Here is a 110,375-nt window from a genome sequence, read left to right on the forward strand (position 1 = left end):
CCTGCGATCGCTGTAGCTCGCCTCGAACGGCGTGCGTGGTCTTGGCGCTCCCGTGTAGAAACTGGCCCATAAACCCTCCCGCTGCGATGATGACAATCTTACACCATCACACTCTGGGACTAAACACTTAGGCCGGCAATAGGGCCGTGACCAGCATATGCAGGATGGACGTTGCCTGCGCGACGGTGAGGCGCTGTTCCAGCCGCAGGCGCCGCCAGACGTCGATGCTGAGCAGCATGTCGAGCGATTCGACCATTTCCCGGTTTGACAGGATTTGCTCGTCCAGCAGCTCCGAAAGGATGTTGCGCAGCTCGCGCTGGATCAGTGCATGGTCATTCTGGAGGACGGTGGAGCGCGGGCGGTGGACGCCGGCTGCCACCATCAGCGGCAGCACTTCCTCGAAGAAGCGGGCGCGGCGATCGACGAGCGCATGCACCTTTGCCGACGCGGTTTCGCCCACCAGAGGCGCATCGCGGACAGGGGCCACCTTCTCCCGCATGACGGCGTGCATCTCGCGGTAGACGCCCTCCATATCGGAGAAGAGACGAAAGACGGTGCGGCGACCGACCCCGGCGCGGGCGGCTACGGCATCGGCGCTGGGGGAGATGTCCCCCTCCCGGACAAGCTCCAGCATCGCCTCGATGATCCGGCGGCGGCTGTCGGCGGAACGACGGCGGCGGCCGTCCGATTCAGGATCGCCAATCCTATCCCCCTCTTTTGTGCGCAGCATGGCAGTGCTCCCTGTTGCACGCATGATGTCATATTGACCGATGTTGCGCCATATGTCACTATTGGCCCTTAAAGTGCCATAAGTAAGCGCAATTGCACGAGCAGCGACCGCAGCGGCCTGGGGAGGTGTGGATGTGGGCAGGATCAGTGGAGGCGGCCGGGTGGAATCCCTTGCCGCACAAATTCTTGTCAGTCCCGCGCTTCGGCGAATTTCGCGTCGATTCCATGCCGCAAGGCGTCGTTTGATGGGCGAAGTACCGACTGTTCACTATTTCCACGGTGTTTCCGATCCCTGGTCGCTGTTGGCGGTGCAGATGCTGCCGCGGCTGGAAGCAGCGCATGGCGTGCGGATCGTGCCGCATCTGGTGCCACCTCCGGCGGAAGCTGCGGCGCCCGAGCCGGGGTTGCTGGCGGACTGGGGGCTGCGGGATGCGCAGCAACTGGCGACGGCACACGCCCTGCAATTTCCCGAGAATCCCGTTCGCCCATCCGCCAAGGCTGTTGCGGCGGCGGAAGCACAGCTGGCCGGCGCCGGAAGGAATGCTGCGGAATTTGCTGCACGTGCGGTGGCGCTGGGCACAGCGCTGTTCTCGGGCGAGGCAGTTGACGGCGCCGGCGATGCAACAGCTGCGCTGGCCGAGGGCGCTGCCGCGCTCACGGCTGCCGGCCACTATCTTCCGGGTGTCTTTTCCTTCGAGGGAGAATGTTATTGGGGCGTGGACCGGCTGCCGCATCTGGAGGCGCGGCTGGGCGGGACGCCCGTGGTTCGGCAATTGGAGGCGAGTGCGGAGACCGGAGATTCCGGGGGTGCGGAGCTGCACTTCTTCCTGAGCCTGCGCAGCCCCTACACCCATATCGCTGCGCCGCGGGTGGCTGCGCTGGCGCGGCGCTGGAACGCCAAGCTGGTGCTGCGGCCGGTACTGCCGATGGTGATGCGCGGGCTGCCCGTGCCGCGCGAGAAGCGGATGTATATCGTGCGCGATACCAAGCGCGAGGCGGAGCGACTTGGCCTGCAGTTCGGCCGGGTGTGCGATCCTGTCGGCGTGGGCGTGGAGCGCGGAATGGCCGTGCTGCACCGGGCGATTGCGATGGGGCATGGGCCGGCGTTTGCGCAGAGTTTCCTGCAGGGCGCCTTTGCCGAGGCGGTGGATGCGACGACCGACGACGGGTTGCGGATGCTGGCGGTAAGGGCCGGGCTGGGCGAGGCAGACGTGCGAGCGGCTCTGGCCGATGAAAGCTGGCGGCCGGTTGCCGAAGCGAACCGGGCCGAGATGTTCGCCGGCGGCCTGTGGGGAGTGCCGAGTTTCCGGGTCGGCGACTTGCCTTCGCACTGGGGGCAGGACCGGCTGTGGGCCGTGGAGCGGGACCTGAGGACACGCGCGGGGGAAGTGGCATGAAGAAGTGGCTGTTGGGGGCGGTTGCCGTGGTGGCGCTGGGGGCCGGGGCGGGGTGGGCGTTCCGGGAGCCGTTGGCCTTGATGCTGTATGCGCGCGGCGCCGAGCAGGCCTTGACCTCCAACAATCTGGACGGCTTGCCCGACGGGCTGCACGCGGCCTTCTGCGGCACCGGAAGCCCGATGCCCGATCCGGATCGCGCCGGGCCGTGCCTGGCGGTGATCGCCGGCAAGCGCCTGCTGATCGTCGACGCGGGCGAAGGCGCGGCGCGCAACCTGCAGCTGATGGGCCTGCCGCCAGGTCGCGTGGAGCGGGTGCTGCTGACGCATTTCCACTCGGATCATATCGATGGGCTGGGCGCGCTGGCGCTGCAGCGCTGGGTGGGTAGCTCTGCGACGGCGCAGCTGCCGCTGCTGGGGCCGGTCGGCGTCGGACAGATCGCCGCCGGCTTCAACGCCGTCTACCAGCCGGACTCGACCTATCGCGTGGCGCATCATGGCGAGGCGGTGGTGCCGCCTTCGGGTTTCGGGCTGTCGCCGCGCGCCTTTGCCGTGCCGGAAACCACGGCGGTGATTTCCGACGACGGCGGGCTGAAGGTGACGGCGATCCGGGTCGATCATCGGCCGGTGGCGCCGGCGGTCGGCTATCGCTTCGACTATAAGGGGCGATGCCTGACGGTTTCGGGGGATACGGTGGTTTCCCCGGTGCTGATGCGGGCGGCAGAGGCCTGCGACCTGCTGGTGCACGAGGCGCTGCAGCCGCGGCTTACCCGCGTGCTGGGAGAGGCCGCGAAGAAGGCCGGCAACGCGCCGCTGGCGAAGGTGATGGCCGATATCGAGGACTATCATACGACGCCCGAGCAGGCGGCCGAGGTGGCGCAGAAGGCGGGCGCGAAGATGCTGGTGTTGACGCATATCGTGCCGCCGCTTCGATTGGCGGGGCTGGAGGGGGCGTTTCTGGGTGATGCCCGCAAGCGCTTTGATGGCGAGATCCGGATCGCGCAGGACCGCGATCTGGTGAGCCTGCCGGCAACCGGGGGGATCGAGACGAGCAGGCTGGGAGGGACGCGATGAAGAAGCGCTGGTTGTTTCTGGGCGGTGCGCTGGCGCTGGCCGGCGTGGGCTATGCGGCGTTCCAGCATTGGAAGCTCTATATTCCGGGCCTGATTGCGGATGTGACCGATCCGATCGGGCCGACGCAGACGGTGAACTGGGCGCAGGGGCCGGCGGTGGCGCCCGCCGGGCAGCGGCCGCCGAACATCATCCTGATCGTCGCCGACGATCTTGGCATCAACGACATCTCGGCCTTTGGCGGCGGCATCGTGCCGACACCCGCCATCGACCGGCTGATGCAGGAAGGCGCGACCGTCGACAGCTTCTATGCGGCGAACGCGACCTGTTCGCCCAGCCGGGCGGCGATGATGACGGGCCGCTATCCGACGCGCTTCGGGTTCGAGTTCACGGCCGTGCCGCCGCTGCTGGCGAAGAATGTGGGGCATGGCGCCGGCTTCGGGCCGTGGCAGCCGATCGTGCATTCGGAAGTGGCGGACCAGCTGCCCGACTATCGCTCGCAGGGGGTACCGGCGAGCGAAGTGATGCTGCCGGAGGTGCTGAAGACCGCCGGCTATCACACCATGCATATCGGCAAATGGCATCTGGGCGAGGCCAGGGGCATGCGCCCCGAGGATCAGGGTTTCGATGAGTCGCTGGGCTTTGCGGCGGGGGCCGGGATGTTCCTGCCGAAGAATGCGCCCGATGTGGTGAATGCCAGGCTGGACTGGGACCCTATCGACCAGTTCCTGTGGGCGAGCCTGCCCTATGCCGTGCAGTGGAATGGCGGCAAGCGTTTCGCGCCTGGCGGCTATGTGACGGACTGGTTCACCGACGAGGCGCTGCGCGCGATCGACGCGAACAGGAACCGGCCCTTCTTTCTGTATCTCGCCTATAACGCGCCGCACACGCCGCTGCAGGCATTGAAGAGCGATTACGACAAGCTGGGCCACATCCAGGATCATCGCGATCGGGTCTATGCGGCGATGCTGGTGGCGCTGGATCGCTCGGTCGCCCGCGTGCAGGCAAAGCTGGAGGCCGACGGGATCGCCGACAACACGCTGATCCTGTTCACATCCGACAATGGCGGCGCCTGGTATGTGGGGATGGATGGGCTGAACAAGCCGTATCGCGGCTGGAAGGCGACCTTCTTCGAGGGCGGAATTCGGACGCCGCTGTTTGCGAAATGGCCGGCGCGGATCAAGCCGGGGACGAAGGTGTCAGGGGTCGGCTCGCATATCGATCTGTTCGCGACCGCGGCGGCGGCGGCTGGCGCCAGAATGCCGGGGGACCGGCAGATGGACAGTGTGAGCCTGCTGCCGGCGCTGGAGACGGGGGGCGCGCTGCCGCCGCGCACCAACTTCTGGCGTTCGGGCGACTATCGCGCGGTGCGCGATGGCGACTGGAAGCTGCAGGTTTCGAAGCGGCCCGAGCGGGTGTGGCTGTTCAACCTGAAGGACGACCCGACCGAGCGGACCGATCTTTCAAAGGCGATGCCGGACAAGGTGGCGGAGCTGAAGCGGCTGATCGAGGCGCAGGCGGCCGAGATGCCGAAGCCGTTGTGGCCGGCGCTGATTGAGGGGCCGGTGCGGATCGACGTGCCTTCGAACGCGCCCTGGGTCGAGGGGCAGGAACTGATTTACTGGGCCAACTAGGAGCAAGCGCATGGCGGATGAAGAGAAGCGCAAGCTGGATCGGCGCTCGCTGCTGGTGGGGGGCGCCGTTGGCGTTGGCGTGGCGGGAGCCGCCGCCGTTGGCGCGCGGGCCATCGAGGGGCGGGCGCGGCAGCTGAAGACGCCGAAGGCGGTGGCGAAGGGCGAGGCAGCGGAAATCGCCGAGAGCTTTGCCGACAGCCGGCCGATGGACGTGAACGACAAGGGTTGGCGCGACGGTGCGCCCAATGTCGTCGCCATCCTGCTCGACGATGTCGGCTTTGCCGATCTCGGTTGCTATGGCTCGGAAATTCCGACGCCGGCCATCGATGCGCTGGCGGCCGCCGGATTGCGCTATTCGAACTTCCGCACCACTGCGATGTGCTCGCCGACGCGGGCGGCCTTCCTGACCGGCCTCAACCACCATTCGGCGGGGATGGGCTGGCTCGCGGATATCGACAGCGGCTATCCGGGGACGCGGGGCGACCTGACGCACGATGCGGCGACCGTGGCCGAGATATTGGGCGACGCCGGCTGGAGCACCTTCCTGTGCGGCAAGTGGCATGTGAACAGCGGCCATTCCACCGGCGCCAACGGGCCTTATCGCAACTGGCCGACACAGCGGGGCTTTGACCGGGCCTATTGGTTCCAGGGGCATTCGACGGATTATTTCCACCCCTCCGAGCTGTTCGACGGGGTGGCGCCTGTGGAGCCGCCGACGACGCCCGATTATTATGTGAACGACGATCTGACCGACCGGGCGATGGCCTATCTGGGCACGCAGCAGGCGCTGGAGCCGGGGCGACCGTTCTTTCTGCAGCTGGCCTTTCCGGGGGTGCATTCGCCGCTGCAGGTCCGCCGCGCCGAGCGGGAGAAGTTCAGGGGCGCCTATGATGCCGGCTGGGATGCCGTGCGTTCGGCGCGGCTGCAAAAGCAGATCGAGTTGGGGATCATGCCGGCGGGGACGAAGCTGCCGGCGCTTTCCTCGGGCGCGAAGCCGTGGGCGGACGTGCCCGCCGCAGATCGGGCCCTCTATGCCCGCTATATGGAAATCTATGCGGCGATGCTGGCGAATATCGATGCCAACATCGGTCGGCTGCTGGTGCGGCTGGAGCAGCTGGGCGTGCGCGAGAATACGCTGGTGCTGCTGTTTTCCGACAATGGCGGCTCGGCGGAGGGAACGGAGACCGGAACGCCAAACGTCTTCGCCGCCGCCTTTGGCCGGCCGGTGCCGGTGGCGGAGGCACAGAAGCTGATCGATGTGATGGGCGAGGACCCGACCTTCCCGCACTATCCGATCGGCTGGACCAACGCCTCCACCACCCCGTTCCGGCTCTACAAGCAGTTCACGCATCTGGGCGGCGTGGCCGACCCGCTGCTGGTGAGCTGGCCGAAAGCCATGCCGCAAAAGGGGGCCGTGCGCAGCCAGTTCGTGCATGTGATCGACCTGCTGCCGACGATCCTGGAGGTGGCTGAGGTGAAGCCGCCCGAGGCGCGCAACGGGCGCAGGATGAAGCCGTTGGAAGGGGACAGCATCTTCGGCACCTTTGCCGACGCTGCAGCGCCGACGCGGACGGAGCAATATTTCGAGCTGGGTGGCAACCGCGCCTATTATGCAGCGCCGTTCCGCCTGGTGACACGGCACGAGCGGGGTGCGCCGTTCACCGAAGACAAATGGGAGCTCTATGATCTTTCGAAGGACCCGAACGAGCTGAACGATCTGGCCGCCAGCCGCCCCGACAAGGTGGCGGAGCTGGCGGACAAGTGGAACGCTGCGGCGGAGCGTTACCAGGTGTTTCCGCTGGACGACCGGCAGATGGTGATCCGGCTGGTGCAGGATCGGCAGAACCGGGGCATCCGCGAGACGTGGGACCTGCGACCGCCGATCGAGCGGCTGAGCCGGGAGGTGGCGCCGGTGGTCTGCGGACTGCCGCACGAGATCATCGTAGATTGCGTGCGAACCGGCGACGGCGTGCTGGTCGCGCACGGCAGCCAGCCGGCCGGATACACGCTCTATATAAAGGGTGGGCGGCTCTACTATGAACAGTCGCTGCTGCCCTGGCGGGAGGTGATCGACGGCGGGCTGGTGCCGATGGGCAAGCTGGAGATCCGCTATGTGCAGAAGATGGAGAGCCGGCCGTTCGATGGTTCCGGCGCCTTGTTCGTCAACGGAAGGCAGACTGGCAGCCGCAAGTTCCGGCAGGCGTTGTTCTCCACCGGCTATGATGGTTTCTCGGTGGGCGCTGACCTGGGGAACCGGGTTTCGCCGGCCTATGCGGCGCCCTTTCCGTTCGCCGGATCGATCGAGCGCGTGCGGATCGATGTCGATGCCAGCGCGCTGAGCATGGTGGAGCAGGCGCGCTTCCTGAAGGCGATGGCCTTGCGGGTGTAACGGGGGGAGCTTAATCGCCTCCCATGGCTGATCTTCCGACCGTGCCCGCTCCCCTTCGCCTCCGGCTGGACGGGGAAGCGCTGGTGGGCAATTTCCGTGGCTGCGAAGCGCGTGCGGGCGTGCCGGCCATTCCGGCGGTGAAGGCGGATGGATACGGGCTGGGCGCGCGCGAAGTGGTGCGACGGCTGCACGGCGCAGGGGCGAAGGCGTTTGCCGTGGCGACATGGGCCGAGGCCGTGGCGCTGGGGCGGGCCGACCTGCCGCTGCTGGTGCTGCACGGCTTTACCCCCGATTGCGCTGCTGCGGCCGCCGCCTTGCCGCTGGCGAGGCCGGTGCTGAACACGGTTGCGCAATGCGCCGCGTGGAAGGCAGCGTTTCCGGGCCGGCCGGCGGACCTTATGGTGGAAACCGGGATGAACCGGCTGGGGGTGCAGCCCGCCGAAATCTCTGCGGCCGACGGCATTCCGGTGCAGATCGTGCACAGCCATTTCGCCTGCGCCGACGAGCCGGGAAATCCGCTGACAGAGCGACAGATTGCGCGTTTTCGCGAGGTGGCTGCCGCGACGCCGGGAGCCGCGCATGCGATTGCCAATTCGGCCGGAATTCACTGGCCCGGGACATCCTTTTCCGCCGTGCGGCCGGGATTGAGCCTGTATGGGGGCGAGGCCTTTCCAGCGGCTCAGGTTCGCCGCGTGGTGACGCCTGAGGCGCGGATCATCCAGCTTCGCGATGTCGCCGTTGGCGAGGCGGTTGGCTATGGCGCGACCTGGGTGGCGGAGCGGCCGAGCCGGATTGCGGTGCTGAACATCGGCTATGCGGATGGCATCGCGCGGAGGCTGGGACCGTATCTGAAGCTGCACGCAGGCGGGCGGGCGCTGCCGCTGGCGGGGCGGGTTTCGATGGACATGCTGGCAGCCGACGCAACGGGCACAGAGCTTTCCGAAGGCGACTGGGTTCAGCTGGATTGGGACCTGCCCCAATTGTCGGCAGCTTCGGGCTGCTCGCAATATGAGCTGCTGGTTCGGCTGGGAGACAGGTTCGAACGGATATGGATCTGAGCGCGGGGGACCGGTGCGATGCACTGCGTAGAAGCCTGAAATCCTGAGGAGAGTGACATGAAATCTGCAAGCCTGATGATCGCCGCCCTGCTGATGGCCGCCCCTGCGCTGGCGCAGACCGCACCGGCATCGACAACGCCACCCGCCGGGCATGGCGGCGGCAAGTTCTGGGATGTGACCGACACCAACAAGGACGGCGTTCTGACCGCCGACGAGTGGAAGGCCGCTGGCCGCAAGCCCGAGGGGTTTGCGATGATGGACGCCAACAAGGATGGTAAGGTAACCCGCGAGGAAGGCCGCGCGGCGATGCAGAAGATGATGGAAGCCCGCAAGGCTGCGCAGTGACGGCAGCTATATAACGGCTGCAGGCCGCAAGCCCGACCGGGCGCCCGCGCAGGTGCGCGGAAGCGGCGCGAAGCGCCCAAGTTAAGACAAATCTTGCCGTGCGCCTCAGCGCACGGCAAGATTTACGCATGGGCTTTTGGGATCGTCATGTCTTGCCCCGCCTGATCACCTGCGCCTGCGGGCAGGGGCAGGTGATGAAACGGCGTGCGCTGGTGGTACCGGGGGCGCGCGGACGCGTGCTGGAATATGGCTGCGGCGGTGGGCTCAATCTGGAATTCTACGACCCGGTAGTCGTCCGCAGCCTGACGGGTATCGATCCGCATGCCGAGCTGCTGGAGCGGACGGATGCGGCCTCGGCCGAGGCGCCGATCCCGATCGAGACGCATCGGGGGTTCGCGGAGGATCTGCCCTTTGCCGACGCGAGCTTTGACACGGTCGTCACGACGTTCACCTTGTGCTCGGTGCAGGATCCCGCCGCCGCGCTGGCGGAAGCGCGCCGCGTGCTGGCGCCGGGCGGGCGGCTGCTGTTTCTGGAACATGGGCTGAGCCCGGATGCCGAGGTACGGCGGACACAGGCGCGCATCGAGCCCCTGTGGAAGCGCCTCGCCGGCAATTGCCACCTGACGCGGCCGGTCACCTCAGGGGTGGAGGCGGCGGGTTTTCGCCTGGTGTCGCGGGGCGCGGGCTATACGCCGAAATCGCCTCGCTTTGCCGGATGGATGGAGTGGGGGACAGCGGAACCGATCTGAGCGCCGGTTCGAACCGAAAGGGTTCGTGATACCGACCAGGTGCCGCGCGCCCGCGGAGGGCCATGCCGGTGCGCGGAAGGGTTGGTGGGCTCGCCGGGGCTGTCCCGGTGTTGCGAGATCAAGAGCATAGCTTGGCGCACGGCCTTTCCGGGTAACGTGGTTGCCCTTGGGAGCCAAGAACGTCTGGCGAACCTGTCGGCCTCCGGGCTGGAGGTGCGGACATGAGCATGATTGCGGTAGCTTGGGCGTCCGAAGCTCAACCCGGTTCTGCCTCTATGAAGCTGGTGTTGTGGGCGCTCGCCGACAACCATCGCAAAGAAAGCGGGCTAGCGTTTCCATCACTCGCTACCCTGGTCGATTTCACGGGATTGAATCGCAAGACGGTCATCGCTTGTCTCGATCGGCTTGAGGCAGATGGGTGGATTGCAGATTCCGGAATCCGCAAGGGTGCCACTGGGCAGGTGAAGGCCTATCGCTTGTTTGGAGGCGGGCCAGCAAAAACCGAAGAGTCCCAAAAGCGGAACGGTTCCGAAAAGTCGCGGAAAGAGTCCCAAAAACGGGACACGGAACCTTTCTCTGAACCTACTACCCCCCTTACCCCCAAAGCGCCGCAGCTGCCTCGGCGGCGGAAGCGGCGAGCGGAAGTGGCAGCGCAAGAACCTGAACCGATCGACCCAACGGCGCCGGGTGAGAGCGATGAGGCGGATGAACTGAGGCGGCGGTGGTGTGAGGCGATGGGGCAGCGGGCTTATGCCGCGCTGTTCCGGAACCCCGTGTGGCGAACATCCGTCACGTTCACCGGCAGCGAAGTGTTGATCCAGACGGCCAATGTTGAACTGTTCCGCAGCCTGCTGAACCGGAAGTTGGAGCTTATCCCGGCCGTTCGGGCTGTCTGTCCTGGCGCGGAACTGAGAGTACCTCCGCCGCAGGCAGTGCCAGCGGCAAGCGCTGCAAATGCTATCCGGGGGGAACGAGAGGCACGGGCAATGGGCAACGCCGGAGGGCGGCGCTAGTGGCCGATGCGATTTATAGCACGGCTCGCTGGCGTCGGCTTCGTCGGGCGAAGTTGGTAGAGTTCCCGCTCTGTCAGGATTGCGAGGCCGCCGGCCGCCTGAAGCCTGCCGAAGCGGTGGACCATGTGATTCCCGTCCGGCTCGGCGGCGAAGCCTTCCCTGCGCTTTCTGGCCTTCGCAGCCTGTGTAATCGCTGCCACTCACGGAAGACGGCGCGCGGGCCGGAGGCTGGCGCCGTCTGGACAGATAAACCGATAAAGGGCTGCGATGCGAGTGGGCGGCCCACGGATCCAGAGCATCCCTGGAACGGGGGCGGGCAACAGACCTTTGAGGCCCTGTTGAAGCCGCCCGGGCTGCGGCGCTCGGCTGTTCCTGTGGTGCTGGTATGTGGGCCATCCGGCGCGGGCAAGAGCACGTGGGCACGCAAGCACGCGGGGCCGGCAGACCTCATCCTCGACCTCGATGATATCAAGCAGCAGGTCAGCGGGCTGCCTCGCTATGCAACCAGCAGGGAGGTGTTGGCCAAAGCGCTAAAGGCTCGCAACGCAATCCTGTCCGGCCTGTGGAGGGAGCAGCGATATGATCACGTGTTCTTCATTGTTGGCGCGCCCACGTCGGCTGAGCGCACTTGGTGGATAGGGCAGCTGGGCGGTCGCGTGGAACTGATCGCCACGCCCTTGGATGAGTGCCTGCGACGGATAACAGCCGACCCAGAACGGACGACTGAGGTGGCTCGAATGATCCGGGCTGCGCAGAGGTGGTGGCTGAAGCACGCCGAAGATACGGCGCCGCACGGGCAAAAATCACATCACAATGTGAGAATGTAGGCCAATTCATGAAAAAATCGCTCATAGCTGAGGCTGGAACACAGCCGCCCCAAAGAAATCTTGAGTTATTTAAGCGAGATAGCTCATCACATCACATTGTGATGTGCGCTGGAGGCGGGCATGGCTAAGCGCGGTCCTGGAAGTCGGAAGCAGATCGAGGCGGCAAATCGGGAAGGGTTGCCCTCCGATCGCCCTTGGGAGGCGGAGGGCCTGACGCGTGCGGAACGTGTCATCGCCTTCATCGAATCCCTGCCTGTCACCAAGGGTTTTGGCGCCGGCGAGCCCATGACGCTGCAGCCGTTCCAGCGGGAATGGATCGAAGCGGTCTACGCGACCGGCGACAACGGCCGGCGCCTGGTGCGCACAGGCCTGATGTCGGTGGGCCGGGGGAATGGCAAGACGGTGCTGCTGGCGGCGCTGTGCCTGGCGCACCTTGCCGGACCTGAAGCCGAGCCGCGCGGCGAGTGCTATTCGGCTGCGGCGACCAAGGAACAGGCCTCGCTGATCTTCTCCGAGATCGAGGCTTGGGTTTACGCCGTGCCCTGGCTGGCCCGCCGGCTGAACGTGCAGACCTTCCACAAGCGGATTGCCGACGACGAGACGGGATCGATCTACAAGGCGCTGGCCTCCGACGGCCCGGCCGCGCACGGCCTCGCCGCCAGCTTCATCGTCTGCGACGAGCTGGCACAGTGGAAGCGCCGCGAACTTTTCGACGTGCTGCGCACGTCTATGGGAAAGCGGAAAGAGCCGCTGCTGGTCGCGATCGGCACGCAATCTGCGGACCATGACAACATGATGTCCGAGCTGGTGGACTATGCCGAGCGCCTGCAGGGCGGCGACATCACCGACCCCGCCTTTCATGGCGCCGTCTATCGGATCCCCGATGAGATGGACGTGTTCGACCCGGAGAGTTGGCCGCTGGCCAACCCTGCGCTGGGCGTGTTCCGCAGCCTGGAAGAACTGCAGATTGAAGCGGAGCGGGCGCGGCGGATCCCGACGACGGAAGGGGCATTCCGAAACCTCTATTGCAATCAGCGGGTGGATGCCGAGCCGAAGGCGATCGATCCGCACGAATGGGACGCCTGCGGCACAGAGACGGTGGCGCCGCTCTACCTCGCCGGGAGGCCCTGCTATGTAGGCCTCGACCTCTCCCAGGCGCGCGATTTGACGGCTGCCGTGCTCTATTTCCCCGAAGATGGCGGAATCATCATCCCCTATTTCTGGTGCCCGGATGACGCGGTGCGCGAGAAAGAGGAACAGGATCGGGTGCCCTATCGGGTCTGGGCAAAGCAATCGCTGATCGAAATCGTGCCCGGCAATTACATCGATCGGGAATATGTGGCGAAGCGCCTGGCGGCGATCGCGGCTGAGTTCGACGTAAAGGGCCTGGCCTATGACCGCTATGGCATGCGGGAGCTGCAGCTGATCCTCGACCGCAACGGCATCAACTTGCCCCTGGTGCCCTTCTCCCAGAACTTCGGCAGCATGGGACCGGCGGTGGACGCCTTTGAAGCGGCGATGCTGACAGGCAAGCTGCAGCATGGCGGGCACCCGATCCTGCGCTGGATGGCCGGCAACGCCGTGTTTCAGATGGACGCGAATGGCAACCGCAAGCTGGCGAAGGACCGCAGCCGAGACAAGATAGATGGCCTTGTGGCGCTGGTTATGGCGATCGGGCTGGCGGCGCGGACGGAAGTGGCGCCGGACGTGACGTGGGAGATTGAGTGGTTTTAAACGACAAAGCCCCAGCGGTTAGGCTGGGGCTTGTCAAACCTCTTGCTGGCAACGCTAGAAGTTCCGCCAAGTTAACTTGGACTTAAGCCTGATGCTTGTTGCCAAGCAGCGCAGGAATGCATCTGATATACACCGAACGGGTATATTTTCAACCTGCTATGCCGAGCGCGAGAGCCACCTTTCGTCGAAGTTCTTTAAGGATGTCCGCTTCCAACTCCCTCTGGATGAATTGCCGGGAGCCGGTAACGGGGTGCTTTGTATACGGCAGGTTCAACCGATGATAAGCCACCGTGGCAATATGGTCACATGCCGCCCAGCGCGGGCAATCGCCCCACGGTGGTGGCAAGCTGATGTCGAGGCGATGATGCCATTCTTCCAAAGTGGTCGGGCATGTTGCCGATAAGGGCACGACCGAGGCAAGATCATTTCGCCGCTTCAGTTTGGGGGAAATGATGATGGCCAGCCGTTGCTTTACCATCTCCGGTGGTCGAAACCCCGTGGAGTAATCGCAGACAACAATCGTTCCCGGCTTGGGATGGTAAGGCAGCGCCATTAACGCAGACGTTCCCCAAGCAATCGCCGCACAGCCTCCGGTCGCGACGGCTTAGGTTCGGGCTGGGCGGCAATCCATGCGTCGAGGGCAGATAGCTGATCGGGGGGGATACGAACCGTTACCGCAGTCGCATTGACCGCCGGCCGTCCCCGCGATTTTCTGACATTAGCTATTGACGACATGGAATAGATGATGGCAGAAAAGGCGAGCCGATGGAAGGGGCCTAATCCTTCCCCCGGCTCTAACCGCAACCGTTCCCAAGGAGAACGATCATGGCTGATCCAGCCGATAGCACCGCCACGCCTGTCAACAAAGCCTATGAGGCTTGGCAAAACTGCCAGATCGCGTTCGCCCGCTACACCCTGGCTGTACATGTAGAAACCGCCACCGTTCCCGAAACGATCGACGCTGCCGACGAGACACGCGAAGCCTACGACCAAGCGCTGATAGCCTTCATGTTCTACCCCGCGACTGAGCCTTACATGCTTCGCGCCAAGCTGGATTGGTTCATCTCTGAGGCCAGCGATGAGCATTTCCGCTCTGGCGAGTTTCTAAGCACGATGGCCGCAGATGCCCGGCGCATCGAAGGCACTTATTTCGAAGTCTGCCAGAAGGCGGAGAAGGCGGAAAAGCGCGCCCAGCTCGTGAAGCGTGCGCTCGCCTGCGCAGAGGCAGAAATCGCCAAGGAGGCCGGACAATGAGCGACCATGTCGCCTGTGCGCTCATGATCGGGCTTGAAGCCGATCTGCAGGGCAAGCTCGAAGTCGAGCCTCCTGGCGAAAGACGGGACCGGTGGTTGACGCGGCTAGATAATGTCAGGCGGCGGCTTGCTGAACTTCGACCGATGTATTTCGCCGGGACTGGCTTGGGGACTACTCCCAATGAACGTCCGCTGGGCACAACCATTCACTGAACAGCTTGCCATCGAGGCCGGCCGCGCCTGATCCAGTGCCCCCGCGTGCGACGGGGGTGGCCTCGGCTGCCATAAGCGTGGCACTTGACACGGTCAAAAGCGTGGCTCATATCACGCTCTTAAATTGGAGCTGTCATGCGCTATTCCGTCGAAACCATCTCCCGCGACTTCACCCCGGCCGAGGCCGCCACCGTCACCGGCGTTTCCACGACCCTCCAGCGCGATTGGAGGCGGCGCGGTGTCATCGAGTCCAAGGCAGATGGCACCTGGACGCGTTGGCGCCTGGAAGACATCATCCGGCTGGCGGTGATGAAGCTGTTGTCTGATGCCGGTGTGGACGTGTCGTCCACGAAGATCATTGCCCACATGGCCATTCTGCCCACGCTGGTCGCCATGGAGGAGATAGACGGCGCAGTCGTCTTTGAAGGTGACGAAATCCCCGATCTCTCGCGGGAGCGCATTCGCGCCGCCGCCGCCAACGACGCAGGCCCTGCCGCCTACGGCCGGTTCCTTGTTTGCGGCGGCAGCAATGAGCTCGACGTGACCCGCGTGCCCAACCTCGCCGCCATGGACGATCTGGCGGACGAGGAACCAAGGGCAATTTCTTTCGTCATCGACTGCTGGTTTCTCGCCAGCCTGATCGTGGATCGGGCTGGCGGCCCCGTCATCCGCCGCAAAGTTGAAATAACAGCGGAATGAACGCGCCTTCACACCGCAACCTTCCCCGCCATCGTCGCGAGACAGACGGCAATCACCGTGCCGGGGGCTTCGGCTCCCGGCCAGCATGAAAGACCGAGCATGAAAACCTCTGACCTGATCGAGCAGCGCGGCGCCCTGGTGGCACGGATGCGGGCCGCACATGACGCCGACAAGGCGGAAGACTTCACCGCTGCCGAAGCCGAGCTTCGCGGCCTGGATTCCAAGATCGAGCGCGCCAAGGCACTGGACGCGGCCGACATGCAGGCGCCCAAGCGCGACGAGCGCATGGCGGCCGAGCTGGGCAACTACAGCCTAACCCGTGCGCTGGCATGGGGTGCCGGCCTGCGCGGCGTCGATGCCGGGCGCGAGCGCGAAGTGGACGCGGAGCTGCGCAGCACGACTGGCCGCCAGTTCAAGGGCATTGCGGTTCCGACCGAGCTTTTCGAGAAGCGGGTGCTGACCACGGCGCTGCCTGCAGGCGGACCGGGTTCCAACCTGGTGCCGACCGAATTCCTTGCGAACGAGTATATTTCCGCGCTGACGGCCTCCACCGTCATCGCCAGCCTCGGTGCCCGCACCCTTTCCGGCCTCGTTGGCAATGTCGAAATCCCCATGGAAAAGGCGGCAGTGCCGCCGGGCTGGGTGAGCGATAATGGAGCGCTGACGTTCTCCGATCCGCAATTTGGCAAACTTGCCATTGGTCCCAAGCATGTCGGGTCTGGATCCGAGTTCTCGCGCAATATGCTGTTGCAGACGAGCCCCGGCATCGAAGGCCTCCTTCGCCAGATGATGGCGCGGGATATCGCGCTGGAGATGGACCGCGTTGCCATCCTGGGCGGCGGCACCAATGAGCCGACCGGGATCCTTGCCGCAGCGGGGACGCAATCGCAGGCCTATGCGACGAGCATCTTCCACACCACGGCGGAAATGATCGGCAAGGCCAAGGTGGCGAACGTGGGGGAAAGCCGGGCGTTCCTCTCCACCAACCGCGTTGCCACGATCGCCCGCAAGACGCTGGACGCGCAAAAGCTGCCCATCGGCACTGCGGCGCTGTTCCACGGCGAACGGGTGGAGTTCAGCAACCTTGCCCCCGACACGCTGGGCGCCGGCAACAACGAGTCGGCCCTGATCTACGGCGATTTCTCGGAGCTGCTGATCGGCCTCTGGTCGGCTCTGGACGTGCTGGTGAACCCCTTTGCCGATGCCGCTTACAGCAAGGGCAATGTGCTTGTCCGCGCAATGGCCACGGCCGATATTGGCCTGCGCCACCCCGCCGCCTTCGTGAAGGCAACCGGGGTGCTGGCGGCTGCGGTGGGCATCGCCTGATGCACGGCGGCGGCATCGAGCGCCGGGCGGCTGCCATCGAGGTTCGCGCCTCCGGCCGTCGCCTGGAGGGCTATGCCGCCGTCTTCGGATCGGAGGCCAAGATCGGCCGGGTTCGCGAGACTATCGCACCCGGCGCCTTCTCTGGCGGCCTTTCCGGCGACGTGCTGGCATTGCTGGACCATGACCCTGCAAAGGTGCTGGGGCGCACGCGCTCCGGTTCCCTGCGGCTTTCGGAGGACGCCAAGGGCCTCGCCTTCAGCCTGGACCTGCCGGAGACGCAGGCCGGGGCCGACGTGCTGGCGCTCGCCACGCGCGGCGACCTGGGCGGAATGAGCTTCGGGTTCACGATCGCGGAGGGCGGGGAGCGCTGGCAGGGCGAACGCCGCACGCTGAAGCGGGTGAACCTGCACGAAATCAGCGTTGTCAGCGCCTGGCCGGCCTATCCCGACACGTCGCTGGCGCTGCGGGCCATGCCGGGCCTGCTGGAGCGGGAACGGCGCCAGCGCGCTCTTGTGCTTGCGGAGGTGGCCCGTGCAATTGGTTGAACGCATCGCCTCGCGCCTGGGCTTCGAGCGCCGGGTTGCTTCGTCGCCATCGTGGGATGCGCTACAGCCGCTGGGCTTGGGGGCTGCCGTAAACGAGCGGACGGCCGAGAACCTCTCCACTGTTGCCGCATGCGTGGGCGCACAGGCCAGCGCCCTGGCGAGCGCTGCCGTGCTTGTCTATCAGCGCACCGCAGGCGGCCGGGTGGAGGTTCCGGAGCATCCGATTGCGCAGCTGCTGCGGAATGGGCCGAACCCCTATCAGACGTGGCCGGATCTGCTGGAGGCGTGGTTTTCCTGCACCCTGCTGACCGGCAATGGCCTGTTGGAGATCGAGCGCGACGGGGCGGCCATAACGGCCTTGCGATTTGTGCCATGGCGCTGGGTAAGCCCCATGCTCGCGCCCTCCGGCCGGCTCATCTATGACGTGACGGAACAGACGGGCCTGTATGGGCAGACTGGCGACGTTCGGCGGCTGCTGGCCGGCGACGTGGTGCACCTGAAGGACCGCAGTGATGTCGGTTTCCTTGGGGTGTCGCGGCTTTCCCGATCGGCGGCGCCGGTGGCCCATGCCTTGGCGTTGAACGAACGGGCGCAGAATGTGGTCGCCCAAGGCGCGGCACCGAGCGGCGCGATCTATTCCGATGCCCCGGTTGCCGGTGAAGCTCTCGAGCGCCTGCGGCAATCCATGGCCGAACGGCATAGCGGCCCGCGAAACGCCGGCAACGTGATGTTTCTTCCCGGCGGCCTGAAGTTTCAGACCTTGGGTGTGACGCCCGAAGATGCTGAGTTGCTGGAAAGCCGAAAGTTCAGCGTCGAGGAAATGTGCCGGCTCTATCAGGTGCCTCCCCCGATCGTGCAGGACTATAGCCACAACACGTTCACCAACAGCGACACGGCCGGTCGCTGGTTTGCCCAGTTCACCCTTGGGCCGTGGGCTCGGAAGATCGAGGCGGTGCTTTCCCGGGCGCTGTTCCCCGAAGGCAGTGGCCTGGAGATCGAGCTGGATCTGTCCGTGTTCCTCCGCGGCGACCCGCAAACCCGCTGGGCGGCGCACAAGATTGCGGTGGATGCCAACATTCTCGACACCGACGAGGTGCGCGAAATCGAGGGCTTCAATGCGCGCGGGAAGGCGGTGGTTGGGTGAGCAAGCCCGCCATCTTCACAAAGGCTGATGTTGCGCGAGCTTTGGGCGGTGCGACGGATGCTCGTATGAAGGTGCGAGAATGTGTCATTGATCGCTTTGGCGGAATTCGGTTGATCTTCGACGATGGCTCTCCTGTCGAGCCATCCAACCCCTTGGACAGGGTGTTGAAGTGACGAAGCGAAAGCGCCGCCATCCGAACGTTTCCAGCTATCGGGATCGCCACGGCAAGCAGCGGTGGCGGTGGCGCAAGACGGGCTTCCCAACCTACAGCTTTCGTAACCCTCCGGACACGCCGGGCTTTCGGGAAGAGCTAGAGGCCTGCGAGGCCGGCAATCGCATCCAGCCCGGCTCGGGACGCTGCATACCGGGGAGCGTGTCCGACTTGCTGTGGCGGTATTACGGCTCGACCAACTTCAACAGCGGCGGTGATGACGATCGCCACCGGCGCCGCCTCCTCCTGGAGAGCTTTCGTGTCAGCTATGGCGACGATCTGGTTCGCAACTTCCGTTGGGATCATATCGAAGCCATTCTGGCGGAGCGCGCCAAGAAGAAGCCCGATGATCGAGGGCGACTGGTCGGCGGACCATCGGCAGCGCGAAATCTGCGCAAGCAACTTGTTCGCCTGTTCGCCTACGCGAAGCGGTTGGAGTGGATTACCCGCAATCCCGCAGAAGAAGCCGAGAGGGTGAAAGTCCCGAAGACCGCAGGCTATCACTCATGGTCGGAGGCGGAAATTGCACAATACCAAGCGCGCCATGCGCTAGGCACTCGCGCCCGTCTGGCTTTGGAAATCATGCTCTGGACAGGGCAGCGACGTGGCGATGCGCGGTTGCTGGGCAGCGAGCATCTGAAGGATGGGCGCATCAACTATCGGCAAGGAAAGACCGGCACTGATCTGTGGCTGCCGATGGCGCCCCAGCTTCAGCAGGCGATCGACGCCATGCAACGAATCGGGCTTCGGACGTTTCTGGTGACGGAGCACGGCAAGCCATACAGCCGCGCTGGGTTCGGGAATGCCATGCGGCGGTGGTGTGATGAAGCCAAGTTGCCGCAGTGCACGGCGCACGGGTTGCGAAAAGCGATGGCGCGAAGGCTAGCTGAAAGCGGGGCGTCTCAGCAATCATTGAAGGCTGTGGGCGGATGGAAGGGCGATGCTGAGGTGTCGCTCTATACCGCCAGCGTCGATCAGGAGCGGCTCGCGAAGGCGGCAATCTCGCATCTTTCGGATGCGGATTTGGCGAACCATGAAGAGCGGTTAGCCGAGAAATCCACCCAACAGAATGGAAAGAATGGGAAAAATGGCTGACATGGTGGGCTCGCCGGGACTCGAACCCGGGACCTACAGATTAAAAGTCCGTTGCTCTACCAACTGAGCTACGAGCCCCCACCAAGGGCTGCGGAGGGAGGCCCTTAGGCGGTTGAGGCCGGGCAATCAACCGCTGGGTTTCGGCTTTTGCAGCCGGGCAAGCATCTGGCGGACGGTTTGGAGGCGTTGCGGGTGTCGCCAGTCGGGCCAGATTTCCAGCATGGGCCGCAGCACGAAATCGCGCTGGTGGAGACGCGGATGGGGAAGTTCGAGGCCGTGCAGGTGCAGGCTTTGCTGGCCGAAAGCGATGAGATCGCAATCGAGCACACGGGCGCCCCAGCGCTGGCCGCGGCGGCGGCCGAACTCGCGTTCCAGCGCCTTCAGGAGGCTCAGCAGTTCGGGGGCGCTGCCGCCCCAGCGGGCCTTCAGCGCGGAGTTGGCATAGCGTCGGTTGGAGGGGCCGAGCGGCGGTGTGGAGAGGATGCGGGAGGTTCGCTCGATCCGCAGGCCTCGCTTTGCCAGTTTCCTGATTGCGGCCTGCAGCACCTGCTCCGGGCGGCCGTGCCGGCCGTGGCAGCGATTGCCGCCCAGCGCCACGATCACTGGCGTGGACCTGTCGGGGCTGGTAGCGCTGCGTTGCATGGAGCCCTCCCCCGACTGTCCGCTATGCCCGCGCCTGGCCGCGCACCGCGAGACGTTGCGCGCGGCGCACCCGGACTGGTTCAACGCGCCGGTGCCGGGCTTTGGCGATAAGGGTGGCTGGCTGGCGATCGTGGGGCTGGCGCCGGGCGAGAAGGGCGCGAACCGAACGGGGCGGCCGTTCACGGGCGACGGGGCCGGCGGGCTGCTGTTCGGGACGCTGGCCGAGTTCGGACTGGTTCGCGGCGATTATGGCGCGACTGCGGATGACGGGCTGGAGCTGTTGGATTGCCGCATCGTCAATGCCGTGCGCTGCCTGCCGCCGGCCAACAAGCCGACGCCGGAGGAAATGCGGAGCTGTCGCCCGTTCCTGAAGGATGAGCTGCGGGCGATGCCGCACTTGAAGGTGGTGCTGGCGCTGGGGCAGATCGCGCACCAGTCTGCGGGCAAGGCGCTGGGCGGGAAGTTGCCGAAGCTGCCGTTTGCGCACGGCGCCGTGCACCGGCTGCACACCGGCTATGTGCTGGTCGACAGCTATCATCCCTCGCGGCTGAACCAGAACAGCGGGCGGCTGACGCCCGAAATGTTCCGCGCGGCGGTGGCGTCGGCGGTCGACCTGAAGAGGTAGTGGGCGGCTCCGGTGTCGCGGTGGTCGGCATAGCTGCCGTTCCTGCCTTCCCACGGCGTGCGGCCGCCGGCGATCAACACGTCCTTGCCCACCACGCCGCCTGCCACTTCGGCCTGCGGCGCGGTCAGCGGCGAGGACCGTTGCCGTTGGCCAGAGGGCACCGAGATTGGCGACGAATTCCGGGCCGCGGGCGCGGAAGCCGCCGCCCAGTACCAGCATATCGCGCCAGAGCGTCGGGTAGATTTCCTGCACCGCATAGGGGAGCGGGACCCCTTCACTCCAGATCGGGGCGGCGCGGGCGGGAAATGCGGAGAGCGCCGCCGCACCCACGAGGAGCTCGCGGCGGCCGAGCATCAGATGTCCTCCGCCAGCCGGCCGTAGAGGTTGGGGCGGCGGTCGCGGAAGAAGCCGAAGGCGGCGCGGTGGCGGGCGATTTCGGCAAGGTCGAACCGGGCGGTGATGACGCCTTCGCTGGCGGTATCCATTTCGGCCACCATGTCGCCGCGCTGGTTGGCGATAAAGCTGTTGCCATAGAAGTGGGCGCCGGCGCCATCGGCAGTAGGTTCGACCCCGACGCGGTTGGCGGCGACGATGGGGACGACGTTGCTGACCGCGTGGCCGATCATCGCGCGCACCCAGAGGCGGCGGGTGTCGAGATCCGGATCATGCGGTTCGTTGCCGATGGCGGTGGGGAACATCAGCAGGTCCGCGCCCATCAGCATCATCGAGCGGGCGGTTTCCGGATACCATTGATCCCAGCAGATGCCGACGCCGACCGTGCCATGGGGCGTGGGCCAGACCTTGAAGCCGGTATTGCCGGGGCGAAAATAGAATTTCTCCATATAGCCCGGGCCATCCGGGATATGGCTCTTGCGATAGACGCCCTGCACCATGCCGTCGTCGCCGATGAAGGCGAGCGAGTTATAGTAATGGTGGCCGTCGCGCTCGTAGAAGCTGGTGGGGAGGAAGATGCGCTCGTTGCGGGCGATTTCGCGCGCGGCGAGCACGGCGGGATGGGTTTCGACCGGGGCGGCGGTGGCGAACACGCCCTCATCCTGCGCGGTGCAGAAATAATGGCCTTCGAACAACTCCGGCGGCAGGATGATCTTCGCGCCCTGCCCTGCGGCTTCGCGGACGAACTGCATCGCCTTTGCGATGTCGGCGTCGCGGTTGCCCGACATCGCCATCTGGATTGCGCCGACGTGCATCATGTACTCCATTGGTTTTTTCGCCTCCGGCTCAGGCCGGAACCTGCTGGGTGATGCAGTGGAAGCTGCCGCCCCCGGTGAGGATATGGTTGGCGGGAAGGCCCGTTACCTTGTGGCGGGGGAAGCATTTGCGGACGGCTGCAACCGCTGCCGCGTCGCTGGCGGTGCCATAGAGCGGCACCACCACCTGCCCGTTGGCGATGATCCAGTTCATGTGGCTGGCCGGGACCAGGTCTCCGTCCATCTCGTAGGCGCCGACCGAGGGGATATCGACGACGGCGAGGCCAGCCGCGCGCAGGCGTTCGCGGGCGTCGTCGAAGACTGCCGCGTTCGGATCGCTGGCATCGCCCTTCGGCAGCGCCACGGTGCCGGGGGCGACGAAGCGGGCGAGGTTGTCGACATGGCCGTCGGTATGGTCGTTCAGCAGCCCTTCGCCCAGCCAGACGATGCGGCGGGCGCCCAATGCCTTCGCCAGCGCCTGTTCGGCCCTGGCGTGGGTCCAGCCCGGGTTGCGGTTGGGGTTCAGCAGGCATTGCTCGGTGGTGAGGATCAGGCCCTGCCCGTCATATTCGATGGCGCCGCCTTCGAGGATGAAATCCTGCGCGTCTACGGCAGCCGACACCAGCCCGGCGATTTCGGCGCCGACCGTGTCGTCTCCGGGGAGGTCATATTTGCCGCCCCAGCCGTTGAAGCGGAAGCGGGCGCAGCTTTCGGGGCCGGTGAAGACCGGGCCGGTGTCGCGCACCCAGATGTCGCCGAACTGGATGTCGTGGATGGTGGCGGATCTGCCGACTGCTGCGCGGGCCTGTTCGGCGGCGATTGTGCCACTGGCGAGCAGATGCACCGGCACCGTTTCGGCAAGCTGGCGCACCATGGCGGCGACCTCTGCCTGTGCCGGGGCGAGATCGTCTTCCCACAGTTCGGGGTCTGACGGGAAGGCTGTGAAGAGCGCGCGCTGCGGCGCCCATTCTGCTGGGGCAATGCGATTCATGTCCATCACCTAGTGCGCGGGAGATTGAAGTTCCACCTTGGGGTGTTCATATTGCGGGCGAGAGACGGGACCATTTGTTTTTCGGAAGGTTTTCTGTAGCCATGTTGAACGTCCTGTCGCTGCTGATCGGCGTTGTTGCCGGCGTTATCGCGCTCTTCGGAATCATCCCCTTTGTTGGTTGGGCCAATTGGTTTGTTATTCCGATCGCCGGGTTGGGGTTGGTGCTTGGGTTGATCTCCAGCCGCAAGGAAGGCCAGATCTTGAACCTTGTGGTGATTGCGGTGGCGCTGGTGCGGCTGTCACTTGGGGGTGGATTCATCTGAAGCGGGCGACGCTTTTGGCGAAGCCATAACGCGCGACTCCGCGAAAGATCGGCCGGCGAGGCGTGGGCCATCAGGCCCACGAACTCGTCCGACGAGCGGGCTTTGCCCGCACACTTCCTTTTTCCTGCCTTCCAGCGGACTCGGCGGCTTTGCCGCCGGCCGTGCCTTCGTGCGCAGGCCTGTTGGAGAAATACCAGGGCAAACTTCCCAAACTTCCCACGGACTCCTGTGCGCGACCGCCCGGGTGCGTGGGCGCGCGCGTAGCTTGTGGGTTGCGTGTAGGACAGGGAAAAATGCGGGTTGGCTTCGCTCCGACATTGGCGCGGTTGTGGCAGGGATTGGGGATGTAGGACAGGGCGGACGCGTTGGTCGCCTCCGCCGGAGTTTCCCACCGATTTCCTGAAGGCTACCCGACAGGCACGAAGTTTGCTGTTTGCGCAATTGCGGAGATCGCTGTCCACATCAGCGCTGTTTGCTTGTCGCTCCTATTGCTGGCGTCGCTTTCGATCCTGCTGCTTGTCGGCTTTGGCGCCGGACGCAAAACCTACCCCTCCACCTTGCGCCCGGTTGCCACCAGAAACGTCTCGCTCGATTCCTTCCGGCTGGACGGCGGCTTGGCGTGTTTCACGGTTTCGAACTGGCGTTTCAGTTCGGCCACTACCGAGGCGTCGGCGCCGCCGCCGAGTACCTTGGCGACGAAGCTGCCGCCGGGGCGGAGGATCCGGGCGGCGAAGTGGGCGGCCGCCTCTACCAGCGCCATGGTGCGGAAATGGTCTGTCTGGTTGTGGCCGACGGTGTTGGCGGCCATGTCGGAGAGGACGAGGTCGGCCTTGCCGCCGAGCATTTCGATCAGGCGCTCGTCCATGCCTTCGGCGAGGAAATCGCCCTGGAGGAAGGTGAGGCCGGCCATCGGGGCGACTTCGAGGAGGTCGATGCCGATGATGGTGGCCCTGGGGCGGCGTTTCATCACCACTTGCGACCAGCTTCCGGGTGCTGCCCCGAGGTCGACGACGCGGTCGGCGCCCTGCAGCAGGTTGAAGCGTTCGTCGAGCTCGATCAGCTTGTAGGCGGCGCGGGCGCGCCAGCCTTCGGCGTGGGCGCGCTTCACATAGGGGTCGTTCAGCTGGCGTTCGAGCCAGCGGGCCGAGCTGTTGGTGCGGCCGCGGCGGGACTTGAGCCGGGTGCGGCCGCCCAGCGATCGGCCGCCGCCGGAGCGGGTGCCGCCGCCGCTACCTGAACCGCCTGAGCCGCCCCCGGAATTGCCGCGCGATGCTGTCATGCCGTCCTCTGATTGTCTTCGCGCGCGATCATGCTGCGCAGGATACCCTCGCGGATGCCGCGATCCGCGACGCGCAGCTGGGGGGCGGCGCCGAGATCGATCAGCGCCTCGAGTATGGCGGCGCCCGCGACCACGAGATCGGCGCGATCGGCACCAACACCTGGGATCAGCGCGCGGTCTTCGGGGGATTTGACGGCGAGGTCGTGGCTGAGGGCGATCAGTTCGGCAGTGGAGGCGAGGGAGCCGTCGACCTGCCGCCGATCATAGTGGGCGAGGCCCATGTTGAGGCTGGCGAGCGTGGTGACAGTGCCGGACGCGCCGAGCAGCTGCACTTCGCCGCGAATGCGCCGCGCCAACGGGGCCAGATGATCGCTGACGCGGGCCTTCATCCGGTTGTAGGCGATGAGGCGGCTGGCGGGGCTGCCGGCATCCGCCAGCTCGGTTTCGCCCAGCGAGACGACGCCCCAGGGCACGCTGACCCATGCCTCCATGCGCAACCCGCCTTCGCGGCGGCCGGGCTTGTTGCCGTTCACGCGCTCCAGCAGGACGACTTCGGTGGAGCCGCCGCCGATGTCGAACACCAGTGTGCGGCGGGCCTTGCGGTCGATGAGCGTCTGGCAGCCGATTACCGCGAGGCGGGCTTCCTCGGCGGGGGTGATGACGTCGAGGGCGAGGCCGGTTTCCTTGTAGACGCGGTGGACGAACTCCGGGCCGTTGCTGGCGCGGCGGCAAGCCTCTGTGGCGACGCTGCGGACCTGGGTGACGCCGCGCCGGGCCAGCTTGTCGGCGCAGGTGGCGAGCGCGGCGACGGCGCGGTCCATCGCGGCGTCGGACAGGCGGCCGGATTGCAGCAGCCCTTCGCCCAGCCGGACGATACGGGAAAAGGCATCGATCACCTGGAACTCGCCGTCGCCGTCGGCGCCGACACGGCGGGCGATCAGCAGACGGCAGTTGTTTGTGCCGAGATCGAGGGCGGCGATCGGGCCGCGATGGTGGCCGGTGGCGCGGCGGGGGGCTTCGCGGGAGCGGATGCTTGCGGCTGGGAATGCCTGTGCGGAGACCTGCCGGACAGTGCCGGCGGGCGATTCGCCTTTCCGGGGAGGCCCGGAGCTTTCGTCAGCCCTCTGGCGGTGGCCAGAGGCGGCGCCTGTGGCGCGGTTGTCACCCATCTTCAACGTCCCGTCTCGCCCGGCGGAGGCTGCCCCGAGGGGCCGTATCCGCCTGAGGTCACCTTGAAGCAGCAACTGCCTCAGGCACTTGCCGCCAAGCTAGCAGGATGCGGCGGATTCACAAGAGTTGCCCCCGGAGCGGTTTGGACAGGCCGGTGCGGAAGCGCTGCTGAAGGCTTGTGCGGGAGGAAACGGCTCGCTATAGGCCGCGCTTCTCATGGCCTGGGCCCTCGATCGATGAGACGGGGACGTAGCTCAGATGGGAGAGCGCAGCAATCGCACTGCTGAGGTCAGGGGTTCGATCCCCCTCGTCTCCACCAGGCCAGGCCGAAGGCGGCGAAGATTAGCGCGAAGCGCTAACTCTCGACTCGCCGAAGGCCCGGCCGGCGTGCGACTGGCGGAGCCAGGCGACACGTCCGACGAGCGGGCTTTGCCCGCAACCTTCCTTACTTCTCTAAAACGCCCAGCCGGACTCGGCGGCTTTGCCGACGGCCGGCCTGAACCCGCCCCGCCCGGCAAGTCACCCCTGTCGCGGGCGGAGCAGCGCTTCCTGCGCGAGGCTGGAAACCAGTGTGCCGTCTTCGGCATAGACAAGGCCGCGCGAAAAGCCGCGGCCGTGCTGTGCAGACGGGCTGTCGCAATCGAACAGCATCCATTCCTCCACCTGCACAGGGCGGTGAAACCACATGGCATGATCGAGGCTGGCCATGAACAGGTTGGGGTTCGGCATGGGCAGGGTGTGCGGCAGCGCTGCCGTGCCGGCGAGCCAGTAATCCGACATGTAGGCGAGCAGGCAGGCCTGTTCGGCGGGAGTGGCGCCGGCGCCGCTGGGCAGGCGCATCCAGATCGCCCGGCTGGGGGGTGCGCCATCGATGTGCAGGAAACGCATCGGATCGACGGGTTTTACCTCGATCTGCCAGTCGGTGCGGCTCCAGCGTTCGCGGACAAGATCCGGGAGGCGGCTGCCCATGGAGACGGCGAGCTCGGGCAGCGACTGCAGTTCGGACGGCGGGGTGATGTGGGGCGGAAACGGGGCCTGGTGGTCAAAGCCGCGCTCGGGGGCGTGGAAGCCGCATTCCATGTGGAAGATCGGCTCGCCCTCCTGGATGGCGATGACGCGGCGGGTGGAGAAGCGGCCGCCGTCGCGGGTGCGATCGACCTGATAGATGACGGGGGCGTGGACGCGACCGGCGCGCAGGAAATAGCCGTGCAGGGAGTGCACGTGCCGCGTTGCGCCGTCGGCACCGATGGTGTGGGTGGCGGCGGTGAGCGCCTGTGCCAGCACCTGCCCGCCGAAGAGCGCGTCGTTGGCGTTGCGCTGGTTCAGCCGGTTGCGGAACAGATCGCGGTCCAGCCGCTCCAGCGCCAGCAGCGCCGGCGCGCTCTTTCCGTCCCAATCGGCAACTCCGGTCATGCACATCTCCTGCGCGGCGCCGCGCGATACCTCCGAATTGGCAGGGGGCCGAATTGGGGCAGGGGGCCGAATTGGTAGGGGCCCGAATTGGTAGGGGACGGGGCCGGCACCCGCCGCTATCGTCGCCGATGATGAGCATTGCAACCCCTGAGCGCGGCGCGCGAAGCAGCGTCGCCATTCCCGCCTCCACTGTGATTATTGCCCGCGACAGCGCGCAAGGGCTGCAGATCCTTGCCATAGAGCGGGCGAAGGGGATGGGCTTTGCCGGCGGCGCGGTGGCGTTTCCGGGTGGCAAGGTGGATGCGTCAGACAGCGCCGAGGGCGACTGTTTCGAGGGGTTTGGCGGGTTGGATGCGGTGGATGCGACGGCGCGGGTGGCAGCCGCGCGCGAGGCGTTCGAGGAATCCGGCATCCTGCTTTCCGGCGGGGCCGCCGTGAGCGCGGAGCTGCGGGCAGAGCTGCGACCGGCTTCCGACCGGCACGAGATCGGCTTTGGCGAGCTGCTGCAACGGGTGGGGCACCGGCTGGACGCTGCCCGGCTGGTGCCGTTTGCGCGCTGGCTGCCGCCGGAGGGGCTGCACAAGCGGTTCGATACGCATTTCTATGTGGCGGCGCTGCCCGATGGCGAGGAGATGGCGGCGGACGGGCACGAGGCGGTGCACGCGCGGTGGGCGACGCCGGCCGAATTGCTGGCGGACGCTGATGCCGGGCGGATCAGCCTGCTGTTTCCGACCCGCTGCAATGTCGCCCGACTGGGGCAGTTCGGGACGGTGGCAAAGCTGCTGGCGGATGAAACGCCGCCGCCGTTCATTCAGCCGACGATCTCGCCCGATGGCTGGCTGAGCATACCGGCCGACGTCGGCTATCCCTATGTACGGGAACGGCTGGAGACGGTTCGCAGGCAATAGCCGATCAGGCCTGGCCGACTGCAAGGATGCGCGAGACGTTCATCCGGATCCCGCAACGCGAAAGGGCCGCGCCTTTCGGCGCGGCCCACCCTGCGTCATACAGCTTGGAAGATCAGGCCGAGGTGACGGCGATGCCCTTGCGGCGGCGGGCAGCCGCGCCGACGAGACCGAAGCCGGCGATCAGCATGGCCCAGGTGGTGGGTTCGGGAACGCCGCCGATTTCGACGCCCTTCACGTTGGTGAAGACGAACCGCAGATCGTCATAGTCGAGATCGCCACCGCCGTTCAGATCCTCGAAACCGACATAGGTGCCGGCGGGGATGCCGAAATCGCCGCCGGCATAGGCGGCGGAGAAGATGTGGGTGATGCCGTCGCCGTTCAGGCTGCGCTGCGAGTAGAAATACTCGCCGGTGTTGGTGACGTTGATCTTGAAGACCAGCGTGTCGCCGGCGTTGACCGGGCCGAAGTTCAGGGACGTGCCGGGAGCCGTGGTCTGGTTGTTGAGACCCCAGATGCCGGTGTCGACGCCGTTGACCGACATGCCGAGCAGGTTGGTGTAGCCGGCGGTGTGACCGACGAAATAGGCGACAATGTCTCCGGTCGCTGCAGCGGTGAAGCTGTAGTCGAGGACGTTGGCGGTGCCGGGCGTCGGATATGTGGGCGTGACGGCCTGTGCTGCGCTGGTGACGCCGAGCGCAAGCGTTGCCGCGATAGCAAGTTTCCTGAACATGAAAATCCCTCCACCTTCATACATGGTATCGCATTCCCTGCAAGATGCAGACCAACTTCGTGCGCCAGGAAATCTGCACGTTTCCCGTCTGTTACATGAACACAAATGTGGCTGTGCTGAAATGCTGTAAAATCAGCCGACGCCTGATCCCATTATTAACCAATAGGTCCGTCCCGGAAACAGGACGGGTGTCAGGGCCTGAGGCCGCGCCCCTTGCGGCCCGGTTTCAGCGCCCTTTGCGCCATTGCGGCGAAGGCGCAGAGCTGCTCGCGGGTTTCTTCCGGCGGAATGATGGCCTCGACGCCGAAGCGCTCTGCGGTGCGGAAGGGGCTGCGGACGCGTTCGAGGCGGGCCTTGATTTCGGCCAGCTTTTCGGCCGGATTTTCCGATGCTTCCAGTTCGCCGCGATAGGCGGCCTCGAGGCCACCGGCGATCGGCAGGCTGCCCCAGTCGCCGCTGGGCCAGGCCATGCGCCAGCGGAAGCGATCTGCGGGCGCATGGGCGCTGCCGGCCATGCCATAGGCCTTGCGCAGGATGACCGTCGCCCAGGGCACGCTCGCCTGATAGATGGCGGTGAGCGCGCGGCTGCCCCAGCGGATCGTCGCTTCGTCCTCGGCGCGGCGGCCGATGAGGAAGCCGGGGTTGTCGACGAGATGGACGACGGGGAGATGGAAGCTGTCGGCGAGATCGACCATCCGCTCGACCTTGCGGGCGGTTGCCGCCGTCCACAGGCCGCCGAGCGCCTCGGGATTGGAGGCGACGATGGCGACCGGCCAGCCATCCAGCCGGGCAAGGCCGGTGACGACGCCGAGGCCCCATTCGCGGCCGATCTCGAACCAGCTGCCCTTGTCCACCACCGCCTCGACGATGGGGCGGATCGGATAGAGGCGGCGGGAATCGCGGGGGACGGCGGCGTTGAGCCATGCCTCCCGGCGGGTGACCGGATCGCGGGTTTTTGCGCGGGTGGGCAGTTCCTCGACGCTGGAGGGAAGGTAGGAGAGGAAGCGGCGGAGGCGGGCGAAGGCCTCGGCTTCGCTGGCGACGCGGTCGTCGACGGCACCGTTCTTCGCGTGGATTTCGGCGCCACCCAGCTCTTCCTTGGTGCGCTTCTCGCCTGCTGCCGCGACCACCGGCGGGCCGGCGACGAACATTTGCGACAGCCCTTCGACGAGCAGGCTGTAGTGCGCCATCACCATGCGACCGGCGCCGAGACCGGCGACCGGTCCGAGGCCGAGGGCGACCACCGGCACGCGGGCCATGTTGGCGACCATTTCCTCCCAGCCGGGGATTTCGGGGATGTAGGTGTGGCCCATGCCTTCGAGGCTTTTCACCGAGCCGCCGCCACCGGTACCCTCGATCATGCGGATGAGCGGCATGCGATATTCGGCGGCCAGCCGCTCGGCCTCCAGCAGCTTGCGGTGCAGCGCGGCGTCGGCGGCGCCGCCGCGCACGGTGAAGTCGTCTGCTGTCAGCACCACCGGGCGGCCATCGACCTCGGCGCGGCCGAAGAGGAAATTGGCCGGCAGCACAGCCTCCAGCTCGCCGTCGGCGGCGTAGGTGGCGAAACCGGAAAGCTCGCCGATTTCGTGGAAGCTGCCCGAATCCGCGACGGCTGCGATCCGGGCCCGGGCGTCGAGCCGGCCGGCGTCGGCCTGTCGCTTCAGCTTTTCAGGGCCGCCCATGCGTTGCGCCAGCGCCTGCCGGCGACGCAGCTCCTCGATTTCAGCTTCCCATCCCATCGGTGCAGAATAGCGGCGGATGGAGGCTTGTTAAGCCTGCCGCAGTTGGGAGCCGGTCAGCAGGAACCCGTACGGCGCCATTCGGTGCGCGAGGCGAAGGGGAGACCCGCCTCCAGACCCTGCGCGTCGATGACGAAGATTCCAGCCGTATCGCGGCGGATGGCGGTGCGGCCCGAGCGGCCGCTGGCGCAGCGATAGGTGACGACGGCGCCGTCTTCCTCATCGGAGATGGTGGTGAAGACGCATTGCGGGGCCGCACGGCTGCCGATCAGCATCGTCTCGACGTTGGGCAGGCACTGGCTTTGCACGTCGCCGCCGTTGCCAAGCGATTTCGATTGCCACTGACCGGCCTGGAAGCCCTGCAGTGCGCGCAACGCGGGCACCTGCGCCCACGCCGCACCTGAAGATGCAGCGAGAATTCCAATCAGCGCCATGTTCTTCCGACCGATGCTCATGGCCGATGATATAGACGGTGAGTTGGACAAAAGCGTGGCCGAAATGCCGGGTGCGTCGATACGGCGAGGTACCGCAGGCAGGACAGGTCCGCTCCCGGCAGGTCAGACGTCCATCAGGAACTGGCGGGAGCAGAACTCGCAATCGACCGAGATCACGCCGTCGGCGTTGCGCATTTCGGCGCGGTCTTCCTCGCTGAACTGGGCGAGCACGCTGCGGATGTGATCGGTGGAGCAGCGGCAGCCGCGGTGCAGGCCGAGCGCCGGAAGGACGCGGACCTCGTCTTCGTTGAAGAGCCGCCAGAGCAGCGATTCGAGCGGCAGGCCGATGTCGGTCAGCTCGTCTTCGGTGACGCTGCCGCCGAGCGCGGCGACATGGTCCCAGTTGCTGCTGTCTTCATCGAGGTGGAGGCGGCGGTCGCCTTCCTCGGCGCGGGACATGTGCTGCAGGATGAGGCCGCCCGCCGTCCAGCGGCCGTCGGCATCCTGCGAGGCGGACAGGCGGACGAGCGTAGGCAGTTGCTCGCTATCCTCGAAATAGCCCTGCGCGGCCTGCTGCAACTGTTCGCCGCTGAGCGCGACGATGCCCTGATAGCGTTCGGAGCTGGCGGTCTGATCGAGGGTGATGACCAGTTGTCCGCGTCCGAACAGGGTTTCGAGCGTGGCGGCGGGCGGAAAGCGGCGGTCGAGATCCTGCGCCGCGTAGCCGCGCAGGGCGCCCTCGCCATTCTCGGCGCGGAAATCGGCGACCAGCAGCCGGACCGGGCCGCCTTCGCCCTTGGCCTGCAGCGTGAGCTGGCCTTCCTCGGGGCGGAACAGGGCGCCCAGCAGGGCCGTCAGCGCCAGCGTTTCGCCGAGCAGCCGGGCGATGGGTTCGGGATAGGCGTGGGCGGCGAGGATTTCGCCGAGCGCCTTGTCGAGCCGGACGACGCGGCCGCGGGCGCCGCGCCCGGGCAGCGTGAAGCCGATCAGCCTGTCGCCGTCTCGATGCAGGGAATCGGCCATCAGCTGAGCTTGCCGAGCGCCCAGAGCAGCAGGGCTTTCTGCGCGTGGACGCGGTTGGCGGCCTCTTCCCAGACCAGCGATTGCGGACCGTCGATGACACTGTCGGTGACTTCCTCGCCGCGATGGGCCGGGAGACAGTGGAGGAAGATCGCCGAGGGCTTCGCGAGCGCCATGCGCATCGGGTTGATCTGGTAAGGCTCGAAGGCGCGGCGGCGATCGGCGTTGTCGGTGTCGCCCATCGAGACCCAGGTATCGGTGACGACGACATCGGCGTTGCGGACGGCTTCGTCCGGGTCGGTGCCGAACGCGATGGTGGCGCCGCGTGCCTGGGCGGCGGCGACGAAGGCGGCGTCCGGTTCGAAGCCGGCGGGGGCGGCGATGGTCAGCGAGAAGCCGAGGAGGCCGGCAGCCTCTATGATGGAATTGCAGACATTGTTGCCGTCGCCTACCCAGGCCCAGCGGGTGCCATCGGTGTTGCGGCCGAGCTTTTCCTCGACGGTCAGCAGGTCGGCGACGATCTGGCAGGGGTGCGAGAGGTCGGTGAGGCCGTTCAGGACCGGTATGCTGGCAGCCGCGGCCAGCGCCACCACGTCGCTGTGGCGGTTGGCGCGGATCATCATCGCATCGACGAAGCCGGAAAGGACGCGGGCGGTGTCTTCGAGGGTTTCGCCACGGCCGAGCTGCATGTCGCCGGCTGCGAGTGTGATCGCCTCGCCGCCGAGCTGCCGCATTGCCACGTCGAAGCTGAGGCGTGTGCGGGTGGAGGGCTTTTCGAAGATGCAGGCGAGCAGGTGGCCGGCCAGCGGGGCGTCGCTGTCTGGCGCGCCCTGCGGGAGGCCGCGGCGCGCGGTCTTGCGGGCGCGGGCGTGGTCGAGAACCCGGCGCAGGCCGCCGGGACCGAGATCGGACAGGTTGAGGACGTGCTTCATGCCGCTGCTCATGCCGCCTTCGGCACCTCGAAGGCGGCAGCGGCGGCGGAGAGCTTTTCCACGAACTCGCGGATGTGCGATTCCTCGACGTTGAGCGGCGGGAACACGCGCACGACATTCTCGCCGGCCGACACCGTCAGCAGGCCGAAATTGTCGCGGCAGTGGGCGACGAAGGCGCGGCTGTCGGCGTTCAGCTTCAGGCCGAGCATCAGGCCCATGCCACGGATGCTGTCGAACAGATCGTGGTTGGGGATCATCTGCTCCAGCGCGGCACGCAGGCGGTCGCTTTTTTCGCGGACGTTGGCGAGGAATTCCGGCGTGGCGACGATATCCAGCACGGCACCTGCGGCGGCCATCGCCAGCGGGTTGCCGCCATAGGTGGAGCCGTGCGTGCCGACGACCATCCCGGTCGCGGCCTTTTCGGTGGCAAGGCAGGCGCCGACGGGGAAGCCGCCGCCGATACCCTTGGCGACGGCCATGATATCCGGCGTGATGCCATATTGTTCATAGGCGAACAGCGTGCCGGTGCGGGCGACGCCGGTCTGCACTTCATCGAACACCAGCATCAGGCCGTGCTGGTCGGCGAGCTTGCGCAGGCCCTGCAGGAACTCCTGTGTACCGGCGCGGATGCCACCTTCGCCCTGGATCGGTTCCACCAGGAAGCCGGCGGTGTTGTCGTCGATGGCGGCCTCTGCGGCAGCGAGATCGTTGAACTGCACGACATGGAACCAGTCCGGCAGCGGTTCGAAGCCCTTGCGCAGCTTTTCCTGATCGGTGGCGGAAATGCCCGCCATCGTCCGGCCGTGGAAGGCGTTGGAGAAGCTGATCAGCTTGTAGCGCTGTGGGTTGCCGGTGGCGTAGTGGTAGGCGCGCGCCGTCTTCACCGCGCACTCGACGGCTTCGGCGCCGGAGTTGGTGAAGAAGACGGTGTCGGCGAAGGTGAGCGCCACCAGACGTTCTGCGACTGCCATCTGCTGCGGCGAGCCGTAGAGGTTGGAGACGTGCATCAGCGTTGCCGCCTGATCCTGGATCGCCCTGGTGAGGTGCGGGTGGTTGTGGCCCAGCGCGTTGACGGCGATGCCGCTGGCGAAATCGAGCCAGCGGTTGCCGGCTGCGTCGAACAGATAGGCGCCCTCCCCGCGCACCGGCGCGAACGCACACCGGGGGTAAACGGGCATGAGAGGGGAAATGGCCATGCTGTCCTCGCGCTGTAGCTTCGGCTGATGCCGAATGGGGCTCCTGAAACGAAAAGAGGCGGCGCTTCCGCCGCCTCAGCTATGGTTGCGGACATAGCGGCTCAGGCGCGCAATTTCCACCCCGATTTGAGCAGCGCATAGGCGAGCGCCCAGAAGGCGGCGCAAAGTCCGCCGACGATGATCGCGCCCAGCAGCGGCGGCGCCTCTGCCACGCCGATGAAGCCGGCGCGGAAACCGTCGATCATGTAGAAGAAGGGATTGCCCCGGCTGATCGCCTGCATGACCGGGGGCAGGCGATCGATCGCATAGAAGGTGCCGGACAGCAGGGTGAGCGGCTGCACGAGGAAGTTTGTGACGGCAGCGCCATGATCGAACTTGTCGGCCCAGATGCCTGTCAGCACGCCGAGCAGGCCCAGCATCAGCGCACCGGCGGTGCCGAAGAAGAAGACCTGCAGCGGGTTGGCGACGGAGACATCGACGCCCGGCCACAACAGCATCGCAAGCCAGATGGCGATCCCCACCAGCCAGGCGCGGGTGACGGCGCCGGCGGCATAGCAGAACAGCAGCTCGCCATGGCTGAGCGGCGGCATCAGCACATCGACGATGGTGCCCTGCACCTTGGCGATGATGATCGACGACAGCGAATTCTGGAACGCATTCTGCACCATGCCCATGATGATGAGGCCGGGCGCAAGGAACGTGGCATAGGGGAAGCCCAGCACATTCCCCTTGGCGCTGCCGAGCGCCAGCGTGAAGATGGCAAGGAACATCATGGTGGTGATGGCCGGCGCCCAGATGGTCTGTGTCTGCACCTTGAAGAAGCGGCGCACTTCTTTCATATAGAGCGTGCGTATTCCCAGCCAGTTGACGCCGAGAATGACCGGAACCCCGGGTTCCGGATGGACAGGCGCTTCGGATTGGGGTGACACGGGTGCTTGCATGGCTGAAGCCGTCCTATCCGGCGCAAACGGGCCGGGCAAGCGCACACTGACTAGCGGGAGCCGAAATGGCCTGGACTGACGAGCGCATCGCTCAGCTGAAGCAATATTGGGAAGAAGGCCGCTCTGCGAGCCAGATCGCGGAACTGCTGGGCGAAGGACTTTCGCGCAATGCCGTGATCGGCAAGGCGCACCGGCTGGGGCTGGCATCGCGCCCGTCGCCGCTGAAGACCGGCGAGCCCAAGAGCAGCGAGCCGAAGGCGGCCGCGCCGAAGGCCGAGCCACGCGTGGCAGCGCCGAGGCCGGCGCCTGCGCCGCGTGTCGCGGAAGCCCCGGCCGTGGCGCCTGCGCCGGCGGCCGTTGCCGCCCCGGTTTCGGCGCCGATGTCCTCTGCCGTGCCGGTGATGCCGGCGCCGCGCGCTGCGCCGCGTGCCAAGGGCGCGCGGGTGACGCTGCTCGATCTCAACGACCGGATCTGCAAGTGGCCGATCGGGCACCCGGACGAAGCGGATTTCCATTTCTGCGGCAAGCCCGTGAATCCCGGTTTCCCCTATTGCGGGGAGCATTGCCTGGTGGCGTATCAGGCGCAGATGCCGCGTCGGGATCGGCCGGCCGGGCCGCCGAGGCCGTTCGGGCCGAACTTGCCGCGTCCGCGTTGACGCCCTGCGTTAACGCGGAAGCCGGCTGCGATTAGCGCAAAGCGCTAACTCGCAGACTCGGCGTCGCGGCGCGGCCCCCTGCCTTCGCTGACGGCTTTTGCGTTGAGGCGCGGCCGCGGGCTGAGACCGCGAGTCCGCTCCGGAGACGGCAGGAAGGCAGGAAGGTTGCGGGCAAAGCCCGCTCGTCGGACGTGTCGCCTGGCTCCGCCAGGCGCACGCCGGCCGGGCTTGCGCGGACTCGCGCGTTTTGGCTTCGCCAAAAGCGTCGGCCGCTTCAGCCAAAAAAATCCCCGGCAGGTTTCCCTGCCGGGGAGGTTGGTTCCTTGGGGAGGAACTTGGGGGCCGGGCTTGGAATTTCCGGCCGATCTGGGGGGAGCCGCATTGCCTTAGTGCGCGGCTCCGAACTCAATAATTGTAGGCGCGTTCCCCATGCTCGGCGAGGTCGAGGCCCTCGCGCTCGGCTTCGGGGGAGGCACGCAGGCCGGTGAGGGCCTTGGCAATGTAGAAGGCGATGGCTGCGCCGACTGCCGACCAGACGATGGCGACGACGACCGACTTCACCTGGATCCACAGCTGGGAGGCGAGGACATAATCTTCTCCGGCAGGTCCGCCGAGCACGGCCAGCATGGTGAAGGCGGTGCCGATCGAGCCGATGATGCCGCCGATGCCGTGGATGCCGAACACGTCGAGCGAGTCGTCGAAGCCGAGCTTCGGCTTAACCTTCATCACGAAGAGGCAGCAGGCGACGGCAGCGATGGCACCGAGCAGGATGGCGCCGAACGGACCGGAGTTGCCGGCCGCCGGTGTGACGGCGACGAGGCCGGCAATGGCGCCCGAGCAGGCCCCCAGCAGCGAGCCGGAGTGGCCCAGCAGCTTTTCGGTGAGCATCCAGAAGAGGACGCCGGCGGCCGTTGCCGTGAAGGTGTTGATGAGGGCGAGACCGGCCGACCCATTGGCCTCGAGCGCCGAGCCGGCGTTGAAGCCGAACCAGCCAACCCACAGCAGGCCGGTGCCGATCAGCGTCATCGTCAGCGAGTGCGGCGCCATCAGTTCCTTCTGGTAGCCGATGCGCTTGCCGAGGATGATGCAGCCCACCAGCGCCGAGACACCTGCGTTGATGTGGACCACGGTGCCGCCCGCGAAGTCGAGAGCGCCCCAGCCGAAGATCAGGCCGGTGGCGGCATCGTCACCGCCCAGATACCAGACCATGTGCGCGATCGGGTAGTAGACGATGGTGAGCCAGACGATGGCGAACACCATCAGCGCGGAGAATTTCATCCGCTCGACAAGGCCGCCGACGACCAGCGCCACGGTGATGGCAGAGAAGGTCATCTGGAAGGCGATGAAGACGAACTCGGGAATGACGACGCCATCGGTGAAGGTGGCGACATTGGAATCCGCGGTGACGCCGGCCAGGAAGAACTTGCCGGTCGAGATGAACTGGTTGAAGTCCCCGCCGAAGGAGAGGCTGTAGCCGAACATCACCCACATCAGCATCGCGAGTGCGGCGACGGCGGTGATCTGGGTGAGGACCGAGGCCATGTTCTTGGTGCGGACGAGGCCGCCGTAGAAGAGGGCGAGGCCGGGGACGATCATCGCCATGACGAGGACGGTGGCCGTCATCATCCAGGCGGTGTCACCCTTGTTCGGAACGGGTGCTTCGGCGACGGCCGCGGCCACGGGAGCAGCGGCGGCGACCGCCGCATCGGTAGCGACGGCGACGGCTTCCTGGGCATGGGCGGGGGCGACAAGCGCCACCCCGGCAAGGCCCAGCCCCAGGGCAAGCCTGCCCCAGCTAAGCTGTGGGAACTGCATCAAAGACCCCTCCTTGAACTGTTTTTGGGAGTGTGATTCGAGCGGCATCAGAGCGCCGTCTCGTTGGTTTCGCCGGTGCGGATGCGCACCACGCCGCCGACATCGAAGATGAAGATCTTGCCGTCGCCGATCGCGCCGGTGTGGGCAGATTGCTGGATGGCTTCGACCGCGCGGGGCGCCAGATCGGCTGCGACGGCGATTTCGATCTTCACCTTGGGCACCATGTTGGTGGTATATTCAGCGCCGCGGTAAATTTCGGTCTGGCCCTTCTGGCGGCCGAAACCCTTCACCTCGGTCACGGTCATGCCCGTCACGCCGAGCGCGGTCAGCGCTTCGCGGACGTCGTCGAGCTTGAACGGCTTGATGACGGCTACGATGAATTTCACGTCGACCCTTCCCTTCCCGAACCTGCGGCCTTTCGTGCAAGGCACGCCAGCCGTTCATTGGTTATGCAGGAAGTGTGCCAACTTTCTTCCAAGCGGAACTTCGGTTGCAGTGCAGCAAAAACTGTCACGAAAGTGCCCAAAATCTCGGCAGGGTCTGGAATGGCCTCAGTCGCTTGCCTCATTTTCGGGCAATCCAAGGAGGCCCCTGGCTGCAGGCAGGTCGTCGGCAATCACCATCAACCGAATTCCGGGAAATCCACCGCCCAGCAGGCCGGAAAAGCCTTCATCGAAAAGCACGGCCTCGATTCCGGCCGCGGCAAGGCGGCCACGGAGGATCTGCGCCAATGCCACGTCTGTCACCGTCGTGAGCTCTGCCAGCATCAGGCCGTGCCGCCGATGGTCAGCCCTTCCACCAGCAGCGTTGGCTGACCCACGCCGGCGGGCACCGACTGGCCGCCCTTGCCGCAGGTGCCGATTCCCTCGTCCAGCTCCATATCGTTGCCGATGGCGGCGATTTTCTGCATCACCGCCGGGCCGTTGCCGATAAGGGTGGCGCCCTTCACCGGGGCGCCGAGCTTGCCCTCCTCGATCAGATAGGCCTCGGTGCAGCTGAAGACGAACTTGCCGGAGACGATGTCGACCTGGCCGCCGCCGAAGCTCTTCGCAAAGATGCCGCGCTTGACGCTGCGCAGGATTTCGCCCGGATCCTCGGTGCCGGCCGCCATGAAGGTGTTGGTCATGCGCGGCATTGGCGGGTGGCGGAAGCTTTCGCGCCGGCCGTTGCCGGTGGCCTCCACGCCCATCAGCCGCGCGTTCATGCGATCCTGCATATAGCCCTTCAATATCCCGTCCTCGATCAGCACGGTGCGCGAGGTGGGGGTGCCTTCGTCGTCCACCGAAAGCGAGCCGCGCCGGTCTGGAAGGCTGCCGTCGTCGATGACGGTGACGCCGCGCGACGCGACCTGTTCGCCGACGCGGCCGGAGAAGGCGGAGGTGCCCTTGCGGTTGAAGTCGCCTTCGAGGCCGTGGCCGACGGCTTCGTGCAGGAGGATGCCGGGCCAGCCGGGGCCGAGCACCACGGGCATGACGCCGGCAGGCGCCGGGACGGCTTCGAGATTGGTGAGCGCCTGCGCCAGCGCGAGGTCGATCGCGCGCTGCCACTCGCTCTCGTCGAACAGCTTGTCGTAGAGCGCGCGGCCGCCGAAGCCCCAGCTGCCGGATTCGCGGCGGCCGTCCTTTTCGGCGACAATGCCGACGTTGAGGCGGACGAGGGGCCGGATGTCCTTCACCTTCAGACCATCGGCGCGGATGATTTCCACATGGCTCCAGCTGGCGGCGAGGCTGGCGGTTACCTGCACGACACGGGAGTCGCGGGCGCGGGCGGCCGCGTCGATCTTTGCCAGCAGCTCGACCTTGGTGGCGAAGGGGACGGCGGAAAGCGGATCGGCATCCGTGTAGAGGCGCCGGTTGGTGCCGCGCGGGGCGATGGCCGGGGTGTGGGCGCCGGCGGATTTCACCACTGCCAGGGTTTCCGCGGCGCGGCGGATGGCACCGGCGCTGATCTCGTTGGCGTGGGCATAGCCGCTGACGTCGCCGGCGACGCCGCGCAGGCCAAAGCCCTTGGTCTGGTCGAAGCTGGCGGTCTTCAGCCGGCCGTCGTCGAAGGCGAAGCTCTCCGAGACGGCGGCCTGCAGATAGAGTTCGCCGTCCTCCAGCCCGGCAAGCGCATCGCGGGTGAGGCGTTCGGCCTCGGCGGGATCGAGTTCGGCGTAGAGCAGATTGTCCATCTGCCCGAAATAGGCCTTCGGGCGTCAAAGGCAATGTGGAGCGCTTGACGGGGGTTGGGCCCGCTCCCGCTGTGGCTGTCGGAACGTTGGGGCATGCGGTTTTGGGCAAGCGGATTGCGGGTGGAGGGGTGTTGCCGGTGGCGGGACCGCCGGTTTCTGCGGGAGATTTACGCCCTGCAGCTGGACCGGACAGCGCGGCGCCATCGCGACTGCACTGACGAAAGAGCCGGAGCCCATCGACTAGCCTGATCTAGTGGTGATCCCCGCCACCGTCGCCTTCGAGGATGAAGCGGCGGTCGCAATAGGGGCAATCGACGAAATTGCGTTCGTCGATCTGCAGCCAGACGCGGGGATGGCCGAGCGCCCCTTCATCGCCGTCGCACGCAACGCGGCGGCTGTGGACGATGCGCGTTTCGGGCGGGGGCGGTGCGGAGCTCATGTCCGGGCTCTAGCCGCATCCTTTGCTTCGGAAAAGCCCTGTCGGAGACGGCCGCACGCAGCTGCAACCTGAATGACGCTGCAGTGCAACACAGGCACGGGAGGTGGGGGCGCCACAGCCTGGCCGATGCGGTTTTGCAGAGGGTAGCGGCGGCATGGCGCCAGCTTTCCCTTTCCGAGGCTGATTCCGAGGCTGATTCCGGGGGCCGATTCTGCCGCAGTCCGGCTGCAGCCCATGCCGTTGGTCGACCCACAGATGGCGTTCGTCGAACTGCATGTCAGTCGCAGAAGCCCGGACGCTGCCTGTCGACGGAGACGCGACCGGAAAATCGGGGTCGCTACAAGCAGGGTCATGGTGCTGCCGGGGACATCAACCCCTCTCGATAACTCCCCGGCAGCATCCCCAACAGGAGACCCCCGATGTTTGCCCTTTCCAAGACCCGCACCAGTATGCCCCTCGCCCTGATCGCCGCGGTTGCGATGACCTGCTTGCAGGGCGCCGCCTTTGCCGGCGTGCCCGAGGGCGGCGACTTTCGCACCACCCAGGTTTCGACCTCCGGGCTGAACCTCGCCAATCCGGCCGACGTCGAGAAGCTCGACGCCCGGATCGAGCGGGCCGCCCGCAGCGTCTGCATGCAGGAAGACAATCGCGACCTTGCCGCCGCTACGGCCCGCGCCACGTGCGAGCGGGCCTCTATCGCCGCCGCTTCGTCAAAGCGGGACGTGCTGGTGGCGCGGGCGCAATCCGAACAGATGGCCTCCCGCGTGCAGCAGCCGGCAGGCACGGCGGAATAACCTTTCCAGTTTGGCGGACGGGAGCTTGCCTGCTCCCGCCCGCCTCAACCTGTCAGTCCCACTGGCCCGCTTCCTTTGCCGGAAGCGGGTCATTTTCATTTTAGGCGATGCTTGGGGGCGTGTCAGCTTTTGGTGACGCTGGAGCGGACGCTTGCCAGATAGGTGCGGCCGATGCGGAGCTGCTGGCCGCCTTCCAGCTCGGCTGTCCAGTTGCCCTGGCCGTCGTGCGCGAGGCGGGCGACGCGATCTCGGCGGACGATCGACGAGCGGTGCAGGCGGATGAATTCCGCCGGATCCAGCCGCGCCTCCAGCGCGCCGATCGTTTCGTGGATCAGCCAGCTGCGGTTGCCGGCGTGGAGGCGCATATAGTCGCGTTCGGCCTCGATGCGGTCGATGTCGGCGACCGCGACGCGGGTCAGCTCGCCGCGGTTGGGGACCCAGAATTCGCGGGCATAGCGCGAAGCGTCGGCAGGGGCGGCGTCGGCTGGGGTTTCGGCGGCGATCCGCAGGCGCTCGGCTGCGCGGGCAACGGCCTTTTCCAGGCGCTCCGGGGCGACCGGTTTCAGCAGGTAATCGACGGCGGCGGCATCGAAGGCGGCGACCGCGAACTGATCGAAGGCGGTGACGAAGACGATCGCGGGCGCCCGTTCCCTGCCTTCCAGCGCGTTGGCGACGTCGAGGCCGGTGAGGCCGGGCATGGCGATATCGAGGAAGACGAGATCGGGCTCCAGCGCGTCGATCAGGCGAAGCGCCGCCTCGCTGTCGGAAGCGGTGCCGACCAGCTGCACGCCGGCCAGGCGGGAGCAGAGGATCTGCATGCGTTCGACGGCAAGCGGCTCGTCATCGACGATCAGGGTCTTCAATTGCGCCATGGCGGCTCTGGTGGCGTTTTCTTCGGGCAGCATCAAGCCTCGGCTGCGGTCAACCGCGGATCAGCGGCATCCTGAGCCGCACCAGCCAGCCGCCGGCAGTGGGGCGGCCGGCGACGCTGTCGGCGGCGTCGCCGAACGAGGCCTTCAGCCGGGCCTCGACATTGGCGAGGCCGACGCCGCAGCCCGGCTCGCTGGCGGTGGCGACGGAATCGCCGTCGTCGCGCACCCAGAGTTCGAGATGGCCGCCGACAGCCTCGGCGGCGATGGTGACCGTGACCGGGCGCTGGCTGCGCGAGACGCCGTATTTGATCGCGTTTTCCACCAGCGGCTGCAGGATGAGCGCCGGGACCAGCGCATCGTTCAGCACGTCTGGAACGGAGACCTTGACCACCAGCCGTTCCGGGAAGCGGACCTTTTCGATGTCGAGATAGAGAAGCTGCAGGCGCAGTTCCTCTGAGAGCGGCACATTTTCGTTGGCCTCGCGGGTGAGGGAGGCGCGGAAGAAGGTGGAGAGGTTGAGGATCATCCGCTCGGCTTCCTCGGCGCGATCGCGCATGACGAGCGAGGAAAGCGAATTGAGCGTGTTGAAGAGGAAGTGCGGGTTGACCTGATAGCGGAGCGCGCGGAGCTCGGCGTCCTGCGCGGCGCGGGCATATTGCGCGGCCTGCCGCTCCACCCGCTGGACCTTGCTGGCATAGAGCAGCGCCACCCACATCACCGCCCAGGAGGCAATGAAGAAATACCATTCGAGCGCAGAGGAGACGATGACCGAGATCGGCGCGTCGGTGTAGACGGACCTGTCGCCCTTGTACTCCATGTCCATCGCCATGTGCTCGGCGATGGGGAAGCCGTAGAAGGCGATGTAGTTGACCGTTGCATAGGCAAAGGCCAGCGGCGCCGACGCGACGAAGGCGATGGTAAGCAGCTTGCCCGTGCGGGCGTGATCGTAGCGGCGGAGCAGCATGTAGAGCAGGCCGGTGAGCAGCATCGCGACGATCGTGACGATGCCACGGCGCAGCAACATCTCTTCCTGCCCGGGCATGTCGGAGACGGCGGCACGGGCGGTGGCCAATACGAAATAGACGAGCCAGAAACCGATGATCGACAGGATGGCCATGCGCGGGGATGGCTCGCCCTGCCCGGCCCGTTCGGAAGGGCCGCTGGACGGTTTCCTGTCCGTGCGGGGCTGGAATGCTTGGTTCATGCTGTCACCCTACTGAAACAGCCGTCTCTAGGCGACGCCCTTTGTCGATGGGCAAATGCCGTTGGTCGAAGCAGTTCATCCACCGTTAACCAATTAATTGCGGCTGTTCCGACGAGCGGGATAGCGCTAGCGACCGGCGACATATGCCTGATGCAACAGATTCCCGCGGCCCGCTGGACGGCCTTCTGATCCTCGACCTGACGCGGGTGCTGGCCGGGCCCTATGCGACGATGCTGCTCGCCGATCTGGGCGCGCGCGTCATCAAGGTGGAAGCGCCCGGCGGAGACGACAGCCGGGCGATCGGGCCGTTCATGGCGGAAGGCGACAGCGCCTATTTCACCAGCGTCAACCGGGGGAAGGAATCGATTGCGCTGGATCTGAAATCCGCCGCCGATCTGGCCGTGCTGGAAGCGATGCTGGCGAAGGCCGACGTGGTGGTGGAGAATTTCCGCCCCGGCGCGATGGAGCGGCTGGGGCTGGGCTTCGAGGCGCTGCATCAGCGGTTTCCGCGGCTGATCTATGCGGCGGCTTCGGGCTTTGGGCATAGCGGGCCGGAGAGCGGGCGCCCGGCCTATGATGTGATCGTGCAGGCGATGGGGGGCGTGATGTCCATCACCGGCGAGGAAGGCGGCGCGCCGGTGCGGGTGGGGACTTCGCTGGGGGATATCACCGCCGGGCTGTTCACCGTGATCGGGATCGAGGCGGCACTGCTGCACCGGGAAAAGACGGGCCGGGGCCAGAAGGTGGACGTGGCGATGCTGGATTGCCAGCTGGCGATCCTGGAGAATGCCATTGCCCGCTATCAGGTGACCGGGAAGAGCCCCGGGCCGCTGGGGAGCCGGCATCCTTCGATCACGCCGTTCCAGGCCTTTCGCTGTGCCGACCGGCCGATCGTGATTGCGGCCGGAAACGATGCGCTGTGGCTGGCGTGCTGCGAGGCACTGGGGCTGGACGCCATGGCGGCGGATGCGCGCTTTGCCAGCAACCACAGCCGCACCGAGCATGCGGCCGAACTGGCGGCCGGGGTGGAGGCGCGGCTGACAACTGCCGACGCAGCGCACTGGCTGGCGTTGCTGGGGGCAGCGGGGGTGCCGGCCGGGCCGCTGAACACGGTGGGCGAGGCGCTGGCGATGCCGCAGGTGGCGGCACGCAACATGCTGGTGGAAACGCATTCGCCGGAAGGACGGCCGTTGAAGGTGGCGGGGAATCCGATCAAGATGTCGGCGCACCCCGATCCGGCAACGCGGCCTTCGGCGGCGCGGCTGGATGCGGATCGGGCGCGGTTGGTGGCGGAGTTTGCGGGTACATGACGATCGAGGCCGATATCGCGCTGATCCAGCGGCTGGCGAATGCGGCCGATGAAGCAGTGAAGCCATATTTTCGCGCCAAGCTGGAGATCGAGCAGAAGGCGGACTTCTCGCCCGTTACCGCCGCCGACCGGGGCGCCGAGCGGGTGATCCGCGACATGCTGCGGAGCGACCGGCCGACCGACGGCATCTATGGCGAGGAATATGGCATCAGCCGCGGGCAATCGGGCCGGGTGTGGGTGATCGATCCCATAGACGGGACGCGCGGTTTCGTGGCGGGGCGGCCGCTCTATGGGACGCTGATCGGGCTGATCGAGGACGGAAAGCCCATTCTGGGGCTGATTTCGGCGGCGGCGGCGGGTGACCGCTGGCTGGGGTGCACGGTGGGGCAGCCGCAGACGACGTTGAACGGCAAGCGGGTGAGCGCGCGGGCCTGCGCTTCGCTGGGCGCGGCGCGGGCTGCATCCACGCATCCTTCGGTGTTCTCGGCTTCGGGGCATGCCAGTTTCCAGCGGATCGGGCGTTCGGTGAAGGACATGCTGTTTGGCGGGGATTGCCATAATTACGGGCTGGTGGCGGCCGGGCATCTGGACCTGGTGATGGAGGAAAATCTGCAGCCCTATGACTGGGCGGCGCTGGTGCCGGTGGTGCAGGGGGCCGGCGGGGTGATTACCGACTGGGCCGGGCAGCCGCTGGAGCTGGGGAGCGAGGGGCGCGTTCTGGCGGCTGGCGACGCGCGGGTGCATGCCCAGGCCATGGAGCGCATCTGAGAGGTTTTCGGGCGCGGGCTGTGCCACTATCCTGAGCGGCAGAGGGATAGAGGGAACAGCCCATGACGATCGCCGCCGACGCACTTGCCCGTGATACTGCCGCCATGCAGGCCCTGCTGGAGAAGCAGCGGGCCGCCTTTACCGCAGAGCTGCCCGTAAGCGCCGCTGTGCGGAAGGACCGGTTGAACCGGGCCCTGAAGCTGATGCTGGAGCATCGGGAGGCGTTCAAGAAGGCCCTGTCAGACGATTTCGGGCACCGGCCGGCGGAGATGACGGACATCACCGACATCATGGGCAGCGTGAAGCCGCTGAAGCATGCCTTGAAGCATGTGGACGAGTGGATGAAGCCGGAGCGCCGCAAGCTGGACTTCCCGCTGGGGCTGCTGGGGGCGAAGGCCATCGTGGAGTGGCAGCCGAAGGGCGTGGTGGGGGTCATCGCGCCGTGGAATTTCCCGATCAACCTGACCTTTGCGCCGCTGGCGAACATCCTGGCTGCCGGGAACCGGGCGATGATCAAGCCGAGCGAGTTCACGCCGGCGACTTCGGAGCTGATGCGCACGGCCTTTGCGCAATATTTCGATGAGGCCGAGGTGGCGACGGTGGTTGGCGGGCCGGAGGTGGGCAAGGCCTTTTCCGAGCTGGCGTTTGACCATCTGATCTTTACGGGCGCGACTTCGATTGCGCGGCATGTGATGGCGGCGGCCGCGAAGAATCTGGTGCCGTTGACGCTGGAGCTGGGCGGGAAATCGCCGACCGTCATCAGCCGGTCGGCCGACATTGCCAGCGCCACCGAGCGGGTGGCGATGGGCAAGATGATGAATGCCGGGCAGATCTGCCTGGCGCCGGATTACATGCTGGTGCCGCAGGAGAAGGAGGCGGAGATCGTCGAGGGGCTGAAGGCGGCGACGACGAAAATGTATCCGAGCCTGCTGGCGAATGACGACTATACCAGCGTGATTTCGAAGCGGCACCGCGACCGGTTGGAGGCGCATATCGAGGATGCGCGGGCGAAGGGGGCCGAGATCGTGGAAGTAAACCCGGCGAACGAGGATTTCTCCAAGCAGAACACCAACAAGATGCCGCTGACCATTATTCGCAACCCCACCGACGAGATGACGGTGATGCAGGAGGAGATATTCGGCCCGGTGCTGCCGGTGAAGAGCTACAAGTCGGTCGAGGACGCGATTGGGTATATCAATTCGAAGGAGCGGCCGCTGGGGCTTTACTGGTTTGGCACGGATGCCGGCGAGGAGCGGCAGATGTTGGACAAGACCGTTTCCGGCGGGGTGACGGTGAACGATGTGATCTTCCATGTGGCCCAGGAGGATCTGCCCTTTGGCGGGATCGGGCCTGCCGGGATGGGCAATTACCACGGGCATGACGGGTTCAAGACCTTCAGCCATGCGAAGAGCATCTACAAGCAGCCGAAGATGGATCTGGCCGGGCTGGCCGGGTTCAAGCCGCCTTACGGGGAGAAGACGCGGAAGGCTTTGGCGCGGGAACTGAAGGGCTGAGGGCGGTTGCGCCGCTTCCGAATCCGTTAATTTCCGTTCAACTTTTCGCACTTTTCGCATTGGCAATGCGTGCGTGGGCGGGTGCGCGCGTAGCTTGTGACTGGTGTGTAGGACAGAGAAAAGTGCGGGTTGGTTTGCCGCCTGCATCGGGGTGGTTGTGGCATGGATTGGGGTTTGTAGGACAGGTTGAATGATCGTGCTGCTTGCCATGCTCCTTATGACTGAGTCCGAGCCTCCTTCGCTTGGGCAACTCACAGCGGAGGATAGAGCGGTAGTGCAGGCAGGAGAGGAGGCCAGCGCTTGGCTCGCCGCCACATATCCGGATTGTGAGAATCCCAAGGCCGATGACTTCAGACCCTATACATTGTGCTTGGCGGAGACAGACTTTGATCGAGCGGAGGCAGACATGCAGCGCGTGTGGGCGCTGACGCTTGCACGGGTGAGGGCAGCCAAAGGCTTGAGCGGCGAACGAAAGGTCAAATCAGAGCAGAGAAAGTGGCTGATACAGCGTGATCGGCAATGTGGGGCCGCTGCTGCTGAAACGCCGGTCACGCAGTTCTCCCGGAACGATTTGAGTTGCAAGGCCCGTCTGAACGCTGATCGTATAATGTATCCCGACGTGATTGCTCGCTAGACCTTGGGCCGGGAAGCGTTCCTTCCGTTTTTTTTACCGAGACTGTTTCTCAATCGGCCAACGCTGCAGATCGTGCAGCAGATAGGCGGTTCTGGCGCGATTTGCTCCAGCTATGCAGGCAATTATCGAAGAGTCTGACCCCGTACTTCCCGGGTTTCCTCCCGCGTCATAGGCACACTGGCTATCCCGGCTGGCAATCCAGGCCGATTGCGCTTTCTCCAGCAAGAGAAGGTACTCACCGGACACCCTCGACCTGAGTTTCGAATAGGCCGCACGCATTGAGCGCTCCGCATTCTCGCTGTCGTACATGCAAGTCGCGTATTCGACCGGAGAGGAAATGGTTGGATGCATGCGCTGGCACTCACCTTCGGTCTTCTCTTGAGCGATTGCCCCCGAGCCCAAAAGAGCTGCTGCCAAAGTGAACGTGGCGAAAACTGCTTTCATTTAGAAAGCGTATTTCAAACTGATTTTTGTAACAACAGGTGCCTTCCGATCGACGATTGGCGTTCTCAGTGGTCGGTTTTGCGCTTGCGGATCGCTTGCCCTGTGGATCCCAGCGTTGGCTCCGCCAGTCCTTCGGACCGCTGGGATGACGGATATGTGTTGAGGGTGCAGGGAAATCATTTCCCTGCCGGGTCCGGGCAGCGCCCGGCTGCCGGAGGCTCGGCTACACCAGCTCATCAGGCACGAACCATGCTGGCCGTCCAAACCGGCGGACGCGGGCGTAGCGGTAGGGTAGGATGAAGCCTTGGCGCTCTTCTGGCGGTTTCAGGACGTTGCTGTCTGCGGTTTCGCGCCATAGCGGCAGGCTGTTGCTGGTGTTGGGGAGTTGATCCGGGGCGAGGTCCAGGAGTTGGCCCCAGAGGCGTTTGCGGAAGGTGGCTATGCCTTCGGGGTCTTACCAGAGGAGGCCGAATTCGCTGTCCCAGCCGAAGCTGCGGCCGTTTATGTTGGCGCTGGAGACGAGGGCGTGTTCGTCGTCGGCTATCAGCAGCTTGGAGTGGACGTAGATCATGCCGGCGCCGAAGACGGCTCCCCGGTCTGCCACCAGCTGTTTTTCCTCTTCGGTGAGGGGCGATTTGCGGCCCAGGGCGAAGAGGCCGACGCGGGGGCCGAGTTTGCGGCGGAGTTTGCCGAGCGCGCGGGCCTGCAGCCATTCGCCGTGGCGGTGGGCGGGATTGTTGCCATGGCCTTCGAAGGCGACTTCATCCGGGGCCTGCGGCAGGACGATGATGACCTGCAGGCCGGGGTTGCGGCGGGCGGCTTCGACGATCCAGCCGGCGGCGCGGCGGGAGCGGAAGAACTGCGCCTCTATGTAGAGCAGGCGGCGGGCGGAGAAGATGAGCTGGCGGTGGGCGGCCATCAGTTCGCGGATATGGCGGGCGGGGCCGAGCGCGAAGGGCTTGCGCGAGCGGCGGGAGCGGGTGCGGAGCAGCTGGCCGGTGGCGGTGCTGCCGGGGATGGCGGGTGGCAGCGGCGTTGCATCCGCAATCTCGTCGAGCGGGTCGATGACGAGCTTGCGGTCCTGGCCGATGAGCCAGTGGCTGGTGATTTCGCGGAAGCGGGGAAGTTCGAAGTTCCAGAGGCGGCGGAAATGTTCCTGTGCGTCGCCTGCGGCCGGGCCCTCCAGTTTCACGCTGACATCGTGCCAGGTTTCCGGCGCCGGCTGGGCGTAGCGGCGGGTTTCCCAGCGGCGTTCGTCGACGTCGAGGCCGCCGACGATGGCGACCTTGCCGTCGATCACCGCGAACTTGTGGTGGTGGGTGGCGGGCCACAGGCGCGGCGGTGGGCCTCGACGGAAACGGGGGGTGCCGCCGTCTGATTTGACGTAGCGCCAGAGGCCGGGGCGAACGGCCAGCAGTTCCTCGATGTCGCCGCCGGTTTCGGCGAATTCGCGGACGATCTTGCGCAGGAGGAAGCCCATCGGCAGGCGCAGCGCCTGGCGGACAGCCCAGCCGACTTCGCCTTCGTGCTGGCTTACGATGATCTCGAACAGTTCGCGCTGGGGCTCGGCCATGTCTTCCAGCAGGTCCTTCAGGGCGCGGAAGCTGGACCAGCTGCTGGCGTGCAGGGCGTGGGCGACGGTGGGTTCGAAATCGGTGAGCAGGATGCGCACCTGCACGCCGGCCTTTACGCGGGATTTGAGGAGCGAGGCCCAATCGGGGAGGCCGGCCTCCTTCGCTTCGGGCGAGCGGGTGCGGGTGGCCGGATCGAAGATGCGGAAGGCCATGTAGATGCTGGTTTCAGCGCCCAGCACCAGGCGTTCGAGTTCCGGATACATCTCTGCTGCCAGGATCAGCGGGGTTACGCGGATGCCGGTGCGCGGGGGAAAGGGCTTGTCCTCCGGCGGGGAGTCGCGGCGGGGGCCGCGCTCCGGGGGGAGGAAGATGCCGGTCATGCGGGGGGCGACCGGGGCGGCGTCAGGCGGCGGCGACGCGCAGGCGTACACCTATTGCCGGGCCGACGCCCTTGGCCCAATCGGGTTCGCCTTCGAGCACCATGTCGGCGCGCCAGCCTTCGCCGCCCAGAACCGGGCGTCCATCGATGTCGGCGGCGGCGGCCTCGATCAGGCGGACTTGCGCGAGGAGGCCCTCGGCTTCGCCCTTGAGCAGCAGGTGGATGATCCACGACAGCGAGGTCTGCTGGTCTGCGAGGTGGCGTCCGGTGGATTTCACGACGTCGGGCACCGGCGCGATGGAGTGAACGAGAAGGGTGAGGCGGGGCTGTTCCTCTGGCGAGGACGCGCCGAGGGCGACCGGGTGGTGCAGCGCTTCGGTGAGGCGGGCGGCAAGCTGGGTAAGCGCTGCGACGGCAATCATGCGATCTCCTGTTTCAGGTCTTTCTTGAGGATCTTGCCGTTGGCGTTTCGGGGCAGCGGCTCGTCCCGGACGATTACCTGCACGGGCACCTTGAAGCGCGCAAGCCTCTGCGCGACGAAGGCGATGAGTTCGGGTTCGGAGACGGCCATTTCGGGCCGGGTGGAGACGAAGGCGACGGGTTCCTCGCCCAGAACCGGGTGCGGGCGGCCGACGAGGGCGGAATCCATGACGGCCGGGTGTTCGCAGAGTATGCCCTCCACCTCTACGCAATAGATGTTCTCGCCGCCGCGGATGAGCATGTCCTTTGCACGGTCGACGATGGTGATGAAGCCTTCGGCATCGATGCGGGCGAGATCTCCTGTGCGGACCCAGCCTTCGGGGAAGGTTTCGGCGGTGGCTTCGGGCTTGTTCCAATAGCCCTTCACGATGTTGGGGCCGAAGCCGTAGAGCTCGCCGACTTCGTCGGGGCCGAGCACCCTGCCCTGGGCGTCGCGGATTTCGGCGTCGCAGACTGCTACCGGGGGACCGCAGCTGTCGGGGCGGTGGAGATAATCCTCGGCCATGTGATGGCTGAAGGTGGCGCTGGTTTCCGTCATCCCCCAGCCGTTGCCGGGGGCGGAACCCTGCGCGCCGATCTGGCGGACGAGTTCGGGGGCGGATGGAGCGCCGCCGTAGGAGATGCTTTCGAGGGTGGTGAGATCATATTTGTCGCGGTCGGGGTGGGTGAGGATCTGCCAGGCGATGGTGGGGACTCCGCCGGCACCGGTGATCTTCTCGCGCTCGATGAGGGCAAGGGCTTCGCCGGCGTCGAACTTGCGCTGCAGGACGAGTTTGGCACCGGTGACGAGGCTGGGATTCAGGATCGCGTGGCTGCCTGTCGCGTGAAATAAGGGGACGGAGAGAAGCGTGGCTTTCTGCGGGCCGGCTGGGTCTGGTGAAGGGGGTACTTCGCCGCGGCGGAGGTAGCTGCGCGCGCCTGAGAAACCTGAAGACAGGATGTTGGAGCAGATGTTGCGGTGGGTGCCGAGCGCGCCCTTGGGCTTTCCGGTGGTGCCGCTGGTGTAGAAGATGGTGGCGTCGTCCTCGGGGGTGAGGAACGGGGCGGGGGTGGGTTCGTCGGGGAGGCTGGCCCAGCTTTCCGGGGGGCCTATCCGCGATTCGAGGGTTGTTGGCCCCTCTCCGCGGGTTACCAGCACGTGCTTCAGGTCCGGGAGTTCCGGCATGTGCGGGGCTATGCGCTGCCAGCGCTCGCCGTCGGTCACCAGCAGCTTTGCGCCGGAATCGGCGAGGCCATATTCGAGTTCGGCGCCGGTCCACCAGGCGTTGAGCGGGGTGACGATGGCGCCGATCAGATGGCCGGCATAGAAGGCGACCGGCCATTCGGGGATGTTGCGCATGGCGATGGCGACGCGGTCACCCTGCCCCACGCCGAGCGTGCGGAAATGGGCGGCGAGGGCGATGGTGGCGCGGCTGAAGGCCTCGAAGCTGACGCGCTGGTCTTCGTGCCCGTTGTAGTAGACGAGGAAGATGCGTTCGCCGTGCAGGCGGCCTGCGGCGAAGCAGTGCTGCAGGGTGGGCGGGGCGTTCTTCCAGGTGCGGGTGGGGCGGCCGCGGATTTCCACGGTTTCCATCTCGAAGGGTGCGCCGGGCGCAGTGAGCAGGGCGCTTGCCTGGGCGATTGTCATCGCCGGCCAGTTGTTTGTCATGCGTGTCCTCCCGGCCGGCATACTGCCGTGGGCGGAGGCGAAGCCGCAACCCTATCCAAAACTGCGTCGGAAGCCGCCGATCATGTTGAGGACTGCCGGACCTGCCGCGAGCAGCAGGGGGACGGTGGAGACGAAGCTGTTGGCGCCCTCGATCATCAGCAGCACGAAGAAGGCGATGAGGAGCGGCAGGACGAGGGTGAGCGGCGCCTTCAGCCGGGTCCAGAGGCCATCCGGCTGGCTTTCCTGCCACATCTTCAGGCGCTTGGGCTCTTCCACGTGGCGGACGAACTGGGCGAAGCTGCGGTTCATGATGCGCGGCACCGGATCGAGGACGACGATGCCGCGGCGGACGAGCGAGCGAAGGGCATAGGCCTCGGCGATGTTGACGAGCTGGCCGTGGGCGAAGCGGTAGATGAGGATCTGCTCGGCGCGGCTCGAGACCGACCAGAGATAGTGATAGTGCTCGATCAGCTGCGAGGCGAGGAAGTCGACGATCGCAGCCTCTGTCTGCAGATCGAGATTCTTCGTTTTCGCCCAGCTGACGATTTCGGCTGCCTGCAAGCCGATCGTGGTGTCGGGAATGATCGCCTGCACGACATGATCGGGGAGGTAGGCGAGCTCGTCGACGACGAGGCGGACGGCGGCGGTTTCCTTTTCCAGCTCCAGCCCGTCGGTGGGGCGCGGCGCGGCGCGATAGACATAGTTGGTGAACTGCTCGAGGATGCGGCTCCAGCGGATGTCCTCCGCGCTCTGCCAGCGGCTGCGCAGGGAATCTGCGTCGCTGGTTTCGCGGTGTTCGGACGATTGCAGGAAACGGTCGAGCGGGCTGAGATCGGCGAGCAGGCCGATGCGGCTGGCGCTGTCGTCTGGCTGCTTTCGCTGTTCGACGAGCAGCCGCTCTATCAGCGAGAGCGCCGTCTGTCGGCGGGCGCTGTCGCGGAAGAGCAGCTCGAAATCATAGAGCAGCAGCAGCGCCGGTGGCTTGGCGGCGGCCGGGAGCTTTACCTTGGCGGCGGCATCCGCCGATGCGGTGGCTTCGTAGAGATCATAGGCGTTGTCGGGGCCGGCGGCGGTTATCAGCGACTGGCGCACCCAGGAGGGCGCGCCGATGGCCATGAAGCAGGGGCGCACCGTTTCCATCTTCACGCGGCGCAGGAGGCCTCCTGTCTCCTCGAGGAAGCGGGGGTAATCGACCGCCTCCAGCGCGATGCCGAAGCCGAACAGCGAGCGGCCGACCGTGTGCACCGAGAGAAGGATGAGGCCGGCGAGGATGCCGGCAAAGAGCAGCAGGAAGACCATGGCCGGGGGATTGGGGTTGCCGCGCAGCTGGCCGCCAGCCGAAGCCCAGGCGACGCTGCCGTCGTCGTTCATGGCCAGCCGGCGCGCCTCTGCCGTGAGCGAGAAGGGAAGAGGAGGGTTGGCCTTCACTTCCGGCTGCGGGGCGGCCGGTATCGGCTTGTCGCGCCAGGCGGTGCGGAAGACGCGGGTGATGCTGGCCTGTTCGGCCGCGGCGCGCTGGTGGGCATTCTGGTCTGCGCGGGTCTGCGCAGCGGCGCCAAGGCTGCGGAAATGGCCGCGGGCGTCGGTTGCGAGCGCCAGCATCGGCGCGGCTGCCAGCAGCAGCAACAGCGTGAGCATCAGGTTGCGGAAGCGGCGTTCGGTGACTTCGCTGAGCGGCGCCGTGACCGGACTGACCGGCTTGTGCAGGTCATAGAGCAGCCAGATGCTGGCGGCGGCCGCGAGGAGAAGCGCAAGCTGGCCGAAGCCGATGAGGGCCAGCAGTAGGGCGAGGCCGCCGGCCGCCGCGCCGCCGATGGAAAGCCGGCGGTAGCTGTCGCGACGGGCTTCGTCTGGCCACAGCCAGGCGAGATTGCCGATGCCGATCCGGCGGCGCGCGGCATAGAGGCAGGCGATGGCGATGCCGCCGAGGAAGGCGAGGCCGAGCCAGATGATGGTGGCGTTGAGCGCGGCGCGGCCGGCTGCCCGGTCTGCCAGATCCTGGTCTGCGGCGCTGATCACCGCCCAGCGGGTGCAGGGAACGCGGGCGGCGGCGAGGATGCTGTCGGCGCCTTCGTAGCTGCCGGCGATCGGGCGGGCGTGGATCACGCCGGCCTTGCAGTCGGCCCCGGTCGGTTCGGTGGCGGCGAGCATGGCGAGGGAGTCGCGGGCGGCATCGTCGAGGCCGCTTTCCAGATACTCGACATGCGCCCTGCCCCGGCGCAAGTGGAAGATGACCGGCCAGTCCGGCTCGCCCAGATCGACGACGGCAAAGCTGCTGCCGGCCTCTGTCGCGGGGGAAATCATCGACGACATGACAAAGCTGAGCACCATCACCCGCGCTTCGCTTTCGGACTGGGCGGCGGCGGCACTGCAGAAATCGAGCCGGTCGGTCACCGCCTCGCGCACCCGCTCGGGCGCGGTGGCGGGCAGTTTCTCGGTGCCGGCGGCGGCCTCGTAGGCGGCGACGCTGGCGGCGACCGTCGCCGGGCGAACCGGCACGGCGACAACCGTCTTGGCGACGCCGTCGGGGCGGGAGCGGATCTGTTCGACGACGAAGCCGGAGGTGGGGCGGCAGGGGCCGGACATGGCGGTGGCGCCCAGGGCTGCGGAGCCGGGGTCTTCCTCGCCCACCAGCGCGCGGCGGAAATAGGCGCGGTCGGCGACATCGAAATCGGCACCGGGCTGGTCGCGGCGGGCGACGATCGGGGTATCGAGCGACTGGCGGCCGCGGCCGTCGAGGAAGAAGAAGGTGTTGGGCTGCGGCAGATCGGTGTTGCGGTCGGCGCTGCCGGTGATGATCCGGCCAGGGGTCGTGGCGCGGGCGGGATCGGGGCGCAGCAGCGCCAGTGTCGGGTTCATCGGCGCCTTCAGCTGTGCCGCGAGTTCCCCGTGCATGGCGCCGGCAAGCCTATCCGCCTGCACCACCATCGCCTGTCGCGCCGCCGAGCGGGCGGAAATCACATCCCAGGCGAGGATCAGGGCGGCGGCGGCAATGGCGGTTGCAAGGATCAGGCCGGCGAAGATGCCGGAGAGCTCCAGCCGGCGGATGCCATCGACCGGGCCGAGGAAGGCGAGCTTGATGACCGGGGTGAGCGCCAGCAGCATGGCCAGCGCCAGTGCGAAGGCCAGGGCTGCAGCGCCGGTGAAGTCGACGTCGAAGAGGCCTCCCCTGGCCGGCGCGATGCCGACGACGTAGAAATCGATGGTGCGGTCTGTCGCGGCGATGCTGACCGGGTAGAGATAGAGGCGATAGGGACGGCCGGCTATGCGGCTGTCCACGGGGACGAGGGCGTCGGGCGCGGATTGCTGGCCGAGCGCGCTGACGAGGTTGGCCGCCGAGCCTGTGGAATCGAGCTTGGCGGCGGCTTCGGCAATCTGCACGGTCTGGTCGCGGAGCCTTGGCAGTTCGTTGAGACTGCGGACGGGGATTTCCGGGCGACCGATCTGGGCGACCACTTTCAGCGGCGGCAGCTTGTCGTCGTCGGCGGTGACGGAGGCACCGTTGACGATCAGCACATGTTCGAAGCTGTCGGGCAGGCTGAGCACCGATTCCAGCGGAAGGTCGCGGATGGCATAGTAGATGGGTCCGCTGGTGCCGGCGGGCAGCACCTGCTGCTGCGCGACGACGCGGTTGTAATAGGGATCGGGGGTGGCGGGAGGCGCATCGAGCGCGACCCCGCGCACCGTCATCTTGCCATCGACGATATCGACGCAGCGGCTGGCGATGGAAGGCGTGCAGCCCTTTGCTTCCTTGTCGTCGTCCGCAGGGGGTTGCCCGGCCTGCGGCGGCGGGGCCGGGGCGGTGGTGGAATAGGTGATGGCGAAGCGGCCGATTTCGGGGTGATAGAGGCTGAGCCGGCCGCCGGAGCCGGCGTGGAAGAGGTTGGTCTTGGCGACCTGATGCGCGGTGTCGGGCCAGCTGCGGAAATTGGTGGCGACGATGGAGACCTCGCGGACGGCGCCCATGTCTCCGGAGCGGGTGCGGTTGCTGTCTGTCGCGTAGAGCCAGAAGGCTAGACCTGCCGCGATCAGCAGCACCATCAGGGTGATGAAGCGCAGCCATGCGGGCGTGCCCGCGACGGGAGTCGATGCTGCTTCGCCTGATTCCGCCAACGGCTTTCCCCCGGGCAGGCCCCCGCCCGCTGTTAGTGTTAACGAATTTCCGCCCGAACGCTGTTCAAGTCAAGCGAAGGCGGGGGCTGGGCGCTGGGCGGCGGCTGCGCTAGGGGTTCGAAATGGCCAATCCTCCGCATCTCTGGCTGATCGACGGCTCGGGTTTCATCTTTCGCGCCTATCATCGCCTGCCGCCGCTGACCGACCCGGAGGGGACGCCGGTGGGGGCTGTTTTCGGCTTTACCTCGATGCTGTGGAACCTGATCGAGGGGGCGCGGAAATCGCCTGAGGATGACTATCTGGCCGTGATACTCGATGCCGGGAAGCATAGTTTCCGGCATGATCTCTATGCCGACTACAAGGCGAACCGGCCCGATCCGCCGGAGGATCTGCTGCCGCAGTTTCCGCTGATCCGCGACGCCGTGAACGCCTTGGGCGTGCCCTGCATCGAGAAGGCGGATTTTGAGGCGGACGACCTGATCGCCTCTTATGCGGAGGCGGCGATTGCGGCGGGGATGGCCGTTACCATCGTTTCCTCGGACAAGGATCTGATGCAGCTGGTGCGGCCGGGGCTGACCCTGCTGGACACGATGCAGAACAAGCGCTTCGGCGAGGCCGAGGTGCAGGAGAAATGGGGGGTGCCGCCCACCGCGCTGCTGGAGGTGCTGGCACTGATGGGCGACAGTGTCGACAATGTGCCCGGCGTGCCGGGGGTTGGGCCGAAGACTGCCGCCGATCTGGTGAACCAGTTCGGGACGGTGGAAGGCGTGCTGGCGAACCTGGACCAGATCAAGCGGCCGAAGCTGCGGGAGAATCTGGAGATCCATGCCGAGGCGGCGCGGCTGTCGCGGGTGCTGGTGGATCTGAAGCGCGACATGCCCTTGGAGCCGCCGCTGGAGGCTTTGAAGCTGGAGGGCGGCGAGGACCGGGAGAAGCTGGCGGCGTTCCTCGCGAAACATGGATTCAGATCACTGCTGGCGAAGCTGGGGGATGTGGGGCGGTCGGCGGCCTCGACGATTGCAAAGCCGAAGGAAGAGCTGGAGGCGGATGCGCCGGCCGACGTGCCGTTCGACCTGGACAGCTATGAGACGGTGGTGACGCTGGAGCGGCTGCACTGGTGGCTGGATGAAGCGCGGCGCGTGGGTGTGGTCGCATTCGACACCGAGACGACGAGCCTGGATGCGATGCGGGCCGATCTGGTGGGTTTCTCGCTGGCGACCGCTGCCGGCAAGGCCTGCTATGTGCCGGTGGGGCATGTTTCGGGCACCGGGCTGCTGGCGGAGCCGGTGGAGCAGCTGTCTGTGGGGCTGGCGCTGGAGCCGTTGAAAGCACTTCTGGAAGACCCTGCCGTGCTGAAGGTGGGGCAGAATCTGAAGTATGACATGCTGGTGCTGGCCCGGCATGGAATCTCCATTGCGCCGTTCGACGATACGATGCTGCTGTCCTATGCGCTGGCGGGCGGGATGCCGGGCGGGCATGGGATGGACGAGCTGTCGCAGCGGCATCTGGGGCATACGCCGGTGCAGTTCGGCGAAGTGGCGGGACAGGGTAAAAGCTTCATCGGCTTTGCCGCCGTGGGCCTGCCGCAGGCGACCCGCTATGCAGCCGAGGATGCCGATGTGACGCTGCGGCTGTGGCAGAAGCTGAAGCCGCGGCTGTGGCGGGAGCAGGTGACGCGCCCCTATGAATGGTGCGACCGGCCGCTGGTGCCGGTGCTGGCGCGGATGGAGCGCGCCGGCGTGCAGGTGGACCGGGTGGAGCTGGCGCGGATGTCCGCCGAGTTTGCCGGCGAGATGGCGCGGCTGGAGGGCGAGGTGCATGGTCTCGCCGGGCAGCCCTTCACGCTGGGCAGCCCGAAGCAGCTGGGCGACATATTGTTCGAGAAGATGGGATTGCCGGGCGGGAAGAAGGGCAAATCCGGGCAATATTCGACCGACGTGACCGAGATGGAGCGGCTGGCCGGCGACGGTGTGGAGATTGCGCGGAAGATCCTGGACTGGCGGCAGGTTTCGAAGCTGCGCTCTACCTATACGGAAGCCTTGCAGCAGCAGATCAACCCGGAGACCGGGCGGGTGCACACCAGCTATTCGATGGCGGTGGCGTCTACCGGGCGGCTGGCTTCTACCGATCCGAACCTGCAGAATATTCCCATCCGCACCGAGATGGGGCGGCGGATTCGCGATGCCTTCGTGGCGGAGCCGGGGAATGTGATCCTGGCGGCGGACTATAACCAGATCGAGCTGCGGCTGATGGCGCATATCGCCGAGGTGCCGGAGCTGAAGGCGGCCTATGCGAACGGCGACGACATCCATGCGCTGACGGCGCGGCAGATTTTCGGGCTGGCACCGGACGCGCCGGTGGACCGGGATGCGCGCGGGCGGGCGAAGACGATCAACTTCTCGATCATCTATGGGATTTCCGCATTCGGGCTGGCGCAGCGGCTGGGGATCGGGCGGGGCGAGGCTGCCGATTTTATCGAGCGTTATCTGGACCGCTATCCGGGCATTCGCCGCTATATGGCGGAGACCGTGCACAAGGTGCGCGAGGATGCCTTCGTGACGACGCTGTATGGCCGGCGAATCCATGTGCCGATGATTCGATCCAAGGTGCAATCGGAGCGGGCCGGGGCCGAGCGGGCGGCGATCAATGCGCCTGTGCAGGGGACGGCGGCCGATATCATCAAGCGGGCGATGGTGCGGATGGACGACGCACTTGCGGAGGCCGGCTTGACGCGGACGCGGATGCTGCTTCAGGTGCACGATGAACTGGTGTTCGAGGTGGCCGAGGGGGAAATTGCCCGGGCATCCGAGGTCATCCGGGAAGTTATGGAATCTGCCGCTGGTCCGGCGCTTCAGCTGACTGTTCCGCTGGGGGTCGAGATCGGAACCGGGGCAAATTGGGGAGCCGCACATTGAAGCCTTTCGTTCTGCTTTCGCCTGCCCTGCTGATCGCGGCCTGCGCCACGGCGCAAACGGCACCGACACCGCCTGCGCCGCCGGCTGCGCCCGCTGCTCCGGCCGCGCCGATGGCGCCTGAGCCGCCCGTTGCCCCGGCCGCCGCGCCGGCCGGCCCGGCGCAGCAGGCGCCGGTGCTGCCGCTGCGCGCGCCCAAGACCTTCATCTGCTCGGATGGGCAGACGGGGACGATCGACCATGACGAGGCCGCCGGAATCCTGCGCGTGGTGCGCGACGGCGAGGTGCTGGCGCTGCAGGAGCTGGTGGGGACGACGCCGAAGCGCTTTGTGACCGGGGCCGATACTGTCGATCTGGACGGCAATACCGCGATCATCCGCCGGGGATTTGGCCGCAAGGCGCAGGCTGTGGCGACCTGCAAGCAGCTACCGGATGCGCCGGTGCGCGGAACGATCTGGGGCACGGTGAACAAGCTGGACCGGATGGCGCTGCCCAGCGGATCGAAGGTGAAGGTACTGCTGGTGGATGCCGCGCGCGCCGATGCGCCTGGCGTGGAGCTGGCGTCGATTTCGATCGTGACGCGCGGCAACCAGGTGCCGCTGAACTATCTGCTGACCTATCCGGAGAATCTGGAGCCCAAGCCGATGACCTATCGGCTGCAGGCGCGGATCGAGGCGCCGGACGGCAAGCTGATGTTTATCACCGACACCGCTACCTTCGTGCTGGAGTCGGAGAAGCCGCAGCCGCCGGTCGAGCTGATGGTTGTGCGGGCGGGCGGCTGAGCGGGCGTTTTGCCTTGAAACGCCGGGCGCAGCCCGCACGTGCGATTGCGCGCCCCAGCTGATGCGAGGACCTGCGTGGAACGCGAAACTGCACTGAACGGCTGGCTTGTCGTGGACAAGCCGGTGGGTCCGACGTCTGCGCAGGTGGTCGGCAAGCTGAAGTGGGCGCTCAGGAACGGCGGGCATGGGAAGCCGAAGATCGGGCATGGGGGGACTTTGGACCCGCTGGCCTCTGGCGTGTTGCCGATTGCACTGGGCGAGGCAACGAAGCTGGCGGGGTATCTGCTGAACGGGCCGAAGGCCTATCGGTTCACGCTGGCGTTCGGGGCGGCGACGGCGACCGACGATGCCGAGGGTGCGATTGTGGCAACCAGCGATGTGCGGCCCGATGCGGCGGCGATTGCGGCCGTGCTGCCGGCCTTCACCGGGCCGATCCGGCAGCGGCCGCCGGCCTATTCGGCGCTGAAGGTGGACGGAGAGCGCGCCTATGCCCTGGCGCGGGCCGGGGAGGCGGTGGAGCTGGCCGAGCGGGAGGTGACGATCCTGCAGCTGACATGCGAATCGGTGGAGGCTGACGCTGCGACCTTCCATGTGCGGTGTACGAAAGGCACCTATGTGCGGAGCCTGGCGCGGGATCTGGCGCTGGCTTTGGGCAGCGTGGGGCATGTTTCGGCGCTGAGGCGCACGGAAGCGGGGCCTTTCCGGCTGGAACAGGCGCTGAGCCTAGACAAATGCGTGGAAGTCGTGCATGGCCCCGCGCCTGAACAGGCCCTTTTGCCACTGACAGCCGGACTGGACGACATCCCGGTCCTGACTGTCGACCCTCAGGAAGCTGCCGCGCTGAAGCAAGGGCGACGCATTCTGAGGCCCCGCGTAAAGCCCGGCCAATATATCGCAACCCTCGGGCCTGTTCCGGTTGCGCTGGTGGAGGTTTTGCAAGGCGATGTGAAAGTCGTGAGGGGATTCAACCTGCTGTAGGAGATCCACGATGTCGATCACTGTTGAGCAAAAAGCCGCTGTTATTGCCGAACACGCCCGCGAAGCCGGCGACACCGGCAGCCCGGAAGTCCAGGTCGCCATCCTGACCGCGCGCATCCAGAATCTGACCGAGCACTTCAAGACCCACGCGAAGGACAACCACTCGCGCCGCGGCCTGCTGATGCTGGTGAACAACCGCCGCTCGCTTCTCGATTATCTGAAGCGCAAGGACGCTTCGCGCTATCAGGCGCTGATCGCCAAGCTGGGCCTGCGCAAGTAATTCCGAAAGGGCGCCCCGAAAGGGCGCCCTTCCTGTAACCGGCCCGGCGTATCCGGGACTTTGGCGCATGAGCGCCGCCCTGCCGAGGCGGGGCATTACCGAGAGGCCCTGAATGGTTTGGGGCCCTCACGTCCGAACCGCCTCTGGCATTGGGGTCAGAGGCATGGAGAGTGCATCTGATGTTTACTATTGCCAAGCAATCCATCGAGTGGGGCGGCCGCACGCTGACCCTCGAAACGGGCAAGGTTGCCCGCCAGGCCGACGGCGCCGTCATGGCGACCTACGGCGAGACCGTGGTGCTGTGCGCCGTGACCGCAGCCAAGAGCGTAAAGGAAGGCCAGGACTTCTTTCCGCTGACCGTCCACTATCAGGAGAAGTTCTCTGCTGCGGGTCGCATCCCCGGCGGCTTCTTCAAGCGCGAGCGTGGTGCGACCGAGCATGAAACGCTGACCAGCCGCCTGATCGACCGCCCTGTGCGGCCGCTGTTCCCGGAAGGCTTCTATAACGAAGTCAACGTGATCGCGCAGGTTCTCTCCTATGATGGCGAGAATGAAGCCGACATCGTGGCGATGATCGCTGCCTCTGCGGCGCTGACGCTGTCGGGCGTGCCCTTCATGGGCCCGATCGCCGCTGCCCGCGTTGGCTTTGCCGATGGCGAATATCAGCTGAACCCCTCCAAGGAGCAGCTGAAGGAAGGCCGCCTCGATCTCGTCGTCGCCGGTACGCATGATGCGGTGATGATGGTCGAATCCGAAGCCAAGGAGCTTTCGGAAGACGAGATGCTGGGCGCGGTGATGTTTGCGCATCGCTCGATCCAGCCGGTGATCAACGCGATCATTGGCCTGGCTGAAAAGGCCGCCAAGGAGCCGTGGGAACTGAAGATCGCGGACGACAGCGACATGCTGGCCAACATCCGCGCCACCGTGGGCGCCGACATCGCTGCTGCCTACAAGATCACGCAGAAGTCCGCCCGCGTGGCTGCCCTGGCGGATGCGAAGGCAAAGGCGAAGCCGCTCTATGCCGATGCCGACAGCGCAACGCAGCAGAAGGCCGGCAAGCTCTTCAAGAAGCTGGAAGGCGAAATCGTCCGTGGCGCGATCCTGAAGGACGGCAGCCGCATCGACGGCCGCGACACCAAGACCATCCGTCCGATCCTGGGCGAAGTCGGCTTCCTGCCGCGCACCCATGGTTCGGCGCTGTTCACCCGCGGTGAAACGCAGGCGATCGTCACCACGACGCTGGGCACGGCCGACGCCGAGCAGATGATCGATGGCCTGGACGGGCTGAAGTATGAGCGCTTCATGCTGCACTACAACTTCCCGCCCTATTCGGTCGGCGAAGTGGGCCGCTTCGGCGCCCCCGGTCGTCGGGAAGTGGGCCATGGCAAGCTGGCCTGGCGCGCCATCCACCCGATGCTGCCGTCGAAGGAAGAGTTCCCCTATACCATCCGCCTGCTGTCGGACATCACCGAGTCGAACGGCTCGTCTTCGATGGCGACGGTCTGCGGCGGTTCGCTGGCGCTGATGGATGCGGGCGTTCCGCTGAAGCGTCCGGTGGCTGGCATCGCCATGGGCCTGATCCTGGAAGGCAAGGATTTTGCGGTTCTGTCGGACATTCTGGGTGATGAAGATCATCTGGGCGACATGGACTTCAAGGTGGCCGGCACCAGCGAAGGCATCACCAGCCTGCAGATGGACATCAAGATCGCCGGGATCACCGAAGAGATCATGAAGGTGGCCCTTGCGCAGGCGAAGGATGGCCGCGCACACATCCTGGGTGAAATGGCCAAGGCCATCACCGAGGTCCGCACGGAAATGTCGGCGCATGCGCCGCGCATCGAAACGATGAGCGTGCCCAAGGACAAGATCCGCGACATCATCGGCACCGGCGGCAAGGTGATCCGCGAGATCGTCGCCACGACCGGCGCCAAGGTGGACATCGAGGACGACGGCACGGTGAAGATCGCGTCGGCCGATCCGGAGAAGATCCAGGCCGCGCGCGACTGGATCAACGGCATCATCCAGGAGCCGGAAGTCGGCAAGATCTACACCGGCAAGGTTGTGGGCATGCCCGAGTTCGGCGCGTTCGTGAACTTCATGGGGGCCAAGGACGGCCTCGTCCACATCTCGGAAATCAAGAACGAGCGCGTGGCGAACGTGAAGGAAGTGCTGACCGAAGGCCAGACCGTCAAGGTGAAGGTGATCGGCATCGACGATCGCGGCAAGGTGAAGCTGTCGATGCGTCTGGTCGATCAGGACACCGGCGAAGAGCTGCCCGATACCCGCCCGGCACGCGAGCCGCGGGAAGGTGGCGACCGAGAGCGTTCCGATCGTGGCCCGCGCCGCGATGGCGACCGGGGTCCGCGCCGGGATGGTGGACGTGACGGCGGCCGTGACCGTGGCCCCCGCCGCGACGGCGGCAATCGGGAACGCCGCGAGCGGGAACCGGAAGGCGGCGACGCGCCGCTGCCGGCCTTCCTGACCGGGAACGACGACTAAGGGAAAGGGGGCCGGTTTCGGCCCCCTTTTCTTTTGGGCTGGATGGCCCGATGAACGTCGCAACGGCTTCCGGGGAGGTTGCGATGAAGTTCGGCTTGTTGGCTGCCGTAGTGCTGGGGTCTGCGGTGCAGGCTCAGGTGACGCTTGGGCCCGGCACTGGCTATCGGATTGATGAGCCTATGCCGCGGCCGGCTGAGGCCAAGCTGGTGTGGGCGGACGAGTTTGAGGGGCCGGCGCTGGATACGGGCAAGTGGGCCTATGAGACGGCCTTCAACAAGCCCGGCTGGTTCAATGACGAGAAGCAGTATTATGCCGCCGAGCGTTCGAAGAATGTGCGGATCGAGGGCGGCAAGCTGGTGCTGGAGGCGCATCGGGAGTCTACCGCGAATTTCCCGGATAGCGGCGGGCAGGCCTATACGTCGGGGCGGCTGACGACCGCCGGGCTGCACAGCTGGACCTATGGCTATTATGAAATCCGGGCGAAGCTGCCCTGTGCGCGGGGGACGTGGCCGGCGATCTGGATGATGCCGGCGACCAAGTCCCAATGGCCCGAGGGCGGCGAGATCGACATCATGGAGCATGTGGGGATGGACCCGCGCATCATCCATGCGAACTTGCACACCGGGCTGTTCAACCATGCCAAGGGGACGCAGCGTGGGGCCTCCGTGCCGCTGCCAACGGCCTGCGACGCTTTCCACGACTATCAGATGGACTGGCGGCCCGGATCGATCACCATCGGTATCGACGGCACGGCCTTCTTCCGGGTGCTGGACAACCAGCCCGGCGGCAAGGGCGCCTGGCCGTTCGAGGCGCCGTTCCATCTGATCCTGAACCTGGCCATGGGCGGCAACTGGGCCGGGCAGAAGGGGATCGACGACGAGGCCTTGCCGCAGCGCATGGAAGTGGACCATGTGCGCGTCTGGCAGACCAAAGCGGAGGCATCGAAGTGAAGCTCTATATCGCGAACCGTCGCTATTCCTCCTGGTCGCTGCGGGGGTGGCTGGCTGCGAAGCAGTCCGGCCTGCCCTTTGAAGAGGTGATGGTGGACATCTATGCCGACGGCTGGGCGGCGCAGAAGACCGAGGGCGTGTTTGGCGAGGGCAACAGCCGCGTGCCGATCCTGGAGGATGATGGCGCGGTCGTGTGGAACGCGCTGGCCATCATCGACTGGCTGGACCGGAAATCCGGGGGCACGAAATTCTGGCCCACGGAGCCGAAGGCGCGGGCCTTTGCGACCTCCATTGCGGCGGAGATGCAGGCCGGCTTCCTGCCGCTGCGGCAGAATTGCCCGATGAACTGCATGCGGCATTATCCGGGCTGGACGGTGGCCCCCGATGCGGAGGCCGATGTGGCGCGGATCGACTGGCTGTGGCGCACCGCCATCGAGCGGTTCGGGGGGCCCTGGCTGGGCGGGGCCGAATGGGGAGGGGCCGATATCCTGTTCTCCGCCGTGGTGAGCCGGCTGACGACCTATGATGTGAAGCTGAGCCCGCTCTCTGACGCGTATCGGGCGCGGGCGATCGCACATCCGCTGGTGGCGGAGTGGATCGCGGCGGCGGCGGATGAGACGCGGTTGTTGCCGCACTATGAGTTTTAGGTTTTTTGCCTCCGGCGGGCAGGGCTCTGCCCTGCACCCGGCAGGGAAATGATTTCCCTGCACCCTCGGAATGGGTTCCGGATCGCATAGTTTGGCGCGGCGAAGATATTCGGATGCCTGCGGCGCAGGTTGGAAACTCTGCTGCCGTTAGAGCGTGAAACGGTATCCGCGGCGGTCCAGCACCAGGCCGATATCGGGGTAGGTGCAGACGTCGATTTCGGGATTGTTGGGGCCGATGGCGAGGAATGTTGCCGGCTCGGCGGAGCGATTTTGCAGGTGATGACCGTTGGCTTCGCCGGCCTTGAAGGTGGCGATGTGGCCGGCGGTGAGGATGGCTTCGCCGTCGTCCTCGACCAGCACCAGCTCCCCGGAGAGCACCACCACCATCTCGTCTTCGGCGGAGTGCCAGTGGCGCTGGCTGGACCAGGCGCCGGGGGTGAGGGTGCAGAGGTTGGCGCCGAACTGCGAGAGGCCGACTGCCTCTGCAATGTCGAGCCAGCTGCGTCCTTCGACGGCGCGGTCGTGCGGCGGCGGGTAGCTCGTCCGCGCGATGACCGTGAGCGATTCGAGATCGACCTTCGGCATGCGCGCAAGGTGCCCGCTTGCGGGGCGCGCGGCAAGATGTCAGCAGAGGCCCATGGACCCGATCTTTCTTGCCCAGGCGCTGGTGCGCTGCCCCTCCGTCACCCCTGCCGACGCGGGGGCAATGGACGTGTTGCAGCAGGCGCTGGAGAAGCTGGGCTTCACCGTGACGCGGCTGACCTTTGGCGAAGAGCCGGACGGGCCTATCGAGAATCTGTTTGCCACCATCGGCTCGGGTGGGCCGCATTTCGCCTTTGCCGGGCATACCGATGTGGTGCCGGAAGGTTCGGGCTGGTCGGTGAATCCCTTCTCCGCCGGCATCCACGACGGGCAGCTGGTGGGGCGCGGTATCGCCGACATGAAGGGGGCGATCGCGGCGATGGTGTTTGCCGCCGCCGCGCATGTGGAGCGTGGCAGCCCGGGGACGCTCAGCTTTATCATTACCGGCGACGAGGAAGGGCCGGCGACCTATGGCACCGACCGGATTCTGGAGTGGATGGAGGAGCGCGGCATCCGGCCCGACATGTGTCTGGTGGGCGAGCCGACCTCTGTGCAGAAGCTGGGCGATTGCATGAAGATCGGCCGGCGCGGCAGCCTGAACGCCTGGATTTCGGTGCTGGGGGCGCAGGGGCATGTTGCCTATCCGGATCGCGCCGACAACCCGATCCGGCGGCTGGTGCCGGCGCTCAACGAGCTGCAGGCGCGGGTGCTGGATACCGGGAATGACTGGTTTACCGCCTCCAATCTGGAAATCACCGACCTGGAGGTGGGCAACCCGGCGACGAACGTGATCCCGGCAGTGGCGAAGGCGCGGCTGAACATCCGTTTCAACGACATGCACAAGGGCCCGGAACTGGCGGCGTGGATCGAGGAAGTGATCGCGCGGCATGCGCCGAACGCGGACGTGAAGATCCGGATTTCGGGCGAGGCGTTCCTGACGGAGCCGGGGGTGCTTTCTGCGTTGGTAAGCGCTGCTGTTGAGGCGGAGACCGGGCGGGTGCCGGAACTGAGCACTACGGGCGGGACATCGGACGCGCGGTTTATCCGGCGGTTGTGCCCGGTGGTGGAATTCGGCCTGCCGGGGATGTCGATGCACAAGGTGGATGAGCAGGCGAGCGTTGCCGACATCGAGGCGTTGGGGCGGATTTACGATCGGTTGCTGCGGGCTGTTTTTGCGGGGTGATTTGTGAACCAAGGGCTCTGCCCTTGGGACCCGGAAGGGGCTTTGGCCCCTTCACCCCGTTTGTTTTTGGGTGAGGCGGTGAGGCCGTTTTCTTTGCGCCGCAGGCAGTTGGTTGATTGCCTGCGGCGCTGGGTTGTGCGTGCTCGAACCTGGGTGGCGGCTGCGGCTGGAGGTCCCAGCTTTCGCTGGGACGACGATTGGTATCGGGGTGCAGGGGACAGATTCCCCTGCCGGGTCCGGGCAGAGCCCGGCCGCCGGAGGCTAGCGCAGACCGATTTCTTTCAGCACCTCATCCGTATGCGCGCCAAGCTCGGGTGCCGGGCCGGTGATGTGGCCCGGGGATCGGGAGAACCAGTTGGGGATTCCGGGGAAGCGGAGTTTGCCGTGCGGCGAGTCCACTTCCTGGAAGAAGCCGACGGCGTTGAGGTGGGGGTTGTCGAAGAGCTCGGCTGGGGTGCGCAGCGGCGCGCAGGGGATGTTGAGTTCGCGGAGCAGCTTCAGCCATTCGTCGGTGGTGCGTTGGCGGAAGGTTTCGCCGAGCAGGGAGTAGACTTCGTTGACGCGTTTGGCGCGTTGTTCGAGGCGGGCGAATTCGTCGCTGGCCCATGCGGGTTGGACGGCGTTGATGAAGGTGGCCCAGTGCTTGTCGTTGTAGATGAGGGCGGAGATCTGGCCGTCTTTCGTCTGGTAGGGCTTGCGGTTGGGGGAGACAACGCGGGGGTAGAAGGCCTCGCCCAACGGAGGGTCGAAGAGGGCGCCGTTGGCGTGTTCGACGAGCATGAAGGCGGCCATGGTTTCGAACATGCCGATTTCGACTTCCTGGCCTTCGCCGGTGCGTTCGCGGTGGAAGAGGGCCATCACCGTTGAATAGAGGCAGGTGAGGCCGGCGACCTTGTCGGCCATGATGGTGCCGATGAAATCGGCCTGCCCGGTGAGCATCTGCTGCACGGCGGGGAGGCCGCATTCGGCCTGGATGGTGTCGTCGTAGGCGGGGAGGTCTGCATCCGGGCCGCGGCGGCCATAGCCGTAGCAGTTGGTGTAGACGATGGAGGGATTGATGGCGGCGACGTCTTCGTAAGCGAAGCCGAGGCGGGCGATGGCCTTGGAGCGCATCGAGTGGATGAAGACGTCTGCTGTGCGGATCAGCTCGGTGAGGGCGGCCTTGCCTTCGGGGGTGCGCAGATCGAGGACGATGCTGCGCTTGCCGCGGTTCACATTGACGAAGATGCCGCCCATGCCGGGGGCGGGGCCGACGGAGATGTAGCGGGTGTCGTCGCCGGCGGGGGCCTCCACCTTGATGACGTCGGCGCCCATGTCGGCCATGATCTGCGTGGCATAGGGGCCCATCACCATGGCCGTCAGATCGACGATCCTGATCCCGGCGAGCGGCCCTTTGCGTGTGTTCGATTCCGGCATTCAAATCCTCCTCAGCCTTTGCGCCTAGTGGATAGGATTATTGAAATCCAGCGATGTTGTCCGGACAAATTCGAGTTGGCATATTGGGCGGCGGCTGCTAGCCGCGAGCGAAGAGATGGGATGGGATGGAAGCGCCATGGATTTTGCCTTTACCGACGACCAGCAGAACATCCGCGAGGCGGTGTTGAAGCTGTGCGCGCAGTTCAGCGATGACTATTGGCTGGAGCGCGACCGGGACGAGGTGTTTCCGCGCGATTTCCACACGGCGATGGCGGAGGCCGGCTGGCTGGGGATTGCCATGCCGGAGGCAGTTGGCGGTGCCGGGCTGGGAATCACCGAAGCGGCGATCATGATGCAGGCGGTGGCCGAGGCTGGCGGCGGGATGACGGCTGCGTCTGCCGTGCACGGGCCTGTTTTCAGCATGCAGCCGGTGATCCTGTTCGGCACCCAGGAGCAGCAGAAGCGGATGATCCCCCCTATCCTGACCGGCGAGCATACCATGTGCTTTGCGGTGACGGAGCCGAACACGGGGCTGGACACGACGAAGCTGAAGACCCGCGCGGAGAAGGTGGAGGGTGGATACCGGATCACCGGCGAGAAGATCTGGATCTCGGTGGCGCAGGCGGCGAACAAGATGATGATCCTGGCGCGTACGACGCCGCTGGACCAGGTGAAGAAGAAGACCGAGGGGCTTTCGCTTTTCTACACGGATTTCGATCGCTCGAAGATCGAGGCGCGGGTGATCCACAAGATCGGCCGGCATTCGGTCGATTCGAACATGCTGTTCATTTCCGACCTGTTTGTGCCCGAAGAGGATCGGATTGGCGGCGAGGGGGATGGGTTCAAGATCATCCTGCATGGCCTCAATCCGGAGCGGATTTTGCTGGCGGCTGAGGCGATTGGAATTGGCCGGGCGGCTGTGCGGCGCTCGGCGCGTTATGCGCGGGAGCGGATCGTCTTCGATCGGCCGATCGGGATGAACCAGGGCATCCAGCATCCGCTGGCGAAATGCTGGGCGCAGCTGGAGGCCGCCAACCTGATGGTGATGAAGGCGGCGCAGCTGTTTGACCAGCGCCAGGAGTGTGGCGTGGAGGCGAATGCCGGCAAGTATCTGGCCGGCGAGTTCGGATTCGAGGCTTGCCACACGGCGATGCTGTCGATGGGCGGCATGGGGCTGGCGCAGGAATATCATGTGGAGCGCTATGTGCGGGAGGCAGCGATCCTGCGGACGGTGCCGGTGAGCCCGCATATGATCCTGAATTTCATTGCCGAGAAGGTGCTGGAGCTGCCCCGGTCCTACTGAGGAATTTTCCCGTCGAGGGTATGCGTGTGAAGATGCGGTGGCGTGGAGGCGGGGGGCGCATCCGGACTTCCGCGATCAGCTGACCCGTGTGGCGCACGATATTGCGAGGAGGGATATTGATGAGCGACGCAGTGCTGTTCGAGGGGCGCGGCGATGGCATCGCCATCCTCACCATCAACCGGCCCGAGACGCGCAATGCGCTGACGGCCGATGTGCGCGCCGGGCTGTTTGCGGCGTGGGAGCGGTTTGAGCGGGACCCGGCGCTTCGCATCGCCATCCTGACCGGGTCTGGCGACAAGGCCTTTTGTGCGGGGGGTGATCTGAAGGACATGGTGGAGCGCGGGCTGCGGGTGCCGCCGCGCGACATGTTCCCGGTGCCATATGATTCGATCGAGCTGTCGAAGCCGACCATTGCGGCGGTGAACGGGGTGGCCTTTGCCGGTGGCTGGATGATCGCGCAGGCCTGCGACCTGTGTGTGGCGAGCACATCGGCGCGCTTTGCCGTGACCGAGGTGAAGGTGGGGCGGAGTTCGCCCTGGGCGGCGCCGCTGATCCACATGATCCCGCAACGGATCATGATGGAGATCCTGCTGACGGGGAAGCCGATCACGGCGGAACGGGCATATGAGATCGGGCTGGTGAACCGGGTGGTGGAGCCGGCGCAGTTGATGGCGTCGGCGCTGGAGCTTGCGGCCGATGTGCTGGACGGGGCGCCCTTGTCGGTGAAGGCGGCGCGCGACACGGTGATGCTGTCGACGGAGATGGGGCGTTCGGCGGCATTGCAGGCGGCGCGGGCGGCTTCGGAATATTGCTATAGCAGCGCAGATGCGCAGGAAGGGCCCCGGGCCTTTGCCGAAAAGCGGCGGCCGGTCTGGCGCGGCGAATAGCCTGCTGCGCGTGACTTGAACCTGACCGTCGCGGGGTCTATCGGCCCGCGATAATGAATTTCAATAACGCCCGGAACCTTGCCGCATGACCCGCGCCTCGACCGCGGCCTGGGCGTTCGTCCACAAATGGTCGAGCCTGATCTGCACGTTGTTTCTGCTGATGCTGTGTATCACCGGGCTGCCGCTGATCTTTCATGAGGAGATCGATGCGCTGACGGTAGATCCGCTGCAGCTGGCGAAGAATGCGCCGCCTTCATCGCACGGCGGGCTGCCGCTGGACGTGATGGTGAAGAAGGCAACCGATGCCCGGCCGGGCGAGGTGCCGGTGTTCATGGCCTTTGACAACGACCAGCCTCTGATGACGGTGACGACGGCGCCACGGCCGGATTCACCAGAAGGGGAGATGACGGTGCAGCTGTTCGATCGCTCCACCGGGCTGGCGGTGGGGGCGGAGGACGGTAGCGGGTTGATGCACTTCATCCTGCAGCTGCACACCGACATGTTTCTGGGGTTGCCGGGGATGCTGTTTCTGGGGCTGATGGCCGAATGAGCCGACGCCGCAGGTTGCGCGAGGTTTTTGCCATGCCACTGCTGATCGCGGCAGCGAGCCTGTTCGGGCTGGTTGCGGCGCTGACCGGGGATGGATTGCGCGATGTGGTGGCGTGGATCGCGCTGGCGGTACCGGTGGTGGCCGTTGGCTGGGCGATGGTGGCGCGGCGGAGCTGAAACGCGGGCCGGGCAAATCGGCCACAACCGGGGCAAATCTGGCAGAATCGGCGAGCCGAACTGGACTCCTGCCGCCGATTTGGCTTGAACGCCGCCATGACCCCATTGGGAGACAGAATTTGCGATTTGTTGACACAGTTTCCTTTGCGGCTGTCGCCGCCGCGCTTGTTGCGACCGGCACGATGACCCTTTCCGCGCAGCCAGCCCATGCGCAGGCGGCGGCACCTCTTTCGGCAAACCCGCTGATCGGGCCGTGGAACACCCCCGACGCGGTGCCGCCCTATGACCGCATCAAGCCGGCGCATTATGCCCCGGCCTTTGACGAAGGCATGCGGCTGGCGCGCAAGGATCTGGACGCGATTGCCAACAACAAGGCGGCGCCGACCTTCCAGAACACCATCGAGGCGATGGAGCGATCGGGTGAGCTGCTGACGCGCACCGCGAACGCCTTCTTCAACCTGACCGGGAGCGACGGCACGCCGGAGATTCAGGCGGTCGAAACCGAAGTCGGGCCGAAACTGGCGCGCTTCCAGAGCCAGACCTACCTCGACAAGAAGCTGTTTGGGCGGATCGACGCGCTCTATCAGAAGCGCGAGGCGCTGGGGCTGACCGAGGAGCAGGCCCGGCTGCTGGAAGTCACCTGGAAGAGTTTCATGCGCTCTGGTGCGGCCCTGCCCGACGCGCAGCGCACCCGGCTGGCCGCCATCGACGAGCAGCTGGCGAAGCTGAACACCGAGTTCGGGCAGAAGGTGGTGGCCGACCAGAAGGCCGGCGACACGCTGCTGAGCGCCGCGGAAATGGCCGGCATGCCCGACAGCTTCCGGGCGGCGGCAGCGGACCGTGCCGGCAAGGCCGGGAAGCCGGGTATGTTCCTGGTCGGTGCCACGCGCTCCGACTTCGAGCCGTTCATGACGCAGGCGACCAACCGCGCCGCCCGCGAAAAGGTGTTCCATGCGTTCGACGAGCGCGGGAGCAACGCCAACGCCAACAACACCGGCGACACCATCAAGCAGATGGTGTCGCTGCGACTGGAGCGGGCGAAGCTGCTGGGCTTCAAGAGCCATGCCGATTTCCAGCTGGCGAACTCGATGGCGGAAACGCCGGAAGCTGCGCAGGCGCTGATGGATCAGGTCTATCAGGCGGGGCTGGCACAGGCGAAGAAGGAAGAAGCCGACCTGCAGAAGCTGGCGACGGCTGACGGCATCAGCAAGCTGGAGCCGTGGGACTGGCGCTTCTACTCGGAGAAGGTGCGCAAGGCGCGCTATGACCTGGATGAGAACCAGCTGAAACCCTATCTGCCGATGGAAGGCATTTTCGGCGGGCTGAAGGAAACGACCGAGCGGCTGTTCGGGCTGAAGCTGGTGGAGCGGACCGACATTCCGACCTGGAACACCGGCATCCGCACCTTTGACGTATTCGAGGCCGACGGCCGCCGCGTAGGGCTGTTCTATGCTGACTGGTTTACCCGCGACACCAAGCAGCCGGGCGCCTGGATGAACGAGATCCGCACCCAGAACGGGCTGGAAAACAGGAAGCCCCAGGTGGTCAACAACATGAACGTCACCCCGCCGGCGAAGGGGCAAGTGGCGCTGGTTTCCTATGACGACGCGGAAACCATGTTCCACGAGTTTGGCCATGCGCTGCACGGGCTGCTGTCTGCCACGCGCTATCCCTCTTTGGCCGGCACTGCCGTCTATCGCGACTATGTGGAGTTCCCCAGCCAGGTCTATGAACACTGGGTGTCGGATCGCGGCATACTGGAGCGGCATGCCCGCAACGCCAAGGGCGAACCCATGCCGCCGCAGCTGCTGGATGCGCTGATGAAGGCGCGCAACTTCAACCAGGGCTTCATGACGGTGCAGCAGCTTTCGTCGGCCATTGTCGACATGGAGCTGCATCGGCTGGAGAGCATTCCGGCCGATTTCGACGCGGTGAAGTTCGAAAAGGCGACGCTGGCGAAATATGGCGTGCCGGAAGCCGTGGGCATGCGCCACCGGCTGTCACACTTCACCCACCTGTTCTCCGGCGGCTACTCGGCCGGATACTATGCCTATACCTGGGCGGAAGTGCTGGAAGCCGACGCCTTTGCGAAATGGCAGGAAAGCGGGGATATCTGGAACAAGGATATCGCGGCCAGCTATCGGAAAAACATCCTGCAGACGGGGAACAGCCGCCCGCCGCAGGAGAGCTTCATTGCCTTCCGCGGGCGGTTGCCGACCCCGGATGCGTTGCTGAAGAACCGTGGGCTGAAGTGAGTTGAGAAGCAGGGGGCTCTGCCCCCTGCACCCTCAACAGCTTTGGTTGGCGCGCGATCTGTGCGCAGGATTGCGCCGCAGGCATCTGATTGCCTGCGGCGCCTTGTTGTGCGGGCTAAAACGCTGCTGCCTGAGGTCCCGGCTTCCGCTGGGACGACGTTGAGTATCGGGATCCACTGTCGGCGTGCAGGGGATAGATTCCCCTGCCGGGTCCGGGCAGAGCCCGGCCGCCGGAGGCCAAAGGACGCTGCCGTCAGCGCGCGACGAAGCCGGATATCCGATCGAAGGCGCGGTCCAGGGTTTCGATATCCGGGGTGAGGCTGATGCGGAGGTGGCCGTGGCCGCCTGCGCCGAAGCCGCTGCCCGGCACCAGGGCGACGCCAGTGGTTTCGAGGAGGGTTCGGGCGAGTGCGATATCGTCGGGGTTGACGCCGGTACAGTCGGCCATGACGAACATGCCGCCGGCCGGCAGGGCGGCGCGCAGGCCCTGGATGGCGTTTACGCGCTGGACGACATGGTGGGCGCGGGCCTTGAAACCGTTGTGGTAGTCGGCCAGTTCGGCGGCGGGCAGCGAGAGTGCGACGACGGCGGCGTCCTGCACGAACTGGCTGACGCCGAAGAGGGCGGCTGCGCTCCAGTCGCCGAGGGCGGGGACAAGGGTTGGCGGGACCAAAGCCCAGCCGCAGCGGAAGCCGGTCATCGCGTGGCTTTTGGAGAGGCTGTTGAGGACGATGGTGCGGCCGGCGGGGCCGTGTTTCCAGGCGCGGATGTCCTGCCCGTCGTAGCGGAAGCTGGCATAGACCTCGTCGACGACGATCCAGACGTCGTGGGCTTCGGCGAGGTCGCGCAGGCGCGCGTAGTCGGCGGGTGAGAGCGCTGTGCCGCTGGGGTTGGCCGGGCTGTTGAGGAAGATGGCGCGGGTGTTGGGGCTGATGGCGGCGGCGATTGCTTCGATGTCGATGCTGAGGTCTGCGCGGGCGGGGACCTTGATCGGTTGCGCGCCGGCGGCGGCGACTACGCCGGGATAGGTGGCGTAATAGGGGTCGGAGAGGATCACTTCATCGCCTTCGCCGGCGATAAGGGTGAACACGGCGAGGGCGGCGTGCTGGGCGCCGGGGAGTACCACGACATTGTCTGTCGCGCAGCCTTCGACGCGGGCGATGGCTTCGCGCAGCGCGTGTTCGCCGAGCAGCGGGGTATAATGGGTACGGCCGTTCTGCAGCGCAGAAGTTGCGGCGGCGACGATGGCCGGGTGCGGTGGACAGACCGGGTCGCCGAGGGACAGCAGCAGCACATCGTCGCCGGCTGCGGCGCGGCGGAGCGCGAGATCGGCGGTTTCCCAGGCGCTGGACTGGCCGATGGCGGCGAGTTTCTGCGCCCGGCCGGAGAGGCGCGGGCCGGGTCGATCAAGCATGGTCGAGAACCGCCTCCGCCTCGATTTCGATCAGCCATTCCGGGCGGAGCAGGACGGCGCCGGCGAGCATGGTGGAGGCGGGGCGGATATCGCCGAAAATCTTCCCGTGGGCGCGGCCGACAGCCGCTGCATCGGCCGGGTTTACCAGGAACATGCGGGTGCGGACGACGTCTGCCGCCGTGCCGCCGAGCGTTTCCACCGCCTCGACGATGATCTGCAGGCAGCGGGCGGCCTGTGCCTCGGCGTCGCCCGGCGTAGAGCTGCCGTCTGCCTCTACCGGCGCGGTGCCCGAGACAAGGATACGGTTGCCGACGCGGATGGCGCGTGAGAAACCGATGCTGGCTTCGAAGGGGGAGCCGGAGGAGGCCTTGCTGCGGGCTTGGGTCATGCGCCCGGCTCTAGCGGCGGGTTTTGGGGAAGGAAAGCCGCATGCGGAACGCGGATCTGGTGTTTTCGATTGCCAACTGGTTCGTGCTGGTTGGATGGGCGGCGCTGCTGCTGGCGCCCTTGCGGCGCGACGCCCTGGTGCTGGTGGCGCGGGTGGTGGCGGCTGCGGTTTGCGCGATGTACGCGATTTTGGTGGTGCGCGGGCTGGCCGTGGGGCCGGGGCTGCCGGAGGGGGCCGGTTTTGGGTCGCTGGATGCGGTGGTGGCGTTGCTGTCCACGCGGGGGGCGATGTTGGCAGGCTGGATCCACTATCTGGCGTTCGATCTGTTTGTGGCGAGCTGGATGCTGGCGGACGCGCCGCGGGCAGGTGTGCCGCATTGGGTGGTGGTGCCGTTGCTGGGGCTGACCTTGATGATGGGACCTGTCGGATTGCTGGTTTATCTGCTGGTGGCCGGGATGCGGCGGCGGGGCCGGCCGGCTGCCTAGCCGGCGTGTGCGGGCGGGTTTGGTGGTGCTGGTATTCCAGCTCGTGAGCGGCCGACGCCTGCCATCCCCAGCCGTTGGCATTTCGAAGCGGCGACCCTTCCAGGGTGCCGCTTCTGCATTGGGCCAGCCTCGCCGCGATCAGGCGGAGACCAGATGTACGGCCGTGATCCGGGCTGGCGGCAAGCCGTTCCGCTTTGACAGTGCGATACGGCCGCCGGGATAGCCCCGCACGGACATGGTCTCGTCCCGCTATCGCTTAACATTTGTTGTCGCCCGCCTCTCTGAACTCGTCCATATTCGCGGAACCGAAGCCTGACGAAACGAGCATATGCGCTCGGCTCGCTGCGGCTCTGGCACGGGGGTTCGCGCGCAGATGGCCGACATTTCCTTTGGTAGCGTGCGCGAGGATGGCGAACTTTCATCCTCCGACATCGATATCGCTAGCCTGAATGCGGCAACAATCGCGCGCGAGATTTCCGACGTGGAGGACGCGGCCGGGTTCCTCGCCACTCTCCTCGACAGCTCTGCGGACTGTATCAAGGTTTTGGATCGGCAAGGGAGGATCCTGTATGTCAACAACGGAGGCGTGCGAGTTCTGGAGGCAAGCTCGCCTGGTCAGTTGATCGGTCGATCCTGGCCGCAGATGTGGAGCGGCGCGGAGCTGGCCCATGCAGCGCAGGCGCTTGCCCGATCGCTGGACGGGGAAGTCGCCCGGTTTCGGGGGCCGAGCAGGACGTTGCAGGGATCTCAGCGCCATTGGGATGTGATGCTTGCGCCAATTCGATTGCATGGCGGATCGGTTGACTTTGTGCTGGCGACTGCGCGTGACATAACCGATCAGCAGCGCATGGAAGTCCAGCGCGAACTTCTGGCCCGCGAGCTGAACCATCGGGTCAAGAATATTCTGACCGTGGTAGGCGCGATTGCGCAACAGACGCTGAGACCTCCGGCAACTCTGGCCGATGCTGCGCACGACCTGAATGCGCGCATTCTTGCCCTGGCCCAGGCCCAGTCCATTTTTACGGCTTCCAACCTGGAAGGCGCCGAGATGGGCAGCGTAGTCGAAAAGGCGCTGGCTCCCTACAACAGGCCGCACGATCGGCGCTTCCTGATCCGCCCCGGACCGGAGCTGTTCATATCCCCCTCGCAGTCGATGCATCTGGCACTTGCGATCCACGAGCTGGCGACCAATGCCCTCAAATATGGTGCGCTCACCACGGACGATGGCACGGTGAGCGTTGGCTGGGGCCCGCTTGCCGAGGGCACGCAACTGCAGTTCGAATGGCTGGAGCGCGGCGGGCCTCCGGTCTTGCCGCCTTCCCGTCGCGGCTTTGGCTCAAAGCTTATCGAGCGGGCCTTGGCCGCTGAATTCCGCAGCAAGGCCAGACTGGTGTTTGCGCCCGAAGGCCTGGAGTTCCGACTCTGTTGGAGCCCTGCCAGCGGATAGGATTTGAACGATCCATAACGCGGGGGCGTTGAACATGCGTACCGGGTTCCGCGCAGGACGCGGCGTCGGAACTATCCAGGGCTGCGGTGATTATCCCCCTGTATGGATGCAAGGATTTTCGATGCCGCGCTATTTCTTCAATTTCGAAAATTCTGAATCCTATAGGGATCAGGATGGTGTGGAGCTGGCAGGTGACCACGATGCCTGCATCGAGGCTGTGAAGTTCGCCGGCGAGTATCTCCACAGTTCAGCACAAAGCGTGTGGGATGGGCGAAAGCTGTGCGTCGAAGCCCGGGACGCGCGAGGACGGGCGCTGGTTGTCATCAGCATCTCCCTTGATGTCGCGGGCACCCCACTGTCGCCGCGCAACGGTTAGCGCAGCCCACATTTCCTTCAGGACATGCGATGTACACAGACCGGTTTCTGAAAGACAAACGAGGCGTGCGGCTTGAGCCCGCCGAGCGCGCCGCGCTGGAAGCGGCGATTTCCGACATCAAGACCTTCCCGCCCCGGAAGACGGTTGTCTTTGCCGGCGAGACGATGAACTTCAGCATGCTCCTGATCGACGGGCTGATGTCGCGCTACATCGACGACAGGCGCGGTTTCCGGCAGCTCGTTGCCGTACATGTGCCGGGAGATTTCATGGATCTCCATGGATTTCCGCTGAAGCAGCTCGACCACGACGTGGCAACACTTACGGCCTCCACGGTCGCGATGGTGCCGCACCGGGCGCTGGAACAGCTGATAGAGGCGGAGCCACCGCTGGCGCGGAAACTGTGGTTCGCAACCTTGATAGATGCTGCCATTCACCGGGCCTGGCTGTTTCGTCTGGGCCGGCTTGATGCCACAGGTCGGGTTGCCCATTTCATCTGCGAGATGAACGCCCGGCTGGTGGCTGCGGATTGCAGCGACGGACAATCGTTCGCGCTTGGTCTGACGCAGGTCGACCTTGCCGAAATCTGTGGCCTGACGACGGTGCACGTGAACCGGGTGGTGCGGATCCTTCGGGAGGAAGGCCTCTGCCGTATCCAGGCCGGCCGGGTGGAGATTCTGGATCTGAAACGGCTGACGGCGCGGGCGCAATTCGATCCCTACTATCTCTATAATGCGCATCCGTGAGCGGAACGGCGGAGAACAAACATGCCGTTCCAATTAACGTCTTCACCTATGTTGTGACGAAATTTTTTTCGGGAACGCCGGTCGTGGAGGTGGGTTGCCTTTGTGCCGCATCGTCGCGGCAAGCACAGGAGAAGCCAGATGGCGGATAGCAAGCAAACCGATACGCACAAGAGCGGCGGCAAGGATGCCAAGGGCGGTAGCCAGAGCCCGGCGGGCAAGGATACCAAGAACGGCGATACCAAGAGCGGCGATACCAAGAGCGGCTCTTCGAGCAAAGCCAAGACCGGCTCGCGCTGAACGGGGCGGACGGGGTTTTCCCCCGTCCTGCCTTCCGTGCAGGATTGCCACATCTCGCTGGCAGCATCTGTGTCGTACCGGCATACTGGCCCGATGATCGCCTTTTCCCACGTTACAAAGGCCTATGGCGATCGGTTGGTCGTCGACGACGTCTCGATGATTGTGGAGAAAGCTGCGTTCGTGGTCCTGGTGGGCCAGTCCGGGGCGGGGAAGACCAGCTTGCTGAAGGCCGTCAACCGGCTGGTGCAGATCGACGGCGGGTCCGTCCGCATCGACGGCGAGGATGTGGCGGCGATGCAGCTTACCGACCTCCGGCGCCGGGTTGGCTATGTGTTTCAGGGCGTAGGGCTGTTTCCGCACATGAGCGTGGCGCAGAATATCTGGATCGGCCCGCGGCTGCGGGGGACACCGGATTCTGCACGACCGGCGCGCGTTGCCGAACTGCTCGAACTCGTGTCGCTGCCTGCTGACCTGGCCGAACGCCTCCCGGCGCAACTGTCCGGCGGGCAGGCGCAGCGGGTGGGGTTTGCCCGTGCGCTTGCGGCAAACCCGGAGATCATGCTGATGGACGAGCCTTTCGGCGCACTGGACCCGGTGACGCGTCGCGATCTCGGGCTTGCCTACCGGGCGCTCCACGACAGGATGGGGCTGACCAGCCTGCTGGTGACCCATGACATGGCCGAAGCCTTGCGGCTGGCCGACCGGATCGTGGTGGTAGGTGACGGCAAAATCCTGGCCGACCTGCCGCCGGCCGAATTGCTGCAGTTCCGGGGCGACGAGCGGGTGTGCGCCATGATCGATGTCGTGCGCGAGGGTGCCCGGCATTTTTCCGTGCTGGAACGGAACGGATGAGCGACCTGCTGCGGCTGGTGCAGGCGCATCTGCTGCTGAGCATCTGCGCGATGATAGTGGCACTGGCGATCGGCCTGCCGATTGCGATCCTGGCGGCAAGGCGGCCGCGGATCGGCGCGCCGATACTCGGCCTCGTCAGTCTGCTGCAGACCATTCCGGGGCTGGCGCTGCTGGCGCTCTTCTATCCACTGCTGCTGTTCCTTGGCCGTGCAACCGGCCTGCCGATCCCGGCGCTGGGGTTCCTGCCCGCGCTGCTGGCGCTGGCGCTGTTTGCCCTGCTGCCGATCATCCGCAACGGGGTTACCGCCATTCGCGGTGTCGATCCGACACTGGTGGAGGCCGCAGACGGGCTGGGCATGACCGGCTGGCAGCGGCTGGCGAAGGTGGAGCTGCCGCTGGGCGCGCCGGTACTTCTGGCGGGCATCCGCACTGCGACGGTCTGGACCATCGGCACGGCGACCCTTGCCACCACCATCGGCCAGCCGAGCCTGGGCGACCTCATCTTCTCGGGGCTGCAGACGGAGGACTGGCGGCGGGTTCTGACCGGTTGCCTGGCAGCAGCCGGGCTGGCGTTGACGGTGGATTTCCTGCTGGGACTGATCGAGGGCGGGTTGGCGCAGCGTCGGCGCTGGAAGGTTTGGACAGGGGCCGGCCTGCTGCTGGTGGCGGCGATAGCCGCCTTGCTGCCGCTGGGTGGGCGGCTGCCGAGCGACAAGGGGCAGACGGTCGTTGTCGGCGCGAAGAACTTCTCCGAGCAGTATATATTGGCCGAGCTGATCGAGATGCGGCTGAGGGCGGCCGGCTATCGCACCGAGCGGCGGGACAATCTTGGCTCGGCAATCGCCTATCGGGCGCTGGCGGCCGGCGACATCGACGTCTATGTCGACTATTCCGGAACGCTCTGGGCAAATGTTCTGGGGCGTACCGACACGCTGCCCTCGGCGGCGATGCTGCAGGCGCTTCAGCGCGAGATGGCCGGGCGAGACAGGGTGCAGCTGCTGGGCGCGCTGGGCTTTGAGAATGCCTATGCCTTTGCGATGACGCGGGCCCGCGCAACGGAAATGGGGATAGCGGATCTCGACGATCTGGCCCGCGCCTCCGGCAAATTGCGGCTGGCGACCGATCTCGAGTTTCAGAACCGGCCGGAGTGGCAGGCGGTGGAGCGGCTTTATCGCCCGCAATTCCGGGAAATCCGCCAGTACAGCCCCACCTTCATGTATCGCGCGCTCGGCGATCGATCGGCAGACGCCATCACCGCCTTTTCGTCGGATGGCCGTATATCCGAAATGCAGCTCATCACGCTGCCAGACCCGCGCCGCGCCCTGCCCCACTATGATGCCGTTCTGCTGCTGGGGCCGGGTATCGGCAACGACCCTGGTATAGCTGCAGTATTGCAGTCGCTGGTCGGCTCCATTCCGATCGACAGCATGCGGGCGGCGAACTGGATGGTCGACCGCGACGCCGACAAGACGACGCCGAGACAGGCGGCCGAATGGCTGGATGGAAAAATCAACCGGGACCGCATGTAACAAAATCCGTTCAGGATAGTTTCCTCAATCGGTGACCGCGCTGAACCGAAGGATGACAAGGGGGATGGATAGCGTGACCTCTGAAACGGCGACCGGCAGCGCAGAAGAACTCCGTGCACAATTCCTGGCCGTGCGGGCTCTGAGCCTGGATCTGGTGCGCGGACTTTCGGAAGCGGATGCAACCGCCCAGTCCATGCCGGACGCCTCCCCAGCCAAATGGCACCTCGCGCATACCAGCTGGTTTTTCGAGACCTTCCTGCTGCGTGATCACGTGCCCGGTTATCGGCTGCAAGACCCACGCTGGGCCTACCTGTTCAACAGCTATTATGAGGCCGAGGGCCCACGCCATCCCCGGCCGCAGCGTGGCCTGCTGACGCGACCTTCTCTTGCCGAAGTCATCGACTACCGGCTTCGGGTGGACGAGACGTTGCTGGAGGCGATGGACATTGTCGCTGAGCGCTGTCCGCAGCTGCTTGCGCTTGGGCTGAACCACGAACAACAGCATCAGGAACTGCTGCTGACGGATCTGAAGCACCTGTTCTTTCATAACCCGCTGAGTCCGGCAGCCTGGGCTGAGGGACCGGGCAATGGCGGCCCGCATTATGTGCAAGCGGCGGGCTGGCTGCCTCAGGCGGAAGGGCTGGTCAGCATTGGCGCCGCCGGGAATGGTTTCGCGTTCGATTGCGAAGGACCGGCCCACCTGCACTTCCTCCGTCCCCATGCTCTGGCGGACAGACCGGTGACGAACGCTGAATGGTTCGATTTCATCGATGACAACGGCTATGCGACGCCATCGCTGTGGCTGTCGGACGGATGGGCTTGGGTCAACGCGCAGTCGGTCGAGGGACCGCTCTATTGGCGCCGGGACGGGCGCGATTGGGAACAGTTCACGCTGTCAGGCTGGCACCATGTCGATCCGGCGGCGCCTGTAGCTCATATCAGCCTCTATGAGGCGGACGCCTTTGCTGCCTGGGCCGGGGCGCGTCTGCCCACAGAACAGGAATGGGAAGCGGCGGCACAGCAGATGAATCCGGCAGAGGGGGTCCAGCTGGACGCGGCAGGGCCCGTGCAACCCCGGTTTCTTGCCGAGTCCGGGGGGATGTTCGGCAATGTATGGGAATGGACGGGGTCGCCCTATCGCCCTTATCCGGGCTTCCGGGCGGCGGCGGGCGCGGTCGGCGAATACAATGGCAAATTCATGAACGGGCAGTTCGTGCTGAAAGGCGGAAGTTGCGCCACGCCGCGGGGGCACGTGCGCGCATCCTATCGCAACTTCTTCGAGCCGCATCAGCGCTGGCAGTTCACGGGCCTCAGGCTGGCGAAGGACGTTTGAGATGCGGTTCGGGCATGCGACAGGCGTAAGCGGACGGTTTCAGGCGGAAGTCGATCCGGCTTTCCGCTTCGACGTGCTGCAGGGACTTTCCCAGACGCAAAAGGCGGTTCCCGCGCGCTGGCTGTACGATCTTGCCGGGTCGCGCCTGTTCGAGGAAATCACCCAGCTTGCAGACTATTATCCGACGCGGGTGGAGACCGCGCTGCTGAAACAACATGGGGCGGAAATCGGCCGCCTTGCCGGCAAGGCGAGCGCCGTGGTCGAATTCGGCTCTGGCAGCTCCACGAAGACGCCTCTTCTGTTGCGGGAGCTGCAGCCGGCGATCTATGTGCCCATCGACATATCCGGCGAATTCCTGCGTCAGTCGGGAGCGCAGCTGTCGGCGCAGTTTCCCGAGCTCACCATATTGCCGGTGCAGGCGGATTTTACCCGCCCCGTGCAATTGCCGCCCGCCCTCCGCGGCCATCCCACGCTGGGCTTCTTCCCGGGCTCTACCATCGGTAATCTGATTCCCTGGAGCGCGATCGACCTGCTGCGGTCCATGCGGGAAACCCTGGGCGATGGCGCGCAGCTGTTGATCGGCATGGACCGGGTCAAGGACATCGGCCGGCTTGTCCGGGCCTATGACGATCCCGAGGGCGTGACGGCAAGGTTCAATTTGAACCTCGTCACCCGCATCAACCGGGAACTGGGCGCGGATATCCCGATAGCGATGCTCCGCCACCGGGCAAGGTGGAACGCGGAATTGAGCCGTGTGGAAATGCACCTGGAAGCGCTGGACGACCTGCTGTTTCACATGTGCGGCCAAAGATTCGAGATGCGGCGCGGCGAAACGATCCACACCGAGAACAGCCACAAGTACACGCCCGATCAAGCAAAACTGCTGTTGCAGGCGGGAGGCTGGACCCAGCGGCATCTCTGGACGGACGCGGACCAGGATTTCCTGATCCTGTTGGCGCAGGCAACGGAACACAAGTCCGCACCCTGATCCAGTGCGTTGGAGAACGCGGTCGGACGCGATGCGCCCACCAGCATTCGAAGTATATGGAGCTTTCGGCTGCTGTCCTGACGCATACAGAGGTCGGCGGACTTGGGTTTGGAGCGGGTGAAGGGAATCGTTCGGGAACATACAAATTCCTGAACATAGGTGTTTAGTATGTCACATCCCTGCTCATTCCGGGCGGTGGCTGGCCAGTTTCCAATTTGGAGATCAACCACTTCGCCCATCCATGGGAACTGCGATTTCCGCCAGAACCTACCCCAACGAAAAACCGCTGGAGGGGCGGCAACCCCTCACAGCGGCGTATCCGATAGCTATGCGGCTATTCTCGGGTTTTACGTCAAGGTCGAATCAGGCGCAAGCGCTGCGTTGTCTGGCGGTGAAGCGTGAGCGCCACCCTTGCCCACCAAGGCCTGCCGCCCGGCATCGTGCGGAAAGATCTGCTGTCACTGGTCGAGAATCTCGGGAAGCGGGGCCTCGGCATTTCGAGCACGGCATTTTGCGTGCTGCACCACTACGTCTTCCGCTCAAGAGACAGCGACTATCGGCAGGGCCGGATCTGCGCGGTCTGGGAAAAGGTCAGCGGCACCGCTGAGCGGCTCGGTCTGTGCAGTCGGGGTGTCAACGAAGCCGAACGGGAACTGGAGCGCAAAGGTCTTCTGGTCCGTACAACAGGTGGCAACGGCGCTCGTTCAGGCATGCGCGCCGGCGAATCCATCCGATGGGCGGCGGGGATAAATCTCGCGCCGCTGATTGGCAGGTTCACGGAACTGCAGCTGATCCGGGACGCACAGCTATTGCACCAGCAGGCGGTCATAGAGACCAAAGCGGACATCCGCCGCATCCGCCGGAAAATCCGCGAGACGCAGAACCCTGACCTGCACCAGAAGTCCGAGGACATTCTGCCGTCCGGTCGGGTAGCCCCGATCGCGGATCTACCCAGGCTTCAGGCCATCCTGACGGCGCTGGAGGCGGTGTTCGAGAGCCTCAGTGATGAGAGCGGTCGGCAGATTTCTTCCGATGCACCGGAAGAAATGTTCCGACCCAATATACAGAACAATCGATCACGAACTTGTACCAGCAATCGGGAGGGTGCTGTGACGCCGGAGATCGCGCTCGAACTGGCGTCACCTGCTTATCGGGAATTGGTTGCAACCAAGGGCGGCGCCACATGGCCCAACCTTGTCGAGACTTCGCGGCAAATGGTGGGTGCTATCGGCATCTCACAGGGCGCGTGGGGCAGCTGGGTCGAGAAGAACCTTCTGGAAGCTCGCGTCTGGGATAGGTCGGCGAAAGTCCAACTGGCTGAGCCGACCGGGAAAATAGCTGCCGCCGTTTTCCAGCATGACGTAAATCGCAATGGCGACCCGCAGTTGCACAGCCATGCCGTGATCTTGAACGCGACGATCGCATCGGACGGCAAGTGGCATGCCATTCACAACGACAAGCTCTACCTCAGCCAGCATCTCATTGGCGCCGTGTTCAACGCTGAACTTCGGTCGAGAGTGGAAGCGTTGGGGTATGAGACAATCCCGGCGGCGAATCCCATCGGCGGCTCATTTGAAATTGCCGGTGTCACGCGAGGCGAGATCGAGGCGTTCTCGACACGACGCACAGAAATCTTGGAAGCCTTGGCAAAAGAGGACCGCGGCAGTCCGCGTGTTGCGCAGCTGTCGTCACCGGATCGCGTCCAATTGGTGCAGGGCGGTGCAGGTGTAGGCAAATCTGCGGCGCTTGCGCCTGTTGCCGTCATCGCTCGGGAAGAAGGGCGGAACGTCTTTGCCTTGTCGCATGTGGGCCGCATTGCCCGCGAGCTCGGGGAGAAGGTTGGTGAGAAAGGTTCGACGGTCGATACCTTCCTTGGCCGCTATGCTGCCGTGCTGGAAAGTCGCGCCGGTCCTGATCGAATGGCGTCCGCCCGCGCCGAACTTTCCGACGCTGTCATCATGGTCGACGAAGCCAGCATGATCGGCAACGAGCGGCTGCTGAAGCTAGTCGATCTCTCCAACAAGCTGGACGTCGGGCGGTTGATCCTGGCTGGTGACGTGAAGCAGCTGCCGGCAATCGAGGCGGGGAAGCCGTTCGAGCTTCTTCAGAATGTCGGTGTGCCCACCGGCGAAATCACCGAGAATCTGCGCGCCACGACACCGCAGATGCGCGATCTCAACGCCGCACTTGGCGAGAGCGATATCAGCAGGGCATTTGTCATTCTGAGGCCGGATACGGTGGAAGTGCCGCATGGCCGCACGCCAATAGCGGCGGCGCGCCTGTGGGCCAAATTGCCGATAGAGGAACGTGAGCAGACAATCCTGCTGGCATCCGGGCGGGCGATGCGGTCGGCTGCCAATGAAGCTGTGCAGGCCGAGCTTCTGGCGAAGGGCGAGTTGGGCCCACAGTCTCTTCATCTCACGGTGCTCGACCGCGTCAGAATCACCCGCGAAGGGGCGCGACAGCTGAAGGGCTATCGCGAAGGCAGGATTGTGGAATTCCGGACCAACCTGCCATCGCAAGGGTTCCAACGGGGGGATCGTGGGACTGTGCAGGGCATCGAGGATCACAAGGTCCGGCTGCAGATGGCGGACGGCAGCAGGAAGATATTCACGCCCGAACGACTCCCCCGCAATCTCGCTCATGATGCGGTCTCGATTTTCCAGCCCAAGGATCTCGAACTTCACGCCGGGGACCGTATTCGCTGGACCGACAAGGATCCTGCGCGCGGCACATTGAATGGCGACATTGCGCAGATGGATAGTGTTGGCCCCGGCGGTGTCACGGTCACCACTTCCGCCGGACAGCGCCACGACATCCCCCGCAATGACCCTGCATTAGAGCGGCTTGATCTCGCCTATGCGGTCAATGTCCATGTTGCTCAGGGCATGACCGCCAAGAACGGGATAATCCTGATGAGCGAGCGCGAGCGAACGCTGAACTCGACGCGAACGTTCCTGGTCGCTGTGACGCGAATTGCCGAACATGCGACGCTGGTGGTTGATAGCGCGAAAGTTGTGGAACGCTCCGTGGCACGAAACGCGGGTAGCAAGACGTCAGCCCACGAGGCTAGCAACAAAGGTCGGTTTGAGCACGAAGAGCGTGAGCCATTGCTGGAACGTGGGCATGGGGGTGGCCGGGGGCGGGACTTCGAGCGGTAGCTGTCGATCACGGCTTGTGCAGGATCGGTATATGCCATTGAACAAATAGTGAACAAAATTTCGCAAAAGGGCTTGCCATCTGGGCCGCATCGCGACACCATGTCGAAAATCGTCCCAGGAGATTTATGCTCAACGAATTCGCCGCCCTTCGTGTTCGCGCCGGTCTCTCGATTGAAGATCTTGCCCAAATGACCGGCTACAGCTCACGTCAAGTGCAGCGCTGGGAAGCAGGTGACGGGAAGCCCAGAGAGGCGGCGATTGGGCTACTGAGGTCAATGGCTGCGGAAGCACCGGACCAGACCGCCACACGTTTTAATTTCATTGATCTGTTTGCCGGAATTGGCGGTATTCGCCGGGGCTTTGACGCCATCGGCGGTCACTGCGTTTTCACCTCCGAGTGGAACAAATATGCGCAGCAGACCTATGCTGCCAATTTCCGCGACAATCACCCACCGCATGGCGACATCACGACCATCGGCACAGATGATATTCCCGAGCATGATGTCCTCCTCGCTGGATTTCCCTGCCAGCCCTTCTCGATTGCCGGCGTCTCCAAGAAGAACTCGCTCGGCCGCCAGCACGGTTTTCTCGATGAAACTCAGGGAACGCTGTTCTTCGACGTGGCGCGCATTCTGAAAGCCAGGCGACCGGCAGCTTTCCTTCTCGAGAACGTAAAGAACCTGACGAGCCACGACAAAGGGCGCACATTCGAGGTTATTCTGAAAACCCTGACTGACGAGCTGGGATATAAGATCTGGCATAAGGTCGTCGATGCCCAGCACTTCGTTCCGCAACACCGCGAACGGATCGTCATCGTTGGCTTCCGGGAAGACGTCCCCTTTACCTGGGATGATCTGCAGCTACCGGTAAAGGGCAGCATGCGCCTGAAGCATGTTCTTCACCCGCAGGATGGATCCGAGAAGGCAGAGGCGCCCTATACTTTGGGCCCGGACGCCATCGTGAACGGCAAATACACCCTGACGGACAAGCTCTGGCAATATCTTCAGGGTTATGCCGAGAAACATAAGGCCGCCGGCAATGGCTTCGGCTTCGGACTGGTCACTCCGGACGACGTCGCCCGCACACTATCGGCCCGCTATTACAAGGATGGATCAGAGATCCTTGTCAGCCAGGGCAAACGCAAGAACCCCCGTCGCCTTACGCCGCGCGAATGTGCCCGGCTCATGGGATACGGCGACGACTTCCGAATTCCTGTCTCTGACACGCAGGCCTACAAACAATTCGGAAACTCGGTCGCCGTGCCTGTTTTTGAAGCAGTTGCCCGGATTATGCAGCCGCACATTCAGACGATCGTCGAAGCATCGCAACAGCGTAAAGCAGCTTAAGGGTTGGCAGATGTGCATGATCCCGCCACCCGCAGCCGGAACATGGCGGCGATCAGGGGACGCGACACCAAACCAGAACTGCTGATCCGGAAGGCCCTGCATTCAGCCGGACTGCGATACCGGCTGAATGTCAGAGATTTGCCAGGCAAGCCCGATCTCGTCTTTCCGCGCTACCGGGCCATAATCTTTGTTCACGGCTGTTTCTGGCATCAGCACGACTGTCACCTGTTTCACTGGCCCGCAACGCGACAGGACTTCTGGCGTGAGAAAATCGGGCGCAACGTGATCAACGATGAGAGGGCTGCCAACGCACTTCTGGAAGCAGGCTGGCGCTCCGCAATCGTCTGGGAATGTGCATTGAAAGGCCGCACCAGAGCTGATTTTCCAGAAGCTGTTCAGCGGCTGATCACTTGGATAAAGGGGGATGAACAGACCATCACGATCAGGGGCGGGTAATTGGTCGCATCACTTGCACAGTTATTGGATTTGATGCGCCACCACGGCGCGTATCGCATTTATGCCAAGAAGCTCGCGCCCAACGACAACTCCAAGAACCAGATCTATCTGGGTGGCGATTTCTCCGCACTCAACATCATCCCGCACGGCGATGTAATTACCGATAACACGACTGTCGCCGGCGCCGTTCGCGATCGTGCGAAAGCGCCTGTCGACTTTTATTGGATAGACGAAACCCGCCGGCACCGGGCGCCGAATGCAGGGCTAATCCTGTATCCGAAATATCCGGAAGTCCGGATGTCGGGCTTCCTGCTCGGCTGCAAGGCCGCACCCTCAGAGATCATGCGGGTCCGCGATTTGGGGCGCGTGCTTTTCTTCGGCATCACGCGACAAGGCGAAGTGTTGGGGTATGCTGCCGCCGCAACTAATCCGATTGCCGCGGAACTGACCGCGCGCGACTGGCCGATGGTCGGTGTCTTTCAGGAACTTCCATTGACACTGGGTGACACCAGTAGCCCACGTGAACATCTTCTGACGGAACTGCGCCGCATTTACCAGCTGCAATGGATTGCCTCTCAGAAGCTGGCCAGAGACGGCACGAAAGCCCCCTACGCCGCCCGCAATGGCGGCGGCTACACATTGGAGGCGGAGCTGGGCATCATGCCCAACGGCTACGCGGAACCCGACTTCATGGGCTGGGAAGTCAAACAGTACGGCGTTCGCGACTTCAGCTCCTTCAGGCCACTGTCGCCCGTTACACTAATGACGCCGGAGCCAACTGGCGGCATCTACCGAACTTTGGGCATTACTGAATTCATGAAGCGATTTGGATATCCTGATCGGGCAGGCATCTCCGACCGCATCAACTTCGGCGGCCGCTACGATTGTCAGCGCGCCTCCAATCACCTTACGGGCCTCCGGATGATAATGTCGGGCTATGATCCACTCAGTGGAAAGATCACCGACCTCGATGGCTGGCTGGCCTTAATCGACGCCTCCGGAGAGATCGCGGCATCGTGGACTTTCAAAGGCATGATGGCGCATTGGAATCGCAAACATGCACAGGCGGCCTATGTGCCTTCGTTGTCGCGAACACCGCCCCCGGAATATCGGTACGGCGCAAATGTTCTGCTTTGCGAACAGACTGATTTTCTGCTTTTTCTAAGAGTCCGTTTGAGAATGTCAGGCGGGGATGGCTGTAGCGTTGATCCTGAGGCTTTCCACCCAGCGGTTCGGTCGGTGCGCGGCATGGTCATTTAGGCGATCAACGACGTGCTCAGGCTCCCATACGGCTGCGCATTCAAGATGTTGGCATTCGTCGAGGGAAGCGGAGCGCTCATAGTTGGTCGCGGCGAATGCCGAGTGGTACAGGGATAGCCGGCCACTGATGGCGTCCTGCTTGTAGAAGAAGGGTTCTTCTGCATTTTCCGGCAAAAGCGGCCGCGAACCGATGACCGGCCAAGTTCCCTTGGTGATCGCGTGGTTGGACACCCACAACCTGAAGGCAATAGGCAGGCTGGGGATGCGCTCGACCCCAATCTCTTCGTCGAAGGTGCCTTCAAAAAGATAACCAAGGGCTCGCTCCCAACTTGCCCATAGGCATGGCGGCCTGATCCGAGGTCGATGCGCACTATATCGCCGACCTTGCGACGTACTCGCTTCTGTTTTTGAGCCGTCACCACGACCTGCGCTCCCCCTTTGAACAGCCGTCGTTTACGGCGTGAGCCGCCGGAGCAGGTTGCTCGCCATGGCAAGATGGATCATCGCTTCCGATACGTCGAGGCGCTTCTCATAATCGCGGACCAGCCTGCGCCAGCGTGTCATCCAGCCGAAGGTGCGCTCGACAACCCAGCGCCGGGGAAGCACCTTGAAGCCAGAAACATCGTCCGACCGGCGGATGATCTCCACGGTGAAGTCGCGGTAGGCGGCAGCGTCGAGCAGCTTGGTGCGGTCGTAGGCCGCGTCGCCAAACAGATGCTTGAGCCATGGCCAACGCCTGCGGACTGCTGAGACGATCTCCTGTGCGCCAGCGCTGTCGGAGATGTCGGCAGTGGTCAGGTTAACCATCAGCAGCCGACCATCGGTATCGACGGCGATGTGGCGCTTGCGCCCCTTGATCCGCTTGCCCGCATCAAAGCCGCCGCCTGATGGTGCCGATGGTGCCTTGACCGACTGACTATCGACGACCGCGGCAGAAGGGCTCTGCTCGCGAGCCTCGCGTTCCCGGTCCAGCATTAGCGCTACATCGTGTATCGTTCGGAAAAGCAAGCGCCGTACGAAGCGACGAAACCACCAATAGACTGTCTGCCACGGCGGAAAATCCTTGGGCAGCATGCGCCAGCCTCCGCCCGAACGAGCCAGATACCGCAAGGCGTTCAAAACCTCGCGCAGGTCAGTCGATGGCCTGCGCCCGCGCTTCGGCGGCACAGGCAGGAACGGGTGGATAATCCCCCACTCCACATCCGTCAGGTCTGTCGGATAGCGCTTGGCTCGCTTCTCATGTTCTGCCATCCGGTCACGGCTCGCTCGGGTCCACATCCCAAGCTTGAATCACGCCAGCGGCGGCTGCTCAACCCATTATCAAACGGGCTCTAAGGGCCTTTGCCACTGGAGAGGTATATTATGATCCCGCCGTCAAAATGGCGAATGCCTCAGCCTCGCGGCCCGAAATTAAGAGGCGCAGCCAGTTTAGGATTGCGCATTCGGGACTAGAAAAACTCTACAGGAATCATGAAGTGGTTCAGCTTTGAATTGGCCAAGCAATAAGTTCTTTCGCCGGCATATCGGAAGCGACCTTCACTGTGGGGCTTACTCGAAAACTGCCGCTCACTTGACTGCTGAAGCGGCTCCCCGTGTTCGCAAAACTCCACTCACTTCCGAGAAGTCATGCACTCCCGTCTGTCGCATATCGAGCGCGCGTAGTTGCATGGTAGCGGACGCCGTGGCGCAGCAGAATATTGCTTCACAAACTCGCAGCGCCAAGGCCATGTCTAACTCGGTCAGGTTGCGCGACGTTAGTCGCTTGCGCTGCAATTTCGGTGTGTCCAATTAGAACAATGTCACGATCTGCATTGCACAGTGCGTTTGGCTTTCGACACTGGCTTTTGGTGTTTGTGTTGCTGTTGGCACCACCCACAGTGGCCGAACAACGATCGATGACCGTCGATGATGTGCTTGCGATCGAGCGGCTCGAAAGGGCCAGCCTGTCGCCGGATGGTTCGCTCGTCGCGGCGGTAGTCCTTCGAGGGGCTTTGCCGGGAGAGATCTTTGGCCGCGCCTCCTACGAGATTGATCCTTCGCGCGCCGACATCTGGATCATCGACCGCGCGACCGGCGCCAAGCGCAATCTCACCAACGGGCGCAGCCGGGCCGCAGGCGCCTTGTGTGCAACATGGTCTCCAGATGGTCAGCGTCTCGCCTTCTTGTCGACCCGCCCTACAGACGCAGAACCGCAGGGCGGCAATAACGTCAGGCTCTATGTTTGGGATCGCCATTCGGACGAGCTTATTCGCCTGAGTGAGCAGGCGGTCGTTACGCAAACGCGCTATGGTGGCGGCCTCAACAAGCTGGATATCGCCGGGCCGAACGCGGTGTCAGCGGACGCTTGCAGTGCGGGAGATGAGAACCCGCCGTTTGCCTGGCTTGATGCGCAAAGGTTGTTAGTGGCCTTCCTTCCGACGGGGCGGACATCTGCGCTGCTGGACGCAAGCGAGCGCATCTATCAGCACACCCAGGCGACACGCGAGGCGATGCAGACTGGACGTGAGGCGATGGTCAGCGTGTCAGGAAGCGGTCTGGAGCGCACAGGTGCCGGGCCCGAAGAAATCGCAATATTAGCCGTTGGAAATGTCCCGAACCGCCAATGGACGAATGTAGCGTCAGTCCCGCTTTACCCCTTCAACGGCAGTTTGGGCGTGCGCGTATCGCCCGATGGTCGCCGGGCCGCGGTGTTGGCGACGACCGGATCCATTCCGCCACGTTCGGGTATCCCGTGGGCGAGGAACGATGGGGACTGGACTGTCGAGAAGCGGCTCGGCGTTATTGATCTGGTTGAGCCGCAGCCGATGAAGTGGGTGTCCCCCGTCAGCACCAATGGCACAGATTTGAGGTTGTGAATTAAGGAGGGTTGGGGCTTCGTCGTAGTGACGAAGGAACGAAGATGAAGACCCAACCCTCCTTGAAAAATTCGCCGGTAAAGGCCCCAGCTGAGCGGGTGGTGAAGGATATCCGGCGGCAGACCCGGCGGCATTTTTCGGCCGAGGACAAGATCCGTATCGTGCTGGATGGCCTGCGCGGCGAAGACAGCATTGCCGAGCTGTGCCGCAAGGAAGGCATCGCCCAGAGCCTGTATTACACCTGGTCGAAGGAGTTCATGGAAGCCGGCAAGCGCCGCTTGGCCGGTGATACCGCGCGTGCCGCGACCACCGGCGAAGTGCAGGATCTGCGGCGTGAGGCCCGTGCCTTGAAGGAATGCGTTGCCGACCTGACGCTCGAAAACCGTCTGCTCAAAAAAAGCATGATCGCGGATGGGGGCGACGACGAATGAGGTATCCCGCATCCGAAAAGCTCGAGATCATCAGGATCGTCGAGCAGTCGCACCTGCCGGCCAAGCGGACGCTGGACCAGATCGGCATCGCCCGCCGGACGTTCTACCGCTGGTATGACCGCTACCTTGAGGGCGGCCCGGAGGCGCTGGAGGATCGGCCATCGGCGCCGAGCAGGGTGTGGAACCGCATCGCGCCCGAGGTGCAGGATCAGATCGTGGAACTGGCGCTGGAGCAGTCCGAACTGTCACCGCGCGAACTGGCGGTGCGATTTACCGATGAACGCCAATACTTTGTGTCCGAAGCCACGGTTTACCGCCTGCTGAAGGCCCATGATCTGATCACCAGCCCGGCCTACGTCGTGATCAAGGCCGCCGATCAGTTCCACACCAAGACCACCCGGCCGAACGAGACGTGGCAGACCGATTTTACCTACTTCAAGATCATCGGGTGGGGCTGGATGTATCTGTCGACCGTGCTCGACGACTTCTCGCGCTACATCATCGCCTGGAAACTGTGCACCAACATGCGGGCCGAGGACGTGACCGACACGCTGGACCTCGCCCTCAAGGCCTCGGGCTGCGACAGCGCCACGGTGCTGCACAAGCCCAGGCTGCTCAGCGATAACGGCCCCAGCTACATCGCGGGCGAACTGGCTGAATACATCGAAGCTCAGCAGATGAGTCATGTGCGCGGTGCACCGTGCCATCCCCAAACCCAGGGCAAGATCGAGCGCTGGCACCAGACTCTGAAGAACCGCATCCTGCTGGAGAACTACTTCCTGCCCGGCGACCTCGAAGCTCAAATCGAGGCCTTCGTCGAGCACTACAATCACCAGCGCTACCACGAGAGCCTGGCCAACGTGACACCTGCAGACGCCTACTTCGGCAGAGCACCGGCCATCATCAAACAGCGTGAAAGGATCAAGCGACAGACCATCGAACATCGACGCTTGCAGCACCGCAAGCTCGCCGCCTAACATCAACCCCCAGACGAGGCCCGCACTCCGCTAATCTACGCCGCGAAGTGTGCCAAATGTTCTGACGACGGACACTGCTTTTAGCGGCCAGCGCGCTTGCGTGTCAGCGTCTTGGGTAGAAGATACTCGAGAAGCCCATCTTCGCCATTCTCGACGCCGAGGCCCGACTGTTTGTGGCCGGCAAAAGAAGCGAATGGCGAGAGGTGGCGGGTTTCATTGACCCAGACATTTCCACTTTCGATCCGTTCCGCAAGCGCCCAGGCGGCGTCTTCGTCAGCGCCCCAGACGGACGCGCCCAGACCATATTCGCAGGCGTTGGCGCGTGCGAGGGCTTCTTCATAATTATCGAACATGAGTAGTGGCAGCACGGGCCCGAACTGTTCTTCCTGCACGATACGGCTTTGCTCGGGCGGATTGTCGATGATCGTCACTGGGATGAAATGTCCCGGCACCTCTTCCGCTTCGCCGCCGGTCAGGAATACATAGCCCTGCGCCCGGGCGTCGCGGATGAGATCGCGCATGCGGTCATATTGCTGGGGGTTGTTGACCGGGCCAATCTGCGTGCCCTGCTCGGCGCCGTCGCCGACCTTGACCGTGCGGGCATAGGCAACCAGCGCGTCGCGGAGCGCCTCATAGACGTCCTTGTGAACATAGATGCGCTTCGACGCGATGCAGATCTGACCGGCGTTGCCGAAGGCGGCCCAGAATATCTGCTGGGCGATCGCCTCGGCATCGACATCATGCATGATGATCGCCGGGTCGTTCCCGCCGAGTTCGAGCGTCACGCGCTTCAGCGTGTCGGAAGCGGCCGCCATCACCTTCTTGCCCGTTGCGGTCGAGCCGGTGAAGCTGACCTTGTCGATCCCGGCATGGCTCGTCAGCCATGGCCCCACTGCGTCCCCGCCGCTGATCACGTTCAGCACGCCTGCGGGGAAGATGTCGGCGGCCAACTCGCCGAGCTTCAATGCGGTCAGCGGAGTGAAAGGCGACGGCTTCAATATGACGCAATTGCCCGCGAGCAGAGCCGGGCCGAGCTTGAACGAGGCAAGGATCAGCGGATAATTCCAGGGCGCGATCGCCGCGACGACGCCGAGGGGAACGTAGCGCGTCTCGCTGTAACGCTCGGCGCTGTCCTCGTTGACTGTGACCGGAATATCGAGGCTCGCCGCCGCTTTGAGCCAGTTAGCCGCGCCTAGCACCTCCTCGGCGGCATCCTTGTGCGGCTTGCCCTGCTCGCGGGTGAGCAGCCGCTTCATCGGCTCGACCTCTTCGATCAGCCGGTCGGCGAGCGCGATGATCGCCTTGCGGCGCGTCTCGATCGGCGTGTCGCGCCAGCCGGCAAAGGCGCCGCGCGCCGCGGCGACCGCGGCGTCGAGGTCGGTCGGCGACGCGTCGGGCGCTTCGGCGAAGGTTTCGCCGGTCGCGGGATTCTCGACCGCCAGCTGGGCAGCGCCCGGCACCAGTTCTCCGCCGATCAGCATCCGGAAGTCGCGATCGATCATCATGTCCGTTCCTCCGTTCGCGCTCACGCGCTCTTTTCGCTGTCGAAGCCCATCGGGGCGAACCAGCTGCGATCTTTGTCGGCGCGCGCGCGGCCGAGCGGCAGGATCGCCGCGGCGAGGCTTCGGTGATAGTCGCGCTCGCCGCCGGCGTGCGCGGCAAGCAGCAGCGCGTCGATCGCCTCGCGGATGGCCTCGGCGCGTTCGCGAGCGAGCCCGTCCTTGTCGGCGAGCCGCGTTTCAAGCCCGGCACGGGCCGCGGCGCTCGGCTCGCCGCCGCCGGCGACGGCCAGCAGCGCACGGGCCATGTCAAAGATGTCGGCGCGCTCCCCCTCCTCATAGGCGGGGGTCGCATCGCGCTGGGCCTGGATGATCTGGATATGGCCCATGGCGAGCATGATCTGCTCGCGCGCGAGGTTGGCGCTTTCGGGAAGCGCGGGGAGCACCACCGACTGGAGCGCGCGCAGTACGCTGTAAAGGCGATCGTCGACCGAGGGGTTCACTGGCTTTCCTCCATCATGAGTAGCCGCGCGAGCTCGTCGACGAACAACGGTCCGGTCGCGGCGAGGAAGGTGAGGAGCACATCCTGGTGGTTATGCGCTTGGCGCGCCGCGCGCATGCCGAGCGCCGCGACGAGGATATAGCTCTTCCATGCGTTGAATATGGTGAAATAATGCAGCTTCGCGGCGTCGACGCGGTTGCCGCTCGCCGCCTCATATTCAGCGAGGAATTGCGCGGGCGGGGCGAGGTCGCTGCCGCGAAAGACGCCGTCGATATGGCTGCCGAACACCGGTTGGATCGCCCAGGCGAGGTCGGCGTGGAGATCGCCGAGGTAGCACATCTCCCAGTCAAGGATTGCGGTGATCCGGCCGTCGGTCTCGTCGAAGAGATAATTGCCGGTGCGGTAGTCGCCGTGGACGACCGAAATCTTCTCGCAATCCGGTACATTATCCTCAAGCCATTGCGTCGCGAGGCGAAGCACGGGCTCCTTTGTCACAGCATCCTGCTCGAGCAATTCCTTCCAGAACTGGATCAACCAGCGCGTCGGCTGCTTGGGATCGTCCGTCGGTGCGGTGAAAGATGGCAGGTTGGCCGTGCTCCAGTCGAAATTGTGGATTGTCGCCAAATGCCCCAGGAATTGCGGGCGGATGATGTCGCGCAGCGGATCGCCCAATATGGTGCCGAGACCCGTCACCGAGAGCTGATCCGAGGTCGGCTTGGTCACGCCCGCAACGACCTCGACGATCATCGCAGGGCAGGGGAAATGGTCGGCGTCGATGTCGAGCCAGACTGCGGCGGGAACCGGGAGCGTGCCTTCGAACGCGCGCAATATCTCATATTCGCGCGCACGGCTCGTCTCGGTGATGCCCTCGGTCGGGTCCATGCGCAGGATATAGCGGCGTTCGGTGCCGTCGCACTCGAGCGTGAAGATGAATTGCTCGCGCGATGCGCCGCCGCCCATACGCGCGACGTTGCGGACGGTCGCGCCTGCCTCGCGCGCGTCGTACCAGCTTTGCAGCAGCGCTGCGACGGCGCGATCCTCCTGCGGAAGATAGGGCGGCAGGCCGCGCCGCGCCTTGCGCTCTTCGAGCAGCGTGGCGAGCAGGGGTTCGGTGTCGATCATTGTCTCTTCCCTCGCTTTTGGTCAGGCAGCCAGGAAGCCGCCGTCGACGGCATAGGTCGCACCCGTGACGTAGCTGGCTTCTGGGCTGGCGAGAAAGGCGATGACATTCGCCACCTCCTCGTTGCGTCCATAGCGGCGCATCGCGATCAGTCCCGAAAAGCCCGCGCGCGCGGCAGCGGGGTCGCCGGGCGCCGCCTGCTGCTCGATCGACTGCATCATCGCATTGTCGATTGGGGCGGGGGCCACACTGTTCACGCGGATATGGCTTGCAGCAAGCTCAAGCGCGGCGGCCTTCGTGAGGCCGAGAATCGCATGCTTGGTAGCGGCATAGGGGCCGATGCCCGGAACCCCGACCTCGCCGGTGACCGACGACATGGTAACGATTGCGCCGCCTGTGTCGGCCATCGCGATCCCGCCATGCTTGATGGCGAGGAAGGTGCTGCGGATATTGGCGCGCATCACGTCGTCGAGACTCTCGACGTCGGCCATCACCAGTGGGACGACGCTGCCTTCCGATCCCGCATTGGCGACGAAGATGTCAAGCCGCCCGAAGCGCGCGATGGTTGCCGCAACGAGCGCCGCTACATCAGCCTCTTCGGCTGGATGCCCGGTGCAGGTCGCGACCCGGTCGGTTTCGCCGAGTGCTGCAACCGTCTCTGCGAGTCGTCCGGCATCGCGGCCCCCGAGCATGAGGCTCGCGCCTTCGGCTAGAAATTTGCGCGCGGTCGCGGACCCGATTCCGCCCGTTGCGCCGGTAATAATGGCGATCTTGCCGTCCAATCGGCCCATCGTTGCTCTCCTCTTCCCATTGTTTTTGCCTTTTTTTCGAGCCGGAAGCGGGTTTGGCTCCGCGTATCGAAAAAGTGACATTGACATCACTTTTACATTATCGCACTATGAGTGCAAGTCGAAAAGACAATGAGCGAACGGAATCGAGAGGGTGCCAATGGTGCAGAATCTAGACAGCAAAGCCGAACAGACGCTGCCGCCGACTCCGAAAGGGCAGGCAACGCGCGAGCGCATGCTCGATGCGGCGACCGAGGTTTTCGGGCAACTTGGCTATGAGGCGACCCGTGTTGTCGACATCAACGCCAAGGCCGGGGTGAGCCACGGCCTGTTCTATCGCCACTTCAAGGACAGGGCCGAAATTCTCGTCGCGGTCCTCGACCGGATGAACGCGCAGCTTCGTCATACCTCGGGGCGCGAAGTGGGCGAAGATGGTGCCGTCACGCTTGCGCAGCTCGAACGGCGCAATATCCAGTTCTTCCGCGAATATGCGCAGAACCGGAAACTGCTTCGCGTGGCGCGCGAAGTCGCGGCGCGCAGCGACGAGATCGGGTTTCGCGAAATGTGGCTGAAGATGCGCAATCGCTATGTCGAGCGCACGCATCGCTGGCTGGATCAGCTCGTCGCGAACAGCGAAATTTCGCCGCTGGAGGATGCCGCCATGGTCGCGGCGGGGTTGAGCGCGCTCACCGAGCAGCTAGCTTATGTCGAGATCGGGCTTGCGGTCGAGGATCCCGAGGCGGCGACCATCGAGCGGCTCGGCCGCAGCTGCGCCCTCATCTGGTACCGTACAATCCGCGGAGCGGCGGCATGAGCCTGATCGATCTCCTCGATATCGCGCCCTTCCAGGGCTCGCGCGAGCATGAGCTGTTTCGCGGCCTGCGGGCCCGTGACGGCCTGTTCTTCAACCCCGAGCCTGACGGACCCGGATTCTGGTCGCTCGCTCGCTACGAGGACATCTCGGCGGCGGCGCGGGACGGCCATCTCTTCATCTCGGGACAGGGAACCCAAATCAAGGATCGCCGCGCCGAAGGCCATGGAGCGCCGAGCGTCCACAACAGCGACGGCACGCTCCATTCGCGGCTGCGCTCGATCGTCATGCCCGGTCTGTCGCGCTCGGTGGTCGAGCGGCGAACCGAGGCATTCGCGCGCATCGCCGAGGAACTGGTGCTCGCGGCGCCGCGCGATGAGGCCTTCGATTTTGTCGATCGCATCGCGGTCCGGCTACCGATGCTCGTCATCGCCGACATGCTCGGCGTGCCGCCCGAGGAAGCGCCGGCGCTTGTCGACTCGGCCAATCTGATGTCCGACGTCAATGCGAGCGACGCGGAGCAAGCGGGGGCACGCCAGCATCTCTTCGACTATTTTCGTCAGCTTGGCGCACTGAAGCGCCGACAGCCCGCCGACGATCTTGCGACCCTGCTGGTCGAGGCCGATTTTCCCGAGGGCGAAGAGTCACAGCAACTGCTCGACGCCTATTTCATGCTGCTGACAATCGCGGGCAATGAAACGACGCGTTTTCTCGTTACCGGCGGTCTCGCGCAATTGGTGCGGCAAGGCGACTATCCGCTTTTGCGCGATCATGGCGAACTGCTGCCGACCGCGACGGAGGAAATGTGCCGCTTCGTCTCACCAGTCACGCACATGCGCCGTACGGCGTCGGCCGACACGGTGGTAGCCGGACAGGCGATCGCTAGGGGCGACAAGGTCGTTTTGTGGTTCGCGAGCGGCAATCGCGATGAAAAAATGTTCCGCGACGCGGACCGGCTGGTTCTCGACCGCAAGCCCAACCCGCATATGGGCTTTGGCATCGGTCCGCATTTCTGTCTCGGCGCACACCTCGCGCGGCTCGAGACGCGGCTGCTGTTCGAAGCGCTCGGCCGGCATATCGAGACCATTGAACTCGTGGGACAACCCGAGCGGCTGCCGTCCAACTGGTTCACCGGCTGGTCGGCGATGAAGGTGTGCTGGCAATGAGCGGCGCATTCCTCGTCACGGGTTCGGCGAGCGGCATCGGCCGATCGCTTTACTATGATCTTGTCGATGCGGGGCATCGGCCGATCGGTCTCGACCGCGCAGCGGGGCCCGGTTGCGACATCGTGTGCGACCTTGCTTCGTCCGAGGCAATCTTGCGCGCCGCGAAGCAGATCGATGGACCGCTTGCCGGTATCGCGCATGTCGCTGGCGTGCCGGGGACGGCGCCGACGGCGGCGGTACTGGCTGTGAACCTGCTGGCGCCGCGGCAATTGACCGACGCACTGGCAGGGCGGCTGGCCGAGGGGGCGAGCGTCGTCGTCGTGTCGAGCATCACGGCCGCGCGCTGCACACTAGACGATGCCGCGAAGGACTGGCTTCTGGGCCTTGAGCCCCGCGAATTGCAGGCCGAGCTTTCGACCCTCGACGGGACATCGGCTTACGAGCATTCAAAGGCGCTGCTCAACCGCTGGATGCTTCACGAGGCGGCTGCGTTCACCTCGCGCCGGATTCGCGTCAATTGTGTCAGTCCGGGACCAGTCGAGACTCCGATTCTTGCCGACTTTCGCAGCTCGATGGGTGCGGACCGGATCGCCGCAGCGGCAGCGCTGACCGGCCGTCACGGCCGACCCGAGGAAATCGCACAGGCTATTTACTTCCTGTTGTCGTCGCGCGCCAGCTGGGTCAACGGCGTCGACCTCAAGGTCGATGGCGGCTTTCATGCGCTGCGCACGCTGGCGGGGCGGGGCTGAACGATGAAGCTGATACTCGTCCGTCACGGCAAGCCCGAAACACAGGCCGGTGCGACCCCCGCCAACCCGCCGCTGTCGGCGCTCGGTCGCGAGCAGGCCGGTCGTGTCGGTCATTATCTCGCCGGAACCGCGGTCGATGCCATCGTTCATAGCGGCATGGCGCGCGCCGCAGCGACCGCGCAGCCGCTCGTCGACCGGCTCGCTATTGTTCCCGAGGCGATCGCCAATCTCGGCGAAGTCGATCGCTACGGGGTCGATTATGCCAATGCCGAGATCATCCGCGCGCGCGGCGACGAGGAATGGCGCCGCTTCCTTGGCGATCCGATTGGCTATTTCGGGATTGATCCGAAGCGGTTCCGTTCCGAGACGCTCGATGCCTTTGCCGAGCTTTTCGAACGCCGCGACCTCGAAACCGTCGCGATCTTCACCCATGGTTTTCCGATCAATATCCTGCTCGGGCAGGCGCTCGGCCTCGATGGCATGGGCCATTTCCTGCCCGACTATGGCTCGATCACGCGCCTTGCGGGCTCGTCGCTTGAACGCCTCGCGGTGGTCAGTGTCAACGAGACCGCGCATTTGTCCGGCCGCTTTATGGACGCCGCGGCATGACCTGGTCGCCCGCCGCGATCGCCGCGCGCGACCCGGGCCGAGAGGCGCTCGTCTTCGGCGCAGAGCGCTGGACCTATGGCGAGTTCGACAGGTTCAGCGCGCGGGTCGCGGCGCTGCTGTGGAAAGATGGATTAGGGCAGGGCGATGTCGTCGCGCTGCTCGTGTCGAACCGGCCCGAATTCCTCGGACTTGCCTGGGCGGCGCAGCGCTCGGGTCTCTATTATCTGCCGATCCCGACCAAGCTGACGTCGGCCGAGGTGCGCTATATCCTCGAGGACAGCGGGGCCAGCGCGCTGATCGCCTCGTCCGATCTCGGCGCGCTCGGCGCGGCAGCCTCGGAGGGGCTCGATATCCGGCGCTATGGTCTCGACGAAAACGGCGACTTTCCGCTTCTCTCCGCGGCGCTTGGCGACCACTCGCCGCCGCCGGTGATCGAGGGCGGCGACATGCTCTACACCTCGGGAACGACGGGCAGGCCCAAGGGTGTGCGCCGGCCGATCGCAGGCGAGACGCTGGGGAGCGACGCGCGCCGCGTCGAGCGCGGCGCGAAGCTATTCGGTTTCGATGCCGATACGGTCTTCCTGTCGCCCGCGCCCCTCTATCATGCCGCGCCGCTGCGCTTCGCAATGAACCTGCTCCGCGTCGGTGCGAAGCTCGTGGGCATGGAGAAATTCGATGCTGCCGCCGCACTCGACCTGATCGAGCGCGAGCGGGTGACGCACAGCCAGTGGGTGCCCACGATGTTCTCGCGGCTGCTGGCGCTGCCCGGGGATGCGCGGGCGGCGAGGGACTTGTCGTCGCATCGCTGCGCGATCCACGCCGGCGCGCCATGCCCGCCTTCGGTGAAGCGCGCGATGATCGATTGGTGGGGGCCGATCCTCCACGAATATTATTCGGGCACCGAAAGCGTTGGCTTCACGCACATTAGCTCGCCCGAATGGCTCACCCGGCCGGGCAGCGTCGGGCGGGCCTTCGGCTGCACGATCCATATTCTCGATGACGATGGCCGCGAAGTGCCGGCCGGAACGACGGGCACCGTCTATTTCGAGGGCAAGGCCGGGCTCGAATATCACAATGATCCCGAGAAGACGCGCGGCGCGCTCGATGCACGGGGCTGGGCGACGATGGGCGACATCGGCCATGTCGACGACGACGGCTTTCTGTTCCTGACCGACCGGCGGAATTTCACCATCATCTCGGGCGGCGTGAACGTCTATCCGAGCGAAGTTGAAGCGGCGCTGATCGAGCATCCCGCGGTGCGCGACTGCGCGGTCTTCGGGCTTCCCGACCCCGACCTCGGCGAGGTTGTGGCGGTGCTGGTCGAGAGCGACGCGGCAAAAGGACCGCACGATCTCGAACTCGCCCGGCGGATTGCCGCAGACATCGCCGCGACGCTCGCCGGGCCGAAGCGCCCCCGACTGTGGCGCTTCGATAGTGTCGGGCGGACCGAAACCGGCAAGATTCACAAGCAGCAGCTGCGCGACGCGAGCCGGGAAGCCGGACGCATGATCGACCTTCGACTATCGGCGCCCGCGCCGGACGGGGCGAGCTGATCAAATTTCAACGAGCATTTTCAGGGAGAGCGAACATGACTTATAATGATGGACGGAAAGCCGCCTTTTTGATCGCCGGGAGCATCTTCGCACTCGCTGCGGTTCCCGCGGGGGCGCAGGATGCGCCGGCGACGCCGGATGCCGCCGCGGCCGAAGAAACGGCGAGCGAGGGGGGGCTTGGCGAGATCATCGTCACGGCCCAGAAACGGTCGCAGAATCTGCAGGACGTCCCCGCCGCAATCTCGGCCTTCTCGTCCGAAGACCTCGCGGCGCGCGGGGTCAGCGAGACCAGCGACCTGATGGGCAGTCTGCCCAATATCCAGGTGACCTCGGCCTATTCGGACACGCAGCCCAATTTCTCGCTCCGCGGTATCTCGGTCGCGAACGAGTTTTCGGCTTCGACCGCGTCGCCGGTCGGGGTCTATGTCGACGAAGTCTATCAGAGTTTCCGCGCCAGCCACGGCCAGCAGCTCTATGATCTCGAGCGCGTCGAGGTGCTGCGCGGTCCGCAGGGCACTCTTTACGGCCGCAACACGACGGGCGGTGCGATCAACTTCATCACGCGCAAGCCCGATCTCTCGGGCAACAACGGCTACCTCACGCTCGGCTACGGCAATTATGACACGATCAAGGCCGAGGGCGCGGTCGAGCTGACTCTTGCCGAGGACAAGGCCGGCATTCGCGCGGCCTTCACGCGAAGCAAGGGCGATGGCTATACCTTCAACCCGACGCAGAACCTGGACTTCGGCACCACCGATTCGATCGCCGGCCGTATCTCGCTCCGCTTCAAGCCGGTCGATACGATCGATATCAATCTCAAGGCTTATTATGCCAAAAATGACCCGCGCCAGGACCTTCCCTATGGCATCGGCTATCTCCAGGGTCGCACCGACGCGGGCGGCTATTCGCGCTTCGATCCGCGCCCCGAACTCGGCGGGCGGCGGCTGAAGCGCAATGAGGTCCAGTCGGATACCGGCGGTGATTATTTTACGCGGTCGAAGGGGCTGTCGCTCAACATCGAAGCCGAACTGGGCGGCGATCTCACCCTGACCTCGATCACCGGCTATGACGTCGGCCGCTATCGCTTGTCGCCCTTCGATTGCGACGGTTCGCCGAACAATATCTGCGCGATCCGCTACGACAGCTCGAGCAAGAATTTCAACCAGGACCTACGCCTGACCTATGATGGCGACCGGCTCAAATTGATCGGCGGCCTCTATTATGGCCAGGACAAGATCGACACGTACAATGAGCCCGATTTCTTCGGCTTCCTGCGTCCGCTTCTCTCGGGTGCCGGCCTGCCCGGCAATTACGGCAATATCCCGATCGCGGTCGGCAATTCGCTCCGCACGCTGCCGGCCTTTGCGCTCGATCCCTCGCTGACGCCTGCCGATCCCGGTTTCTGCGCGCCGGTGGTGATCAATCCCGCAGGCTATTTCGACGCGCGCACGCTGATCGCGTTCAACGCCGACGTGGCCGCGACGAATACGGCTGGCGGGACTGCGGCGCAGAACGCCTGCTTCGCGGCGGGCGCCCCACCGTTCGGACCGATCGCCGCAGACCAGCGCTTCACGCTCAAGCGGCCCTCGACCGCCATTTATGGAGAGGCGGTCTGGGATGTCACGGATCAGCTCAGCATCACGCTTGGCCTGCGCTACACATGGGACAAGGTGAAATATCAGAATGCGCGGACGGTCCTCTTCGGGCTGGACGGGGTGACCCCGATCGCTAACCTCGTCCCTTACAGCTCGCCCTATGATCCGAACCTTCCGGCGTTGAACCAGAAGGAATCCTCGGGCGAACTCACCGGGCGCCTCGTCGTCGACTATAAGTTCAGCGACGATGTGATGGGCTATGCAAGCTACAGCCGCGGTTATCGTTCGGGCACCTATAACGGGCTCGCTTATCAGGATGTGAGCCAGGTCTATTTCCTCGATCCCGAGAAGGTGAACGCCTATGAGGTCGGGTTGAAGACGCGCCTGCTCGACAACAAGCTCCAGCTCAATCTTGCCGGCTTCTATTATGATTATTCGAACCAGCAGATCGCCCAGATCATCGGCGCGACGTCCTTCCTGCGTGCAGCAAACGGACGCGTCTTTGGCGGCGAGGCCGAACTCGCCCTGCAGGCGACCGACGCGATCCGTTTCGATGCCTCGGTGGGCTATCTCAACAGCAAATATAAGGGCAACAAGATCGACCCGACCGATCCGGCCAGCCTGACACTCAACATCAACGGCAACCAGTTCCCCAACGCGCCCAAATGGACGGCGTCGGCGGGGGTCGACGTGACGCTGGTCGACAGCGGTCCGCACAAGTTCCAGGTTCGCGGCGACGTCCAATATATGGGTAAATATTTCTTCGACCCGTTCGGTTCCTACGGCCAGAATCCCTGCGACAAGCCCGCCGCAGGTTCGCAGGTGCTTGCGGCGACGCCCGAGATCGCTTGCGGCAATCCTGACTATGTCCTCTTCAACGCCAGAGCGACTTATACGTTCGACGAGCGCTTCTCGGTCGCGTTGTGGGGCAAGAATCTGACCAACAAATTCTATTATACCTATGGTCTGAACCTCAACGCCTTCTACCTCGACTATCTCGCTCGCGGTGCCCCGCGCACCTACGGCGTCGAAGCAACGATGCGCTTCTGACGACCCAGAGCAACCGAAAGTCCGCTTTTCCGCCGCATAACGGCGACGGGAGGGCGGGCCGGACGGCCCCGCGCCACCATCAGGGAATGAGAGTATGACAGGCAGGCTGGAAGGCAAGGTGGCGCTGGTCACCGGCGCGGGATCGGGGCTCGGCGCGGCGATAGCGCGGCGCTTCGCGGACGAAGGCGCGCGCGTGATCGTCTCCGATGTCAATCTCGCGGCAGCGAGCGAGGTTGCTCGCCATCTCGGCGGCGGAGCGGTGGCGTTGAGGATCGACGTTGCCGATCCGGCTGATTGGGCAGCCGCCTTGCCGGCAGTAGAGGACGCCTTCGGAGCACTTCACATCCTCGTGAACAACGCCGGAATCTGCTTGACGGGTTCGGTCGAGGATATCTCGATCGAGGACTGGAAGCGGACGCATGCCATCGATCTCGATGGGGTCTTCTATGGCATGCGCAGCTGCCTGCCGCTGATGCGACAGAGCGGCGGCGGCGCGATCCTGAATATCTCGTCGATTTCGGGGATCGTCGCGGCGGGCAACCTCGCCGCCTATAATTCGGCTAAGGCGGCGGTGCGTCACCTGACCAAGTCGGTGGCGCTGCACTGCGCCAAAACGGGCGGCAAGATCACCTGCAATTCGCTCCATCCGACCTTCATCGACACACCCTTGCTCGACGGGCTGACGGCGGGGCAGACGCGCGAAGATGTCCTGGCCAAGCTTGCCCGGCAGATTCCGCTCGGGCGTGTCGGTGTACCGGACGATGTCGCGAACGCCGCGCTCTATTTCTGTTCGGACGAAGCAAGCTTCGTGACGGGTGCCGAGCTGGTGATCGATGGCGGTCTTTCGGCGATGTGACCCGAGCACGGCATGCCGCAACCACCACATTAATTAGGATCGGAGCCAATAGCTCATGAGTATCTCTGACCGCGCCCTCGCCATCGCCGCCAAGGTCGAAACCTTTGTCCGCGAAACCGTCGTTCCCTATGAGAGCGATCCACGCCGCGACCATCATGGCGCGCCGACCGACGAACTGATGATGGAGATGCGCGAGCATGCGCGTGCGGCGGGCGTCCTGACCCCGCACATCCTTGGCGACGGCGATCACCTCAACCAGCGCGAGACCGCGGTCGTGCTGATCAAGAGCGGCCTCTCGCCGCTCGGCCCGCTTGCGTGCAACACGATGGCGCCCGACGAGGGCAATATGTATCTGCTCGGCAAGGAAGGCAGCCCCGAACTCAAGGAGCGCTTCCTGAAGCCGATGGTCGAAGGCCATGTCCGTTCGGCCTTCTTCATGACCGAGCCCGCCGAAGAGGGCGGCGCCGGGTCCGACCCGTCGATGATGAAAACGACATGCCACCTCGACGGCAATCATTGGGTCGTGAACGGCCGCAAGACCTTCATCACCGGCGCATTGGGCGCGCGCGTCGGGATCGTGATGGCGAAGTCCGAGCAGGGCGCGTGCATGTTCCTCGTCGACCTGCCCGATCCCGCGGTCCGCATCGACGATGTGCCCAACACGATCGACAGCTCGATGCCCGGCGGCCACGCAACGATCACTATCGATAATCTCCGCATTCCCGCCGACCAGATGCTGGGCGAGGCCGGCGAAGGTTTCCGTTATGCGCAGGTGCGCCTGTCGCCCGCCCGCCTGTCGCACTGCATGCGCTGGCTGGGCGCGTGTATCCGGGCGCACGAGATTGCGACCGACTATGCCAACCGCCGCGAGGCGTTCGGCAAGGCACTGATTGACCATGAAGGCGTCGGCTTCATGCTCGCCGAGAATATGATCGACCTGAAGCAGGCCGAATTGATGATCGACTGGTGCGCCTCGGTGCTCGACACCGGATCGCTCGGCACGGTTGAAAGCTCGATGGCCAAAGTCGCGGTATCCGAAGCCTTGATGCGCATCGCCGACCGCTGCGTGCAGGTGATGGGCGGGACCGGGGTCACCGACAAGACGATCGTCGAGCAGGTGTTCCGCGAGGTTCGTGCCTTCCGCATCTATGACGGCCCGACCGAGGTCCACAAATGGAGCCTCGCCAAGAAGATCAAGCGCGACTGGAAGGCTGGCCTGTGAGTGGGGGAGGCGAGCACGAGGCGGCCACGGCGGCCGTGCGCGACGGTTTCGCCTTCGACGAAGCGGCGTTGCGCGACTGGCTGGTTTTGCATGTCGACGGTTTTTCGGGGCCGCTCAGCATAGAGCGTTTCAAAGGCGGTCAGTCCAACCCGACCTACAGGCTGTGCACGCCGCGCGCGCATTATGTGCTCCGGCGGAAGCCGCCGGGGCCGCTGCTCCCTGGCGCTCACGCCATCGAACGCGAAGTTCGCGTGCTGACGGCGCTCAAGGCGGCCGGCTTTCCCGTGCCGCACATCTTCGCGCTGTGCGAGGAGCCGGCTGTTATCGGGACGCCCTTTTATATCATGGAAATGGTCGAGGGCCGGATCTTCTGGGACGCGACCTTCCCGTCTGTTCCGCATGCAGAACGGTCCGCCTATTTCGATGCGATGAATGAGAAGATTGCCCGGCTTCACGCGATCGATCCTGTGGCGGTTGGACTCGGCGATTACGGCAAGCCCGGCGACTATTTCGCACGGCAGATCGGTCGCTGGTCCAAACAATATCTCGCCGACGATCTCGCCGGGCGCGATCCGAATATGGACTATATGCTCGAGTGGCTTCCGGCCCATATTCCGGAAAGTGATGCGACGGCCATCGTCCATGGCGACTTCCGGTGCGACAATATGATCTTCCACCCGACCGAACCGCGGATCGTGGCAGTTCTCGATTGGGAATTGTCGACGCTCGGCCATCCCTTCGCCGATTTTGCCTATCATGCGATGATGTACCGGATGCCGCCGCATGTCGTGGCAGGACTTGCGGGCTCCGATCTGGAGGCGCTCGGCATTCCGTCCGAAGCTCGGTATGTCGGCGATTATTGCGGCCGCACCGGCATGCCCGATACCGACTATGCGTTCGCTCTCGCGTTCAACTTCTTCCGCCTTGCTGCGATCTTTCACGGGATCAAGGGGCGGGCCATTCGCGGCACCGCCTCGTCGGCAGAAGCGCATGAGCGCGCGCGGGCCTTTCCAGAACTCGCTGCGCTGGCGGTCGCGCAGACGCGGCCCGGATGCGGCCCCTTGTCACCCTGAAATTTGAGGAAACAGATATGCCAGAGATTTGCATCGTTCTGCGCGACGGCAGCGAGCGGCTCATCGACGCCGGTCCCGAATATTCGCTGATGGAAGCCATTCGTGACGCCGGCGTTGATGAAATGCTCGCGATGTGCGGCGGCTGCTGCTCATGCGCGACCTGTCACGTTTATATTGAAGAGTCCGGAGGCGATTTGTCCGGGCCGTCGGCGGACGAGGATGACCTCCTCGATTCGACCGGCTGTCGAACAAGCCAGTCGCGCCTCGCATGTCAGGTCCGGCTGGCCGAAGCGACCATTAAGAGAGCGCGCATCGCTCCCGAGGATTGACCAAGTGGACAGTCTCCGCCGACGCGGGTGACAAGAGAAGGGTAAGGCCGCCGCATGCGTGCAAAATTCACATTCGACCTGACAGGCCGGACCGCGCTGGTGACCGGCGCGTCGTCGGGGATCGGGCACCGCTTTGCGACCTTGCTTGCCCGATCAGGCGCGCGGGTGATTGCGGCCGCCCGGCGAACCGAACGACTGGACGCACTTTGTGCAGATATTCGTAAATCAGGGGGCGAGGCAATCGCGATCGGTATGGACGTCGCCGACGAAGCCTCGACCGTTGCTGCCTATGACGCGGCAGAGCGGGCATTCGGCGTCATCGACACGGTCGTCGCGAATGCCGGCATCAGTCCTGCCGGAAGCGCGCTGGGGCTCTCGGTGGACGATTTCGACCTCACGATGAGCGTGAACCTGCGCGGCGCCTTTTTGACGGCGCGCGAAGGCGCGCGGCGTATGGTGGCCAGCGACATAGGCTCAACAGGGTCCGGACGGGTCGTGTTGATAGGCTCGGTTACCGGGCAGCACGCATTTCAGGGCATCGTTCCTTATGGGGCCTCAAAAGCCGCCGTTGCCCAGATGGGGCGCCTGCTGGCCAAGGACTGGGCGACTAAGGGGATAAATGTCAACACGATCGCGCCGGGCTATATGGAAACCGACATGACCAGTGAGCTCTGGGAAATCGAAAAGGGAAGGGCACTTCTTGAAGGCTTTCCCCGCCAGCGCTTGATGCAGACCGATGCATTGGATCCCCTACTGCTCTACCTTTGCTCTGACGCTAGTGCACCGGTTACCGGCAGCCTCTTTACTGTCGATGATGGGCAGACTCTCTAGCCTCTGATCAGATCGCAAAGGGGGCCTGTACTGCAACCGGCGGACTCCTGCCGTGCAAGCCCGCCCCGGTTTGGCGATCCCAAGCGCCTTTTTGGCGTTTTCTGTACAAGCGGGGGCGATCGAGCGCCCCGTGAAACCGTTGGAACCCAGAAGAGATCTTCCTCGCAAAGGACAGATATCTTACACTTGGCGCCCGTTCGATCTGGATCGGACGGGCGCTTCCTTTTTTGTCGCGCTCCTGCCGGTTCGCCTCCAAGCCCGGTGGTACAAGCGCCTACGCTGACCTGCCCCCCGCTGGTCCCGCGGTCATAACGAGAGTCTGCCGGTTTGATATTCGTGCTCGCCCACCGGCACAAGCGCGTCGGGCGTGACGCCTCCATTTGTCCGCCGTCAGCACCAATGGCACAGATTTGAGGTTGTGAATTAAGGAGGGTTGGGGCTTCGTCGTAGTGACGAAGGAACGAAGATGAAGCCCCAACCCTCCTTGAAAAAATCGCCGGTAAAGGCCCCCGCTGAGCGGGTGGTGAAGGACATCCGGCGACAGACCCGCCGGCACTTCTCGGCCGAGGACAAGATCCGTATCGTGCTGGATGGCCTGCGCGGCGAGGACAGCATTGCGGAGCTGTGCCGCAAGGAAGGCATTGCCCAGAGCCTGTATTATACCTGGTCCAAGGAGTTCATGGAGGCCGGCAAGCGCCGCCTGGCCGGCGACACCGCCCGTGCCGCGACCAGCGGCGAGGTGCAGGATCTGCGGCGCGAAGCCCGCGCCCTGAAGGAATGCGTGGCCGACCTGACGCTCGAGAACCGCCTGCTCAAAAAAAGCATGATCGCGGATGGGGGCGACGACGAATGAGGTATCCGGCATCCGAAAAGCTCGAGATTATCAGGATCGTTGAGCAGTCGCACCTGCCCGCCAAGCGCACGCTGGACCAGCTCGGCATTGCCCGCCGGACATTCTATCGTTGTCCGCCGTCAGCACCAATGGCACAGATTTGAGGTTGTGATTTAAGGAGGATCTGGGCTTCGTCGTAGTGACGAAGGAACGAAGATGAAGCCCAGATCCTCCAATGTAAAATCGCCCGCCAAGGCC

General features: G+C 65.0%; 102 protein-coding genes, 2 tRNA genes and 1 pseudogene. 67 read left to right on the forward strand and 38 right to left on the reverse strand.

The window, feature by feature from the left end; translation table 11 throughout:
* Positions 1–127 precede the first annotated feature (127 nt).
* Positions 128–730 (reverse strand): TetR/AcrR family transcriptional regulator, encoded by a 603-nt coding sequence (locus tag IM784_RS15325; protein ID WP_199556233.1) that lies wholly within the window; start codon positions 728–730, stop codon positions 128–130.
* A 244-nt stretch (positions 731–974) separates the two neighbouring features.
* Between IM784_RS15325 and IM784_RS15330 the strand changes: the two genes are divergently transcribed.
* The 10 genes from IM784_RS15330 (at position 975) to IM784_RS15375 (ending at position 12,942) form a co-directional block, all read left to right on the forward strand.
* Positions 975–2,126 carry a DsbA family protein gene (locus tag IM784_RS15330; RefSeq protein ID WP_199556234.1) on the forward strand — a complete coding sequence of 384 codons (1,152 nt, stop codon included), beginning with the start codon at positions 975–977 and terminating at the stop codon, positions 2,124–2,126.
* Entirely contained in the window at positions 2,123–3,196 is a 1,074-nt protein-coding gene (locus IM784_RS15335; protein WP_199556235.1) for an MBL fold metallo-hydrolase, read from the forward strand. The genes IM784_RS15330 and IM784_RS15335 overlap by 4 nt, the downstream gene beginning before the upstream one ends.
* Positions 3,193–4,827, forward strand: a complete 1,635-nt coding sequence (locus IM784_RS15340; protein WP_199556236.1) for a sulfatase-like hydrolase/transferase — start codon at positions 3,193–3,195, stop codon at positions 4,825–4,827. The genes IM784_RS15335 and IM784_RS15340 overlap by 4 nt, the downstream gene beginning before the upstream one ends.
* Positions 4,828–4,837: 10 nt before the next feature.
* Positions 4,838–7,216, forward strand: a complete 2,379-nt coding sequence (locus tag IM784_RS15345) for an arylsulfatase (protein WP_199556237.1) — start codon at positions 4,838–4,840, stop codon at positions 7,214–7,216.
* Between the two features lie 23 nt (positions 7,217–7,239).
* Complete coding sequence (gene alr, locus IM784_RS15350; RefSeq protein ID WP_199556238.1) at positions 7,240–8,274, forward strand: alanine racemase; 1,035 nt, start codon at positions 7,240–7,242, stop codon at positions 8,272–8,274.
* Between the two features lie 57 nt (positions 8,275–8,331).
* Complete coding sequence (locus IM784_RS15355; protein WP_199556328.1) at positions 8,332–8,619, forward strand: EF-hand domain-containing protein; 288 nt, start codon at positions 8,332–8,334, stop codon at positions 8,617–8,619.
* A gap of 128 nt (positions 8,620–8,747) precedes the next feature.
* Complete coding sequence (locus tag IM784_RS15360) at positions 8,748–9,368, forward strand: class I SAM-dependent methyltransferase (RefSeq protein ID WP_199556239.1); 621 nt, start codon at positions 8,748–8,750, stop codon at positions 9,366–9,368.
* Positions 9,369–9,589: 221 nt separating this feature from the next.
* Complete coding sequence (locus tag IM784_RS15365; RefSeq protein ID WP_199556240.1) at positions 9,590–10,381, forward strand: helix-turn-helix domain-containing protein; 792 nt, start codon at positions 9,590–9,592, stop codon at positions 10,379–10,381.
* Complete coding sequence (locus IM784_RS15370; protein ID WP_199556241.1) at positions 10,381–11,208, forward strand: HNH endonuclease; 828 nt, start codon at positions 10,381–10,383, stop codon at positions 11,206–11,208. Before IM784_RS15365 ends, IM784_RS15370 begins: the two co-directional genes overlap by 1 nt.
* Before the next feature lie 120 nt (positions 11,209–11,328).
* Positions 11,329–12,942, forward strand: a complete 1,614-nt coding sequence (locus tag IM784_RS15375; RefSeq protein ID WP_199556242.1) for a terminase large subunit — start codon at positions 11,329–11,331, stop codon at positions 12,940–12,942.
* 148 nt (positions 12,943–13,090) lie between these two features.
* Here the strand turns inward: IM784_RS15375 and IM784_RS15380 are convergent, their stop codons facing one another.
* The gene (locus tag IM784_RS15380) at positions 13,091–13,495 is read right to left on the reverse strand and encodes a type II toxin-antitoxin system PemK/MazF family toxin (RefSeq protein WP_199556243.1); all 405 of its coding nucleotides are present in this window, start codon (positions 13,493–13,495) and stop codon (positions 13,091–13,093) included.
* Between the two features lie 272 nt (positions 13,496–13,767).
* On the opposite strand from IM784_RS15380, the gene IM784_RS15385 reads away from it, so the two are divergent.
* From IM784_RS15385 to IM784_RS17670, 7 genes are all read left to right on the forward strand, one after another.
* Entirely contained in the window at positions 13,768–14,196 is a 429-nt protein-coding gene (locus tag IM784_RS15385) for a hypothetical protein (protein ID WP_199556244.1), read from the forward strand.
* Positions 14,193–14,408 (forward strand): hypothetical protein, encoded by a 216-nt coding sequence (locus IM784_RS15390; protein ID WP_199556245.1) that lies wholly within the window; start codon positions 14,193–14,195, stop codon positions 14,406–14,408. The genes IM784_RS15385 and IM784_RS15390 overlap by 4 nt, the downstream gene beginning before the upstream one ends.
* 135 nt (positions 14,409–14,543) lie before the next feature.
* Positions 14,544–15,107: a MerR family transcriptional regulator gene (locus IM784_RS15395; RefSeq protein WP_199556246.1), complete on the forward strand. Its 564-nt coding sequence runs from the start codon at positions 14,544–14,546 to the stop codon at positions 15,105–15,107.
* Between the two features lie 99 nt (positions 15,108–15,206).
* Complete coding sequence (locus tag IM784_RS15400; protein ID WP_199556247.1) at positions 15,207–16,433, forward strand: phage major capsid protein; 1,227 nt, start codon at positions 15,207–15,209, stop codon at positions 16,431–16,433.
* Positions 16,433–16,978, forward strand: a complete 546-nt coding sequence (locus IM784_RS15405; protein WP_235977422.1) for an HK97 family phage prohead protease — start codon at positions 16,433–16,435, stop codon at positions 16,976–16,978. The genes IM784_RS15400 and IM784_RS15405 overlap by 1 nt, the downstream gene beginning before the upstream one ends.
* Positions 16,965–18,122, forward strand: a complete 1,158-nt coding sequence (locus IM784_RS15410) for a phage portal protein (RefSeq protein WP_199556248.1) — start codon at positions 16,965–16,967, stop codon at positions 18,120–18,122. The genes IM784_RS15405 and IM784_RS15410 overlap by 14 nt, the downstream gene beginning before the upstream one ends.
* Positions 18,123–18,291: 169 nt before the next feature.
* Entirely contained in the window at positions 18,292–19,428 is a 1,137-nt protein-coding gene (locus tag IM784_RS17670) for a tyrosine-type recombinase/integrase (protein WP_199556249.1), read from the forward strand.
* Positions 19,429–19,430: 2 nt separating this feature from the next.
* On the opposite strand, the gene IM784_RS15420 is transcribed toward IM784_RS17670, so the two are convergent.
* Positions 19,431–19,506 (reverse strand) — tRNA-Lys (locus IM784_RS15420).
* Between the two features lie 48 nt (positions 19,507–19,554).
* Positions 19,555–20,070, reverse strand: a complete 516-nt coding sequence (gene folK / locus IM784_RS15425; RefSeq protein ID WP_199556250.1) for a 2-amino-4-hydroxy-6-hydroxymethyldihydropteridine diphosphokinase — start codon at positions 20,068–20,070, stop codon at positions 19,555–19,557.
* Between folK and IM784_RS15430 the strand changes: the two genes are divergently transcribed.
* Positions 20,069–20,695, forward strand: coding sequence for a uracil-DNA glycosylase (locus IM784_RS15430; protein WP_199556251.1), 627 nt, complete (start codon positions 20,069–20,071; stop codon positions 20,693–20,695). The genes folK and IM784_RS15430 overlap by 2 nt on opposite strands.
* Positions 20,696–21,048: 353 nt before the next feature.
* Here the strand turns inward: IM784_RS15430 and aguB are convergent, their stop codons facing one another.
* Both aguB and IM784_RS15440 read right to left on the reverse strand, forming a co-directional pair.
* Entirely contained in the window at positions 21,049–21,906 is an 858-nt protein-coding gene (gene aguB / locus IM784_RS15435) for an N-carbamoylputrescine amidase (protein WP_199556252.1), read from the reverse strand.
* Positions 21,907–21,934: 28 nt separating this feature from the next.
* Positions 21,935–22,894 (reverse strand): agmatine deiminase family protein, encoded by a 960-nt coding sequence (locus IM784_RS15440; RefSeq protein ID WP_199556253.1) that lies wholly within the window; start codon positions 22,892–22,894, stop codon positions 21,935–21,937.
* 101 nt (positions 22,895–22,995) lie between these two features.
* On the opposite strand from IM784_RS15440, the gene IM784_RS15445 reads away from it, so the two are divergent.
* On the forward strand, positions 22,996–23,217 hold the full coding sequence (locus IM784_RS15445; RefSeq protein ID WP_199556254.1) for a hypothetical protein: 222 nt from the start codon (positions 22,996–22,998) through the stop codon (positions 23,215–23,217).
* 544 nt (positions 23,218–23,761) lie between these two features.
* Here IM784_RS15445 and IM784_RS15450 read toward each other — a convergent pair.
* Positions 23,762–24,496: an RlmE family RNA methyltransferase gene (locus IM784_RS15450; protein WP_199556255.1), complete on the reverse strand. Its 735-nt coding sequence runs from the start codon at positions 24,494–24,496 to the stop codon at positions 23,762–23,764.
* Complete coding sequence (locus IM784_RS15455) at positions 24,493–25,665, reverse strand: Ppx/GppA phosphatase family protein (protein WP_199556256.1); 1,173 nt, start codon at positions 25,663–25,665, stop codon at positions 24,493–24,495. The genes IM784_RS15450 and IM784_RS15455 overlap by 4 nt, the downstream gene beginning before the upstream one ends.
* A gap of 244 nt (positions 25,666–25,909) precedes the next feature.
* On the opposite strand from IM784_RS15455, the gene IM784_RS15460 reads away from it, so the two are divergent.
* Positions 25,910–25,985: transfer RNA gene (locus IM784_RS15460), tRNA-Ala, on the forward strand.
* A gap of 200 nt (positions 25,986–26,185) precedes the next feature.
* On the opposite strand, the gene IM784_RS15465 is transcribed toward IM784_RS15460, so the two are convergent.
* A complete protein-coding gene (locus IM784_RS15465; protein WP_199556257.1) occupies positions 26,186–27,079 on the reverse strand; it encodes an acyl-CoA thioesterase in 894 nt (297 codons plus the stop codon).
* A 128-nt stretch (positions 27,080–27,207) separates the two neighbouring features.
* Between IM784_RS15465 and IM784_RS15470 the strand changes: the two genes are divergently transcribed.
* Complete coding sequence (locus IM784_RS15470; RefSeq protein ID WP_199556258.1) at positions 27,208–27,987, forward strand: NUDIX hydrolase; 780 nt, start codon at positions 27,208–27,210, stop codon at positions 27,985–27,987.
* Between the two features lie 112 nt (positions 27,988–28,099).
* Here the strand turns inward: IM784_RS15470 and IM784_RS15475 are convergent, their stop codons facing one another.
* From IM784_RS15475 to IM784_RS15505, 7 genes are all read right to left on the reverse strand, one after another.
* Complete coding sequence (locus IM784_RS15475) at positions 28,100–28,717, reverse strand: PEPxxWA-CTERM sorting domain-containing protein (protein ID WP_199556259.1); 618 nt, start codon at positions 28,715–28,717, stop codon at positions 28,100–28,102.
* 191 nt (positions 28,718–28,908) lie between these two features.
* The gene (locus IM784_RS15480; protein WP_199556260.1) at positions 28,909–30,456 is read right to left on the reverse strand and encodes an acyl-CoA carboxylase subunit beta; all 1,548 of its coding nucleotides are present in this window, start codon (positions 30,454–30,456) and stop codon (positions 28,909–28,911) included.
* Between the two features lie 56 nt (positions 30,457–30,512).
* Positions 30,513–30,911, reverse strand: coding sequence for a DUF3617 domain-containing protein (locus IM784_RS15485; RefSeq protein WP_199556261.1), 399 nt, complete (start codon positions 30,909–30,911; stop codon positions 30,513–30,515).
* 102 nt (positions 30,912–31,013) lie between these two features.
* Positions 31,014–31,913, reverse strand: coding sequence for an Hsp33 family molecular chaperone HslO (hslO, locus tag IM784_RS15490; RefSeq protein WP_199556262.1), 900 nt, complete (start codon positions 31,911–31,913; stop codon positions 31,014–31,016).
* Positions 31,913–32,842 carry an ornithine carbamoyltransferase gene (gene argF, locus IM784_RS15495; protein WP_235977423.1) on the reverse strand — a complete coding sequence of 310 codons (930 nt, stop codon included), beginning with the start codon at positions 32,840–32,842 and terminating at the stop codon, positions 31,913–31,915. Before argF ends, hslO begins: the two co-directional genes overlap by 1 nt.
* Before the next feature lie 8 nt (positions 32,843–32,850).
* Positions 32,851–34,038 carry an aspartate aminotransferase family protein gene (locus IM784_RS15500; RefSeq protein WP_199556264.1) on the reverse strand — a complete coding sequence of 396 codons (1,188 nt, stop codon included), beginning with the start codon at positions 34,036–34,038 and terminating at the stop codon, positions 32,851–32,853.
* A gap of 101 nt (positions 34,039–34,139) precedes the next feature.
* Positions 34,140–34,979, reverse strand: coding sequence for an ABC transporter permease (locus IM784_RS15505; RefSeq protein WP_199556265.1), 840 nt, complete (start codon positions 34,977–34,979; stop codon positions 34,140–34,142).
* A 65-nt stretch (positions 34,980–35,044) separates the two neighbouring features.
* Here IM784_RS15505 and IM784_RS15510 point away from each other — a divergent pair, with 65 nt between their 5' ends.
* Positions 35,045–35,635 carry a GcrA family cell cycle regulator gene (locus tag IM784_RS15510; protein ID WP_199556266.1) on the forward strand — a complete coding sequence of 197 codons (591 nt, stop codon included), beginning with the start codon at positions 35,045–35,047 and terminating at the stop codon, positions 35,633–35,635.
* A 405-nt stretch (positions 35,636–36,040) separates the two neighbouring features.
* Here the strand turns inward: IM784_RS15510 and IM784_RS15515 are convergent, their stop codons facing one another.
* The 5 genes from IM784_RS15515 to IM784_RS15535 form a co-directional block, all read right to left on the reverse strand.
* Positions 36,041–37,450, reverse strand: coding sequence for an ammonium transporter (locus tag IM784_RS15515; RefSeq protein WP_199556267.1), 1,410 nt, complete (start codon positions 37,448–37,450; stop codon positions 36,041–36,043).
* A 47-nt stretch (positions 37,451–37,497) separates the two neighbouring features.
* Entirely contained in the window at positions 37,498–37,836 is a 339-nt protein-coding gene (locus IM784_RS15520; protein ID WP_199556268.1) for a P-II family nitrogen regulator, read from the reverse strand.
* Positions 37,837–38,001: 165 nt separating this feature from the next.
* Positions 38,002–38,217 (reverse strand): putative signal transducing protein, encoded by a 216-nt coding sequence (locus tag IM784_RS15525; protein ID WP_199556269.1) that lies wholly within the window; start codon positions 38,215–38,217, stop codon positions 38,002–38,004.
* Entirely contained in the window at positions 38,217–39,623 is a 1,407-nt protein-coding gene (gene tldD / locus IM784_RS15530; protein WP_199556270.1) for a metalloprotease TldD, read from the reverse strand. The genes IM784_RS15525 and tldD overlap by 1 nt, the downstream gene beginning before the upstream one ends.
* A gap of 250 nt (positions 39,624–39,873) precedes the next feature.
* Entirely contained in the window at positions 39,874–40,062 is a 189-nt protein-coding gene (locus IM784_RS15535; protein ID WP_199556271.1) for a zinc-finger domain-containing protein, read from the reverse strand.
* Positions 40,063–40,481: 419 nt separating this feature from the next.
* Between IM784_RS15535 and IM784_RS15540 the strand changes: the two genes are divergently transcribed.
* The gene (locus tag IM784_RS15540; RefSeq protein WP_199556272.1) at positions 40,482–40,856 is read left to right on the forward strand and encodes a UrcA family protein; all 375 of its coding nucleotides are present in this window, start codon (positions 40,482–40,484) and stop codon (positions 40,854–40,856) included.
* Between the two features lie 122 nt (positions 40,857–40,978).
* On the opposite strand, the gene IM784_RS15545 is transcribed toward IM784_RS15540, so the two are convergent.
* Together IM784_RS15545 and IM784_RS15550 are read right to left on the reverse strand one after the other, a co-directional pair.
* Positions 40,979–41,728 carry a LytR/AlgR family response regulator transcription factor gene (locus tag IM784_RS15545; protein WP_199556330.1) on the reverse strand — a complete coding sequence of 250 codons (750 nt, stop codon included), beginning with the start codon at positions 41,726–41,728 and terminating at the stop codon, positions 40,979–40,981.
* Positions 41,729–41,777: 49 nt separating this feature from the next.
* Entirely contained in the window at positions 41,778–42,932 is a 1,155-nt protein-coding gene (locus IM784_RS15550) for a sensor histidine kinase (protein ID WP_199556273.1), read from the reverse strand.
* A gap of 143 nt (positions 42,933–43,075) precedes the next feature.
* On the opposite strand from IM784_RS15550, the gene IM784_RS15555 reads away from it, so the two are divergent.
* The 4 genes from IM784_RS15555 to IM784_RS15570 all read left to right on the forward strand — a co-directional run bounded on the left by IM784_RS15555 (position 43,076) and on the right by IM784_RS15570 (position 47,157).
* Positions 43,076–44,242, forward strand: coding sequence for a CaiB/BaiF CoA transferase family protein (locus IM784_RS15555; protein WP_199556274.1), 1,167 nt, complete (start codon positions 43,076–43,078; stop codon positions 44,240–44,242).
* Positions 44,239–45,009 (forward strand): inositol monophosphatase family protein, encoded by a 771-nt coding sequence (locus IM784_RS15560; RefSeq protein WP_199556275.1) that lies wholly within the window; start codon positions 44,239–44,241, stop codon positions 45,007–45,009. Before IM784_RS15555 ends, IM784_RS15560 begins: the two co-directional genes overlap by 4 nt.
* A gap of 62 nt (positions 45,010–45,071) precedes the next feature.
* The gene (locus IM784_RS15565) at positions 45,072–46,523 is read left to right on the forward strand and encodes a coniferyl aldehyde dehydrogenase (protein ID WP_199556276.1); all 1,452 of its coding nucleotides are present in this window, start codon (positions 45,072–45,074) and stop codon (positions 46,521–46,523) included.
* A 190-nt stretch (positions 46,524–46,713) separates the two neighbouring features.
* A complete protein-coding gene (locus IM784_RS15570) occupies positions 46,714–47,157 on the forward strand; it encodes a lysozyme inhibitor LprI family protein (protein ID WP_199556277.1) in 444 nt (147 codons plus the stop codon).
* A 33-nt stretch (positions 47,158–47,190) separates the two neighbouring features.
* On the opposite strand, the gene IM784_RS15575 is transcribed toward IM784_RS15570, so the two are convergent.
* The 5 genes from IM784_RS15575 to IM784_RS17490 all read right to left on the reverse strand — a co-directional run bounded on the left by IM784_RS15575 (position 47,191) and on the right by IM784_RS17490 (position 55,795).
* Entirely contained in the window at positions 47,191–47,601 is a 411-nt protein-coding gene (locus tag IM784_RS15575) for a lysozyme inhibitor LprI family protein (RefSeq protein ID WP_199556278.1), read from the reverse strand.
* A gap of 454 nt (positions 47,602–48,055) precedes the next feature.
* The gene (locus IM784_RS15580) at positions 48,056–49,555 is read right to left on the reverse strand and encodes a phospholipase D family protein (RefSeq protein ID WP_199556279.1); all 1,500 of its coding nucleotides are present in this window, start codon (positions 49,553–49,555) and stop codon (positions 48,056–48,058) included.
* Positions 49,556–49,577: 22 nt separating this feature from the next.
* Positions 49,578–49,976 (reverse strand): hypothetical protein, encoded by a 399-nt coding sequence (locus tag IM784_RS15585; protein WP_199556280.1) that lies wholly within the window; start codon positions 49,974–49,976, stop codon positions 49,578–49,580.
* Positions 49,973–51,682, reverse strand: a complete 1,710-nt coding sequence (locus IM784_RS15590) for a class I adenylate-forming enzyme family protein (protein WP_235977424.1) — start codon at positions 51,680–51,682, stop codon at positions 49,973–49,975. The genes IM784_RS15585 and IM784_RS15590 overlap by 4 nt, the downstream gene beginning before the upstream one ends.
* A 51-nt stretch (positions 51,683–51,733) precedes the next feature.
* Entirely contained in the window at positions 51,734–55,795 is a 4,062-nt protein-coding gene (locus IM784_RS17490) for a hypothetical protein (protein ID WP_199556282.1), read from the reverse strand.
* Positions 55,796–55,917: 122 nt separating this feature from the next.
* Here IM784_RS17490 and polA point away from each other — a divergent pair, with 122 nt between their 5' ends.
* From polA to IM784_RS15630, 7 genes are all read left to right on the forward strand, one after another.
* Complete coding sequence (polA, locus tag IM784_RS15600; protein ID WP_199556283.1) at positions 55,918–58,710, forward strand: DNA polymerase I; 2,793 nt, start codon at positions 55,918–55,920, stop codon at positions 58,708–58,710.
* On the forward strand, positions 58,707–59,489 hold the full coding sequence (locus tag IM784_RS15605; protein WP_199556284.1) for a YbaY family lipoprotein: 783 nt from the start codon (positions 58,707–58,709) through the stop codon (positions 59,487–59,489). Before polA ends, IM784_RS15605 begins: the two co-directional genes overlap by 4 nt.
* Before the next feature lie 75 nt (positions 59,490–59,564).
* The gene (gene truB, locus IM784_RS15610) at positions 59,565–60,467 is read left to right on the forward strand and encodes a tRNA pseudouridine(55) synthase TruB (protein ID WP_328799566.1); all 903 of its coding nucleotides are present in this window, start codon (positions 59,565–59,567) and stop codon (positions 60,465–60,467) included.
* 10 nt (positions 60,468–60,477) lie between these two features.
* Positions 60,478–60,747 carry a 30S ribosomal protein S15 gene (gene rpsO, locus IM784_RS15615; protein ID WP_199556285.1) on the forward strand — a complete coding sequence of 90 codons (270 nt, stop codon included), beginning with the start codon at positions 60,478–60,480 and terminating at the stop codon, positions 60,745–60,747.
* Between the two features lie 179 nt (positions 60,748–60,926).
* On the forward strand, positions 60,927–63,245 hold the full coding sequence (gene pnp, locus IM784_RS15620) for a polyribonucleotide nucleotidyltransferase (RefSeq protein ID WP_199556286.1): 2,319 nt from the start codon (positions 60,927–60,929) through the stop codon (positions 63,243–63,245).
* A gap of 50 nt (positions 63,246–63,295) precedes the next feature.
* Positions 63,296–64,195 carry a glycoside hydrolase family 16 protein gene (locus IM784_RS15625; RefSeq protein ID WP_235977425.1) on the forward strand — a complete coding sequence of 300 codons (900 nt, stop codon included), beginning with the start codon at positions 63,296–63,298 and terminating at the stop codon, positions 64,193–64,195.
* Positions 64,192–64,842, forward strand: a complete 651-nt coding sequence (locus IM784_RS15630; RefSeq protein WP_199556287.1) for a glutathione S-transferase — start codon at positions 64,192–64,194, stop codon at positions 64,840–64,842. Before IM784_RS15625 ends, IM784_RS15630 begins: the two co-directional genes overlap by 4 nt.
* 147 nt (positions 64,843–64,989) lie before the next feature.
* Here IM784_RS15630 and IM784_RS15635 read toward each other — a convergent pair whose 3' ends face one another.
* Positions 64,990–65,427 (reverse strand): cupin domain-containing protein, encoded by a 438-nt coding sequence (locus IM784_RS15635; protein WP_199556288.1) that lies wholly within the window; start codon positions 65,425–65,427, stop codon positions 64,990–64,992.
* Between the two features lie 52 nt (positions 65,428–65,479).
* Here IM784_RS15635 and dapE point away from each other — a divergent pair, with 52 nt between their 5' ends.
* Positions 65,480–66,607 carry a succinyl-diaminopimelate desuccinylase gene (dapE, locus tag IM784_RS15640; protein ID WP_199556289.1) on the forward strand — a complete coding sequence of 376 codons (1,128 nt, stop codon included), beginning with the start codon at positions 65,480–65,482 and terminating at the stop codon, positions 66,605–66,607.
* Between the two features lie 261 nt (positions 66,608–66,868).
* Here dapE and IM784_RS15645 read toward each other — a convergent pair whose 3' ends face one another.
* Complete coding sequence (locus IM784_RS15645) at positions 66,869–68,023, reverse strand: CaiB/BaiF CoA transferase family protein (protein WP_199556290.1); 1,155 nt, start codon at positions 68,021–68,023, stop codon at positions 66,869–66,871.
* Positions 68,024–68,159: 136 nt separating this feature from the next.
* On the opposite strand from IM784_RS15645, the gene IM784_RS15650 reads away from it, so the two are divergent.
* From IM784_RS15650 to IM784_RS15670, 5 genes are all read left to right on the forward strand, one after another.
* Positions 68,160–69,326, forward strand: coding sequence for an acyl-CoA dehydrogenase family protein (locus tag IM784_RS15650; RefSeq protein ID WP_199556291.1), 1,167 nt, complete (start codon positions 68,160–68,162; stop codon positions 69,324–69,326).
* 119 nt (positions 69,327–69,445) lie between these two features.
* A complete protein-coding gene (locus IM784_RS15655) occupies positions 69,446–70,213 on the forward strand; it encodes an enoyl-CoA hydratase/isomerase family protein (RefSeq protein ID WP_199556292.1) in 768 nt (255 codons plus the stop codon).
* 85 nt (positions 70,214–70,298) lie between these two features.
* A complete protein-coding gene (locus IM784_RS15660; RefSeq protein WP_199556293.1) occupies positions 70,299–70,763 on the forward strand; it encodes a PepSY domain-containing protein in 465 nt (154 codons plus the stop codon).
* Positions 70,760–70,939 carry a hypothetical protein gene (locus IM784_RS15665; RefSeq protein ID WP_199556294.1) on the forward strand — a complete coding sequence of 60 codons (180 nt, stop codon included), beginning with the start codon at positions 70,760–70,762 and terminating at the stop codon, positions 70,937–70,939. The genes IM784_RS15660 and IM784_RS15665 overlap by 4 nt, the downstream gene beginning before the upstream one ends.
* Positions 70,940–71,058: 119 nt before the next feature.
* Positions 71,059–73,194, forward strand: coding sequence for a M3 family metallopeptidase (locus IM784_RS15670; RefSeq protein ID WP_235977426.1), 2,136 nt, complete (start codon positions 71,059–71,061; stop codon positions 73,192–73,194).
* A gap of 253 nt (positions 73,195–73,447) precedes the next feature.
* On the opposite strand, the gene IM784_RS15675 is transcribed toward IM784_RS15670, so the two are convergent.
* Together IM784_RS15675 and IM784_RS15680 are read right to left on the reverse strand one after the other, a co-directional pair.
* Complete coding sequence (locus IM784_RS15675) at positions 73,448–74,608, reverse strand: pyridoxal phosphate-dependent aminotransferase (protein WP_199556295.1); 1,161 nt, start codon at positions 74,606–74,608, stop codon at positions 73,448–73,450.
* A complete protein-coding gene (locus IM784_RS15680; protein WP_199556296.1) occupies positions 74,601–74,996 on the reverse strand; it encodes a RidA family protein in 396 nt (131 codons plus the stop codon). The genes IM784_RS15675 and IM784_RS15680 overlap by 8 nt, the downstream gene beginning before the upstream one ends.
* Positions 74,997–75,037: 41 nt before the next feature.
* Here IM784_RS15680 and IM784_RS15685 point away from each other — a divergent pair, with 41 nt between their 5' ends.
* The 13 genes from IM784_RS15685 to IM784_RS15745 all read left to right on the forward strand — a co-directional run bounded on the left by IM784_RS15685 (position 75,038) and on the right by IM784_RS15745 (position 89,269).
* Positions 75,038–75,481: an ABA4-like family protein gene (locus IM784_RS15685; RefSeq protein ID WP_199556297.1), complete on the forward strand. Its 444-nt coding sequence runs from the start codon at positions 75,038–75,040 to the stop codon at positions 75,479–75,481.
* Between the two features lie 373 nt (positions 75,482–75,854).
* The gene (locus IM784_RS15690) at positions 75,855–76,928 is read left to right on the forward strand and encodes a sensor histidine kinase (protein WP_199556298.1); all 1,074 of its coding nucleotides are present in this window, start codon (positions 75,855–75,857) and stop codon (positions 76,926–76,928) included.
* Positions 76,929–77,049: 121 nt separating this feature from the next.
* Positions 77,050–77,304, forward strand: a complete 255-nt coding sequence (locus tag IM784_RS15695; RefSeq protein ID WP_199556299.1) for a DUF6894 family protein — start codon at positions 77,050–77,052, stop codon at positions 77,302–77,304.
* A gap of 29 nt (positions 77,305–77,333) precedes the next feature.
* Entirely contained in the window at positions 77,334–78,047 is a 714-nt protein-coding gene (locus IM784_RS15700; RefSeq protein WP_199556300.1) for a Crp/Fnr family transcriptional regulator, read from the forward strand.
* Positions 78,048–78,185: 138 nt separating this feature from the next.
* Entirely contained in the window at positions 78,186–78,344 is a 159-nt protein-coding gene (locus IM784_RS15705) for a hypothetical protein (protein WP_199556301.1), read from the forward strand.
* 93 nt (positions 78,345–78,437) lie between these two features.
* A complete protein-coding gene (locus tag IM784_RS15710) occupies positions 78,438–79,196 on the forward strand; it encodes an ATP-binding cassette domain-containing protein (protein WP_199556302.1) in 759 nt (252 codons plus the stop codon).
* Positions 79,193–80,725, forward strand: a complete 1,533-nt coding sequence (locus tag IM784_RS15715; protein ID WP_199556303.1) for an ABC transporter permease/substrate-binding protein — start codon at positions 79,193–79,195, stop codon at positions 80,723–80,725. Before IM784_RS15710 ends, IM784_RS15715 begins: the two co-directional genes overlap by 4 nt.
* A 64-nt stretch (positions 80,726–80,789) precedes the next feature.
* The gene (egtB, locus tag IM784_RS15720) at positions 80,790–82,058 is read left to right on the forward strand and encodes an ergothioneine biosynthesis protein EgtB (protein ID WP_199556304.1); all 1,269 of its coding nucleotides are present in this window, start codon (positions 80,790–80,792) and stop codon (positions 82,056–82,058) included.
* A gap of 1 nt (position 82,059) precedes the next feature.
* A complete protein-coding gene (egtD, locus tag IM784_RS15725) occupies positions 82,060–83,046 on the forward strand; it encodes an L-histidine N(alpha)-methyltransferase (protein ID WP_199556305.1) in 987 nt (328 codons plus the stop codon).
* Positions 83,047–83,444: 398 nt separating this feature from the next.
* On the forward strand, positions 83,445–86,207 hold the full coding sequence (mobF, locus tag IM784_RS15730) for a MobF family relaxase (RefSeq protein WP_199556306.1): 2,763 nt from the start codon (positions 83,445–83,447) through the stop codon (positions 86,205–86,207).
* Between the two features lie 125 nt (positions 86,208–86,332).
* A complete protein-coding gene (dcm, locus tag IM784_RS15735) occupies positions 86,333–87,553 on the forward strand; it encodes a DNA (cytosine-5-)-methyltransferase (protein ID WP_199556307.1) in 1,221 nt (406 codons plus the stop codon).
* A 12-nt stretch (positions 87,554–87,565) separates the two neighbouring features.
* Positions 87,566–88,009, forward strand: coding sequence for a very short patch repair endonuclease (locus IM784_RS15740; protein WP_328799568.1), 444 nt, complete (start codon positions 87,566–87,568; stop codon positions 88,007–88,009).
* On the forward strand, positions 88,010–89,269 hold the full coding sequence (locus IM784_RS15745) for an MvaI/BcnI family restriction endonuclease (RefSeq protein ID WP_199556309.1): 1,260 nt from the start codon (positions 88,010–88,012) through the stop codon (positions 89,267–89,269).
* Here IM784_RS15745 and IM784_RS17790 read toward each other — a convergent pair.
* On the reverse strand, positions 89,192–89,623 hold the full coding sequence (locus IM784_RS17790) for an Imm26 family immunity protein (RefSeq protein ID WP_199556334.1): 432 nt from the start codon (positions 89,621–89,623) through the stop codon (positions 89,192–89,194). The two genes, IM784_RS15745 and IM784_RS17790, sit on opposite strands and share 78 nt — an antisense overlap.
* Before the next feature lie 99 nt (positions 89,624–89,722).
* Entirely contained in the window at positions 89,723–90,547 is an 825-nt protein-coding gene (locus IM784_RS15755) for an IS5 family transposase (protein ID WP_199556310.1), read from the reverse strand.
* Positions 90,548–91,065: 518 nt separating this feature from the next.
* On the opposite strand from IM784_RS15755, the gene IM784_RS15760 reads away from it, so the two are divergent.
* Both IM784_RS15760 and IM784_RS15765 read left to right on the forward strand, forming a co-directional pair.
* On the forward strand, positions 91,066–92,124 hold the full coding sequence (locus IM784_RS15760) for a TolB family protein (protein ID WP_199556311.1): 1,059 nt from the start codon (positions 91,066–91,068) through the stop codon (positions 92,122–92,124).
* Between the two features lie 44 nt (positions 92,125–92,168).
* Positions 92,169–93,532, forward strand: a protein-coding gene (locus IM784_RS15765) for an IS3 family transposase (protein WP_235977427.1) whose coding sequence is annotated in 2 segments (ribosomal slippage) — positions 92,169–92,516 and positions 92,519–93,532 — 1,362 coding nt in all. Because the reading frame shifts where the segments join, the coding sequence is not laid out codon by codon here.
* An 80-nt stretch (positions 93,533–93,612) separates the two neighbouring features.
* On the opposite strand, the gene IM784_RS15770 is transcribed toward IM784_RS15765, so the two are convergent.
* From IM784_RS15770 to IM784_RS15785, 4 genes are read right to left on the reverse strand one after another with little or no spacing between them, the layout of a single operon-like run.
* Positions 93,613–95,037: an aldehyde dehydrogenase family protein gene (locus IM784_RS15770; protein ID WP_199556313.1), complete on the reverse strand. Its 1,425-nt coding sequence runs from the start codon at positions 95,035–95,037 to the stop codon at positions 93,613–93,615.
* Between the two features lie 20 nt (positions 95,038–95,057).
* Entirely contained in the window at positions 95,058–95,534 is a 477-nt protein-coding gene (locus tag IM784_RS15775; RefSeq protein WP_199556314.1) for a hypothetical protein, read from the reverse strand.
* Positions 95,531–96,655 (reverse strand): phosphotransferase family protein, encoded by a 1,125-nt coding sequence (locus IM784_RS15780; RefSeq protein ID WP_199556315.1) that lies wholly within the window; start codon positions 96,653–96,655, stop codon positions 95,531–95,533. The genes IM784_RS15775 and IM784_RS15780 overlap by 4 nt, the downstream gene beginning before the upstream one ends.
* A 21-nt stretch (positions 96,656–96,676) precedes the next feature.
* The gene (locus tag IM784_RS15785; RefSeq protein ID WP_199556316.1) at positions 96,677–97,435 is read right to left on the reverse strand and encodes an SDR family NAD(P)-dependent oxidoreductase; all 759 of its coding nucleotides are present in this window, start codon (positions 97,433–97,435) and stop codon (positions 96,677–96,679) included.
* A 166-nt stretch (positions 97,436–97,601) separates the two neighbouring features.
* On the opposite strand from IM784_RS15785, the gene IM784_RS15790 reads away from it, so the two are divergent.
* The 12 genes and pseudogenes from IM784_RS15790 to IM784_RS15845 all read left to right on the forward strand — a co-directional run.
* Positions 97,602–98,255 carry a TetR/AcrR family transcriptional regulator gene (locus IM784_RS15790; protein WP_199556317.1) on the forward strand — a complete coding sequence of 218 codons (654 nt, stop codon included), beginning with the start codon at positions 97,602–97,604 and terminating at the stop codon, positions 98,253–98,255.
* Positions 98,252–99,418, forward strand: coding sequence for a cytochrome P450 (locus IM784_RS15795; RefSeq protein WP_199556318.1), 1,167 nt, complete (start codon positions 98,252–98,254; stop codon positions 99,416–99,418). The genes IM784_RS15790 and IM784_RS15795 overlap by 4 nt, the downstream gene beginning before the upstream one ends.
* Positions 99,415–100,167: an SDR family oxidoreductase gene (locus tag IM784_RS15800; RefSeq protein ID WP_199556319.1), complete on the forward strand. Its 753-nt coding sequence runs from the start codon at positions 99,415–99,417 to the stop codon at positions 100,165–100,167. Before IM784_RS15795 ends, IM784_RS15800 begins: the two co-directional genes overlap by 4 nt.
* A gap of 3 nt (positions 100,168–100,170) precedes the next feature.
* On the forward strand, positions 100,171–100,776 hold the full coding sequence (locus IM784_RS15805; protein ID WP_199556320.1) for a histidine phosphatase family protein: 606 nt from the start codon (positions 100,171–100,173) through the stop codon (positions 100,774–100,776).
* Positions 100,773–102,329: an AMP-binding protein gene (locus IM784_RS15810; RefSeq protein WP_199556321.1), complete on the forward strand. Its 1,557-nt coding sequence runs from the start codon at positions 100,773–100,775 to the stop codon at positions 102,327–102,329. The genes IM784_RS15805 and IM784_RS15810 overlap by 4 nt, the downstream gene beginning before the upstream one ends.
* A 35-nt stretch (positions 102,330–102,364) precedes the next feature.
* A complete protein-coding gene (locus tag IM784_RS15815; protein WP_199556322.1) occupies positions 102,365–104,974 on the forward strand; it encodes a TonB-dependent receptor in 2,610 nt (869 codons plus the stop codon).
* A gap of 94 nt (positions 104,975–105,068) precedes the next feature.
* A complete protein-coding gene (locus IM784_RS15820; protein ID WP_199556323.1) occupies positions 105,069–105,830 on the forward strand; it encodes a glucose 1-dehydrogenase in 762 nt (253 codons plus the stop codon).
* 55 nt (positions 105,831–105,885) lie between these two features.
* Positions 105,886–107,052 carry an acyl-CoA dehydrogenase family protein gene (locus tag IM784_RS15825; protein WP_199556324.1) on the forward strand — a complete coding sequence of 389 codons (1,167 nt, stop codon included), beginning with the start codon at positions 105,886–105,888 and terminating at the stop codon, positions 107,050–107,052.
* Positions 107,049–108,125: a phosphotransferase gene (locus IM784_RS15830; RefSeq protein WP_328799567.1), complete on the forward strand. Its 1,077-nt coding sequence runs from the start codon at positions 107,049–107,051 to the stop codon at positions 108,123–108,125. The genes IM784_RS15825 and IM784_RS15830 overlap by 4 nt, the downstream gene beginning before the upstream one ends.
* A 17-nt stretch (positions 108,126–108,142) precedes the next feature.
* Positions 108,143–108,454, forward strand: a complete 312-nt coding sequence (locus tag IM784_RS15835; RefSeq protein WP_199556326.1) for a 2Fe-2S iron-sulfur cluster-binding protein — start codon at positions 108,143–108,145, stop codon at positions 108,452–108,454.
* A gap of 54 nt (positions 108,455–108,508) precedes the next feature.
* Entirely contained in the window at positions 108,509–109,285 is a 777-nt protein-coding gene (locus IM784_RS15840) for an SDR family NAD(P)-dependent oxidoreductase (RefSeq protein WP_199556327.1), read from the forward strand.
* Between the two features lie 466 nt (positions 109,286–109,751).
* Positions 109,752–110,248 (forward strand): annotated as a pseudogene (locus IM784_RS15845) (transposase); the annotation flags it as partial.
* Between the last annotated feature and the right edge of the window lie 127 nt (positions 110,249–110,375).

The sequence above is a fragment of the Sandaracinobacteroides hominis genome (assembly GCF_016464365.1).
Taxonomy (GTDB): domain Bacteria; phylum Pseudomonadota; class Alphaproteobacteria; order Sphingomonadales; family Sphingomonadaceae; genus Sandaracinobacteroides; species Sandaracinobacteroides hominis.

Excerpts from the sequence above, each read along its gene's own strand:
- IM784_RS15325 (WP_199556233.1), bottom strand. The coding sequence starts at position 730 with ATGCTGCGCACAAAAGAGGGGGATAGGATTGGCGATCCTGAATCGGAC.
- IM784_RS15330 (WP_199556234.1), top strand. The coding sequence starts at position 975 with ATGGGCGAAGTACCGACTGTTCACTATTTCCACGGTGTTTCCGATCCC.
- IM784_RS15335 (WP_199556235.1), top strand. The coding sequence starts at position 2,123 with ATGAAGAAGTGGCTGTTGGGGGCGGTTGCCGTGGTGGCGCTGGGGGCC.
- IM784_RS15340 (WP_199556236.1), top strand. The coding sequence starts at position 3,193 with ATGAAGAAGCGCTGGTTGTTTCTGGGCGGTGCGCTGGCGCTGGCCGGC.
- IM784_RS15345 (WP_199556237.1), top strand. The coding sequence starts at position 4,838 with ATGGCGGATGAAGAGAAGCGCAAGCTGGATCGGCGCTCGCTGCTGGTG.
- alr (WP_199556238.1), top strand. The coding sequence starts at position 7,240 with ATGGCTGATCTTCCGACCGTGCCCGCTCCCCTTCGCCTCCGGCTGGAC.
- IM784_RS15355 (WP_199556328.1), top strand. The coding sequence starts at position 8,332 with ATGAAATCTGCAAGCCTGATGATCGCCGCCCTGCTGATGGCCGCCCCT.
- IM784_RS15360 (WP_199556239.1), top strand. The coding sequence starts at position 8,748 with ATGGGCTTTTGGGATCGTCATGTCTTGCCCCGCCTGATCACCTGCGCC.
- IM784_RS15365 (WP_199556240.1), top strand. The coding sequence starts at position 9,590 with ATGAGCATGATTGCGGTAGCTTGGGCGTCCGAAGCTCAACCCGGTTCT.
- IM784_RS15375 (WP_199556242.1), top strand. The coding sequence starts at position 11,329 with ATGGCTAAGCGCGGTCCTGGAAGTCGGAAGCAGATCGAGGCGGCAAAT.
- IM784_RS15380 (WP_199556243.1), bottom strand. The coding sequence starts at position 13,495 with ATGGCGCTGCCTTACCATCCCAAGCCGGGAACGATTGTTGTCTGCGAT.
- IM784_RS15385 (WP_199556244.1), top strand. The coding sequence starts at position 13,768 with ATGGCTGATCCAGCCGATAGCACCGCCACGCCTGTCAACAAAGCCTAT.
- IM784_RS15390 (WP_199556245.1), top strand. The coding sequence starts at position 14,193 with ATGAGCGACCATGTCGCCTGTGCGCTCATGATCGGGCTTGAAGCCGAT.
- IM784_RS15395 (WP_199556246.1), top strand. The coding sequence starts at position 14,544 with ATGCGCTATTCCGTCGAAACCATCTCCCGCGACTTCACCCCGGCCGAG.
- IM784_RS15400 (WP_199556247.1), top strand. The coding sequence starts at position 15,207 with ATGAAAACCTCTGACCTGATCGAGCAGCGCGGCGCCCTGGTGGCACGG.
- IM784_RS15405 (WP_235977422.1), top strand. The coding sequence starts at position 16,433 with ATGCACGGCGGCGGCATCGAGCGCCGGGCGGCTGCCATCGAGGTTCGC.
- IM784_RS15430 (WP_199556251.1), top strand. The coding sequence starts at position 20,069 with ATGGAGCCCTCCCCCGACTGTCCGCTATGCCCGCGCCTGGCCGCGCAC.
- folK (WP_199556250.1), bottom strand. The coding sequence starts at position 20,070 with ATGCAACGCAGCGCTACCAGCCCCGACAGGTCCACGCCAGTGATCGTG.
- aguB (WP_199556252.1), bottom strand. The coding sequence starts at position 21,906 with ATGATGCACGTCGGCGCAATCCAGATGGCGATGTCGGGCAACCGCGAC.
- IM784_RS15440 (WP_199556253.1), bottom strand. The coding sequence starts at position 22,894 with ATGAATCGCATTGCCCCAGCAGAATGGGCGCCGCAGCGCGCGCTCTTC.
- IM784_RS15445 (WP_199556254.1), top strand. The coding sequence starts at position 22,996 with ATGTTGAACGTCCTGTCGCTGCTGATCGGCGTTGTTGCCGGCGTTATC.
- IM784_RS15450 (WP_199556255.1), bottom strand. The coding sequence starts at position 24,496 with ATGACAGCATCGCGCGGCAATTCCGGGGGCGGCTCAGGCGGTTCAGGT.
- IM784_RS15455 (WP_199556256.1), bottom strand. The coding sequence starts at position 25,665 with ATGGGTGACAACCGCGCCACAGGCGCCGCCTCTGGCCACCGCCAGAGG.
- IM784_RS15465 (WP_199556257.1), bottom strand. The coding sequence starts at position 27,079 with ATGACCGGAGTTGCCGATTGGGACGGAAAGAGCGCGCCGGCGCTGCTG.
- IM784_RS15470 (WP_199556258.1), top strand. The coding sequence starts at position 27,208 with ATGATGAGCATTGCAACCCCTGAGCGCGGCGCGCGAAGCAGCGTCGCC.
- IM784_RS15475 (WP_199556259.1), bottom strand. The coding sequence starts at position 28,717 with ATGTTCAGGAAACTTGCTATCGCGGCAACGCTTGCGCTCGGCGTCACC.
- IM784_RS15480 (WP_199556260.1), bottom strand. The coding sequence starts at position 30,456 with ATGGGATGGGAAGCTGAAATCGAGGAGCTGCGTCGCCGGCAGGCGCTG.
- IM784_RS15485 (WP_199556261.1), bottom strand. The coding sequence starts at position 30,911 with ATGAGCATCGGTCGGAAGAACATGGCGCTGATTGGAATTCTCGCTGCA.
- hslO (WP_199556262.1), bottom strand. The coding sequence starts at position 31,913 with ATGGCCGATTCCCTGCATCGAGACGGCGACAGGCTGATCGGCTTCACG.
- argF (WP_235977423.1), bottom strand. The coding sequence starts at position 32,842 with ATGAAGCACGTCCTCAACCTGTCCGATCTCGGTCCCGGCGGCCTGCGC.
- IM784_RS15500 (WP_199556264.1), bottom strand. The coding sequence starts at position 34,038 with ATGGCCATTTCCCCTCTCATGCCCGTTTACCCCCGGTGTGCGTTCGCG.
- IM784_RS15505 (WP_199556265.1), bottom strand. The coding sequence starts at position 34,979 with ATGCAAGCACCCGTGTCACCCCAATCCGAAGCGCCTGTCCATCCGGAA.
- IM784_RS15510 (WP_199556266.1), top strand. The coding sequence starts at position 35,045 with ATGGCCTGGACTGACGAGCGCATCGCTCAGCTGAAGCAATATTGGGAA.
- IM784_RS15515 (WP_199556267.1), bottom strand. The coding sequence starts at position 37,450 with ATGCAGTTCCCACAGCTTAGCTGGGGCAGGCTTGCCCTGGGGCTGGGC.
- IM784_RS15525 (WP_199556269.1), bottom strand. The coding sequence starts at position 38,217 with ATGCTGGCAGAGCTCACGACGGTGACAGACGTGGCATTGGCGCAGATC.
- tldD (WP_199556270.1), bottom strand. The coding sequence starts at position 39,623 with ATGGACAATCTGCTCTACGCCGAACTCGATCCCGCCGAGGCCGAACGC.
- IM784_RS15535 (WP_199556271.1), bottom strand. The coding sequence starts at position 40,062 with ATGAGCTCCGCACCGCCCCCGCCCGAAACGCGCATCGTCCACAGCCGC.
- IM784_RS15540 (WP_199556272.1), top strand. The coding sequence starts at position 40,482 with ATGTTTGCCCTTTCCAAGACCCGCACCAGTATGCCCCTCGCCCTGATC.
- IM784_RS15545 (WP_199556330.1), bottom strand. The coding sequence starts at position 41,728 with ATGGCGCAATTGAAGACCCTGATCGTCGATGACGAGCCGCTTGCCGTC.
- IM784_RS15550 (WP_199556273.1), bottom strand. The coding sequence starts at position 42,932 with ATGAACCAAGCATTCCAGCCCCGCACGGACAGGAAACCGTCCAGCGGC.
- IM784_RS15555 (WP_199556274.1), top strand. The coding sequence starts at position 43,076 with ATGCCTGATGCAACAGATTCCCGCGGCCCGCTGGACGGCCTTCTGATC.
- IM784_RS15560 (WP_199556275.1), top strand. The coding sequence starts at position 44,239 with ATGACGATCGAGGCCGATATCGCGCTGATCCAGCGGCTGGCGAATGCG.
- IM784_RS15565 (WP_199556276.1), top strand. The coding sequence starts at position 45,072 with ATGACGATCGCCGCCGACGCACTTGCCCGTGATACTGCCGCCATGCAG.
- IM784_RS15570 (WP_199556277.1), top strand. The coding sequence starts at position 46,714 with ATGATCGTGCTGCTTGCCATGCTCCTTATGACTGAGTCCGAGCCTCCT.
- IM784_RS15575 (WP_199556278.1), bottom strand. The coding sequence starts at position 47,601 with ATGAAAGCAGTTTTCGCCACGTTCACTTTGGCAGCAGCTCTTTTGGGC.
- IM784_RS15580 (WP_199556279.1), bottom strand. The coding sequence starts at position 49,555 with ATGACCGGCATCTTCCTCCCCCCGGAGCGCGGCCCCCGCCGCGACTCC.
- IM784_RS15585 (WP_199556280.1), bottom strand. The coding sequence starts at position 49,976 with ATGATTGCCGTCGCAGCGCTTACCCAGCTTGCCGCCCGCCTCACCGAA.
- IM784_RS15590 (WP_235977424.1), bottom strand. The coding sequence starts at position 51,682 with ATGACAAACAACTGGCCGGCGATGACAATCGCCCAGGCAAGCGCCCTG.
- polA (WP_199556283.1), top strand. The coding sequence starts at position 55,918 with ATGGCCAATCCTCCGCATCTCTGGCTGATCGACGGCTCGGGTTTCATC.
- rpsO (WP_199556285.1), top strand. The coding sequence starts at position 60,478 with ATGTCGATCACTGTTGAGCAAAAAGCCGCTGTTATTGCCGAACACGCC.
- pnp (WP_199556286.1), top strand. The coding sequence starts at position 60,927 with ATGTTTACTATTGCCAAGCAATCCATCGAGTGGGGCGGCCGCACGCTG.
- IM784_RS15625 (WP_235977425.1), top strand. The coding sequence starts at position 63,296 with ATGAACGTCGCAACGGCTTCCGGGGAGGTTGCGATGAAGTTCGGCTTG.
- IM784_RS15635 (WP_199556288.1), bottom strand. The coding sequence starts at position 65,427 with ATGCCGAAGGTCGATCTCGAATCGCTCACGGTCATCGCGCGGACGAGC.
- dapE (WP_199556289.1), top strand. The coding sequence starts at position 65,480 with ATGGACCCGATCTTTCTTGCCCAGGCGCTGGTGCGCTGCCCCTCCGTC.
- IM784_RS15645 (WP_199556290.1), bottom strand. The coding sequence starts at position 68,023 with ATGCCGGAATCGAACACACGCAAAGGGCCGCTCGCCGGGATCAGGATC.
- IM784_RS15650 (WP_199556291.1), top strand. The coding sequence starts at position 68,160 with ATGGATTTTGCCTTTACCGACGACCAGCAGAACATCCGCGAGGCGGTG.
- IM784_RS15655 (WP_199556292.1), top strand. The coding sequence starts at position 69,446 with ATGAGCGACGCAGTGCTGTTCGAGGGGCGCGGCGATGGCATCGCCATC.
- IM784_RS15660 (WP_199556293.1), top strand. The coding sequence starts at position 70,299 with ATGACCCGCGCCTCGACCGCGGCCTGGGCGTTCGTCCACAAATGGTCG.
- IM784_RS15665 (WP_199556294.1), top strand. The coding sequence starts at position 70,760 with ATGAGCCGACGCCGCAGGTTGCGCGAGGTTTTTGCCATGCCACTGCTG.
- IM784_RS15675 (WP_199556295.1), bottom strand. The coding sequence starts at position 74,608 with ATGCTTGATCGACCCGGCCCGCGCCTCTCCGGCCGGGCGCAGAAACTC.
- IM784_RS15680 (WP_199556296.1), bottom strand. The coding sequence starts at position 74,996 with ATGACCCAAGCCCGCAGCAAGGCCTCCTCCGGCTCCCCCTTCGAAGCC.
- IM784_RS15685 (WP_199556297.1), top strand. The coding sequence starts at position 75,038 with ATGCGGAACGCGGATCTGGTGTTTTCGATTGCCAACTGGTTCGTGCTG.
- IM784_RS15690 (WP_199556298.1), top strand. The coding sequence starts at position 75,855 with ATGGCCGACATTTCCTTTGGTAGCGTGCGCGAGGATGGCGAACTTTCA.
- IM784_RS15695 (WP_199556299.1), top strand. The coding sequence starts at position 77,050 with ATGCCGCGCTATTTCTTCAATTTCGAAAATTCTGAATCCTATAGGGAT.
- IM784_RS15700 (WP_199556300.1), top strand. The coding sequence starts at position 77,334 with ATGTACACAGACCGGTTTCTGAAAGACAAACGAGGCGTGCGGCTTGAG.
- IM784_RS15705 (WP_199556301.1), top strand. The coding sequence starts at position 78,186 with ATGGCGGATAGCAAGCAAACCGATACGCACAAGAGCGGCGGCAAGGAT.
- IM784_RS15710 (WP_199556302.1), top strand. The coding sequence starts at position 78,438 with ATGATCGCCTTTTCCCACGTTACAAAGGCCTATGGCGATCGGTTGGTC.
- IM784_RS15715 (WP_199556303.1), top strand. The coding sequence starts at position 79,193 with ATGAGCGACCTGCTGCGGCTGGTGCAGGCGCATCTGCTGCTGAGCATC.
- egtB (WP_199556304.1), top strand. The coding sequence starts at position 80,790 with ATGGATAGCGTGACCTCTGAAACGGCGACCGGCAGCGCAGAAGAACTC.
- egtD (WP_199556305.1), top strand. The coding sequence starts at position 82,060 with ATGCGGTTCGGGCATGCGACAGGCGTAAGCGGACGGTTTCAGGCGGAA.
- dcm (WP_199556307.1), top strand. The coding sequence starts at position 86,333 with ATGCTCAACGAATTCGCCGCCCTTCGTGTTCGCGCCGGTCTCTCGATT.
- IM784_RS15755 (WP_199556310.1), bottom strand. The coding sequence starts at position 90,547 with ATGTGGACCCGAGCGAGCCGTGACCGGATGGCAGAACATGAGAAGCGA.
- IM784_RS15760 (WP_199556311.1), top strand. The coding sequence starts at position 91,066 with ATGTCACGATCTGCATTGCACAGTGCGTTTGGCTTTCGACACTGGCTT.
- IM784_RS15770 (WP_199556313.1), bottom strand. The coding sequence starts at position 95,037 with ATGATGATCGATCGCGACTTCCGGATGCTGATCGGCGGAGAACTGGTG.
- IM784_RS15780 (WP_199556315.1), bottom strand. The coding sequence starts at position 96,655 with ATGATCGACACCGAACCCCTGCTCGCCACGCTGCTCGAAGAGCGCAAG.
- IM784_RS15790 (WP_199556317.1), top strand. The coding sequence starts at position 97,602 with ATGGTGCAGAATCTAGACAGCAAAGCCGAACAGACGCTGCCGCCGACT.
- IM784_RS15795 (WP_199556318.1), top strand. The coding sequence starts at position 98,252 with ATGAGCCTGATCGATCTCCTCGATATCGCGCCCTTCCAGGGCTCGCGC.
- IM784_RS15800 (WP_199556319.1), top strand. The coding sequence starts at position 99,415 with ATGAGCGGCGCATTCCTCGTCACGGGTTCGGCGAGCGGCATCGGCCGA.
- IM784_RS15805 (WP_199556320.1), top strand. The coding sequence starts at position 100,171 with ATGAAGCTGATACTCGTCCGTCACGGCAAGCCCGAAACACAGGCCGGT.
- IM784_RS15810 (WP_199556321.1), top strand. The coding sequence starts at position 100,773 with ATGACCTGGTCGCCCGCCGCGATCGCCGCGCGCGACCCGGGCCGAGAG.
- IM784_RS15815 (WP_199556322.1), top strand. The coding sequence starts at position 102,365 with ATGACTTATAATGATGGACGGAAAGCCGCCTTTTTGATCGCCGGGAGC.
- IM784_RS15820 (WP_199556323.1), top strand. The coding sequence starts at position 105,069 with ATGACAGGCAGGCTGGAAGGCAAGGTGGCGCTGGTCACCGGCGCGGGA.
- IM784_RS15825 (WP_199556324.1), top strand. The coding sequence starts at position 105,886 with ATGAGTATCTCTGACCGCGCCCTCGCCATCGCCGCCAAGGTCGAAACC.
- IM784_RS15835 (WP_199556326.1), top strand. The coding sequence starts at position 108,143 with ATGCCAGAGATTTGCATCGTTCTGCGCGACGGCAGCGAGCGGCTCATC.
- IM784_RS15840 (WP_199556327.1), top strand. The coding sequence starts at position 108,509 with ATGCGTGCAAAATTCACATTCGACCTGACAGGCCGGACCGCGCTGGTG.